Below are 115,343 nucleotides of genomic sequence, written 5' to 3' on the forward strand. Positions count from 1 at the left end.
CAGGGTGCCGTCCTCGAACAGCGCCATCATCTCGCGGAACAGGCGCGTGGTCAGGCCCGGGCATTCCTTCATCAGCTGATCGGAATCGATGCCGAAGTAGCTGAGGTTATTGCGGAACGGGCGCAGCCCCATCGGGGTGTTCTCGTAGAAGTCGCGCTTGCCCAGCTCACAGAAGCGTCCGAACGGCTTGAGCACGCGCAGGTTCTGGGCGATGGCTTCACCGGCCAGTGAATTGAGCACCACATCGACACCACGGGCATCGACAGACGGATCGCGCTGCTGACGTGCGGCGAGATCGGCCAGGATATCCTCGGCGAAGCCATGGCTGCGCGAGTCATAGACGTTGTCGATGCCCATCAGCGCCAGGAAGTCGCGCTTGGCCGGCGAGCCGACGGTGGCGAATACCTCGGCGCCCAGCCACTCGGCGATCTGCAATGCCGCGATGCCCACGCCGCCGGCGGCGCCGTGAATCAGTACCTTCTCGCCTTCTTCCAACCGCGCCAGATGCTTGAGCGCGTAGTAGACGGTGAAGAAGGTGGTCGGGATGGTCGCTGCGGCTTCCAGACTGACACCGTGGGGCACATGGGCCAGCGCCGTATCGGCGATCACCAGACGGTCGGAGAAGCTGGCCGGGCCGAAGCCGACCACGCGCTCGCCGACCTTGAATTCGGCATTGGTGCCGGCCTGAGTGACGATGCCGGAGAACTCGAGCCCCAGGCTCGGGCCGGAGAAGCCGTGTTCGATGGCTTCATCCGACAGCAGGCCGAGGGTGTACATGACATCGCGGAAGTTGAGGCCGGTCGCCTCGACACGTACTTCGACTTCGCCGGCTGCCACGGCGGGCAGAATACGTGGCTGCCATTCCAGATTGCGCAATTGGCCGGGTTGGCTGAAGCCGAGGCTGACGCCGTGGCGCTGAGCGCCTGAGGTTTGCGAGCCTGAGATCTGCGAGAGGGAATTCTCGCAGGCAATGGCCTGCTGAGGCGCCGCCACCTGACGCAGGCGTGTCGCGAAGCGTGCGCCAGTGGCATCCAACACCACTTCCTGCTCATGATCCGGCGCTTCGAGTTCCTGCACCAGCGCGCCCATTAAGGCAAGCATGCTGACGGCAGCGTGCTCCAACGTCGGTGTATCCAGCAGGCGAATGGCCAGCGACTGGCTTTCGTTGGCCAGACTGCGTGCAAAGCCCCAGCTGGCCGCATCCGCCGGTGGAGTCGCTGCGGGGGCGTCGCTTGTCTGCCACAGCGTCGCCACGTCATATGTCAGCACCCACAGGGTCGGGGCGAGACGGCTGTCGTCCTGCTCCTGGGCGCTGTCAAAGGCCTGGGCGACCTGTGTCAGCAGCTGTTGGCGTGCGCACTGGAGGGCGTTGGTGCTGTCCGTATCATTCTGCTCAGCTGTCGCCGCCGCGCTGGGCAGCGCGATCAGGTGATCAACGTCGCCAAGCTGCTCGATCAGTGCGGAGACGTCCGCAGGCAGGCTGGCTGACAGACGCTGATGGCTGACTTGATGTCCGCGTGCGGCGAGCGAGTCGCTCAAGCGCGTCAGCAGTGCCTGATCCGCCGGTGCCTGCGGGCAATCCATCAACGCGATGGAGAGAGTGGCGGCTTGGCTTTCCACTGACTCACTTGCCGCCGTCTGGCCTTCCGCAAGCGGTGCCTGAGCGGCAAGCGTCGCGGACAGCCACCAGGCGCCTGATGTTTCAGTCCCCAGGTGATCGCTGGCCAGGTGATCGCTGGCAGGCGCTGGTGACTCGATGTCGAGGCCCAGCTGGGTCAAGAGACGCTGCCATTGCGCGATGCCCGGATGACTGCGCAGCTGCTCACCATCATCGAGGGCCAGAATCGGCCCGGCCCAGGCCGCCGGCTCACAGCCACACAGCAGCAGCTGCGCGCCGGGGGCCAGACGGGCGATCAGTGCTGTCAGCAGCTCGCGCGCCTGTGACGGTGCCTCGAAGTCCAGATGCACGATGGCGAGCTTAGCCTTGCGGGTCGTGGCGGTGTCCTGGAAGGCCTCGCCCGCGATCACGTCGATCAGCGGCAAGTCATCCTGCAGGCGATTGGCTTCACTGAGGGCGCCGGCACTGGCGGCCACGAAGCGGTAATCCAGCGCTGAGTAGCGACCGTTGCGTGCATCCGCCTCGCGCAGTGTCGCGAGACGCTGGCCCAGCCAGGGGCCGCCGGCACCCAGCTCCAGCACATCGAGGCGCTGCCCGGCAGGCAGGGCGGCAAGTGCGCTGCTGATGCGTTGATCGAGCTGTGCGCTCAACCACTGCCAGCCGGCATTGCCGACCGCCGTCTTGAGCAGCGTCGGGATCAGCGGCTGGCGCAGATGCTCCAGTGCGGCACTGGCGTCCGTCGAGAGCAGCGCCTCGTGTCCTGCCACCGCTTCATCAGCCTGAGTCCTTTCTGACTGAGTCCCGCCCAAGGGCATGCCGCGATTGAGCCATTCATCCAGGTGCAGGTGCAGGCGACCGGCGGCATGCGTCAACGGGAACTGGCCCGGGTAGTCGCGTACCAGCAGCTGCCAGATGTCATTGGCGGCGGGCAGATCCAGCGAATTGATTTGCCAGTCGCCGCTGTCGAGTGCTTCCGTCAGGCCTTGTGACTCGGCCCAGTCGAGCAGGGCACGGCTGAACAGCGGACAACGGCGCTGCCAGCGCGACAGAGCCTCGTGATCGAGATGGGCCAGTTCCGGGTCGCCCGGCGCGGCGTGACGCAGCAGGGTCTCGTGCACGCTGGCGAGCATCAGGCTGTCGAGCAGCGGCTCCAGCTCATCGCGGAAGCATTGGCTGTCGGCCAGCAGCGTCTGTGCGCTGGCGGCCGCGTCGCTCACACCCACATTCTCACCAACATTCGCCTCACCACCCTCACCGCCATCGGCAGCTTCTGACGCCTGCATGGCGTCATTCACCAGGCCTGCGAGATCCAAGGCCGGGGCGGACGGCTGAGTGAGCGGGTGCGGGGCGGCAGTCAGTTCGATATCCAGATAATCCAGATGCGCCGTGCCATCACGTCCCAGGCGTACGGCGCGGAAGCGGGCCTCTTCGGCAACGGCCACGGCGCGGCCTTCGGCGTCGAACAGTTCGAAGTCGGCGCACAGGGAGTGCGGGCCACGCGAGCGCAGCACGACGCGTGCGGTGACGATCTGCGAGGCGCGTACCTGCTCACGCACCTGCAGGCGCCCCACGCGCACCGGCACGAAGGCCATGCCATTGCTGGCCGCCATCTGGCCCTTGAGCACGCCCAGCAGCGGAATGAACAGCTGGAAGGCGCTGTCGAGCACGCCGGGATGCAGGTGGAAGTCGGCGTCCTGGCTGGCCATTTCCTCGGTCAGCGAGAAACGGGCCAGTACCTGCGGACGCGCAGTGCCTGGTGCGTGGTGGTCGGCGCCCGCGTCGACCCAGATCTGCTCGGCGGCGCGGAAATGCGGACCGTAATGCAGGCCGAGTTGCGCGGCAGCCGCCACGTGCTCATCGCGGCCGAAATCGGCGGCGCGAGTGGGCATGATCGGGGCGGCTCGCTCCAGCAGGCGTCCACGTGTGGCGGTGAAGGCGCGCGCCACGGCGTGCAGATTCCACTTGTCGGCATCCTCCGCGCGTGTCTCACGACTCTCCAGACGCATGGCGCCATTGGCGCTGTCCAGCGACAGGCGGGTCAGACGCAGCGTGCTGTCATCGAGCAGCAGCGGGGCGCGAATCTCGAAGTCTTCCAGATCCAGTACGTCGGGCAGGCTGTCCGCATCGGCGCTGGCGGCCTGCCATTCGTGGGCGGCGGCCAGACATTGCTCCAGATAGCCGGCCCCCGGGAAGACGGCACTCTCGCCGACCTGGTGATCGGCCAGCCACGCGACCTTCTGGGTATCGAGCTGGGCTTCCCAGGTCAGGCGTTGCTGGGCGAGACGATAGCCGAGCAGCGGATGTACGTAATGACGATCCAGCAGACGCTGGCTTTCGCTGGTGGTCTGGATCCAGCACGGGATGCGTTGCCACGGGTAGCTTGGCAGCTCGACGAACTGACCGGCGACCGGGAACAGGCCGGTGATGTCGACGGCGCCGGAAAGCAGCACGCGACCGCGCAGATGCTCCAGGGCATCTACCCCGGCATGGCGTCGGTCGAGGCTGGCGAGTACCTGGCCGGCGGGTGCCTCGTCACTGCGTGCCTTGAGGATGTCGTTCAGGTAGCTGCGCAGGATCGGGTGCGCGCCGATCTCGACCAGCAGGCGATGGCGGCCGAGGGCAGCGTTCTCTTCTGCCTCGGAGTGCCAGTTGACCAGTGAGGTGACGGCGGCCTCGAACATGACCGGCTGGCGGATGTTCTCCCACCAGTAGCGTGCATCCAGCTGCTCGCCGGCAATGACGCTGCCGGTCACGGTGGAAATGAACGGGGTATGGGTGGTGCGGGGCGTCAGGCCGTCGAGGGATTCGAGCAGGCCGGGCTTGATCGGGTCCATCGCCGGGCTGTGGAAGGCGTAATCCAGCCCCAGCACTCGCGCGAAGGCGCCCTGGGCGGAGAGCTCCTTGCTCAGCGCTTCCAGCAGCTCACGCTCGCCGGCCAGGGTGGTGCCGCGTGGGCCATTGATGCCAGCCAGTGACAGCGACGCCCATTGCGGCTGCTCCAGCCACTCGCGCATCTCGCACTCGCCGAGACCGACGGCCATCATCGCGCCGGTGCCACGGGTGCGCCCCTGGTGGTAGCTGCGCTGGAAGATGACGCGGGTGGCCTGTTCGAGCGTCAGCGCGCCACTGGCCCAGGCGGCAGCGACTTCGCCGACGCTGTGGCCGGTGACGGCAGCGGGGCGGATACCGCGTTCGATCAGCCATTCGGTGACCGCGACCTGCAGCGCGAACAGCGTCGGTTGGGCGATCTCGGTGGCGTCCAGGCGGTTCTCGCCATTCTCGCTCAGGCTGCCGTCCAGCTCCTTGAGCAGCTCGAAACCATTGAAGTCACGGAAGGCGACATCGAGGCGCTCCAGGCAGGCGCGCACGCTGGCGGATTCTTCCAGCAGGGCACGACCCATGCCGGCCCACTGGCAGCCATTGCCGGAATACACGAACACCGGGCCGCGCTCTTGCTGCACGCTGCTGAGGGCGTTTGCGCCATGGCGTGGCGAGGCACCATTGTCGCTGGCGCTCGGCAATGCCGGCAGACGGTCCGCCAGGGTGATGCGCGGATGGTCACCGAGATCCCCCTCGCTGCCGAGGGTGTCGAGGTCCTCAAGCAGGGTGGTGAAGGTGTCTGCGCTGAGCAGGGCACCATGCACATGGTGCTCGCGGCGGGCGGCCAGCTGCCAGGCGAGATCGTAGAGGCTGGGCGCCATGTCGTGGGCGGCGAGCTCACGCAGGTGCTCTGCCAGCTCCAGTGCGGATTGCTTGAGCGCCTGCGGTGAACGGGCACTCAGGCGCAGCGGCGGCGTCTGTTCACCTTCAGTGTGCGGTTGCGCTACCGACTGTTCGGGAGCACTTTCCAGCAGCACGTGGGCATTGGCGCCACCGAAGCCGAAGGAGTTGACCCCGACGACCAGACGGCCGTCTGCCTTGAGCTTGCGCGGCTGGGTGACGATATCCAGATTCCACTCGTCGGTGCGAATCTTCGGATTCAGACGCTGGATCTTGATCGTCGCGGGCACTTCACGGTGCGCGATCACGCCGAGTGCCTTGGCCAGGCCTGCCACGCCAGAGGCGGTTTCCAGGTGGCCCATGTTGCTCTTGATCGAGCCGATCGGCAGCGGACTGGAGCGCTTCTGGCCGATGGCGGCACCGATGGCACGGGTTTCCAGCGGGTCACCGACCGCGGTGCCGGTACCGTGGGCCTCGAGATAGTCGATATCGTCCGGGCTGATGCCGGCCTGCTCGCAGGCCTGTTCCATCAGCTGGATCTGCGCCGCCGGGTTGGGCACGGTCAGGCCGGACTTGTAGCCGTCGGTATTGACCACGGAAGAGGCCACCACGGCGAGAATGCGGTCGCCATCGGCGGTGGCCTGGTCGAGATCCTTGAGCAGGAAGACACCGCCGCCTTCAGAGCGGGCATAGCCGTCGCCGGCTTCATCGAATACCTGGCAGCGGCCGGTCTTCGACAGCATCGTGGCCTTGGAGAAGATCAGGAAGCCGTAAGGATGCAGGTGGAGACTGATGCCGCCGGTCAGCGCCATGTCGGTCTCACCGCTTCTGATCGACTGGCAGGCCTGGTGGAAGGCGACCATTGAAGAAGAGCAGGCGGTATCCAGCGACAGGCTCGGGCCGTGCAGGTCGAAGGCATACGACAGGCGGTTGGAGGCCACGCTGGAGGTATTGCCGGTCGCGGTATTCGGGCCGATGGCGCTGAGGTCATCCGCCATGCGATAGGAATAATCCAGACTCGCGATGCCCATGAAGACGCCACAGCGTGAGCCGCGCATCTTCTCGGCCGGGATGCCGGCATGCTCGATGGCTTCCCAGCTCATCTCCAGCAGCATGCGTTGCTGGGGGTCCATGCTGGCGGCTTCGCGCGGGCTGATGCCGAAGAAGGCCGGGTCAAAGCCTGTGATGTCGCCCAGCGAACCTGCGGCGAAGCTGTAGCTCATGCCCGGGGCTTTCTTGTCCGGGTGCGAGAGAGACTCCTTGCTCCAGCGGTCGTCGGCGACTTCGGTCACCATGTCCTTGCCGGTCAGGAGGTCGTCCCACAGGGTGGCCTGAGTAGTGCCGGGGAAACGGCTGGCTGCGCCGATGATGGCAACGCGTCGGGTCATGACAAGCTCCTGAACTTCTGAGTCACGGCACTGTGGCGAGCATGTTTCGCGGTCGCCTTCAGCAGCGCACTTCCTAATGTATCGATATTGATGACGCGCGGGTCGCCCTTGCGGCATTGCTCGTCAGTCTTGAAGGGCCCTTCACAATCGAGGGCCCACTCCATCAGCTCCGGGTCCTTGTCGCGCACGGCCGCCATGGTCTGGCGGGCGGTGTCGTCGGACTCCGGCAGGGCGCTGGACCAGATGAAGCTGTCGGTCACGCCATTGGGCTCGCCCAGGGTCGTATAGACCTCGGGCATGATCGGCACATGGTCTCCATAGAAACACAGCAGCCCGCCGCGCGGCAGTCGCGCCAGCGCGGTGGTGAGCTGATCGATCATCGCATCGGCATTCACTAGGTGGCGCAGATAGATGCCCAGTTCCTGACAGTTCTCCGGCAGGTCTCCGTCATACCACTCCGGCAGACGTGCACTGTCGAAGGTTTCCAGATGCAGCGGGCCGTGATTCTCCATGGTGATCACCTGGATGAACAACGGCGTATCGCCGGCTTCCAGCAGGCAGTCTTCGACCTTGGCCGCCACGGCGGCATCGCTGATGTACTGGCCACTCTTGTCGGCATCGCTGAAGTGGGCGATGTCGAGAAATTCATCGAAGCCGAGCTGTTTCAGCACCTGATTGCGCAGATAGAAGGTGCCGGGATAGGGATGGATGCACAGCGTGCGATAGCCCATTGCCTTGTAGCTGGCGGCCAGATTGGGCACGGCGCGACGCGCCAGCTGATGGTAGGGGTTGAACTGGTGCACGCCGAGCTCTTCGGCGGTCAGGCCCGTCAGGAAAGCGGTTTCGGTGCGCACGGTATTGGCGCCCCAGGCCGGCACGGCCAGACGACCACACGGCAGGCCCTGGGCCAGGGCGGTGAAGTGGCAGCGGTCCAGGTTCGGCAGCAGGTCGTCACGTACCCGAGGGTAGACGCGACGGGCATCGAAGAAGGATTCGCTCTGCACGCTGACGACATGGGGCAGTGCCTTGCTGGCATTCTCATCATCGAGTTCGCGCAAGGAGGCGTCGAGCTCGCGCTGTGCTTCCTCCAACGGATTGCGCTGCGGCGTCAGCGGGCGACGCGCCAGCCGCGCATAGGCCAGCAGGTAGGCCACCATGCCCAGCTCGCTCAGGTCGAACTCGGGGACCAGCATTACCTTGCTGGCCAGACGGTTGCCCAGGGCGTAGGTCAAGACGCTCGCGCCGATCAGAACGCTGATCAACGGCACCAGCCATAGAGCAGCGTTGCCTGAGTAGGCGGCGGAGAAGCCCAGCGCGGGCTCGAGCCAGAGTCCCAGACCGATCGCCAGCGCCCCTGCTGTGGTCGCGGCGATGGTCAGCCCGATGCCGAAGAAGGGGATGTACAGGCGCGGGTGCTTGATTGCGTCGGTGAAGTACTCGAAGTCCTGGCTGAGGAAGGGTTCGCGCAGCGACACGTACTTGGTGTGGCTGACCTGCAGCACCACCAGCCACAGCGCATTGACGACGATCAGCGAGAACCAGGGCCGCTGGGTGATCAAGGTGCACAGTGACCAGCTGGCGCACCAGTACCCGACATGTGCCAGCCTGGCGCTGACGGGGCGACGCCAGAATGCGGCTGGCGGTGTCGTCATCTGTTTCAGCAACAGATGCTCAAGCCCCAGCGTCAGCCCGAGGCCGACCAGCAGTGGCCCGGCCATGAAAGACACAAACGCAATGACAAACTCCATGTAATGCCGACCTCGTTAGCCTCTGCCGTCGCAGGGGCTGTGTAGTGTCCGGTCGAGTACTCGACCCTGATCAAGATCCATGGCGACGAGGGGAGTGACAAGTCGGCCCCTCGCCGCAGTATTTTCAGGCGCTCTGGTGTCCAGGTCCTGATCGTTCCAACTGTTCAATTGCCGCTATGGCGTTCCCGCCACTGTCTTCCTTATCGATTCTGCACGATGTACTCCAGTGGCAGGTACTGGGGTATTACGCTAACTCATTGTCATGACAATGGAAAAACGCTGAGTCATCGCCTGCTGCTCATGGCGGGCCGGCTCACGGCTCACGGCTCACGGTTCAGGCTCACGAAGACGCAAGCCCCGATCAATGAGTGTAATTGAACCACCCGAGCAGGCGCTGGGAGATTCCGGCTGGCAGGACACTCAACCACCAGCACCCGAAGTTGAGCGGGAAGGGGAAGCTGATACGCGCCCGGTTACGGGCTGCACCCTTGAGGATGCGGCGTGCGGCCTTCTCGGGTGGCATCTCGAAGGGCTTGGGCCCCGGCATGGCCTCACACATCGGCGAGGTGACATAGCCGGGCATGACGACGGTGACCCCTACGCCATGGGGTTTGAGCCAGCTGCGCAGGCCTTCGCCATACGCCTTGACCGCCGCCTTGCTGCCGCTGTAGCTGGGCGTCAATGCCAGGCCATGCCACGCCGCCAGGGAGCTGAGCAGTACCAGCTGACCACTGCCGCGCTGCTTCATCGCCATGGCCAGATGGTGGGCCATGCCCAGCGTGCCGATCACATTGGTCTGCAGCAGGCGGCGTGAATCCTCCCAGCGTTCTCCGTTGCCCTGGGGGCCGATATCGGTGTTCATGCCGGCATTGGCGATGGCGATGTCCGGCACTCCGCGCGCGCAGACTTCATCCAGCCAGGTGAACAGGGTCTCTTCATCACACAGATTGAGTACCGTGCATTCCACCTCGGCGCCCAGCTTGCGGCAGTCGTTGGCGATCGCATCGAGCTTGCGCTGCTTGCGGCCGGTGAGGATCAGCGTGGTGCCCGTCTCGGCATAGGCGCGTGCCAAGGCGCCGCCGATCTCGCCCGTGGCACCGGTGATCAGGACGCGTCGCAGGCGGCTGGCATCCTGGGCAGCTTTCGCACTGGAGTCGTTCTCTGCAGGTCGGCTATCCGCTCGGTGAGTGCCAGCGTCGCTGGGCTCTGGCTGCTGGGGGGGCATGGCCGTCATCTTTGGTCTCCTTGAATCCCGACACCGAAGGTCGGCAGTTCCCTTGCGTTTCTCGTTATGGTCGGGTGAGAGAGGCTGCCATCATTGGCGTGTCTCACCGTTGTTGCGTGGTCCAGCAGTCTTTTCGCATGTTCAGCAGCGGCTCAACATGTTTTCCAGCGGCGAGCGTTCGGCGCACAGTATCTTGGAGGCGCCCAACACGGCCAGTTGCATGCCCGGCTTGCAGTAGAAGCCGCCATTGAGCTGCACGGTATGAATCACCGTATTGCGGAAATGTCGGAAGAGCGTGGTGTCGGGGCGCTGGCCCTGGGTCCAGAAATCGTGCAGCGAACCCTGGAAGGTCAGGCCCGGCAAGTTGAAGATCGGGTCGCCCATGCAGAAGGTCGGGCAGCGATACTGCAGCGCCACGTTGCCGGTCGTGCTGTTGACCGTAATCATGCCCTTGGCCTGCTGCAGCAGCTTCTCCAGATTGCCGCTCTCCAGGTAGACGATACGCCCGATCAGGTCGTAGCGACGCTCCAGCGAGCGAATCAGCCCCGGGTAATCCACCAGCCCCATGTCGAGAGGGTGGTTCTTGATCACCAGGCGTGCACCGCGTGGCGCATTCAGGGCGAAGCTCTTCATCACCCGCTGGATGACTTCCTGCATGTTGGCGAAGCGCGAATGGTGGCGTATCTGGGCATCGGTATTCAGCTGCAGCGGCAGCATGTAGTAGGGCGCGCCACTGCCCATCAGCTGATCGATACGCTTGGCGTCACGCCGCTTGTACCAGCGCATCAAGGGCAGTCGTGTCGCATAGCCCGCGTATTCCTGCACGGCGTGAATGCTGTGCGGGCGGTAGCGCGGGAACAGCAGCGGATTGGCCGCTCCTGCCAGATGATAGGTGATGTCATGGCGCGCACGCTCACTGAAAGGTGCCTGGAAACGCTGCGGCGTGGGGGCATCTTCGAGGTGGCTGCCTGCCTCACGGAACCAGTCAGGGTCGCGTGGCAGCAGGGAGTGGCCATTGACCCCTTCGCGCTCCAGCGTCACCCAGTAGGGGCGGAAGTAGCCCTCCTCGAACACGTGGGTACGGATGCCGAGATATTCCGCCTTGAGCACGGCATCACGATGTACCGGACGTCGATCGCCGAACAGCACCTGGTCCGTGACGTGATGCTTGCGCCAGAGTTCGGCGATCCAGTCGCCGAGGTCCTCGAGCTTGCCGCGATAGGCATACGCCTTGTCGTGGCGCCAGTAGAAGCTGTCGCCGCTGTTGAAGTTGACCTTGATGACCTCATGGCCATCCTGCTTGAGCTTTTTCGCCAGCTGCAGGAAGAAGGGCGAGCACACCCCCTGCAGCAACATGAAGACGCGCCGGCGTCCCCCCTCACGGGGGCGCAGCTGGATATCGGGCGCCTTCGATGCTGCCCAGCCATCGCTGATGAGAGGGGCTGAAGGCTGATTCAGCGGGGGCGTCAAGACGGCATCATCAGACAGCTTTGCAAGAGCGCCATCGCCCATGATCCGCTCCAGCGCCTGGCCAAGCCTTGCGCTGACAGGCATGTCGGCACCGGTTGGTGGCGTGAGGCTGAGGGGTGGTGTCAGACGTCCATGTTCCATGAGTCAGTGCTTCCCGATGAACAATGCTCGATAGCCGCGATATAGCCGGGTTTTCCAGGGTAATGAAAGTCGCATGGTGCCATTCCTGAGCATGGTTCGTTGGCGTTCAAGTATTGTGACGACTGTTTCGGCATTGCATAAGTCCCCCCGATCGGGATCCACGTAGATCGGATATTCGATCAGCGCACCAGCGACAAGGGAATCCACGCTCAAGGTGCGCGTCCGTCTTGGACAGTCGATCTGGTCATCGGTCAACCCCCAGCCGGCATAGAAGGGCAGGCCATGGGTCGTGACGGGCACTCCTCGTATCAGGGCTTCAAAGCCGGCGAGCGAGCAGAGCGTGTGTACATGATCCACCTGCTCAAATAACCGACTGATATTGCCGGTGGTCAATTCGAGATCGTACGTCCCGCCTTCAGTCGCCACCTCGCCACTACGCCCCCCTGTGACAACGTCGGGGTGCGGTTTATAGATCACGTAGCTTTCAGGGTGCAATTCCCGCGCCGCCTCAAGCAGAGCCTGATTGGTACGTATCCCGGGACACGCATGGCGTATCGAGGCGTCTGACTCCACCTGGCCGACGATCAATATCACGTCACGGCCCTTGGCCATCGCGCGAAGGTCCGGCAATTCATCACTTTCCGAATTGTACTTACTCAGCCCCAGCGTGATCAGGCGCTCGCGTAATTGGCGTGCGCGGTCTAACTCGGCATCGGTGAAATCATGATGCATCAACCACTGCTCCAATGCGCATGAGCGACTGGCGTCAAAATGCATGCCGAGCGGGTCGAGGATCAACGAAAGTGGCCGCGTGAGATCCACCCCCAGGCCGACTGAGCGCAAGAAACCGTCCTCGATTCGCCACAGAGCGCCCCCTTGTGCAATGACGGAGGCTTCCAGCTCTGCTGTGGTTCGGCTCGCCCAGCTCAGCACGCGGGTAGGGTGTGGGGCCTGTTGTTCGCGCTGCGACAATGCTCGCGGATCATGCGCGATCGTGACACCAGCTTTCTTTTGCAGTTTCTGCAGTGCGATGGCATCGCTTTTGACGAAGTCGCAGTGCGCCAAGGGTCCTAGGAAGCCGGGCAGGAAATTACGCTTCCAGCGTGAGTACCCCGGCGCTATCCAGTGACCTGCCAGTCTGGTAGCCATTCGCTTCTGGTCTGCAAGCAGCTGAATGATCTCTTCGAGCGTCGCGGCCTGCTGGGTATAGGGGTTGGCATAGCGGCTGTATTCGAGATAGGCCGCGGCAAACACCTGCTCAAGCGTGCGTGACTCGCCTCGACGCGGACATTGCTGCCGATCATCCGTCAGGCCCCACCCGGCATAGAACGGCATGCCGTGGCAGGTCACCGGCAGGCCTGCCATCAGGGCCTCGAACCCAAGCTGGCTGGTCACGACATGGACGCCATCGACCTGTTCGAACAGGCACCAGGGGTTGATGTCGTCACTCAGCAGCGTGCAGCCAAGCTTGCGCGCCTCTTCCAGCAGATAGCCACGCTTCTTGCCTGCGATCACATCCGGATGCACCTTGACCCACACCTCGGCTCCCTCGATGGCGCAGGCCTCCCTCAGCATGGCAAGGAAAGTCTCCGGGCTGGCCATGCCGCCAATGACAGACGCATCCTCGGCGGTCTGATCGACGATGAGAAGGCGCTGCATGCCAGGCTTTCGGGCAGGGAGCTTGCGCTCTGGTGCATGGTTGTACTTGCTCAAGCGATGCATGCGCAGGCTTTCGAGAGCCGCGCGCGCGCGCGCCAGCAATGCCTCTGCCTGACGCGTCGGCGCCTCATTGATCAGTTGCTCGAGATCGCTCGGTTGGCGCGCATCGTAATAGATGCCCTGGTAGTCCACCACCATCGACATGGCTGGATAGCCCGCGCTGGACAAGGTGAGTGAGCGCAAAAAGCCGTCTTCCAGCGCGATATAAGGTAGTGCCTGTTGTCTGGCGTAGGTGCGAGCCTTGTTGGCGGTTGCCTTATGGCCCCAGCCAACAACGGCACTCGCCCTTTGCTGACATTCTCTATGGTGTTGGCCGGCCATTGAGTCAAAGTCAGGCCATACATTCGCGTGCTTCTCAGTGGTATTTGTTCGACAAAAGTCTAGTGGGGGGGCGGCGGTCATGTCTTTGACAGGGGTTCGCTTTTTGCAAGAGAAAAAGCCAAAAGGTAATGGTCTTCTCACATTATTGTAACTTGTGTCTTCTTCTGTGCCGCCTGTTGATGCCCTAACTGAGTGCAAATGGCCTGCTGTCGCGCGATGTGCCATGGCAAGTCGTGCCCGAAGGCTCGCCCGGGTCAATGGCAGCAGCTCCGGGATGAAGGCATCCAGGTGCGGCTGGAGAAAAATAGCGCGAGAAAAGCACAATACCTTCCGGAAAGTCTCGCCATGCGGGGCCTTGCAAGCATCACGAGAGATGGGTTGGCAGATGTGGTGAGACTGCATGGGAAGCCACCATCCATGTTTTTGGGTTGCGTCGAACAGGCAAAAGCTCCGTTGCACAGTCCGAAAATACTGCTCAACTTGTCACCCGTGTTGGCGGCAATATTCTCGCAACACTTTCTGTATTACCGTTGACGCAGAGTTCGTAAATAGGGAAAGTACGCAAAGTGACGACTGAATTCAATTAAACTCTTCATAGGCAAAGTTGCTAGCAAGCAAACTATTAGCTTGTATATTTTTCATCGGTTAACCTTATTGGCCGTATGCTTTAGTGGCATGAGGTTTGCTGGTAATGTGTCGCGCTTACACAGAGTAAACCTATCCCCAGGTTTGGTAGTCGTAGACCTCACGAGCGAAAGTACAGAGCAGAGCAAAGAGTAGCGGCAGGATGCCAAGGGAACGCTTGTCAATGGAAATCGAACAGCACGTAGGTACTTTTGCCACCTTGATGGCGACGTCAGTAGTGTCGGCAAGACTTGTCGGGAATCATTGGCCGGCGGAATGGCTGTTGATCGCTGCATTGCTGCTGATACTGTCGAGGGCCGTCTCTAAAGCTCTGCACTGTTGCGACAGGTCAAAAAATTCCCCCCTTCTGTTCAGTGGTTCGGGCCTTTGCAGCATCAGGATACTTTCATGATTCAGAAATTTTCTTGTCAGACATCATCTCGCATCGGTCGCTTGATCTGTGCCGCTGGCCTGGCACTGGCCATCACCGGTTGCGCGACCTCCTATCCGGAATCCACCGGTGTCGGCAGTACCAACCTGGCCAACCTGACCGGCGCTGCGTCGCTGCCGGCGGATGTCTCGTCATTTCTCGACAGCGCGGCCCCCGGCAGCGTGGTTGCCGTGCCGACCAGCCCCTGGGGCAGCAACGTCGAAGTGGTCGCCCATGAGCGCTACTTCGCGGCCAGCGGGCGTATCTGTCGTGAGCTGACGGTCTCCAATCAGCGTGATCTGCCCAGCAAGGAACTGGCGTGCCGGACCAGCAATGACGGCAAGGCCGGTGAAGGCACCTGGGTGACCCAGCGGTTGGTGACCGGCCTGCTGGAAGAGGCCCGCTGAGGAGCTTCTCAATAACTTCTCAGCAACTTCTCGGTACCTTATCGCTGAAAGGCCCGCACCTGGCTTGGCGTGAAACGACGATTGCAGGAAGCAGGCTGGCCTGGCCGGCGCTGCCATTCCTGACTGACACTGCATTATCTTTTTGCACGATTTTCTTTGCATTACGAGGGGCCTAGCCCGATGACAATTTCCAGATTCTTGCTCCGGGCCGGGTGCCTGGTGGCGGTAGCGTGCCTGAACGCCAGCCCTGCCATGGCAGCCGGCCTGGACAGTGGTTCCATCCTGTCCAGCAATGACCAGGCCTCCAGCATCCCGCAAAAGACGGATAGTGTAGAAGACAAGGCGCGTGCCGATTGGCGCAGCGGAACCTACGGGCCGCTGACCTCCCAGGAGCAGACCGACCCCGACTCTCTGCCGCCGTTCGGCGAAAACCTCTTCAGTGGTGGTTTCCGCGGCATGATGGCCGATGGTCTCAATAGCAGCTACACCATCAAGCCGGGTGACCAGATCACCCTGCGCGTTTGGGGTGGCGTCGAGATCGAATCCGTGCTGCCTGTCGATGCGCAGGGCAACATCTTCCTTCCCGGTATTGGCCCGGTAAATGTGCAGGGCACCACCAATGGCCAGCTGGATGGCAAGGTGCGCAGCGCCATTCAAGAGGTGTATCCCGAGAATGTCAGTGTCTATACCAACCTGCAGGGCGTGCAGCCGGTGGGCGTCTTCGTGACCGGGTATGTCAAGAATCCGGGCCGCTACGCCGGCACGCCGAATGATTCCATGCTGTATTTCCTCGACCAGGCCGGCGGTATCGACCAGGCACTCGGCAGCTACCGCAAGATCAAGATCAAGCGCAACGGTCGTGTCATCAATACGGTCGATCTGTATGACTTTCTGATCAATGGCGAGATTGCCCGCCCGCAATTCCGCGATGGCGATACCGTCGTCGTCGAGGAGCGCGGCCCGGCGATCAGCGTGGTCGGGGATGTCGAGCGTGACTATCGCTATGAGCTCACCGACTCGCGTCTGAGTGGTGAAAACGTCCTGAACCTGGCGCGCCTCAAGTCGGGTGTCTCTCACGTGCTGCTGCGGGGCTCTCGTCCCGACGGGCCCATCTCGCGCTATCTGCCAGTGACGGAATTCCGCGCTGCTGACGTGCGCGCAGGGGATGAAGTGCTGTTCAGTGCCGACCAGCGTGACGAGACCATCGTCGTGCAGCTGGAAGGCAGCTTCTATGGCCCGTCACGTTATGCACTGCCACGCGATGCCCACCTGGGTGAATTGCTCAATGCCGTCGGGGTGCCGAAAGGACTGACCGATTACCAGAGCGTTTCCATCCGTCGTGAGAGCGTCAAGGAACAGCAGGCGCAGGCACTGCAGGACAGCCTCAAGCGTCTTCAGGCCACCTATCTTGGCGCGTCTTCCTCGACCACCGAAGAATCCGAGCTTCGTGTCCAGGAAGCTGAGATGATCGAGAAGTTTGTCGAGCAGGCGAAGCAGGAAGAGCCGACCGGACGACTGGTCGTGGCACGAGAAGACGGCAACATCGCTGATGTGCGTCTGCAGGATGGCGATGTCATCACCATCCCGGAAATCAGCGATTCCCTGTTGATCAGCGGCGAAGTCGTGGTGCCTCAGGCCATGGTCTACACCCAGGGCATGACGGTGATGGACTATATCAACAGCGCCGGTGGCTTCACGCAGCACGCGGATGAAGACCAGATTCTCGTCGTGCGCCAGAACGGTGCCGTGCGTCGTGCCGAGGAAGTCGAGCTGCGTTCTGGTGATCAGATTCTGGTACTGCCGGAACCGCCGACCAAGAACCTGCAGCTGGCCACCAGCATCACGCAGATTCTCTATCAGGTCGCCGTCGCCACCAAAGTCGCGATAGACCTCTGATCATGGCCAGTGACATGAACGGTGACATGAGTCCTCCATCAGACCACTCTGCAGGTGACAACAAGAGCGGGCCCAGGGCCCGCTCTTGTTGGGCTGTGACGCGCAGTGTCTGGTTCGCCATGTTCATGCGGGAAGCCATCGGCCGCACTATGACTGATCGCATGGGGTGGTTCTGGATGATTGCAGAGCCAGCATTGCTGCTGTTGGTAATGATCTCTATCCGTAGCTTCATTCGTGGTGACAACCTCATTGTCAATGCCCCCTTCATCCCCTGGATGATTGTCGGAATGATGGGGTTCTTTCTGGTCCGTGAAGGCATGACACAGGGACTGGGAGCCATCAATGCCATCAAGGCACTGTTCGCCTATCGGCAAGTACACCCGATTGACGGTGTACTGATGCGAAACGTGCTGGATGGCTTGATTCGTACCGTCATCTTTCTGCTGTTCATGGTTGGTGGGTTGCTGCTGGGCACCGACTACCGTCCTGACAATGGATTTCAAGCAATCGGTGGCTGGTTGTCACTATGGTTGTTTGGCATGGGGCTTGGCCTGGTGACTTCCGTGATCGGCACGCTGGTGCCCGAAGTAGGCAAGATCATCCGCCTGCTCAGTATGCCGCTATTGATCCTGTCCGGTGTCATTATGCCGCTCAATCATCTTCCGCATTATTTGCTTGAGTATTTGATGCTTAACCCCATCGTGCATGGACTGGAATATATACGCCACGGATTCTTTGAAGGGTACCAAGTGGTTCACGGCACTAGCCTGATTTACTTCTGGGGCTGGATACTATCAGCCTTGGCTCTTGGGCTGCTGATGCATGTGCGATTCAAGGAGCGCCTGAAAAGTCAATGATCGAGATCCAGAACCTTTCCAAGCGTTATTACCACTCGCATTATAGCCAGAGTGATGATAGCTGGGTGTTAAAGGATATAAACCTTACCATCCCAACAGGGGTCAGTGTCGGCCTGGTGGGGGCCAATGGGGCGGGTAAATCAACCTTGTTGCGTCTGATCGCTGGTATGGATACCCCTCAGAAGGGGCGGGTGATACGTCACTCCAAGGTCTCTTGGCCGATAGGCCTTTCCGCGGGACTTCAAAGCAGCATGACGGGGCGCCAAAACGTCAAGTTCGTCGCGCGTATGCACGGTACGCAGTACGATATCAACAGCATCATCGCATGGGTGCAGGACTTCGCCGAGATAGGCGCGGCCTTTGATGAGCCCATTCGCACCTACTCCTCAGGCATGCGTTCGCGCCTCAACTTCGGTCTCTCGCTGGCTTTTGACTTTGATGTCTATCTGTCGGACGAGGCTACGGCTGTAGGTGACCGTTCCTTCAAGGCCAAGGCCTCCAAGGCTTTCAAGGACAAGGTAGGGCAGGCCAGCCTGATCATGGTCTCGCACAGTGAAGGCATTTTGAAAGAGTTGTGCCAAGCAGGCATTTATCTGAAGGAAGGACAAGTCTGCTGGTATGACAGCATCCATGACGCCATCAATGCGTATCACGCAGATAGTGGCGTTGCGAAGCCGCATAATATGACGTTACCGGCTCTACAGAAGTTGCTAAAAAAACGCCGCACTGCCGTGGAGAATGCCAAGCTGGCCCGAGAGTCCTTGGAAAACCTGTCACCACAGGAAAAGAAAAAACACGAGAGCGCACTGCGCGCTGCACAGGACGCACTGCGAGAAGTACGAGAGGAAATTCATTCTCGTACTCCCCCTCCTCCTGCTCCCGGAAATGTCGCAGCAAGTGCTTCGGAAAGTGTCTCGGGCAGCGCCTCTGGCGGGTAACCGGCGAGTGGGGGCACTAACCCGGGGGGCTATCCTCCTTCTGGGTACAGATTCTCTCAACGGTCTTCACCGCTTATCTATCTTCGCCGCCGGTGCTATCGGCGCGCACCTTCAACGGAAATACGCATGACCGCATTTATCAAACGCTACCCGCAGTGGGTTGTTGTCCTGCTATCCATCGTGCTGGTGGGTAGCTACTGGCTGGCTTGGGCAGAAGACCGCTATGTCTCCAAGGCAACCGTCGTGCTGGAAAGTCCTCAGGTTAGCAGCTCCAGTGAAGTCAGCTTCGGCTCGCTGCTCACCGGCACCCAGGCCAACAGTGACCTCTTGCTGCTGCGCGAATACCTGATGAGCGTGGACATGCTCAAGAAGGTACAGAAGGCACTCGATTTTCGAGCTCACTACAGTCAGCACGGGGATGTCTTTGCTCGCTTGGGAGGTGCCGATGTCCCCATAGAAGAGCTTCACGACTACTACCTCAAACGTATCACGGTGGAGATGGATGAGTACGCGGGCGTATTGAATATAGAGGTACAGGCCTGGACGCCCGAGTTTGCTCAGAAGTTCGCTCAGTTGTTGTTGGACGAAGGGGAACGCCACATGAATGAGATGGGGCAGCGTCTTGCTGAGGAGCAGGTGCAGTTCCTCAACAAACAGGTCGCGCTGCTGGAAGGTAAATTTGAACAATCCCGCCAAGATCTGCTGGACTATCAGAACCAACATGGCCTGATATCCCCGACCCAGACAGTCGAAAGCCTGAATACCGTCGTCTCGTCACTGGAAGCTCAACTTGCAACTTACAAGGCTCGCAAGAGTGCACTGGCGAGCTATCAGAGCCAGCGATCCAGCGAAATGGTGCGAGTCGAAAGCGAAATCAAGGCGATTGAAAAGCAGATTGGGCTGGAGAAAGAGCGCCTGGCCCGTGAGTCCGGAAGTGCGCTCAACAGTGTGTCCAGCCAGTACGAAACATTGCAACTGCGCGCCGACTTTGCCAAGCGGACTTACTCCAATGCTCTCGCCGCACTGGAAAACACACGCATTGAAGCTGCTCGCAAACTGAAACAGGTGAGTATTCTACAAAGCCCGATTCTGCCGGAATATCCGGAAAAACCGGAGCGTCTCTATAACGTTACTATCTTCGGGCTGGTCATGATCTTCCTTGGCTTCATCTTCAGCATGTTGGTGCTGATCGTTCGGGATCATAGAGACTGACTTGGTGGCAAGGTTTAAAAGGCTCATACTATCATGAAAAATGCAAGCAAAATTATTTCGAAAGTAGACGAATCCTTGCAAGGATTGTTCTTCAAAAAAAAACCAAAAGAGTTTTCTTATGATTACATAACACATAATCCTTATGCTCTTTTTAAAGAACCTAAGGGCTTCAAGAACTTCTATCTAGTAGGCCGTAACTGGGTAACGACTCAGCTGCCTATTGTAGTGGTGGTTGGGTGCAATGATTGGAAGCTTGGCTTCTTGGCAGATTATCTAGATGATTACAGAGTTGCTTTTTTGCCAAGAAAAAGTACTGGTGTAGGGGCAGTGATGTCTATGCTTTCCTTGCAGGCTATGCCGCATGCTATTTTGGTATGGGGGTATACAGAAAGCTATTGGGTACGCCATTATGCAAAGTTGAAGTGCCTCCCTATTTGGCGGGTTGAAGATGGTTTTCTGCGTTCATCCTCCTTGGGGGCGTCTCACTCTACACCGTATTCGTTAGTTTTTGATACAGAGGGGCTTTATTATAACTCTAGAAAGCCTTCTAGTTTGGAAGCGATATTATCTGAGCATGATTTTTCCTCTGATGACGAGTTGATGGTTCATGCTAAAGAGTGCTTGAATGTTTTTAAAAATCTTTCGCTTTCAAAGTACAACCCTCCTTTGGCTAAAAAGTTATACAAAAATAAAACAAGAAAAAGAATAGCGGTGCTAGGTCAGGTAGACGCCGACGCTTCTATCAAGTACGGCAATCCTGACAATTGGACAAGTGAAGAACTTGTCAAACTCGCATACTCGGAAAACCCTGAGTGTGAAATTTTTTATCGCCCTCATCCAGAAGTTTTTAAAGGCTATCAGAAAAGCAGCCTCAAAAAGAAAAAAATTGAGAAGATATGCCAGATAAGTTCGCCTGAGATTGATATTGTTGATTTTCTGGACAGTGTGGATCATGTATATACGATAACTTCATTGACAGGATTTGAGGCCCTTTTATATGGAAGAAAAGTTACAGTTGTAGGCCTTCCATTCTATGCAGGTTGGGGAGTAACTGATGACCGTGTTGAAACGCCTAGGCGTAAGCGGTTATTGAGTACATTGGAAATATTTGCGGGCGCATATTTGCTTTATCCGAAGTATCTGGCTGACAAAAAATGTACGTATAAGGCTTTTTTAGCATCTTGCTATAGAATAAAGGCCGATCAATACATAAGCATGGATCGCATGGTGAGGAAAGGAGTGGAGGATAATGAGCAATTCCGCGAAGCTTCTCAATCATACAAGTGGCCAGCTGCCTTGGTTAGTGAGAGTCATACGACAAGTACTTTAGATGTATTGAGGTTGGTAGACTTTAGCTCTATTTTAGGCGATAAGTTTGATAGGCGATCTGCTACTGTGATTTGTGCTTATGTTATTGGGAGGTTAGAAGATCCCGAGCATAAGGATGCCTTCTTGGGTATGGTGCGAACTCAGCTTTCATCCAGTGCTTTTAATGATATCCTCATTGCGCTTTACACTTCTGAAAGTGATAAGAGTTATCTCGTAAAGCACTGGGCGTGGTTGTTCAATGTTACTGATGATATCTCATGTGAAGAGAATGTTGATATCTTGAGACGGCTGTTGCCTATTGAGTGTGAGGTAAACAGCAATATTGATATTACTGATGATGTCAAGCTGGTTTTGTCTCAGAATATGCTTGATAGGCGCCAGTTTTCAGAATTTTTTGATATATCACTTGGCCTGTTAGTGTCGGGCGTGTCGCCAAATCAAGTGCTTATATCAATTATTGAAGGCTGCGAGCTCTCTTTTGATTTTACATCGAAATATGATCTCGCAAAATTTCTTCAGGGCATCAATTTATTAGAGGCCAATCGTGCCGGAGTGTTTCATGAATTTTCCACATTCAGGTTTGTTACGGTCAGTACTGATTGCTTCCTGCTTACAGCATCAAGGGTATTGGCCTTAAAGCCTGAGCTTACATCTTTGGTGAAAATTTATGCCGAGGCTTTTCTTGACCAGGGTAAAGAGAAGTGGTGGCCCATTCTGGAGGCGCAGCTCGCCTTGGATGCTAGCGTCACCGTTCGCAAGGTCCGTGCCTACATAGAGCTGGAGAGATTTGAGAAAGCGCTCGAACTCTCAAAGGTCTTGGTAGAGCAATCGGCGCCATCAGATGGTGTTTCTTTGGTATACGTGCAGTCGCTCGCATGCTGTGGTTTGTTGGATGATGCGGAAAAGGTTGCCGAAAGACTTGTTTCGCAGGCTTTCAATTTAAAAACGGTATCAGAGCTTCTCAAGGTCTACACTCTGAAAGGTGCGTATTGCAAAGCCAAGTTACTTCTTGAAGAAGCACTTTCTTCAGGGATCAGCATAGGCGATATGCACAAAAGAAAGGTCTATTTCGGGGTTAGAGAACTGGCGAAAGCTTTCCATGCCTTTACAGAAATGCCAGTCGTTGAAAAGCTGAAGACGTATTATCCTGATAAGTATTATGATTTCTCTTCACCACTGAAATGGGACTCATCTCTTTTGCTACTGGCAGTGTTTGGTCCAGGAGATGAAATAAGGTTTGCTTCGGTGTACTCTAGATTTACTTCTCTTTTTGGTGTGCAAGAGATTTTGGTAACCTGTTCTCCGAAACTTACTGCCCTCATGAAAAGATCTTTTCCGGAGCTATCATTTGTTGAGGTGGATAGAATAAGAAGCACTGATGACATAGAGTTATCTGATTATTCTGAGGTGCCTGGCTCTGATGTTATGGGGTTTGTGAACAATGCTGCAGTACAAGAAATTGATAAATGCGAGAGTTTGCTGTTTGTAACTGATTCACTGCATCACCTTTTGCCTGATTATAACTCGTTTAATAGAGAGGCTTATTTGGTCGCTAATGATGAGAAAGTTGGTCAGTATAAAAAACGCTTGCCTGAGGATGTAGTGCTGATTGGTCTTAGCTGGCGGAGTGGACTTTCAACATCCGCTAGAAACTTGCATTATCTGACCATTGAACAGCTTTTGCCGTTGTTTGAGCTAGAAGGTGTTTTGTTTGTTAATTTCCAATATGACGACTGTGAACATGAAATTTCGATAGTTGAAAGTCTCTATCCAGGCAAGCTTGTTGATTTTAGTGATATTGATCATTATAATGACTTCGACAGTGTTGCAGCCCTGATGAAGTGTATGGATTTGATTATTTCTCCTGCTACGACAGTGGCTGAACTGGCCGGTGCGGTAGGGTGTGAGACATTTTTGTTTTCGAACTCAACAGAGCTGGATTGGAGAAAACGTGATGAGGAAGGTCGAGATGTTTGGTATGACAAGACCAGAATAATTGATGTCGCCCAGAAGGGGGATAAAGAGATATTGGTGGAAGAAATTAAAAATCGTGTTATTGAGTTTTTGTCGGTGTCTGAACGCAAGTCCAAACTTAACTTACAAGTGAGCTGATAGAATTTTATGTTTGAAAATTCAACTATTCTAGTTACTGGTGGCACTGGTTCATTTGGGCATATGTTCGTGCCTATGGTGCTCGAAAAGTACAACCCCAAAAAAGTGATCATTTACTCACGCGACGAGATGAAGCAGTGGGAGATGGCCAAGAAGTTCGCTGGCGATCCCCGCGTACGATTCTTCATTGGTGATGTGCGTGATCGGGATCGCATCTATCGGGCGCTGGATGGTGTCGATTATGTGGTGCATGCGGCGGCCACCAAGATCGTACCTACTGCCGAGTACAATCCCTTCGAGTGCGTCAAGACAAATGTCCAGGGCGCCATGAACTTGATTGATGCTTGCATCGACAAGGGTGTCAAGAAGGTAGTGGCGCTGTCCACTGACAAGGCCAGTAGCCCGATCAATCTGTATGGCGCCACCAAGCTGACCTCCGACAAACTCTTCGTCGCCGGCAATTCCTATGCCGGGGGCCATGATACCCGCTTTGCGGTCGTGCGTTATGGCAACGTAATGGGATCGCGCGGTTCGGTGATTCCGTTCTTCATGTCGATCCGCGACAAGGGTGTGCTGCCGATCACCGACAATCGCATGACCCGCTTCATGATTTCCCTTGAACAAGGGGTTGAGTTGGTGTGGCACGCCTTCGAGGATATGGAGGGGGGCGAGATCTACGTCAAGAAAATCCCTTCCATGAAAGTTACCGACCTGGGCCGCGTCGTCGCTCCGGAAGCCCGGCAGGAGGTCGTTGGCATTCGACCCGGCGAGAAGCTCCACGAGCAGATGATTGGCGCCGAGGATGCTTACTACACCTATGAGTACCCCGAGCACTTCAAGATTCTGCCCGCGATCAATAGCTGGGACCAGGATGCCAACCGCATCAAGGACGGCAAGAAGGTGCCGGAGGGGTTCGTCTATTCCAGTGATAACAATGCAGACTGGATGAGTGACGATGAGCTTGATGCATGGATTGATACCAACTGGGACAAGATCGGAGCCATCTGATGATTCCCTACGGACGCCAGGATATTCAGCAGGCCGACATTGATGCCGTGCTTGCTGTGCTGCAGTCGGACTTCCTGACCCAGGGCCCGATGGTACCGCGCTTCGAGAGCGCGGTGGCCAATCAGGTTGGCGCGCGCCACGCCCTGGCGGTCAACAGTGCCACTTCGGCACTGCATATCGCTTGTCTGGCGCTGGGGCTGGGTGAGGGTGATTGGTTGTGGACCTCGCCGATCACCTTTGTGGCCTCCGCCAATTGTGGCCTGTACTGCGGCGCGGGGGTCGACTTCGTGGATATCGATCCCCGCACTTACAATCTGTGCCCTACGGCACTGGAGGCCAAGCTCAAGCAGGCCGAGCATGCGGGAAGGCTTCCCAAGGTGCTGGTGGTGGTACACCTTTGCGGCCAGCCTTGCGACATGCAGGCCATTCATGCCCTGGGTCAGCGCTACGGCTTTCGGATTATCGAGGATGCCTCGCACGCCATCGGCGGCAAGTATCAGGGCGACTACATCGGCAGTGGTCGCTACAGTGATATCACCGTCTTTAGCTTCCACCCGGTGAAGATCATTACTACTGCCGAGGGCGGCATGGCGCTGACCAATGATGATGCCCTGGCCAGTCGTATGGAGTTGTTGCGCAGCCACGGCGTGACCCGCGACCCGTCGCTAATGACCCACGAGGCCGACGGGCCCTGGTATTACCAGCAGGTCGACCTGGGCTTCAACTACCGCATGACCGAGTTGCAGGCGGCCTTGGGGCTCTCCCAGCTTGAGCGCCTGGATAGCTACGTATCACGGCGCAATGAGATCGCTGCTCGTTATGATGACCGGTTAGTCGCGTTGCCCGTGATCACGCCTTGGCAGCACCCGGATGCTTATTCCGGGCGCCACCTCTACGTGATTCGCCTTGAGCTTGGTCAGATCAATGTGACGCATCGCCAGGTGTTCGAGGCGCTGCGCGAGCAGGGTATCGGTGTGAACCTGCATTACATTCCGGTTCACACCCAGCCCTATTACCAGCAACTGGGCTTCCGGCAGGGCGACTTCCCCGCCTCTGAAGCCTACTACGCCGAAGCGATCAGCCTGCCGCTCTATCCCAACATGACCGATGTCCAGCAGGACGAGGTGGTGACGGCCTTGGCACGAGCCTTGGAGGTCCCATGACAGAGCCGACAGAATTGCAGGCCATTGCGGTCATTCCTGCTCGGGGTGGCAGTAAACGCATCCCGCGCAAGAACATTCGCGAGTTTGGCGGCAAGCCCATGATCGCCTGGTCGATTGAGGCGGCCTTGGCAAGCGGCTGCTTCGACAGAGTCCTTGTCTCCACCGATGATGATGAGATAGCCGCCATGGCTATTGCGCTTGGCGCCGAAGCACCCTTTCGGCGTCCGGCTCAACTCGCTGACGACTATACAGGCACCGTGCCGGTCATCGCTCACGCTATCGACTGGCTTCAGTCTCAGGGCGAAGCACCGCAAGCAGTGTGCTGCCTCTACGCTACTGCGCCCTTTGTGCAGGCAGAAGATCTGAAGTCAGGTTTCTCGGCGCTGCAGGGCGGAGACGTGGACTACGCCTTTTCGGTGACGAGCTACGCCTTCCCCATTCAGCGCGCCCTTCGTCTGACGGACGAAGGGCGCGTGGAGATGTTCCAGCCAGAGCACTTCACCACCCGCTCGCAGGACCTTGAGGAAGCGTGGCACGATGCCGGACAGTTCTACTGGGGCAGGGCTGAAGCGTGGTTGGCCGGAATGTCGATCTTCAGCCAGCGTACAGTGCCGGTGAAGCTTCCTCGTCATCGCGTGCAGGATATCGATACGCCGGAAGATTGGCAGCGTGCCGAGTGGCTGTTCCGAACCTGGCAGGCTGAACTCTCCAAGAGGCTAGAGGATCAAGTATGAGCGCTGAAGGGAATCAGGCAGCCGCCCCTCTAGTGGTTTTTCGCGCCGATGCTTCGATCGAGATCGGTACTGGGCATGTGATGCGCTGCCTGACTCTTGCCGTTGCTCTCAGGACGCAGGGCGCCGACTGTCACTTCCTCTGTCGTGAGCATCAGGGCCACCTGATCTCGGTGATCGAGGCGCAGGGTTTTACTGCTCATCGCTTGCCCGGTGTGAGTCAGGTAGGCGCCGTACAGGTGGATGATACCCAACCCGATCATGCCCATTGGCTGGGTACTACCTGGGAGCATGACGCCGAGGTCTGTCTTCCCCTGATAATGCAATTGGCCCCGGACTGGCTGGTAGTGGATCATTACGCTCTTGATGCCCGCTGGGAATCGACCGTACTGGCGGAAGCCAAGGCGAATCCCGTTACCCGGCTGCTGGTCATTGACGATTTGGCCGACCGCCATCATCACGCTGATGTGTTGCTCGATCAGAATCAGGGTCGTGCGGCCGAGGATTATATTGGTCTGGTGCCAGCAGCTTGCCAGGTGCTGGCCGGCCCCCGGTTTGCTCTCTTGCGATCGGAGTTTGCCGAAATGCGGGGGAATAGCCAGGCTCGCCGACGCCAGCAACCGCGGCTCAAACGTTTGCTGATAAGCCTGGGCGGCGTCGACAAGGATAATGCTACTGGTCGGGTGCTCGACACTCTCAAGGCTTGCCATCTTCCCGATGAACTCGAGATCACCGTGGTGATGGGCCCCACGGCCCCTTGGTTGGATGACGTCAAGACCTCGGCTGCTGAATTGCCGTGGCCCACCGAGGTGGTGGTCAGCGTGTCGGATATGGCTCGGCGCATGGCCGAAGCGGATCTCGCCATCGGCGCCGCAGGCAGCACTTCCTGGGAGCGCTGTTGCTTGGGCCTACCCACACTGATGCTCATATTGGCCGAGAACCAGGAGGGCATTGCCCGAGCGTTGGATGCAGCCGGGGCGGCGATCTGTCTGGGCAGGCCGGAACAGCTTGCCGATAGGCTGTGCCACCATCTTTCCGCCCTCCAAGTGCCCCATCCCCTGCAGGCAATGAGCCACGCCGCCGCTCAGCTGACATCAGGTGAGGGGGTGATGACTCTCTGCCATACCATACTGCAGGAGGACGTATCTGTATGACACCGTCGGCTACTATCTTGCGCCCTCTTGAGGAAGCAGATCTCGCTCAGGTGCGCCAATGGCGCAACCATCCCGAGGTACGTCGTTTCATGTATACCCAGCATGAAATCGTCGAGGCCGAGCATCGCGCCTGGTTTCATCGTTCCCAACAAGAGCCACATCGCCATTTGCTGCTGGCCGAAACGGAAGGACGGCCATTCGGCTTTGTCAACATTCAGCTTGAGGATGTTGAGGCTCAGCGTGCGATATGGGGTTTCTATCTCGCTCCCCAGGCGCCGCGAGGCAGCGGCCAAGCGCTAGGACGAGCCGCACTAGCGCATGCCTTCGGCGAGTTAGGGCTGTACAAGCTGTGTGGCGAAGCGCTGGCCGGCAATGTGCGTTCACTCAAATTTCACGAGCGGCTGGGCTTCATCCGTGAAGCTCATCTCCGTGACCATCACTTTGATGGTCACATTTATCACGACGTCATTGGCTTCGGTTTACTCCGTAGCGAATGGCAAGCACTTCAAGGAGCCTGACGTCTCATGATGCTACCCCCTATTGAAATCGCTGGCCGTCGTATCGCGGCCGATCAGCCTCCCTATATCATCGCTGAGCTCTCTGCCAACCATAACGGCAAGTTGGAAACGGCCATGCGTATCATTGAGGAAGCCGCCAAGGCCGGTGCAGATGCCATCAAGCTGCAGACCTACCGCCCTGACACCATCACGCTCGACTGTGACAGTGAGGACTTCAAGATCAAAGGGGGGTTATGGGATGGACGTACCCTCTACGAACTCTATGAAGAAGCGCATATGCCTTGGGAGTGGCACCAGCCGCTCTTCGAACACGCCCGCAAGCTGGGCATCACCATCTTCAGTTCGCCCTTCGACACCACGGCTGTGGATCTTCTTGAAGAACTCGGCGCGCCGGCCTACAAGATTGCCTCCTTCGAGGCCGTAGATCTTCCGTTGATCGAGTATGTGGCCAAGACAGGCAAGCCTATGATCATCTCCACCGGGATGGCCGACGCCGAAGAGATCCAGGAGGCTGTTGACGCCGCCCGCGGTGCCGGATGTGAGCAATTGGCCATCCTGCAGTGCGTCAGCGGCTACCCGGCACCACCTGAAGACTACAATCTGCGTACTATCCCTGACATGATCGAGCGCTTTGGCCTGGTAACTGGACTCTCTGACCATACCATCGACAATACAACCGCCATCACTAGTGTGGCGCTGGGTGCCAGCCTGATCGAGAAGCACTTTACCCTGGACCGCGACGGAGGTGGCCCCGATGACAGCTTCTCGCTTGAACCGGCAGAGCTTGCCGCACTTTGTCGCGATACCAAGACTGCCTGGCAGGCACTCGGAAAAATCGACTATGGCCGTAAGTCAAGCGAGCAAGGGAACGCTCAATTCCGTCGCTCCCTATATTTCGTCAAGGATCTGAAGGCTGGGGAGGTGGTTACCGCGGATGCTGTGAAGAGTGTGAGGCCGGGCTACGGGATGTCCCCAAAATTTCTTGATAGTGTTGTCGGTAAAGAAGTAGCAGTTGACTTGAAAAAGAATTCACCCGTCAAAGAGGATGTTTTAAAAGTCTGAGGTTTGGTGCGGTTGTTGACCTGGCGTTGCGAGGTGGCCTTTCGCTTGGCCGAGGGTATGGGCTCGTTCAAGGCGGTATTGAGGGAGTGTCGGAGCGACGAGCGCCGGCTCATCTGTCTTGGGTGCCATCTGGCACGTGGTGGGCAGGCGCTGCAACCCGAGCTCGGATCTTGCCGACACTGGCATCAAAGGCTCGGTCCAAATGGGGGCACCCTTGGGCGGTTTCTTGAAGTTCTGCCTGGCGGCGGGGGGAAGCCCCAGACGAGAGTAATGCATGAAAACTGCCTAAATCGGACTTTGTAGCGCATTGCCAGCAGGATTGAGCGGCTTTATAACAGTTTTTGCTCATGGATGGTCTGATGCATGCACCGTCCTATTTGCAACATTCGTGATTTTTACGACTTTCGCCAAGCGTTGAAAGTGTAACAGAAGTTGTCAGACATCTTCTTTCTAAACGTTCTGCGGTAATCTTGGCTGCCGAAGACTGGGGTGAAATCGAAAATTTTTGGGGCATATAAAGCTTTGATTTTCTGCGCCAGTACCGCGTTTTTGATTCGGACGTGTCCAGTCATAAGCCGCCAGCACCAGCCCTTGCCACCAAGCGGTTGTAGAAGGATTCTCCCGGCTCCTGTGTCATTCGCAGGCGCAGGAGTGGAGAAGCACTCACGAGATGTAAAGAGGCCTTTTCATGTCGAGCCATCTCAAGACATTGGCTGCCGGCCTTGCGGCACTGACAGGTGCCAAGTCCTTCGTGGCCAATCCTGTGCTGGGGAACCCCGGGCTGAACCGTCGCGGGCTTCATCTGGTGCGCTTGCGCGCCGCGCATTGGATGATGCGCGTACGTCAGGCCTGGTTTGCCTATGGGGTGCCGCGAGAGCAGCGCAAGGCCTTTCAGCATGATGGCTACCTGCTGCTGGAGGATTTTCTGCCTGCGGAGCAGTATCAGCGGCTGGTCAGGGAGGCAGAGGGGGCACGTGGTGAGATTCGCCAGTGCCGCCAGGCAGATACCTTGACCCGTCGTCGTGTGATGGCGCCGGAAAATGTCGCAGCCTTGCCGGAAATGCAGGCCTTGATGCGTGACAAGCGGTTCCGGCGCCTGATGCGTTACTGCAGTGGCCATGCGCGACAGCCCATCATGCATCTGGAGCGTATTCACAATGGCGTGCTGGAAAGCCATGAGCGCGATCCCCAGAAGTCCCTGCATGTGGATACCTTCCAGCCCACCATGAAGTTCTGGCTGTATCTGCAGGATGTGACGCCTGCCCAGGGGCCTTTCATGTTTGTCCCGGGCTCCACGCGCATGTCGTCAGCGCGTCTGTCGTGGGAAAGGCACATGAGCCTGATCGCACGCGACCATCCCAATCGATACACGCAGCGTGGGTCTTTCCGTGTGGATGAAGGGGATCTCGAGCGATTTGGTCTAGGCGAGGTCAAGCACTTTGCCGTCAAGGCCAACACACTGTTGATCGCCAATACCTATGGCATGCATGGGCGTGGTGAAGCAGAGCAGAGCAGTACACGCTTTGCACTGTGGGGGATGAGTCGCACGACTCCCTTTTCCCCCTTGCCGGGGCTTGGCTTCGAGTGGATCAATCGTCTCCAATATCGTGTGCTGGAAGCGGAGCGTCAGCGTGATGATCGCAAGGCCGCCGCGCGAGGTGAGAAGGCTTCCTGGTTCGTGCCTTCCGACAACGGGGATCTTTGACCCGGGCTCATGTGACAGAGCCTTGTGACAGGGCGTTGTGACAGCGCCAGGAGTCAGTGAGCTTTATTGCTGACGTCAGATTTTGCGTGTCATCAAGCCCTGAGGCTCATCCTTTAGCCACCTTGCAAGCCAGGCCTCCCTCATGATGGACGAGAGAGTGAAAAGCCCCGTTCGCTACGCGTTCGGGGCTTTTTTGTGCCTGTCATACTGGAGACGGAGTCATCTGGCTCTCTATATAAGTTGGTTCTCATTATGTGGGTATGTCATTCGGGCGAGGAATTTCAGCTGTGATACTGCACGCTAATCGGCCAAGGGCGGGCGGGGCGGTGGCGTATCATCAGGAGACAACAAGGGACGAGCCCGGGGATGTTGTGTGGTATCCCCATGACTCTGACCCTTGATTCTCTGCACTCTCAATTTTCTTTCTGCGCCGAGTGCGTGGCTGAGGTGAAGCATGAAGTTCCTGATTACCGGCGGTGCCGGGTTCATCGGCTCTGCCGTGGTGCGCGAGCTGATCGATTCGACGTCCCATGAAGTGGTCAACCTGGACAAGCTGACCTATGCGGGCAATCTGGATTCGCTGGAGTCCGTCAGTGATCATCCGCGGTATGTCTTCGAGCATGCGGACATCTGTGATGCCGAGGCGCTGGCACGTATCTTCAGTGTGCATCAGCCGGATATCGTCATGCACCTTGCCGCCGAGAGCCATGTCGATCGCTCCATCGATGGGCCGGAGGCCTTCATCGAAACCAACGTCATGGGCACCTGCCGGTTGCTGGAGGCGTCACGCCGTTACTGGAAGCAATTGGCATTGGTGAATCCTGCCAAGGCCGAGACGTTCCGCTTCCATCACATCTCGACCGATGAGGTGTTTGGTGATCTTGCAGAGGATGACCCCGGCTTCACGGAGCAGACACCCTATGCGCCGAGTTCGCCCTATTCGGCCAGCAAGGCGGGGTCGGACCATCTGGTAAGAGCCTGGCAGCGAACCTTCGGTCTACCGACAGTGATGACCAACTGCTCGAACAATTATGGCCCCTATCACTTCCCCGAGAAGTTGATTCCCCTGACCATCCTCAATGCCCTGGCGGGCAAGCCACTGCCGGTGTATGGCAATGGCCACCAGGTGCGCGATTGGCTGTATGTCGAGGACCACGCGCGTGCCTTGATCAAGGTGGCGTGCGAGGCGCCGCTGGGGGAGAGCTACAACATCGGCGGGCATAACGAGCAGCGCAATATCGACGTGGTTCGCCTGATCTGTGAGACGTTGGAAGCCTTGGTGCCGCAAAAGCCTCAAGGCCTTGCGCACTACCGTGATCTGATCACCTTCGTGACCGACAGGCCCGGGCACGATCTGCGTTATGCCATTGATGCCGACAAGATAGCGCGTGATCTGGGATGGCGGCCGCGGGAGACCTTCGAGTCGGGCCTGCGCAAGACGGTTCAGTGGTATCTGGATAATCCTGAGTGGTGGCAGCGGATTCGTGATGGCCGCTATCAGGGAGAGCGTCTGGGAGCCGAGATCTGATCCGGGCACCATGCAGGAGCTGAAGTGACTCAACAGCCTGAGGAGACTTGGCATGAGTCTCATCATGCTCCTGCCTTGCCCAGCCCTGAGCTATATATACTGTTTTAGTGATATTTTTATAAGCAGTATAAATAGCAATAAAATGCGTAATCTTGCGGCTAAAACCATGCTGCAGGCGTCCTTCTTGCTGTTTACGCTATGAGCTGAATCAGATGCTGCGTCAGGGAGCCCGGTGAGCTTGTCAGTTCACTGGGTCAGGGAGCGTAGGCACTGACTGATCTGCGACGACAGCAGAAATTCAGCAGGGACAGGGAGCGTAACATGGCACGGAAAGGCATCATTCTCGCGGGGGGCTCCGGCACTCGCTTGCACCCGATCACGTTAGGCGTTTCAAAGCAGTTGCTGCCTATCTACGACAAGCCGATGATCTTCTATCCCGCCTCGGTCCTGATGTTGGCCGGCATCCAGGACATCATGATCATCTCGACGCCTGAGGACTTGCCGCAGTATCAGCAGCTGCTCGGCAGTGGTGAGCAATATGGCGTTCGCTTTGAGTATGCCGTGCAGCCTAGCCCGGATGGGCTGGCTCAGGCTTTCCTGATCGCCGAGGACTTCATCGGTGAGGATGATGTCTGCCTGGTGCTGGGGGACAATATCTTCCATGGCCCCAACTTCACGGGTCAGCTCAAGCATGCCGCGTCACGCGCCACGGGGGCGACGGTCTTCGGGTATCTGGTGCAGGACCCGGAGCGCTTTGGCGTGGTGGAGTTCGACGAGCAGGGCAAGGCGCTTTCCATCGAAGAAAAGCCTGCCCATCCTCGTTCGCCCTTCGCGGTGACCGGCCTTTATTTCTACGACAACGATGTCGTGGAGATCGCCAAGCGCGTCAAGCCTTCCTCTCGGGGGGAGCTGGAAATCACCTGCATCAACAATGCCTATCTGGAGCGGGGCGACCTGCATGTCGAGCGCTTGGGGCGTGGCTTCGCCTGGCTGGATACCGGCACGCATGACAGCCTGCTGGAGGCTGGGCAGTACGTGCAGACCATCGAGCATCGTCAGGGGCTCAAGATCGCCTGTCTGGAAGAGATCGCCTGGGGCAATGGCTGGATCGATGACGATGAGATGTTCGCGCTCGGCCAGCGCCTCAGCAAGACTGGCTATGGTCAGTACCTGCTCAAGCGTCTGGAGGATGTGCGCCGTGCCACGGCACTCGGTGAAGACCGCCACGAACTGATACGCGTGGCGTGATAAGAGTCAGCTTCACGCAAGGCACATAACCCGATTCGACATCGGGTTCATCAACCCACAAGGCCCGCAGCTTACCCTGCGGGCCTTGTCGTTTCTGGTCTTGGGGCCGTCCAATCGGGCGCTGCCAGAGGCGATTTGGTGTCCAACGCAGGTAACACATCGTTTACATCCGCTACACACCAGCAAAATTTGAGTGGTGTGATGCCCAGAAATCATTAAGCTCAAAGTAAGCGTCCCAGAGTCAGTGTGTGCTCTCGCTCGCGCTTGTTTGGCGCTCACGCCGAACGTGCCGGGACCATGAATGCCTCGAGTAAAGGAGACTGACATGACCGCCTTCCCGACCACTCCTCGTTGGATCGTCCTCAGTGATGAAGCCCAGGCGCTGGAAGATATCTACTTCTTCCTGCCTGCCATGGCCGCGTTGCGCAAGGAAGGCACACGTGTCGAGCGGTTTGAAACCCGCCGTTGGAAGTTCTCCCCCAAGCTTGCCCAGGCGCGCCTCACCGGCGCCTGCCTGCTGATCGCGCGGAGCCTGGGACGGGAATGGATCGCGATGCTGGAAACACACCGTGAGCAGCACGGTCGTATCTGCTACCTCGTCGATCATCTGTATTCGCCTGAGCTGCTGTCAGCGGAGCAGGGCAATGCCACCCCTGAAGCAGGCTCTGAGTCTGAGGCTGCCCAATTGCAGCAGCGATTGTTCGCGCTGGCGGATGAGGTCGTCGTGGTCAGCGAGCAGCTGGAGGCCGCTCTGGCGAGTCTGCATCCCAGAGTCAGCCTGTTGACGCCGCCACTGACTGGCAAGCTGCCGGATCTGCATCATCTCGAGCAGAGCGACTGGTGCATCGGTTTTCACGGCACTCTGGCGCATCGTGAGGACATCCTCACGCTGGCCCCGGTGCTGCGCGATATCCAGACGCGGCATTCGGACAGTGAGGTAGAGTTGATGATGGGCCGTCATCTGCCGCTGGCGCTCAGCGATATTCCTCGCCTCAAGACGATGGAGGCCGTCAGCTGGGAGGCCTTTCAGGATTATTGCTCGCGGCGTCGGATCGCTATCGGTCTGGCGCCCTTGATGGAAAACTCCGATAATCGCGCCGCCTCCTGGCTGCGATTTCTCGATATCACCCGCATGGGCGGGGTGGGTATCTACAGTCGCCGGGCGCCCTATGTCGATCTGATCGAGGACGGCGTGGATGGCCTGTTGGTCGGGGATGATCCGGCAGAATGGACAGCCGCCCTCGAGCGCCTGCTGGGCGATCGTGATGCGACGCGTGCCATGGCGCACAACGCGCAACACAAGGCCCATGAAGTGGGTGACCCGCTGCGGGTGCTGGATTTCTGGCGCGCGCGCTCGACGGTGGCGCGTGCCCGCTAGCGGAGTCGTCTGTAATGGCCTGACTCAAACAGCCTGACCGAAATCGCCCGACCCAATCACTGTTTGCTCAAGCGCCGTGCCCCTCAGGGGTGCGGCGCTTTGTTATTATCTAGCCATCTTTTCGTTCTGAGTCATTTGCCCTGTTGAAAGGAGTGCTGCATGGCCACCCCCGAGTTACCCGATGACTTGCCAAGCGTTGCGTCGCAGTCGTCACAGAAGGATGCCGAGGTGGCGCACAGTCAGCGTCTCGCCAGCCCAGCGGTCGCTCGCAATCGTGACGTGATTCTTGATGTCCTGCGGGATGTGCTGGCACAGCGACGTCAGGTGCTGGAGCTGGCCAGTGGCAGTGGCGAGCACGCCGTGCATTTCGCCCACGGGCTCCCCCATCTGGAGTGGCAGCCCAGCGATGCCAGCCCGCGTGCGCTGGAATCCATCGCGGACTGGCGGGCCGAGGCCGCACTGCCCAACCTCAAGGCGCCGATCACGCTGGATGTGCAGGCCGAGTGGCCTGAGGTGGCCTGCGATGCGCTGGTGGCGATCAATCTGATCCACATCTCGCCGTGGCGGGTCACGTCCGAGCTGATGTTGCAGGCCGGTCGACTTCTCCCGAAGGACGGCGTGCTGTATCTCTACGGCCCCTACAAGCGGGGAGGTCAGCACACGGCGCCGAGCAACGAAGGCTTTGATGTGCAGCTCAAGAGCCGCAACCCGCTATGGGGCGTGCGTGATCTGGAGGAGGTCATCGAGGAAGCGGAGCGCAACGGCTTGCGGCTTGATAAGGTGGTCGAGATGCCGGCGAACAATCTGAGCGTGGTCTTTCGGCGTTAGCGCTGGCGGTCAGTAGCCCGTTAGAGAGGGTGAGTACACCTGATGTGACCCACTCACTCCGACAATGCCCCGTCCTGTCGCCAGGTCGGGGCATTGTCGTGTCTTGGCGAAGGAAATGCGGCTGCATGGTAGTGCGCAAGCGCTTGAATTCCCGACTCACCTTCAATAAGGGCTGCTATCTATCTACCTATATATGTATTGATGCTTCCAACCTGACTGACATCAAATGGGGAATACCACAGCCCCTCCACCGCGCAACGAACGTTATAAAGAAGCCTGCTTGCGTAGGCTGAGTGCAACGGGGAGACGCAAGCGGAAGCGATCGCGCAGGACTGGGAGGTGGTCCAGCGGGCAGTGTCGAGAAAGGCGGCGTTTAGAAGGGCAGACGTTCCCAGGCGATCGCTTCGCTAGAGGCCGAATGTTGCGAACACCAAAGTACGCGTGCCACACATCAGGCCAGCCCAACGTCGGTAACTTACGCGTCTGGCGTCTCGTCATCGTCGTCTTCCTTGAGCGAGCCTTCTGCCAGAGGGGATGAGAAAGGTTGCGGGTCGTGAGAGGCAGACCTTGCGTCACTTTCCATAGTAAAGGGCAGCAGGGCTGACAACAGGACCGCCGTGAACAGCGAGAACAATGAATCGAAGTGTTTCATGCGCATACCCCTCTAGACCGTGAGTGTGTCTACAGAGCCTATGCCGCCCAAGGCGTGATTGCCTTTCGGTAATCTCGATATGGACTAGTGGCGCAACCGATGTCACCCCCTCAGGCGTAGTGGCCGAGGTATCAGCGGGCGTCGGGTTCTCGCTCGGTATCATTCCAGTCGATCACATGGCTGATGATCTTCCAGCCGGCCTTGCGTGCCGCCTTCTCGGCATGGATGCGCGCTTCCATTCGCGAGATGCTGTCGGTCTGCACCGTGAAGGGCACTTCCAATGCCAGTCGCTTCTGCTTGACGCCAAGCGTCACACGCAGTCCCTTGAGGGGAGTGGTGGTCTCTCTGGCGCGTGGTGCTTCAGGACGCGCGCGAGGAGCGGACTCACGGGAGGTTGAACTGGCGGTTCTGTTGGTACTGCGCACGAACTTGTCGAGTTCGCGTTTCATGCTTTCTTCGAATTGGTCGACTGACATGTCACTCATCTGGGTAACCCCGTTTGATCAAAGGAATTCACATCTGAAGCAGCAGGGAATCAACACACATAGGTGGTGATGACTTGCGAGATTTCGGTAAGGCGCGTCTTGCCGGTAAATTCAAATCTCACCGTACCGAGTGCCGAGAAATAGATCGTGAGCTCTGAATCAAGATCAAATGTGCCGGAAGTTTCGATGGAATAGGTTTCAATCTTCTTGTAAGGGAGGGAGGTGAAGTCCTTCTTGCTGCCAGTCAATCCTTGAACATTGACAGCGATAATACGCTTGTTGGTAAACACGACCCCGTCACGCATTGATTTATAGGCTGAAATGATTTCTTCGCCATCGATCAGCAGGTCATTGACACGTTCGGCATATTCATCGTTCTGTTTGAGTTTAAAAAAGCCTTTATTATTGAAATCTATCATTGTATTACCTTGTGATTCGACAGTGCTGCCATCTGGGGATACTTCGCTAGCGCATGAGCAGGGGCCATCCCTCGGCCTCTGGCGGGACATGCGGTTTTTTCAGTATCACGACTAGAATAATCCATCCCGCGCCAACGGAGTAGCCCCGCGCCCTGACACCAGAGCTCCGAGGCGATCAAGTGTGCTGCATGGCCGTGCCAGAAGGGAGAACGTCGGAATGCACACCGGCCTCTCTGGTCAGCATATAGCTTGCTGTCCGATCTCGGGAGGCCACCTTCCTTCACTCAGACGGCCAGACTTCTTCGAGACTTTGCAGGGCGGCTTCGACACAGGGTTCGTGTTGCTTGTCGTGACGCCACACCACACTCAAGGCGCAGGGCAGGCGGGTATCCGGCACGATATTGAGGCCACGTTCCTGACGCTCGGCCAGCGCCAACACATCGCGGGCCAGTGTCAGCCCGACGCCGGCGCGGACCAGGTCCAGCATGCAGACTTCCTGATCCACCTGCGCGACGCGATGAGGGGTGCACTGACTGTCACGCATGGCATGCGCCAGCAGGCGTGAGTGAACGGAATTTTCCGGCGTCACGATCCACGGCAGGGCGGCCAGGGAGGGCCAGTCAGTCTCCGTCAGGCGCGCTGACCAGCCGCTGGGGGCGAGAATGAAATAGTCGAAGAATGCCAGCTCGCGATAACAGAGGGAGTCATCGCGTGGTCCTTCTCCGGGGGGAGCGAGGTAGAAGCCGATTTCCAGCTCATTCTGGCGCAGTGCCTTGAGGACGCAGCCGCTCATGCCGTGATGGAGTTCCGTTTCCAGATTGGGTGCGCGTTCCAGCAGATGGCGCAGCAAGCTGCCCAGACGAATGAACTCCGGGTCGACGATGGTGCCGATGCGCAGCTTGCCGCGCACTGTGCTGTGCAGTGCCGCGGCGGCCTGCTCGAAGCCACGCGCGCTGGCCAGGGTCTTCTCGGCACTGGGCAGCAAGGCCTGGCCATCGGCCGTCAACAACAGGCCATGGGGGTGACGCTCGAACAGGCTCAATCCCAGGCCTTCCTGCAATTGCTTGAGCTTGAGGCTGATCGCGGGCTGGGTGAGGTGCAACGCCTGCGCCGCTCGCGACACGCTGCCGGTGCGCGCCACGGTGACAAAGGCATTGAGTCGGGACAGATCCTGCATCAGTGACATCCATGTGTTTGGCATTTTCTGGCCGGCGAGACGCGTGCTGCTGGCCCTGCATCACACATTGTGGCCTGAATTCGTTCTCGGTCACCTATTGGCCATTGGTCGCGGTAAGCCGTGTTCACCCGGGACAGGCCTCGTGATCGAAGCGCCTGCCGCTGTCGAAATCCCCTCCTCCTTTTTCGTTATAACTGATTGATTGTAAACGATTAACTTTTGCTCTGGTTCTCGAGGGAAGCGGAGAAATTTCTGAGCGAAATCGGATATCAGCAATCGTTATATCTCACCCAAGAATTACTCAATTGCACCCTGCGCGTGGCGGCGTAATTTCATGAACACCTGCTGATGGCATGTCCTCGTTCGTCATTGACCAGGCGAAGGACCTTCAGCGCCAGACATGTGCATTACACAGGCTTATTCCTATAAAACACCGCCAGCGGAGATCAGCACCATGACGACAGCAGCCAACGCTATCCAGCATTTCATCAACGGCCAGGTGACCCGAGGCGATTCCAGCGCCACTCAGGATGTCTTCAATCCGGCGACCGGCAAGGTGACCGGCCAGGTCGCGCTGGCACGCAACAGTGATGTCGATGCCGCCGTGGCTGCTGCCGACGCCGCCTTCCCGGCCTGGGCCGACACGCCGCCGATTCGCCGTGCCCGAGTGATGTTCAAGTTCCTCGCACTGCTCAACGAGCACAAGGACGAGCTGGCGGAGGCGATCACCCGCGAGCACGGCAAGGTATTCACCGACGCCCAGGGCGAAGTGGCACGCGGCATCGATATCGTCGAATTCGCCTGCGGTATCCCGCAGCTGCTCAAGGGTGACTTCACCGACCAGGTCAGCACCGGCATCGACAACTGGACGATGCGCCAGCCGCTGGGCGTCGTCGCAGGCATCACGCCGTTCAACTTCCCGGTGATGGTGCCGATGTGGATGTTCCCGGTCGCCATCGCGGCAGGCAACAGCTTCGTGCTCAAGCCGAGCCCGCTGGACCCCAGCGCCTCGCTGATGATGGCGGACCTGCTCAAGCAGGCGGGCCTGCCGGATGGCGTCTTCAACGTGGTGCAGGGCGACAAGGATTCCGTCGAGGCGCTGATCGATCATCCCAAGGTGCGTGCTCTGTCCTTCGTGGGCTCGACCCCGATCGCCAACCTGATCTATGAGCGCGGCGCACGTCACGGCAAGCGCATCCAGGCACTGGGTGGCGCCAAGAACCACATGGTGGTGATGCCGGACGCCAACCTCGACAAGGCGGTGGATGCCCTGATCGGCGCGGCCTACGGCTCCGCCGGCGAGCGCTGCATGGCCATCAGCGTGGCGGTGATGGTGGGCGATGTGGCGGACACCCTAGTGCCGCGTCTGGCCGAGCGTGCCCGCGAGCTCAAGATCAAGGACGGCATGAATCTGGACGCCGAGATGGGCCCGATCGTCACCCGTCAGGCGCATGAGCGTATCTGCGGTTACATCGAAAAGGGCGTCGCGGAAGGGGCAGAGATGATCGTCGACGGGCGTGAGTTCACCGGCAACGACATCGGCGGCGACAGCACTGAAGGCTTCTGGATGGGCGGCACGCTGTTCGATCACGTCACGCCGGACATGACCATCTACAAGGAAGAGATCTTCGGCCCGGTCCTGGCCTGTGTCCGCGTGCCGGACGTCGCGACCGCCATCCAGCTGATCAACGACCACGAATTCGGCAACGGCGTGAGCTGCTTCACCGAGAGCGGCAGTGTCGCGCGTGAATTCGGGCGCCGCATTCAGGTCGGCATGGTCGGCATCAACGTGCCGATTCCGGTCCCGATGGCCTGGCACGGTTTCGGTGGCTGGAAGAGCTCCCTGTTCGGGGATACCCACGCCTACGGAGAAGAGGGTGTGCGTTTCTATACCAAGCAGAAGTCCATCATGCAGCGCTGGTCGGATTCCATCGATGCCGGTGCCGAATTCGCCATGCCGACGGCCAAGTAAGTCGCTCGCGACTGCGGTCATCTGCATTCTGGTTATCTACCAGCATACGCCAGCTGTCTGGAGAGGGACGCGCCATGTCAGACAACAAGAACAACCCGCATCGATCCCCGGAGGGCGAGCAGGACGCTCGCCCCGCCAAACCGGGCGACGATCTCTCTGAATTCGATTACATCATCGTGGGCGCCGGTTCCGCCGGCTGCCTGATGGCCAATCGCCTCAGCGCCAACCCTGACCACCGCGTGTTGCTGGTCGAGGCGGGCGGACGTGACAACTACCACTGGATTCACATTCCGGTGGGCTATCTGTACTGCATCAACAATCCGCGCACCGACTGGATGTTCCGCACCGAGCCGGACAAGGGACTCAACGGCCGTTCGCTGATCTATCCGCGCGGCAAGACGCTGGGCGGCTGTTCCAGCATCAACGGCATGATCTACATGCGCGGCCAGGCGCGGGATTACGATCACTGGGCCGAGGTGTCCGGAGACGACGAGTGGCGTTGGGAGCAGTGTCTGGCTGACTTTATGCGTCACGAGGATCACGCGCTACTGGACGACGGCGCTAGCAGTGACCCCGAGCAGCGTGATTTCCATGGTCACGGTGGGGAATGGCGCGTCGAGCGTCAGCGCCTCAACTGGGAAGTGCTGGATGACTTCGCCAGTGCGGCCGAGCAGGCCGGCATTCCGCGCACCAAGGATTTCAACCGTGGCAGCAATGAAGGGGTGGCCTATTTCGAGGTCAACCAGCGGGCGGGCTGGCGCTGGAACACGGCCAAGGCCTTCCTGCGCCCGGCGCTCAAGCGCAGCAACCTGACCCTGTGGCACTCCACCCAGGTCAATCGTCTGCTGTTCTCGGGCGGCGAGCAGGGCATGGGGGCTGACACAGGGGCTGAAACATGGGCTGGCACAGGCGCGGCGGACGCAGCGAAGCAAGCCTCTGATCTGCGCTGCACGGGACTGCAGGTCGTGCGTGATGGCAAGGTCATCAACCTCTCGGCGAAGCGTGAGGTCGTGCTGTGTGCCGGCGCCATCGGCTCGCCACACCTGCTGCAGGTTTCGGGCGTCGGGCCCAGGGCATTGCTGGAGGAACATGGTGTCGAGGTGGTCAAGGACCTGCCCGGCGTCGGCGAGAACCTGCAGGACCACCTGCAGATCCGCTCGGTCTACAAGGTCACCAATGCCAAGACCCTGAACGCCATGGCCAGCACCTTGCTGGGCAAGATGGGCATCGGCATGCAGTATCTGTTCAAGCGTTCCGGGCCGATGAGCATGGCGCCATCGCAGCTGGGGGCCTTCACGCGCAGCAGCGATGACTACGCCCATCCCAACATCCAGTACCATGTCCAGCCGCTGAGCCTCGAGGCCTTCGGGCAACCGTTGCATCCCTTCCCGGCGATCACCGCGAGCGTCTGCAATCTCAACCCCACCAGCCGTGGCACGGTGCGTCTGCAGAGCGCCGACCCGCGTCAGGCCCCGGCCATCGCGCCCAACTACCTGAGCACGGAAGAAGACCGCAAGGTCGCGGCCGATTCCTTGCGGGTCACGCGGCGAATCGCCTCCCAGCCTGCCTTTGCGCGCTACAAGCCCGAAGAGATCAAGCCAGGGGTCGAGTACCAGACTGATGAAGAGCTCGCCAGGCTGGCCGGCGATATCGGCACCACCATCTTCCATCCGGTGGGCACCACGCGCATGGGGCGCGCGGATGACCCGATGGCGGTGGTCGACAGCCGTCTGCGTGTGCGCGGTATCCAGGGATTGCGGGTGGCCGATGCCGGCATCATGCCGACCATCGTCAGCGGCAATACCAACTCGCCGACCCTGATGATCGCGGAAAAAGCCGCGGGATGGATCCTGAACGCACAGTAATATGCCACGACTTTGGGAGTTGACCGATGGCCATCTCGACGCAGACGGAACTCAAGAAGGGGCCACTGGACGGGATCACCGTGCTGGATTTCTCACGGGTACTCGCCGGGCCTTATTGCACCATGGTGCTGGCTGACCTGGGCGCACGTGTCATCAAAGTGGAGAAGATCGGGACCGGAGACGATACCCGCGAATTCGGTCCCTTCGTGGAGGGAGAAAGCGCCTATTTCAGCTGCTTCAACCGCAACAAGGAAAGCATCGTGCTGGACATCAAGTCGCCTCGTGACCGCGAGCTGCTTGAGCGCCTGCTGGATGAGGCGGATGTGCTGGTGGAGAACTTCCGCCCCGGGGTGATGGACCGCCTGGGCTATGGCCCTGAGCGCCTGGCCAGAACGCATCCTCACCTGATCTATTCCTCGATCTCGGGCTTCGGGCACACTGGCCCCTTCAGCGAACTGCCCGGCTATGACATGGTCGTGCAGGCCATGGGCGGCATCATGAGCCTGACCGGCTGGCCTGACGGTGAGCCCGCCCGCGTGGGGACCAGCTTTGGCGACCTGAGCGCGGCGCTGTTTGCCGCGGTGGGCATTCTCGCATCGCTCTATAGCCGCACTCGGGATGCCCAGGGCACGCGGGTGGATATCGGCATGCTCGACTGCCAGGCGGCGCTGATGGAAACGGCGCTGGCGCGCTTCGATATCGAGGGCAAGGTGCCGCACCGCACCGGTGATTGCCATCCTTCGCTGGCGCCGTTTGAAAGCTTCAATGCGCAGGATGGCAAGCTCGTCATCGCGGCCGGCAACGACACCTTGTTCCTGTTGATGGCCGATGCCATCGGTGCGGCGCGGTTGGCCTTCGATCCGCGTTTTCTCAGCAACGACATGCGCTGCAGGAATCGCCCGGAACTGGTGATCGAGATGGAAAAAATCCTGGTGCAGCAGCCGGTTCAGCATTGGGTGGATCTGCTCAATGAGGAGGGCGTGCCGTGCTCGCCGATCAATACCATCGACAAGCTGTTCGATCACCCGCAGCTGAAGGCCCGCAACATGATCGTTCAGGTCCAGGGCAAGGCCGGCAAGCCATTCAGGACGGCGGGTAATCCGATCAAGCTCACGGGACGTCGGGACATCGACAGTCAGGTGCCCTGCAGTGCGCCGGGCCTTGGCCAGCATCGCGAGGCGATTCTGGACGAGTTGATGGCACGCCATGGTGCCTATCATCTGCCCGAATCTGACCGCCAGAAAGACGGCGGACAGACCGCCGAGAATGGTAGCGAACAGAGCGGTGATCAGAGCAGCGAGAATGGCAGCGCAGAGAAGGCCCGTCCGGCTCGCAAGTCATCAGGTACCGCCGCGAAAACGCGCGGCGCAGTGCCAGACGCCGCGTCATCCAGTGACGCGTCATCGCCCAGTACCGCAACGTCCTGCGATGCGCAGTAAGTACGCCGAACTGACGCCGAATTTACGCAGAACTCACGCCAGAGTGACGCCACCCGACATCGGGAGACAAGAATGAACAAGATGGTGAAATCGCAACCCCAGGCCAAACAGTCGGCGTCTGACGCGCCGGAGCCGGAAACTCTCGAGATGATCGTCGTCGAGCGCCGCGAGCGCGTCGGGTTGATCATCCTCAATCGCCCGAAAAGCCTGAATGCGCTCAACCGCCAATTGGCCGAGGAGACGCTTGCGGTCCTCCGCGAGCTGGACGCCGACCCTGGCATCGGCGCCATCGTCATCACCGGCAATCCCCGCGCCTTTGCCGCCGGTGCGGACATCGAGGAAATGGCCGAGAAGTCTTTCACTGATTTCTACATGGATGACTTTCTCTCGCCCTGGGACGAGGTGCGCAGGATTTCCAAGCCGATCATCGCCGCCGTCAGTGGTTTTGCCCTCGGTGGCGGCTGTGAACTGGCCCTGCTGTGCGACTTCATCATCGCCTCGGAAGACGCCCAGTTTGGCCAACCTGAAATCAAGCTGGGCATTCTGCCGGGCATCGGCGGATCACAGCGCCTGGCCCGCTCGGTCGGCAAGGCGATGACGATGGATATGGTATTGACCGGTCGCAACATCGGCGCTCAGGAGGCCAAGGAGATTGGCTTGGTGGCGCGGGTCGTGCCCAAGGATGAGTTGATGCAGAACGCGCTCGAGGCCGCGCATACCATCGCGGGCTACAACACGCCGGCGGTCAAGATGGCCAAGTCAGCCGTCAACACGGCATTCGAGACCCCGCTCAATGAGGGGCTTCGTCAAGAGCGTCTGCTCTTTCAGGCCGCCTTCGCGACCGAGGGCCAGAAGGAGGGCATGAGCGCCTTCGTTGCCAAGCGTGCGCCGGTCTTCCGTCATCGCTAGGCCCCGGGGTCTGGCAAATTCGATGTTCATTCACCGCACCCCTTGCCCGGGTGCCAGCGGAGGCCATGATGCCCTTTGTCACGATCAATGTTCTGAAAGGCAAGTCTGATGCTTATCGCAAGGCGATTGCCGATGAGGTCAATGCCGCCGTCATCGAGACCCTGGATTTCCCGGCAGATGATCGCTACCAGGTGATCCATGAATGTGCCGATCAGGACCTCGAATTCCAGTCACGCGATCAGGACCGCGTGATGATGCATCTGGTGATGCGCAGCGGGAAGCCGGACCAGGCCAAGAAGGCGTTCTACGCCAGAGTGGTCGAGGCGCTGGCCAGAAACCCGGGGATTGCCCCCGGCAACGTCTTGATCACGATCTCGGAGAATCACGATATCGATTGGTCCTTCGAGGATGGCATTGCGCAATTCTGTCCGGATTGAGCGGGACTGACGAGCCTCGGCATCGTTTATGCCGTGTCTGAGAAGTGACGGCAATCGATGTGACGCGTCAAAGATTTCGGCTTTAGACAGCCATACCCTTTAGCCCCTTTCAACAACATGCGTTGAGTGGTCCACCAGCGATACGCCAATCGCGGTGGACCTCGACTAAACACCGAATCGCATAACCACAATAACGGTGATCAACATGAGCAGTTCTGCGCCCAAGACGTCTTCCGGCAGCGGGAGCCCGACACGCGAGCCCCGCGCCTCCCACAAGGCCCGCGACGAGATCGACTGGCGGGTTTTCCTGCCCTCGGTGCTCGTCATCGCTGGCCTCATCATTCCCATCATCCTGTTTCCCGAATCCGGTGAGGCTGCCGTCAATGCGGCCTTCGCCTTCGCGACCGGCAATTTCGGCTGGCTTTACCTGCTGGCGGGCTTCTCCGTCGTCGTGTTCCTGATCGGTCTGGCGTTCAGCCGCTACGGCAACGTCCGTCTGGGCGGCCCGCAGGACACGCCGGAGTTCTCGTATTTCAGTTGGGTCGCGATGATCTTCGCCGGCGGCATCGGTATCGCCATCGTCAACTGGGCGTGGGTCGAACCGATCTACTATTTCACCGGCCCGCCATTTGACGTCAAGGCCGGCAGTGATGCGGCGGCCGAGTGGGCGCTGGCCTATGGCCAGTTCCACTGGGGGCTGACGCCCTGGGCGTTCTATTGCCTGCCGGCGATTCCCATCGCCTATTCCATGTATGTGCGCAATCGCCCGGGCGTGCGTCTGTCCGTGGCCTCCAGCGGTGTGCTCGGTAAGCGTGCCGATGGCTGGTGGGGCGTGTTGCTGGATGCCGTGGTGGTGTTCGGCATCGTCGGCGGTGTCGGCACCTCGCTGGGGCTGGCGGTGCCGCTGGTATCACGACTGCTCGGAGACCTGCTGGGCATCGAGCCGTCCTTTGCGCTCAATCTGGGGGTGCTGCTGATCTGGACGGCGATCTTCTCCGCCAGTGTGTGGTTCGGGCTGGCCAAGGGCATCAAGATTCTCTCCGACATCAACGTGATTCTGGCCATCGCCTTGCTGGCCTTCACCTTCATCGCCGGGCCGTCGCTGTTCATGGTGGAAGGCTGGGTCAACAGTCTCGGCACCATGCTGTCGAGCTTCGTGACCATGAGCCTGTGGACCGACCCGGTGGGCGATTCGACCTTCTGGAAGGACTGGACCGTCTTCTACTGGGCCTGGTGGATCGCTTACGCGCCGATGATGGGGCTGTTCGTCGCCCGTATCTCGCGGGGGCGCACCATTCGTGAGTTGATCATCGCCGAGCTGGTGTTCGGCTCGCTGGGCTGCTGGGTGTTCTTCGCGGTCTGGGGCGGCTATGCGCTGGACCTGCAGGTGAGTGGCACCCTGGATGTCGCGGCTGCACTCAGCGACGGCGGTATCCCCGGCGCCGTGTCCGCGATTCTCGCCACGCTGCCGTTCTCCGAGCTGATCACCGCAAGCTTCATCCTGCTGTGCTTCATCTTCCTCGCCACCACCCTGGATAGCTCGGCCTATGTGCTGGCGTCGGTGACCACCCGTGAGCTCTCCGGCTATCAAGAGCCCAAGCGCAGCGTGCGTCTGATCTGGGCCTTCCTGATCGCCGGTGTCGGGGTGGCATTGATCCAGCTGGGCGGCCTCAAGGCGGTGCAGACCTCCACTATCGTGGTCGCGCTGCCGATGATTCCGGTACTGTTCATCCTGACCTGGTCGCTGGTGCGCTGGTTGCGCCAGGACTTCGCGCGCAAGGTGCTCGAACCGCATCTGGTGCTGGAGACTCCCAGCCCGCGCGATGACGCCAAGCCTCGCTGAGTGCACTTTTTCCTGTCTCTCTCAACACATGACGCTCACCGGGGCTGACGCAACCCGCATGCCCCCCGGACAGAAGGACCGCACCGATGACAACCCACTCCGAAACCCGCCTGCCGCTGACTGACGTCAAGGTCATCGATTTCGGTCAATACATGGCGGGCCCGGCCGTCGCCATGATCCTCGCCGACCTGGGCGCCACCGTGGTTCACGTCGACCCGCCCGGCGGGCCGATGTGGCAGTCGCCGGCCAACGCCACGCTCAATCGCAACAAGCTGATCGTCTCGCTGAACCTCAAGTCCGAGGAGGGCGTCGAGCAGGCGCTGGCGCTGATCGAGGAGGCCGACATCGTAATCGAGAGCTTCCGTCCCGGGGTCATGAAGCGGTTGGGCATCGACTTCCAGGCCCTGCGCGAGGAGCGCAATGAGCTGATCACGCTGTCGATTCCCGGCTTTGCCTCCAATGACACCCTGCGCCGCGACTGGCGCGCCTTCGAGAGCGTGATCGCCGCCAATTCCGGCGTCTTCACCGACATGGGCCTCAACCGGGTGCTGATGGGCATCAATCCGTCCTTCTCGCCGCTGCCGCTGGGCTCGGCCTACGGCACCATGCTGGCGGCTTCCTCGGTGGTACTGGCGCTGCAGGCCCGCGAGCGGACCGGCATGGGCGACGAGATCGAGGTGCCGCTGGTCTGCGCGCTGATGGAAGGGCTCTGCTACAACTCGATCAAGATCGAGGGCCTGCCGGAGCGCTACAAGACCCAGCGCGAGAAGGAGATCGAACGTCGGCGTATCGAAGGGCAGCCGATGAATCTCGACTACGACGAGCTGCAGGAGCTGCTCGATCCCTTCTATCGCAGCTACAAGTGCAAGGATGGCCGCATGTTCTATGTGGTCTGTCCGAGTCACCGCGAGCACGCCAAGCGTTGCCTGAAGGTGCTGGGCCTCTACGATGAGCTGGTCGCCGAAGGCATGAGCGAGGAACCGGATACCTATCGCCCGAGCAGCGAATGGCAATCCGACATGTCGCTGGGCGTCTATCCGTTGCCCAAGTCCTGGGCGGACCATATCGCGGCGCGCATGAAGGAGGTCTTCCTCACGCGCACCTCCAAGGAATGGGAGAAGATCTTCGGCAAGGGCAAGTTCCCCGGTGCGCCGCAGCGCTGGCTGCAGGAGTGGATCCACGATGACCACGCCGAGACGGCGGGCCTGATGGTCGAGGTCGAGGACCCGGAATTCGGGCTGATGATTCAGCCCGGCCCGATGGTGTGGATGGCCGACAGCGGCCAGGAGATGCTGACGCCCAGGCCGCGGCGCTGGGTGAGCGTCACCCATGCGCTGTCGGTGTTGACCCGCATCGAGACCAAGCTGCCACGGGTGCGGGCACGCAATGCCCGCGATGGCTGGCTGGAAGGCGTCAAGATTCTTGACCTGTGCAACGTGATCGCCGGGCCGCACTCGGTGGCGTATCTGGCGCGCTTCGGTGCCGAGGTCATCAAGGTCGATCCGGCCAAGCCGTTCTATGACTGCTGGAATACCGTCATCTTCGGCCTGTCGCACATGCGCTCCAAGCGCTCGCTGCTGACCGACGTCAGACAGCCCCGCGGGCGCGCCATCCTGGATGAGCTGATTCGCCAGAGTGATGTGGTGGTCTGGAATGCCACCGACCGGCAGGTGGCCTCCATGGGCCTGAGCGAGGAGGCCATGCGCGAGCTGAATCCGGACGCCGTCTTCTGTCAGCTGGACTGCTTCAGTGGCGTGCTGCCCGGGCCGCGCACCAACTACCTCGGCTATGACGATCTGGTGCAGGCCACCACCGGCATCATGCTGCGCTTCGGTGGCAGCATGGACACCCCGGAAGAGCACGCCCACGTCGGCACCATCGATGTCATGTGCGGCTTTGGCGCGTCGCTGGGGATTGCCACCGCGCTGTATCGCAAGCTCAAGACCGGCCGCACCTCGCGCATCAAGACCTCGCTGTCGGCGCTGAGCGGTCTGGCCCAGCTGCCGTTCTGCTATGACTATGAGCGCCGTGGCCTGTTCGACGAGCCGTCCGGCCGTGAGGCGACCGGCTACGATGATCTGGCGCGTTTCTATTCGGCCTCCGATGGCATCCTGCTGGTCAGTGCCTATGAGTCGGAGCTGGAGAAATTCCGCAAGGTCGAGGGGCTGGAAGAATTGCCGGAAATCCCGCGTGAGGAGCGTGCCGCCTACCTGGCACCGCGTTTCATCAGCGCGCGAGCCAATGACTGGGTCGAGCGCTTGCAGGCGGCGGATATCGCCGCGGCCGTGTGCGAGAACCTGGAGACATTGCGCTCCTACAACGTCCACCCGGCTGGCGAGCGGACCGGGGTCGATGCCGGCAGCTATTCGTTCTCGGTCTACTCGGATCACCCCAGTGGTCACGAGATCACCCAGCTTGATCCCTATGCCATCCGTCCGCGGCGTGGACGCATCTACCCACTGTCGCCGGCCGAGAAATACGGCGCCTCGACTCGCTCGGTGCTCAAGGGCCTTGATCACAGCGACGAAGAGATCGATCAGTTGATCGAGGAGGGCGTGGTGTCCGAAAGCTGGAGCGAGGAGTACCTGCCAAGCTGATCCCGCCATACAGTACCTGTCCACCGAGGGCCGCCGGCTGAAGGCAGTCGATAGCGCCTGAGACGTTCCAACGCCCCATCTCGTGATTCACGAGGTGGGGCGTTTTTTTTGTGCTGACCGGCTGGCTGATCTCAATGCGCCTTGCGCGTGAGCGCTGCAGGAAAACCTTTCGCGAAGTGGGTCAACTGCACCCATCACGACCTTGCTGTGCGCTCGGCCGCGACAGGTGTCGTCTGGCGCTACGTCATTAGTCGCAGGCAGGCGGAAAAACGGGGGGATTGCATGCTGAATATCCGAGGCTTCCCACCCGCTCGCAATCTGCAAGAACCCAGTCGCCATGCGGGGTGACGGGCCACAAGAGGGTGGCGTCGCAGTGGCATTTTGCAAACATAAGTAAACCTAAGGGGTAACATTAAAAAATAGCGTTTGTCACTGATTGGACGCGGGTCGATATTGCCTGAGCGCCAACGATAACTATGACAATAACGACATGCCAAACGCCGAGGTCGTACAGAAATGTCCAACCTGATCAAGCAGTATCCCAAGGTTTATGTGCTGGATAATGGACGCATGAAGATGGACAAGAACTTCATGGTCAGCATGCATGATCCCGCCAGTGCACAGGATCCACACAAGCCGAACACGCTGGTCGAATTCCCTGTCTATACCGTGTTGATTGATCACTCTGATGGCAAGGTATTGTTCGATACTGCCTGCCATCCGGATGGCATGGGCGAGAATGGCCGTTGGCCATCGGCGATCCAGAATCTGCTCCACTTTACCGCCGAAGTGGACGGTCAGGATTGTCATCTGCACAGCCGACTCGAAGAGATTGGCATGGACCCGCGCGAAATCGACTATGTCGTGGTATCGCACCTGCATCTTGATCACTCAGGATGTCTCGAGCTTTTCACCAATGCACAGATCATCGTTCATCAGGACGAATTCAATGCCGCCCTGGTGCATTATGCACACAACCGTGACGCCGATGGCTTCATCTGGGCTGATATGGATGCCTGGATAAAGAGCAACCTTGCCTGGCGCATCATCAAGCCGGAAGAAGACAACCTTACCTTGCTGGATGGCATCGAGATTCTCAACTTCGGCAGTGGTCATTCCTACGGGATGCTCGGCCTGAAGATCGAGATGGCCGGCAGCAACAACATCATCCTGGCCTCCGACGCGGTCTACTCCGCCGAGAACTACGGGCCTCCCGCACGCCTGCCCGCCACGCTCTATGACTCCATCGGTTACATGAAGACCATCGAGCGCATCAAGAAACTGTCGGCCGCAAGCAAGGCTGACGTCTGGTTCGGTCATGATGGCGAGCAGTTCAGCACCCTTATCAAATCGACTGATGGATATTACGAATGAATAGCTCAGTGGCGTGCGACATCCAACTGGTAGAGTCCTACCGTGTTCGCGTCTTTGTTCTTGAGGAATACCTCGAGAAGGTGTTGGCATCAGTCAAGACGGCGACCAACCTGAAGTACGGCAATTATGATGGGGTTTCCTGGTGTTCGCATTCCGGTACCGAGCGTTGTACGCCGCGTGCCGGCTGCGATACCTATGCGGGAAATATCGATGAACCCTACATGACGGATTCCACACTGGTCGAATTTTCCATCGTGCGTGACAAGAAGATTCTTGATCAGGTGATTCTGAGTATCTTTGCCAGTCATCCCTGGGATGAGCCGGTCATTTCCATCCAGGAAACCCTGGAAACACGCAAGAATGGTGTGATCTGATTTTTTTGGCGATCCACCCCGTCATTACGCGGCTGTTGAAAGCGCGATTGAGAGCATGATTGAAAGGGCTGTTGCGCACTTGTTGAGCGCCTGTTGAGCAACTTTCGCGAGCCAGTCGAGAGCCAGTCGAGAGCCAGTCGAGAGAGAAAATTGAGCGGGCTCCAGAGAGAGCCCCCTTTTTACCAGTCTTGCGTTTGGGTAGCGCGCCATTGGCGGGTACGACGCCTTGTTCAAGTACCCGTATTTTTTATCGCGCAAGCTGGACACATAATTCAGAGGTGGAACATGAAAGGCAAGATTGCAGTGATGAGTGAGCCGGGCAAATTGGGCTATCAGGAATTCGATGTGCCAGCCCCGGGGCCGGGCGCCGTGGTGGTCAAGGTATTGTGCAGCAACGTCTGCGGGTCAGAGCTGCATATCTGGAAGGGCGAGCATCCCAAGAAGAGCGGTGGTCTGGGGCATGAGACCGTCGGGGTGATCGATCAGCTGGGCGAGGGCGTCACGACGGACAATGCCGGTGTGCCGCTGGCCGTGGGCGACCGCATCGCGGCGACCTATTTCATCGCCTGCCAGCGCTGTCCGGCCTGTCAATCCGGCAAGCTGAACCTGTGTGAGAACGCCTATAGCTTCTGGGCCAGATCTCCTCAGGAAGCGCCGCACTTCCACACTACCTTCTCTACCCACTACTTCATCCATCCCGGCCAGTTCTTCTACAAGGTGCCGGACAACGTGCCCGACAAGCTGGCGGCAGGCGCCAACTGCGCCCTGTCACAGGTCTTCTATGGCCTGGATCTGGCGGAGGTCAAGATGCAGGACCACGTCGTGGTCCAGGGTGCGGGTGGCCTCGGCATCTACGCCACGGCCATCGCCCATCGCAAGGGCGCGACTGTCACCGTGATCGACGCCGATGAAGGGCGTCTGGCACTGGCGCGTGAGTTCGGCGCCGACAACGTGATCAACTTCAAGGACTACCCGAGCAAGGAATCGCGTATCGAGCGTCTCAAGGAGCTGACCGGTGGCAATGGCGCCGATGTCTGCCTGGAAGTCGCGGGAGTCCCGGAAGCGTTCGTCGAGGGCATCGAGCTGGTGCGCAGCGGCGGCAAGCTGGTGACGATGGGCAATGTCACGCCAGGCAAGACCATCGCCGTTGACCCGGGCTTCATCACCCGTCAGCAGGTCACCATCATTCCGGTGATGCGCTACCAGCCTCGTTATCTGTGGCACTCGCTGAAATTCCTCAGCGACAACATGACGACATTGCCGTTCGAGAAGCTGCTGGATACCGAGTATTCCCTCGAATGTGTCGAGAATGCGCTGGCCGATTCACTGGCTCGCAAGGTGACACGCGCCTCCATCGTGATGAGCGGCGAGGGATGATTGCCCGCAGAGACAGCCTGGCTGTCTCTGCCACTCGCTTCTTCATTCGCCAGCCGCTCAGCCAATGATCCGTGACAGGGGAGTCCCTTGCGCGGCCCATCAAGCGCTCCCTGTCACCGGGGAGCCGCCAGGACATCGTCATGACCGCTTCCATTACCGACTCACAACTCTTCGCGCCGTTGTTTCACTCCGAGGCCATGCAGGCCGTCTTCAATGATGAGGCGCGGGTAACCGCCATGCTGCAGGCGGAGGCCGCCCTGGCGCGGGCCCAGGCACGGCTCGATATCATTCCTGCCCAGGCAGGCCAGCAGATCGATGACGCCGCGCGCGAGATGAGCGTCGACATGCCGCGCCTGGCACGCGACGCCGGCATCGTGGGCTACCCGGTACTGGGACTGGTGCGTCAACTGTCCGAAGCCGCCGGCCCCTCGGCCAGTGGCTATGTGCACTGGGGGGCGACGACCCAGGACATCATGGATACCGGCACCGTGCTGCAGATACGCGAAGGTCTGGCATTGATCGATCGCGACCTTGAGCGTGTCGAGCAGGCACTGGCGGCGCTGGCACGAGAGCATCGTGAGACGGTGATGGCGGGGCGCACGCATCTGCAACATGCCTTGCCGGTGACCTTCGGCTACAAGGCCGCCATCTGGCTGGACGGCGTGCGGCGAGCGCGTACCCGCCTGAGCGAGATGCAGCCGCGGGTGCTGAACGCCCAGCTGTGGGGCGCTGCCGGCACGCTGGCCTCCATCGAGCACAATGCCGAGGCACTGACCTCAGCCTTCGCCGAGGAGCTGGGGCTGAATGCGCCGCAGGTGCCCTGGCATGCGACCCGCGATGGCTTTGCCGAAGCCGGTTGCCATCTGGCGCTCATGACCGGAGCGCTGGGCAAGATCGCCTTCGACATCATGATTATGTGCATGGATGAGATCGCCGAGCTGTCCGAGCCGTTCGTCAAGGACCGCGGAGCCTCCTCCACCATGCCGCAGAAGCGTAACCCCATCTCCTGCGAGGTGATTCGTGGCTGCAACATGGGCGTCAAGAAGGCGGCCGCGTTGCTGATGGATGCCCAGGAAGCCGATTTCGAACGCGCAACCGGCCCCTGGCATGCCGAGTGGATCGGGCTCCCGCAGGCCTTCGTGCTTGCCCATTGCGCGGTCTCCCAGGCGGTCTTCGTGCTCGAGGGGCTGGAAGTCTTCCCGCAGCAGATGGAGAAGAATCTGGGGCTGAGTCAGGGCCTGATCGTGGCCGAATCGGCGATGATGGCGCTGGCCAAGGGCATGGGGCGTCAGGAAGCCCACGATGTCGTCTATGCGGCCTGCCGTGACGCGCAACGTGACGGTATCTCGCTGCATGCCGCGCTGTGCGCCAATCCGGCCGTCACCGGCCACCTGAGTCCGGAGCAGCTGGCCACCGTGCTGTCGCCTGCCTCCTACCTGGGCATGGCGACCACCATCGTCGATCGCATGACGACGTCGGCCCGGGCTGACTGACCCTCTGCGCCAGCTAAATGACCAGAGTTTGAAAGACAGGTCTTGACTACAGGATTTGAATAAAAGGATTTGAACAAAAGAATCTGAAAAAAAAGGATTTGAGGAATACGTCGCGAGACGACGAGCCATGTTTGCGAAGCGCCATCGCCATGCCTGTCAGGTATCGGCTCGGACTCCTCGGGCGCGCCAACCCGAGGAGCCCACCCCGCATTCAGGCTGAGCGTTCGCCACGCCGATTCAACAGCACCATGCACTTATAACGATAAAAAGGATAACGCCATGTCTTACGCCGCCTCTGATAAGGGCGCGCAGGAGAGATCTGCCTCCGCGCCGTCCAACAGCAATCGCAGAATGCAGATCATCAGCATCCTGATCGTCGCCGCCGTCGCCTTGCCATTGATCCTGTTCCCCGAGCAGGGCAAGCAGTCGATGGACATGATCTTCGGTTGGATGACGCGCAACTTCGACGTCGTCTTCCTGGGCATGCCGCTCGCCTGCATGCTGTTTCTGGTCTATCTCGCCATCTCACGCTTCGGCGACATTCGCCTGAGTGCCCGCCAGACCGACAAGCCCGAGTTCTCCAAGAGCTCGTGGATCATGATGGTCTTCCTGGCCGGCAACGCGACCGGGCTGATGCTGTGGGCGGGCACCGAATGGGGCTTCCACTTCAATTGGCCGCCACTGGGCATGGACGCCAAGGACCCCGCGCTCTACACCATCGGACAGGCCTACGGCATCTTCCACTGGGGGCCTTCCGCCTGGGCCATGTACTGCGTCCCCGCCGTGGCGATGTCCTACATCTTCTATGTGCGCCAGACCCACATCTACAACCTCAGCGAGTCCTGCCGTGGCGCTCTGGGCGGGCTGGTGGACGGACCGCTTGGCACCGCCATCAATTACCTGTTCCTGTTCGGCATGCTGGGCGCCGCCGCCACCTCGCTGGGACTCGGCACTCCGATGATCAGTACTGCGCTGGCGAGTGTCTTCGGCCTGACACCGGGGGTGGAGCTGGATATCGCCATCATTCTGGTCTGCACCGCTGTCTTCACCATCAGTAGCGGTCTCGGACTGGACAAAGGCATCAAGCGACTGAGCATCTTCTCCACCGTCGTCACGCTGGCCATCGTGGCCTACATCCTGCTGGTCGGCCCGACGCACTTCATCATCAGCCTGGGCTTTGATTCCGTCGGCTATACGCTGCAGCACTTCCTCGAGCTGAGCACCGTGACCGACAGCGTGGCCAAGGGTGGCTTCCCGCAGGCATGGACCGTCTTCTACTGGGCCTGGTGGATCGCCTACGCCCCCTTCATGGGCATGTTCGTGACGCGTATCTCCCAGGGGCGCACCATCCGCGAAGTCATCGTCGGCATGCTGGTCTTCGGGACCGCCGGTACCGCGCTGTTCTATGTCGTGGTCGGAGGGTATTCGGTGGATCTGCAGATGACCGGTCAGCTGCAGGTGGCAGAGCTGGTCAATTCCGCGGGAGCACCGGCGGCGGTCATCGAGGTCTTCAACCAGCTGCCCGGCGCTGCCCTGGTGCTGATCGCGCTGGTCATCTCCGGCATCGTGCTGCTGGCGACCACCTTTGACTCGGCGGCCTATGTGCTGGCCTGTGCCACCTCGCGCCAGTTGGGCGAAGGGCAGGAGCCTGAAAAGAGCAATCGCCTGTTCTGGTGCTTCGTCATCACCATCTTCCCGCTGTCACTGCTGTTCGTGGGTGGCCTGAAGAGTCTGCAGACCGCCTCGATCATCGTCGCCTTGCCGTTGGTGTTCGTGATGATCGCGATGATGATCTCCACCTTCCGCTATCTGCACGCCGATGCGGACTTCGAGAGCGTCAAGATCAAGCTCAAGCCGGTGGAAAAAGTCTGAGAGTGGTCGTAATGCCGCGTGGCTGTCAGGCGAGAGCGTTAGGATGCCAGGCACGCGGCCCCGATCAAGGAAGCGACGGGGTATCGAGGCTCGAAATCGGAAGGTTCGAGCATGGTCCAGGCAGGCAGCAGAGAAGCAGCGATGAAACGTCCCCCTCCCCATAACTGGTTGTTCATCTTCAAGGCCGTCGTCGACGCCGGCTCCATCACGCTGGCGGCTGAGCGCCTCAGCGTGACCCAATCCGCGGTGAGCCAGCAGCTCAAGTCGCTGGAAGAGTATCTGGGCAAGCGGTTGATTACCCGCAGCAAGAAGGGCGTGGCGCTGACCGATGTGGGACGCCATTACTACAACGTCATCAAGGTATCACTGGACAGCATCTCGAACGCGACCGATCAGATGTTCGGCCGTGATCGACGCGACACGGTCACGGTGCGGGCGAACTACTCCTTCGTGGAGCACTGGCTCACCCGCCACCTGCATGAATTCCATGCCCTGTGTCCGGGCGTCTCCTTCGAGCTCTACACCGGGTTCTGGTTGTCGGACTTCGATCAGAGCAGCGCCGGTGTCGAGATTCGCTACGGCGAGGGCGGCTGGGCAGGCTATCACTGCCATCGCCTGAGCCGGGACACCACCTACCCCGTGTGCTCGCCCGAATTGGCCGCTCGAATCACCTCGCTGGAAGACGTCTTGACGCATCCACTGGTGGCCATCATGGGCAATCGCACCGGCTGGCTGGAGTGGGCCCACCAGAATGGCATCCCCCTGCAGAGCTGCCAGCCGGCCCTGTCGGTGGAGAACAATCTGCTGGCCTATGAGCTGGCCGCCAATGGGCCTTACGTCACGCTGGCACTGGACTCGCTGGTCGGTGACCACCTGGCCAGCGGTCAGCTGGTCAAGGTTCCGGGCGGCGAAGTCGCCAGCGTCGAGGATTTCTATGTGCTCGAGCCGGCCAATGGCACCCATACGCCAGGTGAGGCGATGTTCATCAACTGGTTGAAAGGCAAGTTCAAGGCCGGTCCAGCGGCGCCGGAATCTGCGCCGCAGCCGGCGGGTATCGCGCGCTGAGTCAGGCACGCCCATGAGTTCACGCAGGCCCTTCAGTTCACGCAAGCACGTGATTTCACACACGTCATAATCCCTTCGCTATGGCCGGCTCAGGCCGTCATCAGCGAGCTAGATGTCACCAAGAGGACGCCATGAACAATTACAAGCTTTTGATCAATGGACACTGGACCGACGGCAGCAGCGACGTTCGCGAGCAGGTCATCGACCCGGCCAACGAGTCGGTGATCGGGGAGTTCCTGCATGCCAGCGCCGAGGATATCGACGCTGCAGTGGCTTCCGCCAAAGAGGGGCTCGAGGAGTGGAAGGCGGTACCGCAGTGGAAGCGCGGTGAGATCCTCAAGCGCTCTGCCGATCTGCTGCGCGCCCGCAAGTCGGACATCGCGGCCATCCTGACCCAGGAGCAGGGCAAGCCGCTGGCGGAGTCAGAGGGTGAGATCGAACGCGCGGCAGACTTCCTGGAGTGGGGCGGTGAAGAAGCGCGTCGTATCGCCGGGCGCTTGATCCAGGGCCGTACGCCGGGCAATCGCATCGAGATTCGCAAGATGCCGGTGGGCGTCGTCGCCGCCTTCTCGCCGTGGAACTTCCCGGTCGTGCTGACGGCCAAGAAGCTGGCGGGGCTGCTGGGGGCGGGTTGCTCCTGTGTGCTCAAGCCGGCGGAAGAGACGCCGGGCTCGTCGATCGCACTCGTGCAGGCCCTGCTGGATGCCGGTGTCCCGGGCAAGGCCATCAATCTGCTGCTGGGCAAGCCGGGGGACATTTCCTCGCGCCTGATCGAGCATCCTGCCGTGCGCAAGATCACCTTCACCGGCTCATCACCGGTGGGCAAGCTGCTGGCGTCCAAGTCCGGTGAGTACATGAAGCCGGTCACCATGGAGCTGGGGGGCCATTCGCCGGTCATCGTCGCGCAGGACAGCGACGTGGAGAGCGTCGCCAGAATGCTGGTGGCCAAGAAGTTCTTCAACGCCGGCCAGGTCTGTGTCTCGCCGACGCGCTATTTCGTGCACGAGAGTGTCTATGAGCGCTTCGTGGCGACCTTCACCGCCGCTGCCGCCGAGTTGAATGTCGGTGATGGCCGCCAGGCGGGTACGCAGATGGGGCCCCTGGCCAACATCCGCCGTCTGGATGCCATGCAGGCCCTGGTGGATGACGCCTGCCATCGTGGTGCCAAGGTGGAAGTCGGCGGCAAGCGTCTGGGCGACAAGGGCTTCTTCTTCGCCCCGACCGTGCTGACGAATGTGCACCCGGATTCAGAATTGATGAAGACCGAGATCTTCGGCCCGGTCGTGCCCATTACGCCTTACCGCACGGATGAGGAGGTCATCGCGCTTTCCAACAGCGTCGATTACGGCCTGGCGGCCTATGTCTTCACGCATGACCCGACGCGTCAGCAGTTCTTCAAGGACAACATCTATGCGGGCACGATCGGCGTGAATGACGTGCCGGCGCACTTTGCCGAGGTGCCGCTCGGGGGCTGGGGCGATAGCGGCTATGGCGTCGAGGGGGGTATCGAAGCGCTGGATGCCTATATCAAGACCCAGTACGTCAGCCAGTGCTGATCGCTCAAGGCCGGCTTGCCTGACCCTGAGCTTGCAGGGGTCAGCTTCCGGCGCATGAGAAGTGCTCAAGCGCTGAGTGTCTTGAGACACGAGGTGAACGTGGATGATGCGGCTCTTGATAGTGGCGCATCGGCTGGCGAGACCCTCGCGAAGCAAGGGGCGGAAAGACTGCCGCGCCAGGTGCTGGCTTCTGCGTGACAGTCGCCGCTCATGAGCGCTTGAGACCCACAGGCCGCCGACATTGACGTGTCGGCGGCCTGTTCGCGTCTGGCGGAAACTTGGGTCGAGGAGGGCGTGAGGATGGTGCGAGGAGGGCGCAGAAGGGGGAGCGCGCAGCGCGAGATTGATGAATGAAATTCATGTTTGTATGAGAAAATACCGTGTCGCGATTCATGCTCCCCGCGGTTGCCGGGAAAGTATAATGCGCGTGGAATAAAAAAATGTATAATACTGCGCTCTTTTCATTACGAAAAATTATTGAATACAGCGAACTGCCCGAGCAAGAGCGACGTCTCGCCCCTCTTGCTCGGGCTTTCTCACTAAGGTGGTAGTCGTGCAAGAAGCAGTTCCCCCCGCCAGTGATGGCGATCATCTGGACCCGCGTGTCTTCATCCCCGCCGTATTGGTCATCCTGGCCTTCATCGGCCCGGTCATCCTGTTCCCGGATGCCAGCACCGCGCTGATCAATGCCGCTTTCTCCTTCGCCACCGGCAAGTTCGGCTGGCTGTATCTGGTGGCCGGCCTGAGCGTCGTCGGATTCCTCATCTGGCTGGCCTTCAGCCGCTACGGCAACGTCCGCCTGGGCGGGGCAGAGGACACGCCCGATTTCTCCTACTTCAGCTGGGTGGCGATGATCTTCACCTGCGGGATGGGGATCGCGATCGTCAACTGGGCGTGGGTCGAACCGATCTACTACTACACCTCGCCGGCCTATCACGTGGCGGCCAAGAGCCGTGAGGCCGCGGAGTGGGCGCTGGCCTTCGGTCAGTTCCACTGGGGGCTGACGCCGTGGGCCTTCTATTGCCTGCCGGGCCTGCCGATCGCCTACTCCATGTACGTCAAGAAGCGTGATGGCGTGCGTCTGTCCGTCGCCTCGCGCGGCGTGCTGGGCCGTCATGCGGATGGCGCCTGGGGCGTGCTGCTGGATTCCATCGTCGTGTTCGGGATCGTCGGCGGCGTCGGCACCTCGCTGGGGCTGGCGGTACCGCTGGTGTCACAGCTGGTCAGCGGTATCCTCGGCATGGAAGCCAATTTCGGGCTGGAAGTCGCGGTGCTGTGCATCTGGACGGCGATGTTCTCCGCCAGTGTCTGGTTCGGCCTAGCCAAGGGCATCAAGATTCTCTCCGACGTCAACGTGATCCTGGCGATCTTCCTGCTGGCCTTCACCTTCATCGTCGGTGACTCGCAGTTCATGGTCGAAGGCTTCGTCAACAGCCTTGGCAAGACCCTGGGCAACTTCATCCCGATGAGCCTGTGGACCGACCCGGCGGGGGATTCCACCTTCTGGAAGGACTGGACCGTCTTCTACTGGGCCTGGTGGATCGCCTACGCGCCGATGGTGGGGCTGTTCGTGGCGCGTATCTCGCGCGGCCGTACCATCCGTGAGCTGATCATCGCGGAGCTGGTGTTCGGCTCGTTGGGAACCTGGGTGTTCTTCGCGGTGTGGGGTGGTTACGCGCTGGACCTGCAGATCAGCGGCGCGCTGGACATCAAGGCGCTGCTGGACAGTGGCGGTATCCCGCTGGCGGTGGAAGGCATTCTGCAGACCCTGCCGTATGCCAAGCTGGTCACGGTGGCCTTCATCCTGCTGTGCTTCATCTTCCTGGCGACCACGCTGGACAGCTCGGCCTACGTGCTGGCCTCGGTGACCTCACGCAAGCTCTCCGGGTATCAGGAGCCCAAGCGCTCGTTCCGCTTGATCTGGGCCTTCCTGATCGCGGCCGTCGGGGTTGCGCTGATCCAGTTGGGTGGCCTGCAGACGGTACAGACCTCGACCATCGTGGTGGCGCTGCCGATGATTCCGGTGATGCTGATTCTGGCGCTCTCGATGCTGCGCTGGCTCAAGAATGACTTCCCCAAGGAAGAGCTGAATCCGGTACTGGTCATCGATGACATGCCGGCCTTCCAGCGCAAGCCGAAGAAGACGAATCGTCAGGCGTAACCGCGCCATGCGCTGAAAGATACGTCGCAAGACCTAACGACAAGGGCCCCTCAACATGAGGGGCCCTTGTCGTTTCTGGCGTATGCCAACGCCTGACAAGGCGCAGGTTTGGCCTGGCTCAGGCATACCATGCCCGGCTCTTCGCTCGGCCATGCCTCTCGTTCATTGCTCTCGGTCCTTTCTCTTTGTCATTTCTGGCAGGGGCGATCAAGTCCTATAGCGCTTGTCGAGAGGCGCTCAACAGTAGGCTCTCAGCAACAGGCGGACGGCAGCGGACGACAAGGCAAAAAGGGGGAGTGGGCTGACGATGGGCCTTGATTCGTGCGTATTCGAGGTGGGCGACGGCCAGCATCGAGTATCTTGAGCCGCCCGGATTGGATGACAGGACGCAACAATCCTGGCCTGAACGTCTGGCCCTAAGGCCTTGGGTTGGCGGTCTCTCGCTGGGCGATTGATGAGGGAGGAGTTTGCATCTGGCCTGAAAACCGCATCAGCGCGACACCTGTATGCATGAACATGCAGCAAGTCGTGGTCGTCGTGGTGGACGCCACCTCGGGTTCCTCGCTGGCGGGATGAATCAACTGGTGCTTATATTGCAACGAGTTAGGTTTTAACTATTGCCTGGTTAGTTATTATTTATTTTTGCTATGGTAACTTCTCGCCAATACTCCTCGCCCCGTTACTCCCTGATTTAACGAGGAATTTGCGAGATGCTGAACGTACGTTTTCCCATGAAGACCCTGACGGCCGTGATGGCGCTGGGCCTTTCTGCCAGCAGTCTGGCGCAGCAGGAAGTGATGACTCGCTCCAATGGTGCGCCGGTCGGCAACAACCAGAACTCCCTGACCGCCGGCCCGAACGGCCCGACACTCCTGCAGGACCACCATCTGCTGGAGAAGCTGGCGCACTTCGAGCGTGAGCGCATTCCGGAGCGTGTCGTTCACGCTCGTGGTACCGGTGCCTACGGTGAGTTCCGTGCCACCGCGGACCTGACCGACCTGACCGTCGCGGCACCTTTCCAGGACAAGGGCCAGGTGACACCGGTCTTCGTGCGCTTCTCCAGCGTGATCAACAGCAAGGGCTCGCCGGAAACCCTGCGCGACCCGCGTGGCTTCGCCGTCAAGTTCTACACCGAGCAGGGCAACTGGGACATCGTGGGCATCAACTTCCCGGTGTTCTTCATCCGCGATGCGATGAAGTTCCCGGACATGATCCATGCGCTGAAGCCGGACCCGCGTACCAACCTGCAGGACCCGAATCGCTACTTCGATTTCTTCAGCCATATCCCCGAAAGCACCAACATGCTGACCTACCTCTACTCGCCGCTGGGGATTCCGACCAGCCTGCGTGAGATGGATGGTTCTGGCGTGCATGCCTTCAAGTTCGTCAATGCCGAAGGCGACTGGAAGTACGTGAAGTTCACCTGGAAGTCGCGTCAGGGCAACCACGGCATGACGCCGCAAGAAGCCGCCAAGGTGCAGTCCACTGACTTCAACCATCTGACCGATGACCTCTACACCCATCTGGATGCCGGCGATGACCCGGTCTGGGATCTCTATATCCAGACTCTGGATCCCAGCAAGCTGAACAGCTTCGATTTCAATCCGCTCGATACCACCAAGTTGTGGCCGGAAGACCTGATTCCTGCCCGCAAGGTCGGTGAGCTGACGCTGAATCGTACGCCGGACAACTTCTTCCAGGAAACCGAGCAGGCGGCCATGTCGCCGGCCAACCTGGTGCCGGGTGTCGAGCCGTCCGAAGACCGCATGCTGCAGGGGCGTCTGTTCGCCTACGCCGATGCCCAGCGTTATCGCCTGGGAGCCAACTTCATGCAGCTGCCGGTGAATGCGCCCAAGAATGAGGTGCACAACAACCATCAGGACGGCGCGGGTTACTCCAAGCCGCGTTCCGGCTCCATCAACTATCAGCCGAGCCGCAACGCCGACTCGCTGGTGGATGACAGCCAGTACGAGTACAAGCGCTACACCCTGAATGGCACCACCCAGCAGCAGCCGATCGGCAAGCAGCAGAACTTCGCTCAGGCCGGTGAGCTGTATCGCTCCTTCTCCGAGCAGGATCAGGACGCTCTGATCCAGGCGCTGGGGACTGACCTGGGCAAGGTCAAGAGCGAGGAGATCCGCGAGATCATGGTCAGCCACTTCTACCAGGCCGACCACGAATACGGTGAGCGTCTGGCCAAGGTGGCAGACGTCGACATGGACGACGTGGAAGAGCTGATCGAGGACTGAGACGTCTGAGTCAGCGGCTGAAAGCAAAGCGTATGAAGAAAAGCGTGATGCGATCGCGATCAACCGCTGCCGGAAGTCCCGGGCCTGTTTCACCCGGCAGGGGAGCTTGCGCTCCTCTGCCGGCCGCAACACGAGCGCAACATGTGCGCCAGACGAGCTCAACACGAGCGAAAGACGAGAGAGGAGCGCAAGATGCATACGATGCGAGCCATAGACCCCATCGGGCAGCAACACGGCCTGGGCAGAAGATGGCTGGCGGTGTTGGCCAGTCTGCTGATGATGGTGATGGCGGGGCAGGCTGTCGCGGCTGGCGACATCGATATCTTTGACGCCGCACGCGATGGCGACAATGCCGAAATCCGTGAATATGTTCAGCAGGGCGGTGATCTCTCGGTCACCAATTCCCGCAGCTATACCCCTTTCATTCTCGCGGCCTACTACGGGCATACCGACACCCTGGCGCTGCTGAAGTCTGCCGGAGCTGACGCCTGTGCACTCGATGAAAAGGGCAGCAATGCCTTCATGGGCGTGGCGTTTCGCGGCTTTGACGAGACAGCCAGATGGCTGATCGCCAATACCGACTGTGATGTGAATCATCGCAATTACAGTGGCCAGACGGCGCTGATGATGGCGTCTCTGTTCGGCAATGAAGACATCATCAAACTGTTGCTGCAGGCAGGTGCGGACCCCTCGATCCAGGATGCGCGTGGCAATACTGCGCAGTCATTGGCGGCGGCCCAGGGCCTGTCACGTATCGTGACGCTGGTGAAGTTCAATATGTGAGGTCAGGCGTGGCCAAGGGTGGCCAGTGAAGCCTGTTCGGGGAGTCTATCGGCTGACATCGCGCTTGGCTCACAGGCCCTTGGCGCCACCAACCTGACGTTCTATCGATTTCACGTTCTATCAATCTTGAGCTTTATCAATCTGACGTTCAGCAAAGCGCAAGTCTTGCAGATCTGACCAACCCAACGCAAAAGACGAGAAGTGACATCATGAAAGCCATGAAAGTACTGTGTGTGACAGCTGCGCTGTGTGCTGTGAGCAATGCGGCATTTGCCGACAATGGCGAAAGCGACATCCGTGTCCGTGAGGCATTGAGCGAGAGCCGTATCATGGGGCAGGCGCAGCCGGCCGAGCGCAGCACGCAAGTCTATGTGGAAAGCGGCATGAGCGTGGCGGCAGGCAGAGCGCAGCATGCCTTGAGTGAAGAAGGCAGCCGCGGACATGCTCGCAAGTGGGCCATTGAAGACAAGAATCACGCGACGGATTTCGTGAATGATGCCGGCAAGAGTGTTCCCGCCACCCGCATCGAGCATGCCTTGAGCGAGAGCGCCTGACAGCCGATATCACCTCCGGGATGGAGTGTGCGTGACATCATGGTCGAGTCTTTCTGAGCGCTAGCTGCCAGCCAGCAATGATCAGCACGACACAATAACGTGAAGCCCGCCATTTGCGGAAAGACGCTTGACCATGACGATGTCATCTTGCTCCCGGAACCGGCAGGAACCCTTCAGCAAGGATTCTTGTTGAACCACGCTTTCACTCGCTGACGCCAGAATGTCTTCAATCGGCGTGATTCACCGGATCAGAGTCCTTGCTCAAGCGCTCCTTGCACCTATATCACTACCGACTGTGCCCCTCCCATTACCCACAGTGTTGTGATCTGATCACTCCTTCACGCATCTCACCGAGAACATGCCATCCTTGCCAAGTGTCGCTCGGCGGATCTCGCCCTTGTGCGGATTCCACCAGGAGTAGGCCAGTGTTCTGGCAAACGCTTTGGTCGGTGTCGCCTCACTGCGGGTCCAGAATTCGGCGTAGGCGCCCTGGGTGATATACCAGCCTTTCCACTTCACGCCCGCCGGTCTGGCTGAAAAGCCGGTGAGATTGATGCGCGCCTGATCGAAGGACGTCAACAGGGAAGCGGGTTGAGCCGCCTTGAGCGTGATGGCGATATCATCATCGCCACGCCAGCCCGTCGAGTCGATCTCCTTTTCTGCAATTCCGATGGCGCGTTCCAGCGCTTTCCAGTCTTCATCCGAGGCGACTCTCCAGCCCACCGGGCAGAGATTGCGAGCATCACTGACATCGTGCCAGTCATACAGACGGCCATATGACAACAGGTTGTCGGGATCATCCTCAGGAATGAATGCCGTCCGGATGGGCGAGCCATCCTGGTAGCGAGTCGTTCTTAGGTTGTCGGCAAGCCAGGTCTGATCGCCAATCTTCACGCTGCGATAGGTATTGCCTTCACTGTCCTGAATCGAGGTCTCCGGCTGGATGATCTCGTCATAAAGGCTGTTGGCAAACGACATGTTCGGAATCATCATCAGGAGACCTGTCACTAGCAGTGATACATTCATGGGATTCACCTCCCTAGAGGTGGCGGGAAGGTCGGTGGTCGGCTCAAGGTCAAATTGACCAGCTCAACTGCGTTGCCTTCTCCGAGACTTGCCATAGCCGGGTCATGACGCTCTTCTCCAGAACGAATGCCCCCAATTCACACTCGCCCACCGGCCCGCCGAAATTCATCAGCCCCGTCGGGCCATGGTAGGCCCGCTGCCTGAGAGTCTCCTCGGTGGCGCACATGACTTCCGGGTAAGCGCCTTTCTCGGCCGTCTGCGCCATTCCCGTCTTCACCATCACTGCCCAGCTGAGTCGAGTCGCCAGATTGGCGTTGTCACGAATCAGTGAGGTATTGGACGCGCCCGGATGGCAGACAAAGACGTTTACCTGGCGGCCTGCCGCCTCAATCCTGTCCTGCAATTCATAGGCGAACATCATCTGTGCCAGCTTGCTGTGGCTATAGACCTTGTTCGGGTGATAGTTGTGCTCCCAGTTCATGTCATCGAACTGGATGGTTTTCAGGCCCATCTTGTGGCCTTCACTGGAGACCACGACGATCCGCCCGTTGGAGGCATCGATGCGCTCGAACAGCAGCCCGCACAGCAGGAAATGCCCGTAGTGATTCACGCCCAGCTGACTTTCGAAACCGTCGACGGTGAGTTGCTGACGGGAAACCTGAGCGATGGCGCCATTGCAGATGAGGGCATCGATCTGCGGGACCTTCTCCAGCACTTCCGCGGCCGCTCTGCGTACGCAGGCCAGTTCCGCCAGATCCATGCGTATATGACTGACATTCGCCGCGGGGCCAAACTCCTCTTGCAGTGCCGCGATGGCCGCCTCTGATCTGGTCGGGTTGCGATTCAGCATCACGACGGCGGCACCCTTGCTCAGCAATATGCGCGTCGCCTGAAAGCCCGCGCCGCTATTGGCGCCGGTGATGAGATAGGTCTTGCCGACGAGCGAGCCGATTCTGTCCGGGGTCCAGCCCTTGGGGCCAAATGGGGTGTTGCGAGTCATGGTCAAGATCCTGATGGCAGGTGTGCGGCGGTTGCGCTTGGGATACGTCAGGGGCGCGCACGAGAGCTGCGTCTGGCTTTGCGTACGGTCGTGTCCTGCGAGCCTTGCGTGTCTGGTGCGTGTTTGCTGTAGAGACACTATAAGTATCGAGAAGGGCGATATATAGGCGCTATAGTCGTTAAAACTTGCCTATTCGTATCGGCAGGAGGGGTGGGCTTGCGGCATTCGCGAACGGGAGTGCTGGTGGCTGCAACAGGCAAAGCGAGTCACACCACAAGCAGCCTGTCTTGTGCGCCAGGCATGAAAAATCCCGCCTCAGGGGCGGGATTCTCGCTGCGGGATTTCACGAGCAGGGGGGCAGTGGGGCGGGAACTGAGGGAGAAGGCGCGACGACGTCTAGTACTGCGCCGCGAGCTTCTAGTACTGCGCAGCGAGCCTCTGGGAAATCTGCGCCACCAGTCTCGGCAGCTCGCGCGCATGGTGCATGCGCAGTGCGCCACGCGGCGTTTCATGGCCGTCGTCGTGATGGGCGAAGTGGATGACCTGCATACCGGCATCCAGCCCTGCCTGTACCCCGACGATGGCATCATCGATCACCACGCAATGTGATGGCGAAAAGCCCATCTGCTCGGCTGCGAGTCGATAGATGCGCGGGTCCGGCTTCCACACGCCCAGGGTATAGGCACTGTAGATATGGCCATCGAAGAAGCGCGCCAGGCGTGTGGTATCGAGTGCCAGACGCACCTTGCGCTCAGGCCCGTTGGACACCACACCACAGGGGTAGCCTTCAAGCTCCATCAAGGCTGCTGACATGCCGGGCATCGCCGTCAGGCGTGCCTTCATCAACTCTTCCAGCAGGGCGCGCATCTCGCCTTCCATGCGCCGTGTGGGCTCTTCTTCCAGAACGCCATGGGCTGCCTCCAGCGTGCGCACGATGCTCATGAAGCGCATGCCGCGAAACTCGTTCATGTAGCGGTCGCTGGTAAACGGCAGACCATAGCGGGGCAGGGTGCTGGACATGGCCTCGGCGAGGAGGATTTCGCTATCAACCAGGGTGCCATCGGAATCAAACAGCAGGCAGAGTTCAGCCATCGATGCCTCTCGTGGGCGTCAGGAATGTGTGGCCTTCGACCTTAGCAGGTTCCCGCTCGCTGTCACCATGTCACGCAGCAAGAGTTGCCGAAAGCGCGCTTGGCAGTGGAGGGAAGCGTGATAGGTATATGAGATTTTCGGTATTAAGATGAGAATGCTTCTCGATCATATTTTTGTTGACAGTATCAACCATCTGCCAATATAGTTGACCTATACCAACCATATGGTGAGTGACACATGAGTCAGGCATCACTCAATGATGTGCTGCATCAGCTGATGCATGTCTATCGCAGGCAGCTTCGTCTGGGCATCCAGCGCTACCAGCTTGATCTGCCTGTCACGCACATTCGGGTGCTGAAGGGCATTGGCCGTACCTCCGAGTGCACGGCGCACAAGATCGTGCAGCATCTGGGGCAGGACAAGGCGCGCGTGACGCGGGTGCTCAATGAATTGATGACGGCGGGATTGATCATCAAGACGGAAAATCCGCAGGACCGTCGCAGCCTGTTTCTCGCCCCCACCGAGGCGGGCCACGACATGCTCAAAGAGATTGAAGCCCTGGAAGATGAGACCGCTCGGCGGATGGCGGGAGACCTCAGCGATGAGGAGGTCGCCATCTTCCTGAAAACGGCATCTGCCATGATCCACAATACAAGCGAGTGTGAAGCACGCGATGCTGAACAACTTGAAGGCGTTTGCCAGAGGAGTGCGCAAGATGGGTAAGCCCGCAATGCGAGAGCTTGAAGTGATTCGTTCCACCCCGGTGACGGAGCATATGCTGCGCGTCACCCTGGGCGGGGAGAATATCGGCTCCATCCCCGAGGGGCAGGAGAGCGCCTATATCAAACTGGTGTTTCCGCGCGGGGAAGGCGAGCGCCCGATGATGCGCACTTATACCATTCGTCATCAGCGTGCGACCGAGATCGATGTCGACTTCGCCCTGCACGACCACGCCGGCCCGGCATCTGCCTGGGCCGTCAGCGCCCAGCCGGGGGGCCGCATCACCATCGGCGGCCCGGGGCCAAAGAAGCTGATCAACATGGAAGCCGACTGGTTCCTGCTGGCGGGTGACATGACGGCCTTGCCGGCGATCAGCGTCAATCTGGCCGAGCTGCCGGCAGACGCGCGCGGCCACGCCGTCATCGAGGTGACCAGCGAAGCCGATATCCAGACGCTTGAGCATCCGGCCGGCATCGAGCTGTACTGGGTCATCAATGCGCAACCGGACCCGAGCGGCCAGCCGCTGCTGGACAAGATCGCCTCCTTGCCGAGTCTGGAGGGCCAGGTGTCTGTCTGGGCGGCCTGTGAATTCGGCAGCATGCGAGCGCTGCGTGCGCACCTCAAGCAGGTGCATGAGATCCCCAAGTCCCACTTCTATGTCTCCAGCTACTGGAAGATCGGCCAGTCAGAAGACGGCCACAAGCTGGCCAAGCAGCAGGACGCCGAGGCGGAAGGGGCGTGATCACGTCACTCCGGTGATCGCCTTGAGGTCTCTGAGCAAGTGAATGAGCTGCTTTTCCCCAATGCCCTGATGCACGCCTGCATCAGGGCATTTCGTTGTCGCAATGAAGCCCTGGCCCTGCAGAAAGCCCTGCGTCATTTGGTGGGATTGCGGTGTCATTTGAAGGGGTGGCTGGCCAGATAATCCTGGGTGTGCTCAATGAAATGGCGGATCCGAAGCGGCAGCACGGCATGATGTTGATAGACCAGATGGATGTCGGCATTGGGCAATTGATACTCCTCGAACAGTATCTTGAGCTCTCCTGCCTCGACATAAGGCGCCACATCCCATTCCGCTCGCAGCACGATTCCGCGGCCATCCAGGGCCCAGCGAAGGGCGCTTTCTCCATCATTGGTGGACAGGCTGCCGCCCACCTTGACGCTACAGGTTTCCTCACTGCCCTGAAATTTCCAGATGCTCCATGAGTCCCGATTCTGATGCAGGGTGATGCATTCGTGGTTGGCCAGTTCATCGGGATGCTGTGGGCACCCGTGGCGGGCAAGGTAATGCGGAGAGGCACAGACGATGCGGCGGTGTGAGGCGATCTTGCGTGCATGCAGATTGGAATCAGGCAGCTCGCCGAATCGAATGGCGACGTCAAAGGCACCATCGACCATGGCGTGCGGGATGTCGGAAAGATGCAATGTCACCTCGACCTGCGGATACGCCTGAACGAAGCCCGAGATGATGGGCGCCATGTACTTGCGCCCGAAGCCCAGCGGGGCGTTCACCTTTAGTCTTCCTCTTACCTGCCCCTCATGGCGGGAAAGCTGCTCTTCCATCTCCAGCACCTGGCTCAAGGTCTGTTCCGCATGGCGCTGATATATCTGGCCTTCGGGCGTGAGGCTCATGGAGCGCGTGCTGCGGTTAAATAATTGAATCTTGAGTCTTTTTTCAATGTTTGCCAGTCGCTTGCTGACGGCTGCCGGACTGATGTCCAGCACGCGGGCGGCGTTGGACATGCTGCCTTCCCGACAGAGCGTCAGGAAGAAATCGAGTTCTGTGAGCGATTGCATTTTCAACTTCCTGGTTGAAGGTGTTGTGAATGCTAGTGCATTGTCGGCTCGGTGGCTCGCTGGCTAGTGTGTGATCACGCCTTGATTCACCCACCCCAATGACAAGAGAGCCTACATCATGAATAGCCACCGTATTGCAGTCATCCCGGGCGATGGTATCGGTCTTGAAGTCATCGAAGCCGGCAAGCGTGTGCTGGAAGTGCTGGCGGAAGACAATACCGATGTCACCTTCGATTTCGTCGACTTCGACTGGAGCTCCGAGCGGTACCTCAAGACTGGCCAGTACATTCCAGATGGCGGCATCGAGGAGCTCAAGACCTTTGATGCCATCTATTTCGGCGCCGTAGGCAGTGAAAAGGTGCCGGATCATATCTCGCTGTGGGACCTGCGTCTCAAGATCTGCCAGGGGTTCGATCAGTACGCCAATGTTCGCCCCGCACGTGTTTTCCCGGGGATCACCAGCCGTCTTCAGCAGGCGGAGGATATCGACTGGGTCATCATTCGCGAGAACAGTGAAGGGGAATACTCCGGGAATGGCGGCCGTGTCCACCAGGGGCTTCCGGAGGAGGTGGGGACTGAAGTCTCGATCTTCACTCGCAAGGGCATCGAGCGCATTCACCGCTTCGCCTTTGAAATGGCGCAGTCCCGTCCGCGCAAGCATCTCACGCTGGTGACCAAGTCCAATGCCCAGCGCCACGGCATGGTGTTGTGGGACGAGATCTTCTTCGAAGTCGCCAAGGACTACCCGGACGTCACGATCACGCGTGAACTGGTCGACGCCATCACGACTCGCATGGTGCTCAAGCCCCACATGCTGGACGTCATCGTCGCGACCAACCTGCATGCCGATATCATTTCCGATCTCGCTGCGGCTCTGAGCGGCAGCCTGGGGATTGCCCCGACCGCCAACCTCAATCCGGAAGGCACCTTCCCCTCCATGTTCGAGCCTATCCACGGCTCTGCCTTCGATATCACCGGCAAGGGCATCGCCAATCCGGTGGGGGCCTTCTGGACGGCCGTCATGATGCTGGAGCACCTGGGTGAGACGGCACTGGCCAAGCGCCTCATGACCGCCATTGAAGAAGTGGTCGCTTCGGGTCTGCATGCGCCAGACCTGGGCGGCAGCGCCACCACGCGCGAGATCACCGATGCCGTCTGTGAGCGGGTTCGCGCGACTCGTCAGAGTGCCGCCATCGCCTGACGCAGTTCTTGCAACATCCAGGGGGCAGGAACGCCATGCCTGCCCCCTGCGCGTGAAGGTTCCAACCACAAGGACAATAAAATGGACGCGCAACTTCTGACGCTGGCCATTCTCATGGTCGCGATCGTACTGTTCGTCTCGGAAAAGATTCCGCTTGCCCTGACTGCCATGCTGGTACTGATCAGTCTCGTGCTGGGCGACATCCTCACGCCAGAGGAAGCCTTTTCCGGGTTCATCAACAAGAACGTGATTCTCTTCTGCGCGATGTTCGTCGTCGGCGGTGCCTTGTTCGAAACCGGCATGGCCAATCGTATCGGTGGCATCGTGACGCATTTCGCCAAGACAGAGCGACAGCTGCTGCTGGCCATCATGCTGGTGACAGCGATTCTGTCCGGCTTTCTGTCCAATACCGGCACGGCTGCCGTATTGATCCCCGCGGTGGTCGGCATCGCCAGTCGCTCCGGGATTCGCCGCTCCAAGCTTCTGATGCCACTCGCCTTCGCTTCCGCAATGGGCGGCAATCTGTCCTTGATCGGGGCACCGGGTAACCTGATCGTCGACAGCACCTTGAGCAAGATGACCGATGGCGCCCAGTCATTCGGCTTCTTCTCCTTTGCGATGATCGGTATTCCGATGATGATCTTCGGGCTGCTGTACTTCCTGACCATCGGCTACAAGCTCCTGCCGGACCGCCCCGGCGGCGATGGGGTCGAGATGTATGACGAGCAGCCGGCCATGGCCCCGCTCTGGAAGCAGTACCTGGCGTTGGGTGTGCTGGTGCTCACCATTCTGGCGATGGTTTTCGATGACGTGATCGGCTTCCCCATGCATGTCATTGGTGTCACAGGGGCGCTGCTGCTGGTCTTGACGGGTGTCATGAAGGAGCGCCGTGCGCTGGATGCCATCGACTCCCGCGTCATCTTCCTCTTCGCGGGCATGCTGCCCATGGCCATCGCCATGCAGAAGACGGGGTTGGGCACGATGATGGCGGAGCACGTGGTCGCCTATCTGGGCGAAGCCCCATCACCGCGCGTGTTGCTCAGTGTTCTGTTCGTGATATCCGCGGGACTCTCGCAGTTCATGTCCAATACGGCCACGACAGCCCTGTTGGCGCCTATCGGCGGTGCGATCTCGGTGGGATTGGGCGCTGACCCCAGTGCGGTATTGATGGCGATCTGCATCGGTGGCTCCTGCGCCTTTGCAACGCCGCTGGGCATGCCGGCCAACACCATGGTGTTGGGGATCGGGGGATATCGCTTCAATGATTACGTCAAGGCGGGCCTGCCCCTGGTAGTCGTGGGCTATCTGGTCAGCGTCGTATTGCTGCCCATCATCTGGCCTTTCTATCCGGCCTGATCTTGGGGTCCATTCTACCCAGGCTGATATGCGCGCCATGAAAAATGCCCCACAGGCCTGGCCTTTGGGGCATTTTTTCGTCAGCTGATCGTGAAGTCAGGGACTGAGTCATAAGCTGTAGCTGGCACCCAGACGGATGTCACGGCCCGGTTCCAGCATGCTGTCACCGCTGCTGAGCAGGTAGCTGCTGTGGTCGCTGTAGCGCTTGTCGAACACGTTGTTGACCGCCAGTGTCAGGGTCAGATCCTGCCAGGAGGCCGGGGTCCACTGGGCGCGGATGTCGTGCGTCACGTAGCCCGGCTTCTTCTTGCACAATATTTGCCTGCAGCGTCTGCTGGCGTCGTATCGGGGAGAAAGATCGCGATTGAGTTGCTCGCGTAAGGCATTGCCACGCGCAAGCCGACAGGGTTGCTGGGTAAGTGTTGCTGGATAAGGGTTGCTGGGTAAGGGTTGCTAGATAAGGGCTGCCGGATATCGGTGCGCTCTTTATCGTGCTCGGTTATCGTGGCAAGCCACGCCCCCTTTTTTGATCACCGTCACGTGAGGCACCAGAGTGGATCAAGCAGAAGCACTGTACGAAGCCGTCAATCAGCTCATTCGTGTCCATCAGTTTCGTGACAGGGAAAGCATCTGCCACCACAACGTCTCCGTCGCTCAATGCTATGCACTGGAGACGCTGGTCAAGCGCGGACCGCTGAGACTGCAGGCGCTGGCGGACGAGATGTACCTCGACAAGAGCACGACAAGCCGGGTCGCCGACTCGCTGATCCGCAAGCATTATGTGCGCAAGATCGAGGACCCCAACGACCGGCGTGCCGTTGAGCTCTCGCTGACCCCGGAGGGCAGGGCGCTGTACCAGCAGATTCACGCCGAGCTGGTCGCGGAAGAGGCCTCCATGATCGAGGGCCTGTCGCCGGAGGTCGTGGAGGGCGCAGTGACACTGCTCAACAAGCTGACCCTTGCCGCGCGGCAGCGCCTGGGTGACTGATTGAGCGCCTGGGAGTAGACATTAGCGTGGAGGGATACTAGTTTTGTTGTCACTGACAACATATTGCTGCGAGAGACTGCCATGAGTCGTGATATCACAAGCCTGCCGGTGGCCATCATCGGCGCCGGGCCGATAGGGCTAAGCGCCGCCGTCCATCTGCTGGAGGCAGGATTGGAGCCGATTCTCTTCGAGTCGGGCGCACACGCAGGCGCCAACCTGGCCAGCTGGGGACATGTGCGCATGTTCTCGCCCTGGTCATGGAATATCGACGCTTTAGCGGCCGAGTTGCTGCAGGAGCAGGGGGGGCGGGCACCCGACGCCGCTGCCTATCCCACCGGGGCCGAGTTTCTCGACCGCTATGTCGCACCGCTCGCCGCGCACCCGTCGATCAGCTCGCGCCTGCATGTCGATAGCCGCGTCACCCATGTCAGTCGACAACAGCATGATGTGCTGCGCAGTGGCGGTCGCGATGAGGCGCCCTTCGTGCTGCGCGTCGAGGGCCTTGACGGCCCGCGCGATGTGCTGGCCCGCGCGGTGATCGATGCCTCCGGCACCTACCAGACCCCCAACTGGATCGGCGCGCACGGCATTCCCGCCATTGGTGAGCAAGCGGCGGCCGAAGTCATCGCCTATGGCGTGCCGGACATTCGCGGCACACAAGCGGCTGAGTATGCCGGCAAGTCGGTACTCGTGATCGGCAGCGGCCATTCGGCGCTGAATGCGCTGCAGGACCTGATCGCGCTGGCAGACCACGAAGCGGGGATGCGAATCCTCTGGGGTGTGCGCTGCGCCAATATCGAGGAGGTCATCCGCCCGGCGCCCAATGATGAGCTGGAGGAGCGCAAGGCGCTCGAACTGCGCATCAAGGCGCTGCTTGAGGAAGGCCGGATCGAGGTAGTGACCGGGCTTGCCGTCGAGGCGATCGATCATCAAGCGGGGCGCTGGGTCGTGCAGAGTGGCGAACACTGGCTGCCAGCGGTGGATCGCATCATCGCGGCCACCGGCTTCCGTCCGTCTCTGGGGCTGCTGTCTGAATTGCGTGTCTCGCTGGACCCCGCGACGCAGAGCCCTATCAAGCTTGCGCCGCTGATCGACCCCAACCAGCACAGCTGTGGGTCGGTGCCGGAACACGGCGCGGCCGAACTGCTGCATGCCGAGCCAGGCTTGTACATCCTCGGCATCAAGAGTTACGGCAGAGCGCCGACCTTCCTGATGCGCACCGGCTATCAGCAGGTCAGATCCGTGGTGGCCGCGCTGGCAGACCCCGCCTCCATTCGCCCGGCGCCTGTGTGCAATGCTGCGGCTACCCGCAACGCCTGCTCTGCACCCGCCTGATCGTCGCGCGCAGGCCTGGGAGTGTGATGTGTTGGCAGTAGTGGTGATCGGCGGCTGATACCGCGATACCTGAAACGCCCCACCCACTGATGCGGTAGTGGGTGGGGCGTTTCGTATTTCAGGACTTGTAAGCGATTATCGTAGGGTTCGTTACAGCCCGAATAGGCGGAAAGCTTTCTGGCGAAGTTGTTCGCGGTGATAATCGTTGATCAATGGAAGGTCGTAGCAGGTCACGCCTTCAATATAGATGCCAGTCACCTTCTTGTTATGGTTGTGCGCAGAGAGCGTAATGCGTTGTGCGCAATCTGGCGCCAGTCGTGGGATAAGACTGGACTCACTTACCATGTCTTCGAATCGCCCCTGAGCAAACTTGTATTGCACTCTCTGGTTACCCACGAACTGGTAGCCATCCGTGTCTGTCCATTCGAGATAACGCGCTGAGTGCCCGAGTGACCCTGCAATCACCATCATCAGAGCAGTATTGTCATCATCGGTATTCCAGGCGACAGCTTCTCTTCTGACATGTGCATTGCCCTCCGTTGATGCACTGGCGAACCCTTCACGAGAATCAGAACTTTCCTGTCCTACCAGCTTGAAGCCCTCGGGTTGATTGACCCGCTCGATGGGGTAACCCGGTGAAAGAAAAGCGTGCTGTGTCTTGTCATAACTGGGAGGTGTGGACTGCAAGGCTGCACAACCAGAGAGCAGGCAGAGGGCGGCGAGGCTGGCAAAGGACTTCATGTGACGTTACCTGTCGTTTCCATTGGCTCCGATCAGCTCAGCACTGCTGGCTCTTGAATGCTGCTATCCGAGCCTGTCAGAGGCATGATGGCCAGCATTGCGAAGCCTAACGGAAGTAGATTCTCGCATTATTGATATATATCAACTGCGAGTATTAGATTTTTGATTACGAATATAAAGTGCCAACATTGTGAGGTATTGGCAAGTAACACTTTTGGCACATCTGGGTGCGGCTGATGAATACGAAAAAGCCCGTTACCTTTCGGTACCGGGCATTTTTCGTTCAGTCATGGGGCGTGTGGCTTTGCTCCTTCCCGGGAGCTGGTAAAAGGCTCAGCCCGTCGAACCTGCCTTCTCGGGAGTTGCCTGCTTCAGCTGCACCGGTTTGCGAATGCCGAGGAAGTAGACGAAGACCACCGTCAGCACGACGAAGAACAGGCTGTCCGGCGTGGTGATGAAGGTCATCGGGTTGCCGTTGGAGAGCGTCAGCGCGCGACGCAGGAATTCTTCCAGATTGGGGCCGAGGATGAAGCCGAGCAGCAGCGTGATCACCGGATAATCATGTTTGCGCATCAGGTAGGCGACGATGCCCAGCACCAGCGTCATCATCATCTGGAATACGGAGTAGGTGGCCACGAAGCTGCCGACCACGGCCAGCAGTGCGATGGCGCCATAGAGCACGTCCTTGCGGATCGTGACGATGCGCAGGAAGTAGGGGCCCATCAGGTAGAGCGTGAGAGGAATCAGGATCAGCGCGCTGAACAGCAGCGAGGCCAGCATCGGCGCGATCAGCCCGGATTGCGAGGCCATCAGCTGCGGCCCCGGCTGGATGCCGTTGATCACCAGTACCCCCAGCACGATGGCCGTCACCGGATCGCCCGGAATCCCGAAGGTCAGCATCGGCACCAGGGCGCCACCGCACACGGCATTGTTGGCGCTTTCGGCGGCGGCGATGCCTTGAGGGTTGCCCTTGCCGAAGCTCTCCGGCTTCTTCGAGGTGCGCACGGTTTCCACGTAGGCGAGAAAACCACCCATCGAGCCCCCTGCGCCGGGCAGGGTGCCGACCATATAGCCGATCAACGTCGATTTCAGATAGCAGCCGAGGCCGATCTCGCGAATGGCGCTCAGCGGCGGAATGAAATCACGCCGCTTGAGTTGCTTGCTGGCCTTGAGTTGCTGGCGGATGGCGGCGTCCTTCTTGCGGTTGCCGACCTGAATCAACAGCTCGCTGATGGCGAAGGTACCGATGATGACCGGCATCAGATCGATTCCGGCGGTCAGCTCACTGATGCCGAAGGTGAAGCGGGCCAGCGGCTGCATGGCGTCCAGCCCGACGGTCGCGAGCATCAGGCCCAGGCAGGCGGTGATGCCAGCCTTGCGGATGTTGCCGCGTTGGGCGACCACGATCACGATCAGCGCGAAGGCGATCAGCGCGCACTTGCCCGTCGTCTTGACCAGCAGTGAGGCCTCGGCGATGAAGGGGGCCAGCACGATCAACAGCAGCGCGCCGAGGCTGCCGCCGATCATCGAGCCGAAGGAGGCATGGCCCAGCGCCAGCGCGCCTTCGCCACGCTGCTGCATGGGATAGCCTTCCAGCGCTGTCATCATCGAGGACGGCGCGCCGGGAATATTGATGGTGGTGGCCGTGATGCTGCCGCCACACATGCCAGCCATGTAGATGCTGGCACACGCCATCAGGGCGGTGGTGACATCGAGGCTATAGGTCAAAGGCAGCAGCAGGGCGAGTGCCAGCGTCGCGGTCAGACCCGGGATGGCCGAGAAGATGGTGCCGATGACGAAGCCGGCGGCCACGTAGAACAGGATCACGGGGTCGAGCAGCAGGGCGAAGCTCGAGAATACCTGGGCGATGAATTCCATGGGTCAGCTCCCGTTGCCCAGGCCGAGCGCAGACAGATCCAGCGCAGGGAGATGGACGTTGAACAGTTGCTCGAAGAGCCCATAGCCCAGCGCGGAAATGGCGCAGGCGATCACTGCCTTGCTGATCCACTTGTCACGCCCCGCGAACAGCAGCATCACCGCGAAGACATACAGCGCTGACGACAGCAGGTAACCCAGATGCGAGAACGCCAGGATATAGAGCGCGGTCACCAGCATCAGGCGCAGCGCCGGCGAGAACACAGGCGAGCTTGCGTCGCTGTCCGTGCTGGGGGCGTCATCGTCGGCGGTCTCGGTGCTGGCGGACTTGCTACTGCGGGAGTCGCAGCTCGCCCGGTGTTGGCTCACCAGCTGCGCCACGCAGAGCACGAGCGCGATGCTGCCGATCAACACGGGGAAGAAGGAGGCCGTCAGGCGGCCATTGTCCAATGGCGGCGCCATCTGGAAGGCACTGATCAGATAGAGGGCGCTGATGGCGGTCATGACCAGCGTCAGCGGTGTCGCCCCGCTGAGCAGCCAGTGACGCCGGACGGGAGGAGAGGCGGAAGGAGACATGACAGAATTCCCTGGCGGCGCCCGTGGCCGAGCGCCGCTTGACGATGGAAGTGAAGGAGGACGGGTAGAGGTGGGATTGCAGCGGCACTCAGAGGTGCCGCCTGCCAGCGCGTCTACAGGCCGAGTTCATCCATGGCAGTGAAGGTCTTCTGTTGATAGTCCTCGATCCAGGCGTTGACCTCATCGGCCCCCAGCCAGCTGGGCGTGACGCCGACTCCCGTAATCCACTTCTGGAATTCTGGTGTCTCGTAGGCGCTGTGGTAGGCGCTTTCCAGGGTGCTGACCACATCTTCCGGGGTGCCCTTGGGCACGGCCAGCACGATGAAGCTGCCGGTCTCGAGATTGCCGCCCAGTTCGCTCATCGGCGGCACTTCCGGGTAGGCCGGATTCTGCTCGGAGGAGAACTCGACGAGGCCGTGGGCGTCGCCGGAATCCAGAATGCCGGAGAAGTCTCCCAGGCTCGAGATGGCGCCGTCGATCTCACCGGAAAGCAGGGCCTCGGCCTCGGCGGTGGAAGAGCCCGGATAGGTGATGACATTGAATTCGACGCCCGCTGCCGCTTCCAGGCGGCGTACCGCCAGATAAGGGCCAGAGCCCTGCGGAGCGACGCCGATCCTCACGGTGCCGGGGTTTGCACGGGCGGCCTCGATCAGTTGCTCATAATTCTCGTACCCGGACTGCCTGGAGACCACGATGGCATCCGCTTCCTTGGTGATGCGGGCGAAGGGGATCATCCGGTCCAGCGAATAGCCTGGCACCAGGTTGCCGCGGGGCAGGGTGATGATGCTGTCGTAGGTCAGTACGCCGACGGTATGGCCATCGGGACGCGCCTTGCTGAGCTGCATCAGGCCGGTGGCGGTGATGGCGCCGCCGATGTTCTCGACGTAGATCGATTTCGGCAGGTCCTGCTCGGCAAGGTTGCTGATCTTGCGGCTGATGGCGTCGGCACCACCGCCGGCCGGCCATGGCACGATCAGGCGAATGTCACGCACGGGATAGTCGGCCTGCACGCCGCTGCTGACGAAGGGCGAGGCCGCCACCATGCCGGAAAGGGCCAGCGGGGCGAGCAAGGCCAGCAGAGGACGACTGCGGCGCTTGCGGTCTGCGCGGGATTGCTGACTGGCATCAGAGCTGGCGTGCACGTTGGCCTGACGGCTATTGAGATGGCTGTTGAGACAGCTGTTCAGACGGGTCATGGCATGACTCCAGTGTTGTTATGGTTGTGGTCACTCGAGGCGCATTGAGGCAGGAGGGATGGCGGACGACAGGTCGGCGTGGCCTGTCGTCCGTGGCCGCCGTGGACAAGACGGCGGCTGGCGAGCCGATTACTGCTTGGCGGCCATGTAGCGTTCGAATTCTGCACGCGCTTCATCGGTCGGCGGATACAGACCGATCACCGGCGTGCCGTTGCGTACCTTCTCCAGCACGTAATCCTCGAAATCTTCCATCTGGCTGGCTTCCTCGGCGATCTCGTCGGCCAGTTCCAGCGGCACGACCATGACACCATCGGCATCGCCGACCAGTACATCGCCCGGGAAGACCGGCACGCCACCGCAACCGATCGGCACCTGCAGTTCTACCGCGTGATGCTTGGTCAGGTTGGTCGGCGCGCTCGGCTTGGCGCAGAAGATCGGCAGGTTCATCTCGGCGGCGGCGCCTGAATCACGAATGCCGGCATCGGAGACGAAGCCCGCGCACTGACGATACTCCAGACGTGTCAGCAGAATGCTGCCGGCGCTGGCGGCCGAGGCGTCCTGGCGGCAGTCAGACACCATCACGTGACCGGCCGGGACGGTTTCCACCGCCAGACGCTGCGGGTGCTTGGGGTCGCGGAAGGCGGCGACGGTATCGATGTCTTCCCGCGCCGGGATGTAACGCAGCGTGAAGGCCTGGCCCACCATCTGGGTGGTCCTGTTGTTCATCTGCACCACGTTCTGGATGAAGGTGTTCCGCAGACCGCGCTTGAACAGCAGGGTGTGCAGGGAGGCGGTGGAGGCACGCATCAAACGCTCGCGGGTCACGGAGGAGAGCTCGGCGTAGCTGGGATGCTCTGTGGAGGTAATGGCAGTCATATGGCGTCCGTCGTCAGTATAGGTAAGGAGTCTCGGCTCTCGGCAACGTGCTTGGCCCAAGTGATCAGTCGACACGTGCGTCTGATGTGCTTTCGAGACTCACTATAGGGGGGGAGGGATGACTGATCAAACAAATATTGACAACTTTTGATGAGCAATAAGTCTAGTGTCGTGACCCGAAAAGCGCGTCTTGGTGGCCGCCAACAGACATGTCACGAAAGGGGTGTGGCATCGATTGCGCAAAGAGGAATGATGGTGAGCTATTGAGTAATGATAGCAATCTACTGATTGTAAGGGGTTTTTTGTAAGGTGTGAGCGCGATGGGTATCTGATCGGCCTGGTATCTCGAGACGCGATCAAGGGTTGAGCCCATCTTCAGAGGGGTGTGCGCCGGGAGAGCCGCTCGCCGGCAGCGACATAGGTCGCATGGCAGCACCTGACACAAGTTGTCATATTTTGTCGGCAGGTGGCATTTGCCCCCTTTGACCGTCAAGGAGATGACATGGAAGCGACATGGCGCTGGTTCGGTCCCGCGGACCCCATCACGCTCGAGGAAATTCGCCAGACCGGCGCGACAGGTATCGTGACGGCGCTGCATGAGATTCCCAATGGCGAGGTCTGGCCGCTGGAGGCCATTCGTGAGCGCAAGGCGCAGATCGAGGCGGCCGGCCTCCGCTGGTCGGTGGTCGAGAGCATTCCGGTGCATGAGAGCATCAAGCAGGCCGCGCCCGGCAGTGATCACCATATCGCCAACTATCAGCAGTCGCTGCGCCACCTGGCGGAATGCGGGATCGGCACCGTGTGCTACAACTTCATGCCGGTGCTGGACTGGACGCGCACCGACCTCGCCTGGCAGCTGCCGGAGGGCGGCACGGCGTTGCGTTTTGATCAGGATGCCTTCGCGGCCTTTGATCTCTATCTACTGGAGCGCCCCGGCGCCGAGCACGAGTACAGCAGCGCAGAGCAACAGGCCGCGCTCAGGCATCTGGCGTCGCTCGATGATGCCGGACGCGAGACGTTGATCCGCACCATCATCGCGGGGCTGCCGGGGGCGGAAGAAGGCTACACGCTGGCCCAGTTCCGAGCGGCGCTGGCGTCCTATGACGGTATCGATGCCGCGCGACTGCGCCAGCATCTGGCCACCTTCCTCAAGGCCATCGTGCCGGTGGCGGAAGAAGTCGGCATTCGACTGGCCATTCACCCTGATGATCCGCCGCGGCCGATGTTTGGCCTGCCACGCGTGGTCTCGAGCATGGTGGATGCCGATTGGCTGCTGGGCGTCGTGCCCAGCCCCGCCAATGGCCTGACGTTCTGCACCGGCTCCTACGGGGCCAACCCGGAGATTGATCTGTGCATCATGGCGCGGCGCTTCGCCCCTCATATCCACTTTGCCCATCTGCGGGCCACCGGGCGTGACAGCGAGGACAAGCGTTCCTTCCATGAGGCTGAGCATCTCGAGGGTGACCTGGACATGGTGGACATCATCAGCGTGCTGGTCGCGGAGGAGCGTCGTCGCCTGGTATCGGGCGGCGCGCCCTTGCCGATGCGCCCGGATCACGGCCACCACATTCTGGATGATGCCAGGCGCGAGACCCGCCCGGGGTATCCGCTGTATGGGCGCATGAAGGGGCTGGCGGAAATCCGTGGCCTCGAGATGGCGGTCCAAAGACTGGCCTGACGGCGGGACGCAATCCAGACATAAACGCAAACACGAACGGCCACCCGCGGTCTTGAGACCGGGGTGGCCGTTCGTGTTTGCTGCAGGTCGGGATGTCTGCTGATTCTGGTCTCAGAGTTCAGAGTTCAGAGCCAAGAGTTCAGACGACCGCAGGTTTCAGTCTTCGACGATGTCGAAATCACCATTGGTGCGCACGTAGAGCAGGGTATCGGCGCCGGTGGTGATGTCATGGGTGATCTCGCCCTGAGAGCCGAAGTAGCTGCCGGTCGCCAGGCTCTGGCTGTCGTCCTTGCCTTCGGTCTCGTGGGTCAGGTCGCCCTTGATGACCACGGCGCGGAATTCGTCGGCGTGGCTTTTGATTTCGCCGGAGAAGTCGGCCGGCAGTTTCACCAGGCGGCCGCTCAGCTGGCCGACGTCCGGGTTGCCCCACAGGAAGGCGGTCTTCGGGCCTTGCTCGGCGTCGTCGCTGCCCGGCAGGTTGATCCAGCGGATGTCATTGGCATCCAGCCATACCATGTTGTTCTCTGCGACATTCAGCGGCTCTTCATCGTTGTGGAAGGCCTCGGATTCCGGCTGTACCAGGTAGGGCCCTTCATTGATCTCGATGTAGGCCATGTTGACCTTGTCTCTGGCCGCGGTGATGTGCGATTCCCCTGCCGGCTGGATCCAGAACGAGCCTGCGGGCAGCCACTGCTCATCGGCGTTCTTGTCATCGTTGTGGACCTCGCCCTGGATGACCACGCCACGGTAGGTGATGTTGTGGATGTGGGGCGGTGAGGAGAAGCCTTCGTTGAACTTCACCAGGAAGCCCGAAGCGCCATCCTTGGTGCGATCGCCCCACAGGTCGCCGGCCGCCGGGCTCTGGTCACCGCGCAGCGGGTTCAGGTAGCCCCAGTCGATGTCGGACTGCTGGACGACTTCACTGGACGGCGTGAGCGTGGAGTGGTCATCGGCGTGGGCGGTCATGCTGGCGAAGGCGACCGAGAGGCCGAGAAGAGCAAGGGAGAAGGGACGTTTCATGGTGGCTGCCTGTCTGGTCATGGGAAGAAGGAGGACAATGCCGATGCGCTGGCAATCGACGCAGTGAATCTTGGAGCGGGCAGGCGGCGGGATATAGCGGCAGATGGCGTAAAGACTTTCAATCAAAGCATGATAATCAGCCGTTCATCTTGGGCGTGTTAACGGCGCCAGACCCCGAGGCGATGCCATGACATGCGGCGTGGCGCTCACCTTGAGGTGAGGAGGATTTCTCGACAGATCACGACGTTGGCGCGCTTTTGGCGCGGGTTCGTGCCGCTGGTTCGGCCCGGCCCGCCGGGGTGAGGCGGGCAAAAATGAGCCGCTAGGGGAAGGCAGGGAGGTGTGCGAGGACGAGAAATTGGCAGTTCCGGACATTCCTCAAACAGTTTTCGGAATGTCCGGATAATACGCCGGGTCAGACGAAGTCAGGGGCGATGAGGCGCGGAATGGTCAGCACGAATTCCGGGAACAGGATCATCAGCAGGATCACGGCCAGCATCACGCCCAGATACAGCATGGTGGTCGCCATGGCCTTGAGCAGTGGAATGCCGCCTATCTTGGCGGAAATCATCAGGCACAGGCCGTAGGGCGGCGTAATCAGGCCCAGCCCCAGCGCCATCACGCCGATGACACCGAACTGCACGGGGTGCACGCCTGCCGACATCGCCAGCGGATAGAAGATGGGCGCCATGATCGCCATCGCGGGCAGGGCATCCATGAAGGTGCCGATCACCAGCAGCACGATGGTCATCACGATCAACAGCACCGTCGGGTCGGTGATGCTGACGCCCGCCATCAGCTTGGGCGGAATCTGATAGAAGCTGATCAGATAGCCGAAGATGGCCGCGCCCACCAGGCTGAACAGCGACAGCGAGCACAGCCTGACGGTGTCGGTGGAAGCATTGAGCAACTTGGTGAGATCCAGCTCGCGATAGACCACGAAGCCCAGCGCCAGCGCATAGACCACCGCGATCACCGCGGCCTCGGTGGGGGTCACGGTGCCCAGGGTGATGCCACCGATGATGACGATCGGAATCCCGGCGGCCAGCAGGCCATCCTTGCCGGAGCTGGCCAGCTCCTTGAGGGTGGCGCGCTTGCGCACCGGCACATCATAGCGGCGGACGTAGCGGGTATTGAGCAGCAGCTGGGCCACGCCGATCATCACGCCGGGCAGGATACCGCCCAGAAACAGGCCGGCGATCGAGGTATTGGTCAGCGCGCCCCACACGATCATGTTGATCGACGGCGGGATGATGGTGCCCATCACGGAGGAGGCCGCGGTGACCGCGACGGCGAAGCTGATTGGATAGCCTTCGCGTTTCATGGCCGGAATCAGCACCGTGCCCACGCCGGCACTGTCGGCGGTGGAGGAGCCGGACACCCCGGCAAACAGCATGCTGACCAGCACATTGACGTGGGCCAGCGCGCCACGGAAGTGGCCGACCAGACGCATGCACAGCGTGATCAGACGGTCGGTGATCCTGGCGGCATTCATCAGGTTGCCGGCCAGCAGGAACAGCGGCACGGCCAGCAGCACGAAGGAATCCATGCCGTTGTACATGCGCTGGAACATGATCCAGTAGGTCAGGCGCGGGTCGAGCAGAATCAGCGTCGTCGCCGTCAGCACCAGCGCCATGGCGATGGGGATGCCGATCACGATCAACACGCCCAGCACGCCGAACAGCAGCCAGGGCATCAGGTAGAGCCAGTCCATTGGCATCATGACAGGGGCCTCCGATCAGTCGCGCCATGCGCATGGCTGGCGATGGCGGGAGACAGAACCGCTGCCGTCTCCTCCGGTGTTGCCAGTTCTTCTGCCTCATTGGGCGTATTGAGCGCCTTCTCCATGGCTTGCATGCCGTGCAGCCAGGCATGCAGCAGCCGTTGCAGGCTGAACAGCACGATGAAGACGCCGCTGACGGTGAATACCGAGTAGACGTAGATCATCGACAGTCCCGAGGCCATGGCACTGCGGCGCAGACCGGAAAGGGCGAAGTCCTTGCCGTGCACGATGAACAGTACCCCCAGCAACAGGCAGGCGAGATCACGGATCCAGCGCGTGACGAGATCGGCACGGCTGCCACGCGCAAAGGCTTCCAGCACGAAGTGATCGGCGTGCAGCACCCCGACCGCGGTGCCCAGCATCACCATCCACTGGAAGGCGAAGCGGCTGAATTCCTCGGTCCAGAACAGGCGCGGCAGGAAGGCCAGATTGCGACTGGCGATCTGATAGATGATGAAGACGATGAAGCTTGCCAGCAGCGCCAGCAAGACGAGATAGAGCAGACGTTCGAGCGTCCGGTTCAGGCGCGAAAGCCCTGAGAGCACAGGATGCATGGCACTGTCCTCAAGAAGAGTGCGAGGGGGAGGAGCTCGACGCAAGGCGGCGAGATCATTCAAGCCAACCTGAAGATGGGGCAGCCAGACGCTGCATGACTGCCCCTCAGGCGTGACTTACTTGACCGCACGCACCTTGTCGTAGATTTCCTTGAGGCCCATCTCGGCGATCACTTCCTTGAGTGGCTCGGCCACGATTTCCTGCATGCGCTCACGGTCGATCTCATGCAGCTTGGCGCCCTGCTTCTCGAGCTCGGCGAGGGCTGCCGCGTCCTGCTCCAGCTGCACCTTGCGGGCATAGGCCGCCGCGTCATGGGCCGACTCCATCAGGGTCTTCTGCTGCTGCTCATCCAGGTTGTCCCAGGACATCTTGGACATGGTCAGCAGGCGCACGGTGATGTCGTGCTCGGACAGCGCGATATTGGGCGCGACTTCGTGGAAGCGCATGCGCAGGGTCCATTCCGGCTCGTTGAGCAGACCGTGGATCGCGCCCAGCTGGATGGCGGTGTAGATCTCCTTCCAGGCCACCACGCTCGGTTCGACCCCGAGTGCCTGCCAGGCGACGATCAGCGGCTTGGTCGGGTTGGTACGCAGCTTGAGGCCCTTGAGGTCATCGAGTGAGGTGACCTCGCGCGAGCTGACGATATGCCGCTTGCCGCCCCCGAAGTAGGCCAGCACCTTCACATCGGTCTCGTCACTGATCTTCTGGGCGATCTCCTGGCCGACATCGCCATCCAGCACTTTCTGCCAGTGATCGACATCGCGATACAGGAAGGGAATCGTGAAGACGTTGGCGGTGGGCGAGAAGTCGGTGATCAGCCCGGGGCTGACGATGGACATGTCCAGCGCGCCGGCCATCTGTTGCTCGAACATCTCGGTCTCATGGCCCAACACCGAGTTGCCCATGATGGTCATGGTGATGTCGCCATCGGTCTTCTCGGCGAGCAGGTCGCGCAGCCGCTCGGCGCCGAGTTGATAGGCGGTATCTTCGGTGCCGGCGTGGCCGAAGCGCAGTTCCATCGCCTGGGCGCTGGCCGAGACACCGAGCGTGGCGCCCAGCAGGGTGCCGGTGGTGGCCGCGATGGCCAGGCTCTTGCCTAGCCCCTTGCCCAGCCGGGAGCCCAGACGTGAGCGCTGGGAGGGATAATTAGAAATAGAGAGAGAGGCATTGGTTGGATTGATCCAATTCAGCATGATGGCGTTTTCCTTGGCGTTGTTTGTTGTTGTGCCTTGCATCTTCTGGTCTTGCAGTCTTGCCGTGTTGCGCTTGCCAGACCGACAGTCTCCAGACGGCCGGTCCATGCTCGGGGGCTGCGCGGCTTGTCGATGCTCTCCAGGCATGACGTGCCGTTCAGCTGAAGCTTGGTATCACTCCTTTGGGGGCGTCGCGACGCTGGCGTCGTCAGGACTCCCGCAGGAGCGGCGTATCTTGAGTTCCGGCGGCATGATGACGCTCTCTCGCTCGCCGCCGGGATTGGCGATCCGGCGCAAGGCCAGGCGCGCCGCCTGCTCCCCGATGGCGTAGGGGTGCGTGGCGATACTGGTCAGGGGCGGGTCGCCCAGTTCGGCTTCCTCGACGTCATCGGTGCCGATCACGGCGCAGTCGCGGCCGGGCTCGAGCCCCATCTGGCGCAGGCCCAGCATGGCGCCGAAGGCCACCAGGTCGTTGTGGCAGACCACCGCCGTCGGGCGCGGGCTTTCCTGCATCAGACTCTTGATCAGTTCATGGCCGACGCGTCGGGTCACGCCATTGCCGCGTACCAGACGGCGATAGGCCAGGCCGTGGCGATCCAGCGCGGCCTGATAGCCCAGCCAGCGGTCATGGCTGACCGAGTGATCCGCGCCGCCGATGAAGGCGATGCGCTGATGGCCCAGGCCGACGAGATGATTGACGGCCATCTCGGCCACGCGCCGGAAATCGGTGCCGGCGTAATCGAAGGGCGGCGCGTCCAGATAGCGCATCACCTGGATGCAGGGCATGCCCCAGTCGGCCAGTTGATGGATCAGGTTGGGGTCTGTGTGTTCGGCGGGGCACAGCAGCAGGCCATCGACGCGATGTTCACGCATGCGCTCGATGAAGCGCTGCTGACGCTCGGGGGAGTCCTCGCTGTTGGCGAGAAATGACACATAGCCTTCCTGATGCAGGGCGGCATCGATCCCCGCGACCATGGAGCCGAAGAAGGGGTTGGCGATGTCATAGACCACCACGCCCAGGGTGGCGGTGCGGCTGCCACGCATGGCGGCGGCGCCACGGTTGTAGACATAGCCCAGCGCCTTGATGGAGACCTGGACCTTCTCGCGGGTGCGCTTCGCCACCAGCGGGCTTTCGCGCAACACCAGCGAGACCGTGCTGCGCGAGACCTTGGCGTGGGCCGCGATATCCTGGAGCGTGATGCTGCTCGAGGCGCCCTGGGTTGAATGGCCCTGAGTCGAATGGCCCTGTGATGACGGGTCGGCATCTTCCCGAGCAGGGGGTGGCGTGATGGGCGCTTTCATGGCGTCGTTCCTGGGCATTTTCTTGTTGTCATCCCAAGCCTGGGCTGGGGTGCTGGCGTTTTGGATTGTTCCAATTCCTTGTCGTCAGCATAGAGCAATCCCTCGGCTATCCCTTCAGCACTTTGGTCTGGCAGCCCGTGCTAGCGGCGCGTCCAGTGGGCTTCATTGACCGCGCTCAAGGGGGATTCGCCTGCCAGCGCCAACAGCAGGTTGTCCAGCGCACGCTGCGCCATGGCGCGCCGGGTCTCATGGGTCGCCGAGCCGATATGCGGCAGCGCCACGACCTGAGGCAGGCGTGTCAGCGGCGAGCTTGCCGGCAGTGGTTCCTGCTCGAAGACATCCAGCCCCGCCCCACGAATGCCGCCGCGCTCGAGACACTCGATCAAGGCGCCTTCATCGATGACGCGCCCGCGGGCGATGTTGATCAGAAAGGCGCTGGCGGGCATCAGGTCCAGTTCGCGCTTGCTGATCAGGCGTTCGGTCTGCTCGCTGAGCGGGACGGTGACGCACACGAAGTCGCTGGTCTTGAGCAGTGAGTCCAGTTCGACACGGGTCGCGCCAAGCTCGCTTTCCAGCTCAGGCTTTGGGGAGGTGTTCGAGTACTGGATGCGCATGTTGAAGCCGAGCGCGCCGCGCCGTGCGATCGCCGCGCCGATGCGCCCCATGCCGATCATGCCCAGTGTCTTGCCGTGCACATCCGTGCCGAAGTGGGACGGTGTGAGGCTCGCTGTCCATTGGCCATCGCGAACCTTGCAGGCCAGCTCCACCGCGCGCCGCGCCGTGGCCATGATCAACAGGAAGCCGGTGTCCGCCGTGGTCTCGGTCAGCACATCCGGGGTATTGCACAATAGGATGCCGCGCGCGTTCATCGCCTCCAGCGGGTAGTTGTCATAGCCCACCGAGACCGAGCAGATCACCCGCAGTACAGGGGCGGCGTCCAGCAGCGCTGGCGTGATCACATGGCCTGAGCTGATCAGGCCGTGGGCGTCATGCAGGGCATCGCGCAGCGCGTCTTCCCGCGCCTGTGCCGACAGGCCCTCAGGCAACACCACGACATCATGATGCTCGCGCAGGGTGCTCATCTGGTCATCGTCGAGTGCCTTGAGCACGACGACCTTGCGGCGGGGCAGGGGGTTGGCCGCATCGCTGGCCATCTGGCTGGCACCCTGGGGCGAGTAGTGCTGTGCGTGCATGGAGGTCTCCTTGAGTTCATGAGCGTTCGACAGGAACGGATCGACAGGCGCGGATCGCGGCTCAGGACACGAGACTGGCGGCCTCTCCGTTCTCGATCGCCGTGAGTGTCTGGCGATCCGGCAGGCCCTCCATGTCACCGCGCACCTGCACCGCACGACTGCCCAGCAGGTTGGCGCGCAGCATGGCAGCTTCAGGTGACAGTCCATCGAGCAAGGCGCTGATGGCACCCACCGCAAAGGCATCGCCGGCACCGACGGTATCGACGACCTGGTCGACGCGCTGGCCGGTGACACTGAAGGCGGCTTCCTGGCCGCCGATCAGCCCACGGTAATAGCTTCCCTCGGGGCCGAGCTTGATGATGACGGCCTTGGCACCTTGTTCGAGGTAGTGGCCCGCGATGGCCTCGGGGGTCTTGTGGCCGGTCAGACGTTCTCCTTCCGCCAGTCCCGGCAGTACCCAGTCAGCGCGGCTTGCCAACTGATTGAGGGTGTCGCGCATCTCACGCTCGCTGGACCACAGGGTGGGGCGCAGATTGGGGTCGAACGAGATGCTGGCCCCTGAGGCGCGGGCCTGCTCGAAGAGGTGGAAGGACAGCTCGCGGCAGCTGGGGGAGATGGCCGGCGGAATGCCGGTGGCATGCAGGTGGCGCAGGGCGCTGAAATCGATGCCATCGGCATCGCGTGCATTCATGCGGCTGGCGGCGCTGCCCTGGCGGAAGTACTCCACGTGGGGGTCTTCGCCCTGGCTGGCGCGTGCCTTGAACATCAGGCCGGTGGGCGCCTCGCTGTCCCGGGTCAGATGGCGGCAGTCCAGGCCATTGTCTTGCAGGGTCTGGCGCAGATAGTGCCCGAGACTGTCGTCGCCCACGCGGCTCAGCCAGCCGACGTGGAACCCCAGGCGGGCGAGGCCGATGGCGACGTTGGTGTCGGCCCCGGCGATACGGCGCTCGTAATGTGATACGTGCGCAAGATCTCCCTCGCTCTCGGCGACCAGCATGGCCATGGCTTCGCCAAAGGCGAGGATTTCCAGTGGCGAGGAAGAAGGGAAAGAGGTGGGCGTCGAAGACGCGCTGGCTTGCTCAGACATCATGGCGTGTCCTTTGTCCTGGAGACATTCCTTGTTTTTGTCAGGCATGACGGCGCGGCTGGCGAAGCCGCGCCGTCATGGTAGTGCTGCACCGATAGTGCTGCGCCGTCTTGCTGGTCGCGCGTGTCACTTGTTGCGTACTGATTGTTGCGTACTGATTGTCGCGTACCCGTTGCCGACAGACTCAGTGCTGGCGCTTGCCGTCCACCAGGCGTGGCAGGTCGGCGCTGTCACGCAGGCTCGGGCTCAGCAGCGCTTCGGGCAGGTCCTGGTAACACACCGGGCGCAGGAACCGTTCGATCGCCGCGCTGCCCACCGAGGTGGTGCGGCTGTCGGAGGTGGCAGGCCAGGGGCCACCGTGGACCATCGCCTGACAGACCTCGACACCGGTCGGCCAGCCATTGGCGAGAATGCGCCCCGCGCGGCGTTCCAGTACCGGCATCAGGCTGCGCGCGGCATCGATATCGGCATCGTCCAGATGCAGGGTGGCGGTCAGCTGGCCTTCCAGGTGCTCGCAGACCGCACGCATCTCGTCCAGATCGCGACAGGCGATGACCAGCGAGCTGGCACCGAAGACTTCTTCCTGCAATGCGGCTTCACTCAGGAAGTCGCTGCCGGTGGTGCGGAACAGAGCGGTCTGACACGGACTTGCGTTGTCACCATCCAGCGCACCGCGCGCCACTTCCTGTACCTGAGGCAGGGCAGAGAGTTTCTCCACGCCACCGCGGTAGGCGTCGTGAATGCCCGGCGTCAGCATCGTCTGGCAGGCACTGGCCGTGACGTTGTCGGCGGCGGTGTTGAGGAAGCGCTCCAGCGCCTCACCTTCCAGCGCCAGCACCAGCCCCGGATTGGTGCAGAACTGGCCGGCTCCCATGTTGAGCGAGGCGATGAAGGCCTGTCCCAGCGCTTCAGCGCGGGCTTCCAGCGCGGCCGGCATCAGCAGTACCGGGTTGATGCTGCTCATCTCGGCGTAGACCGGAATCGGTTGCGGGCGGGCTTGAGCCGTCTTGAGCAGTGCCGTACCGCCACTGCGCGACCCGGTGAAGCCGACGGCCTGAATGCGCGGGTCATTGACCAGTGCCTGGCCCAGGGTGTTGCCGCTGCCGTAGAGCAGCGAGAAGACGCCTTCCGGCAGGTTGCAGCGCTTCACGGCACGCTGGATGGCAGCCCCGACCAGCTCGGACGTGCCCGGGTGAGCGGAATGCGCCTTGACGATGACCGGGCAGCCCGCCGCGAGGGCCGAGGCGGTATCGCCACCGGCCACCGAGAAGGCCAGCGGGAAGTTGCTGGCCCCGAACACCGCCACGGGGCCGAGACCGATGCGCCGCTGGCGCAGGTCGGCACGTGGCATCGGGCTGCGTTCCGGCATGGCCGGGTCGATGCGCACATCCTGCCATTCCCCGGCGCGTACGACACCGGCGAACAGACGCAGCTGACCGCAGGTGCGGCCGCGTTCGCCTTCCAGACGTGCGCGTGGCAGGCCGGTTTCCTGAAGGGCGCGTTCGGTGATCTGCTCGCCGATGGCCTCGATTTCCTCGGCGATGGTCTCGAGGAAGCCGGCGCGGGTCTCGGCGTCCGTCTCCCGGAAGCTGTCGAAGGCGTCATGTGCCAACTGGCAGGCCAGCTCCACCTCGCGGGCACCACCGGCCGGATAGGCGGGGTCCAGTCGTTCGCCATTGGCAGGATTGATGGCATGAACCGGCTTGCCGTCAGCCAGCAGGCTCTGCTGGCCGATGAGCTGATGGCCGCGCAGTGTCGTCTGATCGGAAGGTGACATGAGGCGTCTCTCTTTTCGTTGGGCGTGCTGTGCGTGGGACGTACGGTGCGTGGGGCCTGGGGTGCTTGGTAGGTGCTGTGCTTAGGACGCGCGGAGGGCCAGGGGGGGCAGCCGCCTCGACAGGCCAGGCCGGTCGAGGCGTCACCGCCTTGGGGGGCGCGTCACTTCACGTCATTCCACCGCGCTGAAGGTGACAGGCGACATGCCTTACGGGCACATCTGGCCGCCGTTGATGTCGATCACCTGACCGGTGATGTAGCCACTGGTGGCGTGCGAGGCGAGGAACAGGAAGGTCGGCGCGCATTCTTCGGAGGTGCCGAAACGGCCCATGGCGATGCTGCCGGCGATCTTGGTGCGCAGCTCTTCGCTCTTGTCGGCATGGAAGACGGTATCGATGGTGCCCGGCGACACGATGTTGAAGCGCACGTTGTCCTTGGTGAATTCCTTCACCCAGTTGCGATGCAGGTTGTGCAGCATGGCCTTGGTGCCGCCGTACAGGGAGGCGCCCAGACCGCCGCCTTCGCGACCCGCGATTGAGCCGGTGCTGATGACGCTGGCGGTGGTGCCGGAGTCCTTGGCGGAGGCCTTCAGGTGCGGCATGGCGTACTTGGTGGTCATGATCGCGGAGCGCAGGTTCAGGTCCATCACCAGGTCGAAGGCGGCATCGTCCAGACTCTCGAGTCCTGCACGCACGCCCAGGCCACCGGCGTTGTTGACCAGTACGTCCATGCCGCCGAAGGCCTTGGTGAAGTCTTCCACCAGTGCGGCGCAGCCTTCACTGGTGGACAGATCACGTGCGAAATATTCAAAGCGTGCCCCGGTGGCTTCCAGCTGGGCGATGGCGTCACGCGCGGCGTCATCCTGCTGACGGCTGTTGATGCCGACCACGGCACCCTCACGGGCGAAGGCGACAGCGGCTGCCAGACCAATGCCCTTGGTAGAGCCGGTGATGAGAACTTTCTTCTGCTTGAGATCGGTGAACATGTGGGATTCCTGACGGTGGAAAGCCGTACGCTCTTGGAGGCGGCATGGCGAATGAAAGGTGGAGGGGCCTGCGGCGAGCATCGGCTCCCTCTCGGCACGAGTCACCTTAGCCCAGACAAACAGGATCGACAAACAAATAATGACAACTAGCGAATAGTGCTTTAGTGCAGTCCCGCCTCTCGACTGACATGAGAAGGCTGTCATGAAGCCCGGCTCGCGCGGTGCTGACTGGGGCTGTAGGAAGAGGGGGCTGTGCTTATCAGGCAAGAGACTTATTTGTCGTAAAATCCCTGATAAAGCCAATAAATCAACGGTTTGTGGCAATTCAAGCGATGCTGCTCGGCCGACGATCCGCAAGGCGTTGCGGCCATTGGATAAGGGTCGCAGGGGCCGGGGTCGGCTATCCTAGGGGTTGATCCGGCCAGCCCGTCACGACCTGCAACCCCCGCTCCCTCCCTGCCGTCCATTTTTGGATTGGTCTAAAGTTCAAGTTGTCATAACTTGTAAAATTCGTGCATCCCGCTGACACTGATCTGCGTATTCGGGGCAGTCATCGCCAACCCCCAAAGCGGCTGCCCCACGCTGCAACGCCACAATCGACACAGCCACGCAACGCCTCCATAACAAGACAACGAGAGAGTCTTCGCCATGCGTAAATTGTCACAAGTCCTCTGCGCCTCAGTGCTGACCCTGTCCGCTTCCGCGGTGATGGCAGCCGACTATCCTTACAAGCCCATCACGCTGATCGTGCCCTGGTCTGCCGGTGGCGGTACCGATGCGGTCGGTCGTCAGCTGGCGGCGGGCCTGCAGGAAGAGCTCGGTCAGCCGGTCAATGTGGTCAACAAGACCGGCGGTTCCGGGGTGGTGGGGCACATGGCCATGAAGATGGCGCGTCCCGACGGCTATACCCTGGGGCTTGGCACGGCAGAGATCGCCACCTATCAGCACATCGGCACCGCGCAACTGTCCTATGAGGACTTCACGCCGATCGCGCTGCTCAATCTGGACTACGCCTCCTTCACGGTGAATGCCGATTCCGAATGGAAGACGCTGGATGATGCGCTGTCGGCGCTGAAGGCCAACCCCAGTGACTACACCGTGTCCGGTTCTGCGCCGGGGGCGGCCTACCATCTGTCCTTCGCGGGCTTCTTGGATCAGCAGGGCATCAACCCGAATGACGTGACGCTGGTACCCAGCGAAGGCGCGGCACCGGGCCTGCAGGAACTGGCTGCCGGTGGCGTGGATATCGTGTTCTCCTCGCTGCCGGAAATCGAATCCATGCGCCAGTCGGGTCGCGTCAAGGCGCTGGCGGTACTGGCCAATGAGCGTGTCGATTCCTTCGAGGACATTCCGTCTGCCAAGGAGTTGACCGGTTCCGAGTGGAGCCAGGGTTCCTGGCGTGGTCTGGTCGGCCCTGAAGGCCTGCCGGAAGAGGTCACCGCGCGTCTGTCTGAAGCCACCGAGAAGGTCTGGAAGTCCGAGCAGTTCCAGGACTTCATGGCCAGTCGCGGTTACGGCACCGTGTGGGAAGATGCCGAAGGGTTCCGTGCCTTCATGAAAGATCAGGACGAAAAGAACGCTGCCACCATCGAAAAGCTGGGGCTGGCCAACTGAGCACGTCGCATCGCTTCGTGTTCGAACGTTTCCTCCTGAGTCTTCATGAGTAACCGCACATGCGTACCAACGACAAGGTAACGGGTGTGGTGACGGCAGCCTTCGGGGCTGCCGTCATATATGCCTCCCTCGACCTGAAGAACCTGCCGCGCCAGGAATATGGGGCCGGTACCTTTCCCACCGTCATCGGCGCACTGCTGATACTGTTCGGGGCCATCCTGCTCGTCCGTGGGCTGCGCAATCGTGAAGTCTGGTTTGCCTGGCAGCACCCCGTGCCGCTGATCACCTTCATTCTGACGCTGGTGGCCATCTGTGCCTCCATCATCGCCTACATCTATCTCACCCCGGTGGTCGGCTTCCCCGTGGTGTCCTTCGTATTGCTCACCTTGCTGCTCTACACCTTCCATCATCGTCGCTGGATGCCCGCTGCCGGTATCGCGGTGACGGCGACAGGGGTGATCTGGGGTGTGTTCGGCCAGTTGCTGCACGTGCCGCTCGAGCTGGGACTGCTGGAAAGGGTGATCTACTGATGAGTGACTTACTGCAAGCCGCCACGATGGTCTTCACCTGGGAAGTGATGCTGATCATCCTGGCCGCCTCCCTGTTCGGGCTGTTCATGGGTGCGATACCGGGCCTGACCGCCACCATGGCCACGGCCCTGCTGGTGCCGGTCACCTTCTTCATGGACCCGCTGCCGGCCATCGCCGCCATCGTGTCCGCCACGGCCATGGCGATCGTGGCCGGGGACATTCCCGGGGCGCTGTTGCGAATCCCCGGTACGCCAGCCTCGGCGGTCTATACCGAGGAAGCCTATGCCATGGGCAAGCAGGGCAAGGTGGGCCTGGCACTGGGTCTCAACGTGACCTGCTCGATGATCGGCGGCGTGATCGGGGTGCTGATCCTGGCCTTCTTCGCACCGCGCATCGCCGAGTTCGCCATCCAGTTCACCAGCGATGAGTACTTCTGGCTGGCACTGCTGGGGCTGTCCTGCGCGATCCTCGTCTCGGGGCGTGATCCGCTCAAGGGCGGCATCTCGATGCTGGCGGGCCTGGTCATCGCGATGGTGGGCATGGACAGTGTCTCCGGCCAGATGCGTTTCACCTTCGGCAACTACGACCTGCTGGCCGGTATCTCCATCCTGCCGGTGCTGATCGGCTTGTTCGCGATCTCCGAGCTGATTCGCCGCATGCCCGAGACGCGCAACCCGGCGCCGATCGTGCCGCCGGTCATCAAGCGTCCCTTCGAGGGCGTTGGCTCGACCCTGTGGAAGTACAAGGGCGGCGTGCTGCGCGGCGGGGCACTGGGAACCGTGATCGGCTCTCTGCCCGGCGCCGGTGCCGACATCGCCTCCTGGATCAGCTATGCCGTCAGCCGCAAGTTCTCCCGAACGCCGGAGAAGTTCGGCAAGGGCCATCCGGAAGGCCTGGTGTCGGCCAGTTCCGCCAACAATGCGTCGCTCTCCGGTGCCTACATTCCGGCGCTGGTGTTCGGTATCCCGGGCGATACGGTGACGGCGATCATCATCGGCGTCCTGATGACCAAGGGCATCACCCCGGGGCCGGACGTCTTCACCGACCAGGCACCGCTGGTGAACGCCATCTTCATGGTCTTCGTGCTGGCCAACCTGCTGCTGTTGCCGCTGGGCTTCATGGCGATCCGTGGGGCGCGTCACATCCTGTCGATTCCCACCGGCATCCTGTTCCCGCTGATCCTGATGTTCTGCATCGTCGGTGCCTTCGCGGCCAACAATGCCATGTTCGATATCTGGATCATGCTCGGCATCGGCCTGATGGGCTTCTTCATGGCCGAGAACGACTTCCCGGTCGGGCCGATGATTCTGGCGGTGATTCTCGGGCCGATCGTCGAGAGCAACTTCATGCGCTCGATTCTCAAGTCCAATGGTGACCTGACCGCCTTCGTGGACCGCCCCATCGCCATGGTGCTGGCCATCGCCGCGGTGGCGGTGTGGAGCATGATCATCGTCAATGGCGTGAAGGCAGGCCGCAAGGCACCGCAGGCAGAGGAAGCGACTCAGCCCCAGGATGCCTGAACGGGCGTCAGTCCGCGGCCTTTCCTCAACTGGCAGGGTTTCCGGTAGAATTGCACACCATCCGACATGCCTGAAGGTGGACCAAGAGTGATGAGAAAGGGCGACATGACACGATGAGTGACGCAGCCAAGCATTCACTGGCGCTGGTGGTCTACGAGAAGATTCTGGCGGCCATCATCAGCGGTGATTACCCCGTCAACAAGAAGCTGCCCACCGAGGCGCGCCTGTGCGAGCTGTATGAGGTGTCGCGTCCGGTGCTGCGTGATGCGCTGGCGCGGCTGCGCGAGGACAATCTCGTCGTCTCGCGGCGGGGCTCGGGCAGCTTCGTCATCAATCGACCCGACAGCGCCGTGCTCGAATTCGCGCGCATCTCCAGCATCGCCGACATCCAGCGTTGCTTCGAGTTTCGCACCAATGTCGAGGCCAGTGCGGCGGGCCTTGCCGCACTGCGGCGTACCCCGGAGCAGCTGGAGCACATTCGCCAGCGCTTCGAAGCCATCAACCAGGCCAATCTCAACCATGATCGCGCCTCGGATGAAGACTTCGAGTTCCATCTGGCGATCACCGAAGCGGCCAGCAATCACTACTACGCCACCGTGCTGCGCTCGCTCAACCAGAGCATCAAGGAGGGCATGAACCTGACGCGCGGCCTGTCACTGCGCGCCTCGGAGGAACGCCTGCGCATCGTCCAGGATGAGCATCAGGCGATCATCGATGCGATTGCCGACAAGGACGCCTCGGCGGCCGAAAGCGCGATGCGGGCGCATCTCGAAGGGGCGCGCCGACGCATGTTCGAAGGCGTTCATGCGCCTTAGCCCCACAATAGGCAAGCCCCTCCAGAGGTAAGCCCCTCGACAGGAAAGCATTTCGCCAAGAAGTCATGACCCACGACAATGCCTCTGATCGTCACCGATCAGAGGCATTGTCGTATCAGGAGGCGTGAAAACGCGGCCTGCAGGCGCGCAAGCGGCCTATGAAGATATCAAGAGCACGATGCCCGCAAGGCTAGTGTTCGCCCAGCTAGTGCATCAAACGAATCTGGCGGGCGACAGGCTGCGCGCGTATTCCGGCAGGGGTTCGTGCGCCACCGTGCGTGCCACCAGATCGCCCGTCTCGGCCGAGAGTGTCAGGCCCAGGTGGCCATGCCCGTAGGCGAGCAGCAGGCCGGGGCAGCCGGGCATTTCGCCCACTACCGGCAGGCCATCGGGAGTGGAGTGGCGCACGCCCATCCAGTGGCTGGCGACGTCGAGTGGCTGACCGAAGAGTGTCTCGCCCCATTGCTTGAGGGATTGCCAGCGTTGCGGCGAGGCGGGGCGCGATGGTGCGCAGAACTCGGTGGTGCCCGCCAGGCGAATGCCTGCGGCCATTGGCGAGGCGTAGAAGTGATGCGCCAGCCAGCCCACCGGGCGTGCGAGTGGCAGCGAGGTGGCGAGTTCGATGTGATAGCCGCGCTCGCTGACCACCGGCAGTCGCTTGCCGAGTCCTGCCAGCAGCGTATTGCTGGCGATACCGGCGCAGATCACCACATGCGAGACCTCCTGCGAGGTGGTGGCGGTGTCGATGCGCCAACCACCACTGGAAAGCGGCGTGAGGGCATCGACCTGCTGCGCCGTCCACTCAAGGCCGCCTTCTTCGAGCTGTGCGAAGAGCTGGCGGCTGAGTGACAGCGGGCTGGTGAGATGGCGGGTATCAGGGTAGTAGAGGCCGCCTGTTAGTCCCTTCGAGTTGAGCGACGGTTCCAGATCCCGTAGCTCGCTTGCGCCCAGTGCCTGACATTCGACTCCGTCATGACGTTTCGCCTGGGCCATCTTCTCCAGCGCTGCCGGGGTGATGGCGGTGTCGCGCTGGATCTGCAGGCAGCCTGTCTGGCTGGCCAGCGCAGTGGGCGCTCTGGTCTGCAGATCATCGATCAGAGCATGCTGTCGTTCGACGGCATTGGCCAGCAGGGCGATCAGGTCGGCCTTGTGGCGCTGGAAATTGGAGGGCGTTGCCGCCTTGAGGAAGCGCCAGCCGAAATCCGCGAGGGCAGGCGTGTGGCGCAGGGCGATGGCAAGGGAGGGCTGCCTGCTCAGCAGGTGGCCCGGCAGCTGACGCAGGGTATCGCCGCTGGCCATCGGTGAGGTGGCGTAGTTGGCGATGAGGCCGGCGTTGCCGAAGGAGGTGCCTTCGCCGATGGGGTTCGGGTCATACAGTCGAACGTGATAGCCACGTGCCTGCAAGGCGCGGCAGGTCGCGAGGCCGATGATACCGGCGCCAATGACGGCAATGCTGTCGTGGCTCGCCGCTTCGGCGGCGGAGGATTGCGGGGTCATCGCATGTACTCTCTTTGCCGGTCATGCCGGGCGGATTGCCCGACATGATCGGCGTGATGAAGACGGTGGCAGGGCCATGACAGAGCCTTGGAAGACCCTTGGTCGATCGGCGCAGGCCCTGCCGGTGGCTCAGTTGTCGCGGTAGAACTTCCAGGAGGCGATGGCGATGCCCACGGCGGTGAGGATGCTCAGCAGGCAGATCACATACAGGGTCAGTCCGAACATGGTCAGGTCCTCAGGAGTGGGTGGGCTGGGTCGGGGCGTTATTGCCGTTGTGGTCCGGCGCCGCGTTCAAGAACTGATAGACGAGGGTGAAGACCACGATATTGGCGATGACGCCGGCGATCAGCGGCGTGATGCCGCTCAAGGCCTCAAGTTCCAGGCCGCTCCACTTCCAGACGCTGGTGGCCAGTGCCCCGGCGAGCATCGCGGCGATGCCGGCACGCTTGCAGCGAATCTTGAACAGCACGGCGAAGATGAACGGCAGCAGGATGGTCGGCGCCCACAGCGCGTAGCTCAGCAGCAGCGCATCGATGATCGAGGTGGCATAAAGCGCGAAGACGATGGCGCCCAGGCCGATGGCCAGATTGACGCCGCGCTCGATCCACAGCTGCTGCTTGCCGGACATGGCGGGATTGATGAAGGGCTTGTAGATATCGGTCACGAAGATGACCGCTGCCGAGTTCAGGTAGGAATCCGCCGTCGACATCACCACGGCCAGCAGTGAGGCGAGCACCAGACCGGTCAGACCCAGCGGCAGGGCGTCACGAATCAGTTCCGGCATGGCTTGATCCGGTGAGATCTGCGGATAGAGCACCAGCGCGATCAGGCCGATGGTGGAGCTGACGGCATAGAACAGCAGGCCGAAGCCGCCGGCCAGCGAGTAGCCGATCTTGGCATGACGGGAATCCGGTGCCGACAGGGCGCGCTGGGTGTAGGGCGGGACGAGGGTCTCGCCGAGCAGGAAGGCGATGAAGATGCTGATGAACATCAGCGGCGTGTAATCGCCCATGATGCTGAAGTGCTCGGTGGGCAGCGCGGCGATCAGGGCATCGGGGCCACCGATCTTGTCGAGTCCGACGATCATGGTGATGGGCAGGAAGACCGCGAGCATCACGAACTGCACCACGTCAGTCTGGATCACGGCCCACATGCCACCGGCCGTGGAGTACACCAGCACAACCGCCATGCCGATCAGGATGCCGGTGCTGATCTCGATGCCCAGGATGGCATTGAAGACGGTACCGATGGCCAGCGCCTGAGCGCCGAGGATGCCGACGCAGAAGATCAGCGAGAAGATGCCGGTCAGCAGGCGAGCGCTGCGACCATAGTGATGCGCCATGATGTCACCGACCGTCTGGGCGCCCGCATAGCGCTTGAGGCGCGGTGCGATGTAGAGGCCTGCGATGATGGTGGCGATGGGGAAGGCGGAGGCCGCGAACATGAAGGCGTAGCCCTCATCGAAGGCCTTGCCGGCGCGGCCCATCGAGGCGCCCCCGCCGAGGAAGGAAGCGGCGAGCGTGGCGAACAGCACCGGCCAGATGATCTTGTTGCCGGCGACGGCGAAGTCGGCACTGCTGGAGGTCTTCTTGGCGCTGCGGTAGCCGATGTAGAGCAGTATCGCGAAATACAGCAATAGCCCCATGAGGTCGATCATATGCATTGTCTGTGGCCCTTTGTTGTTGGTTATGAGGGTCTGGTCAGCTTCCTCCCGCAGGGGGTATAAGCACAACTAAAGGCTGTCTATTAAGTCATAAGAACAATTTAGAGTCTGCCCGAGAAAGGCTAGTCTCGAGAATCCGGACATGAGTGCCCCGCCGCGAGAGCTTTGCCACAAGAGCTCTGCCACGAGATGAGAGCCCAGCCGTCATGAAACTCAGACACAACCTGCGTCAATTGCAGATCTTTCAGGAAGTGGTACGTACGGGCAGTCTCTCCCAGGCAGCGCGTCGCCTGGCCATCACCCAGCCCGCGGTGAGCACGGCGATCACCAATCTGGAAAGCGAAGTCGGCTTTCTGCTCTTTCGCCGCAACCACTACGGCACCCAGTTGACGCCGGAAGCCGTCCATCTGGCCGAGGGGGTCGACAAGGTGCTGGCGTCGGTGGGCCACCTTGATGAGCTGACCGATGGGCTGCGTGACGGCCATGCCGGCAAGCTCACCGTGGCCTCGATGCCGGGGCTGTCTCCCACGGTGATGCCCCGAGTGATGGCGCGCTATCTTGTCGACTTCCCCGACAGCCGCCTGTCGTTGCAGACGTTCAGTTCGCGCAAGATCGCCGAGTGGGTCGCCGAGGGCCAGTTCGATCTTGGCGTGATCGAGTCGGACGCCGCCATCGAGGAGCTGGTGCTCGAGGAGTATCGGCTGTGCATGGCGCTTGCGGTTCCCGAAGGCAATCCTCTCGCCGAGAAGGCATCACTGAGCCCGGCGGACCTGGCTGGGGAGACCATCATCACGCTGGACCAGCATCACCAGAGCACTCTGAAACTCGCGCGGGCCTTCCAGCAGGTCGGCATGACCTTGCAGGCGAGCATCGAGACCCATCTGTTTCCCTCGGTCGCGATGCTCGTCAACGAAGGGCTGGGGATCGCCCTGATAGATCCGGTGACGGCGGAGGCGATGCTGGCCCGCCGCGATTGCCATCTTCGCATCGTGCCCTTCACACCGACCATCACTCTGGATGTCGCGCTGGTCACCTCGCGCTTTCATCCCGTCTCGCGTCAGGGGCAGCGCTTCATGCCTTATCTGGCGGCGGAGCTGGCCGCCTGGCAGCAACGCTCGCAGGACAGATACGCGCCAGGCGCCTGAGCGGGCGCCTCAGACCGATGTTCTCGCCACTGTGCGCTGCCAGTCACGGCGGTGGACTTCCTGGTCGTCTTGCCAGGCGATCTGCTCGGCTTCGAGATAGAAGTTCTCGGCGTCGCAGCGCATGCGGTAGTGGCTCTCGACGCGGACGTCGAACTGGCCCGGGGTGGTCTCGCCAAGCGCACTGTCACGCCCGTGCTGATCGCGTCCGGCGTGGTAGTGCCAGACGATCTCGGCACGCGTGCGATCCGCATCTTGCGGATGCGCGGTATAGCGCTCGGTACAGCGATACTCGACCCGCATGCCGGTGTCCTCGAGCGTCATCGCGCCCAGGTCATCCGCGACGATGGTGGTGACTTCGCCGCTGGCTGCATCTTCGACCACGCTGCGACTCGGCCTGGCGGCACGCTGCTCGCTGATGTTGGCCGGTGGGGCGGATTCCGGCGCCGCGAAGGGGGTGTCGACGGCCTCGCCGGTGAAGACCGGCAGCGCGAGTGATTGCAGGCCCGGTTGCAGGGTGAGAGCCGCTCGCCGGGGCGCCGGCCACACCATCGGGAAGTTGGCTGACGCCAGTGCCACGCGCAGTCGGTGGCCGGCCGGAATCCGATAGCCCGCCATGTCCAGTTCCAGCTCGACATTGACGGGCTCGCCGGGAGTGAGAGGCTGCGGAGTGTCATGATCGCGCAGCGCGAGGTTGAGCACGCCGTAGGTGATGCGTGCGACCTGGCCATCCGGCTGCACGTCACTCAGGCGCACCATCAGCTGGCCACAGGCCTGGTCACTGGTCAGTGACAGCGTGACCCTGGGCTTGCCGAGGATATCCAGCGGCGCGTCGAGCGGCTCACTGTCAAAGCACACGGCGAGTGCATCATCCAGCCGCTGATCCCCCGGCAGGTCAGGCCCGAACCAGATGGCGCAATACTCGCCCTGATGACGGCCAGCGGTCAGTGGTGAATCCACCACGACCGGCCTGGCGAGTGCCTGCTGGCCCCGGCGTGCGTCGTCGCTCAGGCCTGACTCACTCAGCGACATCTGGTGCATCTCGACATCGCTGGCGGGCCAGCCGTCCGTCTGCACCCAGCGTCCCGGACGTTCGGCATACATCGTCTTCGGCGGCAGAGCATCCTGCAGATAGAAGGTGGCGGACGGCTCGTCCATCACGCCATTCTCCGCGCCTTTCAGCCAGTGGTCCCACCAGCGCAGTGCTTCCTGCAGGAAGCCGATGGCGGGATCGGGCACCGCAAAGTGTGGATACTTGTGAATCCACGGGCCGATCAGCGCCTTGCGCGGGCAAGTCAGGTTTTCCATCATCCGCCCGACGGTATTCTTGTAGGCGTCGCCCCAGCCACCGATGGTATAGACCGCCGCTTCGATGTCGGCGTAATTGGTATTGATGGAGCCCTGCTTCCAGTAGGCATCGCGGTGCTGATGCGAAAGCCACGTCTCGGCCAGCAGCGGCATCTCGTCCAAACGCTCCTGCCACATGGCGCGCCACTCATCACCCACCAGGCGCGGGTCCGGCGGAGCTGCGGAGAAACTCAGCATGGTGGCGGCCCAGGCCAGGTTCTCGTTGAGCAGGCAGCCACCCTTGTAGTGGATGTCATCCGTGTAGCGATCATCGGTGGAGCAGAGGGTGATGATGGCCTTGAGTGGCTCAGGCCGGTGCGCGGCCAGCTGCAGCGAATTGAAGCCGCCCCAGGAGATGCCCATCATGCCGAGCTTGCCGCTGCACCATGGCTGATTGGCGATCCAGTCGATCACCTCCAGCGCATCGGACTGCTCCAGTGGCAGATATTCATCCTCCATCAGCCCCTCGGATTCGCCGTTGCCGCGCATGTCGACGCGCACTGAGGCGTAGCCGTGGCCCGCGAAGTAGGGGTGGGTGAGGGCATCACGCGCGATGGTGCCGTCACTCTTGCGGTAGGGCAGGTATTCTAGGATGGCCGGCACCGGTGCCTGTTCCGCATCTTCCGGCAGCCAGATTCTGGCGGCCAGCTGAGTGCCATCCGAGAGCGGAATCAGCGTGTGCTCGATCTCGCGGACGCGATGGGGGAAGTCGGTCTTGACGCGCATTCACGTATCCTTGTGTCGTCGGGGCGATGGACGGATGCCTTGTCTCGGGAGAACTGCTTGTCACGGGAGTACTACTTGCCACTGGCCGTGACGCCGGGACTCATAATTCGGAAATCAGAAGTCGGAAGTCGATGCTGGCGCATGCCGTCAAACGCCGCAAGGCGCCGTGGAGGGAAATCCACTGCGCCTTGCGGTGTCATGCGTGAGCCGTCCTGGCTGAGTCATCTGGGCAGAGCCGTCAGGGCAGAGCTTTCAGGGCAGAGCTGAACCGAGGCTCGGTGCCTGCGTCATGAAGCCACGGCGCGGAGGGGGATCAAGCGCGGGCCAAGAGTCTCGCAGTACCAATCCACGAAGCCCTGGACGCTGGCTTCATGCACCGGTGAATAAGGGCCCGGCACATAGCCGCGTGAGTTCACTCCCTGTTGATTGTCCTCCACGACACGGCGATCTTCGCTGTTGGTATTGAGCCAGACCCGGGTCAGATGTTCGAGATCATAATCGACGCCCTCGACGGCATACTTGTGCACCAGCCAGCAAGTGACCAGCTCCGTCTCGGTGGGGCTGATGGGCGTCACGCGAAATGTCATGCAGTGGTCGGGCAGGAAGTAAGCCCAGGTGCTGGGGTAGTGGAACTGGTTCAGCACGCCGGCATCTTCCTTGTGGACCTGACCGAGGCGTTTGCCGTGTACCCCGAAACTCCCGTCCAGGGTGAAGCTTTTCGCGCCTTCCACCAATGGCATGCGTGACAGGCGGAATTGCCCGTTCTGTGCCACGACATAGCGCGACGCCAGCCCTTCGGCCTCACAGGCCGCAAAATGGTCGGCGATGAAATCGGGGACTTCGTGCTCGCCGATGAAGGAAATGCGCGGATCTTCAGGGAAGGTGCGAATCAGGCTGGGGTGATTGGCGCAGCAGTGATAACACTCGCGATTGTTTTCCCAGACCAGCTTCCAGTTGCCGTTCTCGATCACCCGGGATTCGAACGCCACCTTGGCATTGTCGAGGTCATGCGCTGCCAGATAGGGCGTCGCGACCTCGATGTATGACGCGATATCGGGGGCCTCATCGGCAAGGCATACATGAATCAGGCCGGAGATCGTGCGGCAATGAACGGCGATCAAACCGTAGTCCTCGAGCACGAAGTCGGGCCCCATGTCGCGCGCCCACTGCAGGGTGCCGTCGAGGTCATAGGTCCATTGATGATAGGGGCACACCAGTTTCGGGGTCTTGCCCTTGTCGGTCTTGCACAGCACCGACCCTCTATGACGGCAGGTATTGTGAAAGGCGCGGATCTCGTCGTCCGCGCCACGAATCACCACGATGTGGTACTCGCCGATCCGGTACGTCAGATAGCTGCCACGACCGGGCAGCTCACAGGCTGGCGCGACGAACAGCCATTCCTTGTAGTGGACCTGCTCCAGATCCTGCCTGAAGATCTCGAGATCGGTGTAGAACGCTCTTTCCAGGGCGTGGCCGGGTTGGCGGCGTGACAAGAGCTCAGTGGTCAATCGCGACATGAGACGCTCCTTTGTCAGGAATCATTGTTGTTATTGCCCTGCCGCGAGCGCATGTGAGCGCGTCAGCATCACGGGAAATGCTATTCAAGCGCAGAAAGTCATACAATCGATTGCACGCCCTTCATTGATCGATTCTGGTGATTGAAATGGATATCAAGCTTGTCACGACGTTTCTGGATGTCTTCGAGAGCCGCAATTTCAATCGCACGGCTGATCGCCTTGAACTGACGCAATCCAGCATCAGCGGACGAATTCGCGCGCTGGAGGCAGAGGTCGGGGCACAGTTGTTCGAGAGGGGGCGTGCCGGCGCGACGCCAACGCCTGCCGGCATTCGGTTCGAGCCGCATGCCAGGCTTCTGGTCGCCACCTGGGACCAGGCGCGTCGCGACACGGGGGCGAGCGAGGAGCGCGATCGTCTGCTGCGTCTGGCCGGGCAGTTCAGCTTGATGCGGCCCGTGCTCGTGGATTGGGTGATCAACATTCGTGCCCGCGATCAGCGCACCGCGGTCGATCTGCAGGCGGACTACTCGCTGCAGATCATCAAGGATGTGTCGCATGGCGCCATCGATATCGGCGTGCTGTATTCACCGCAGTATCTTCCTGATCTCGAGATTCAGCAGGTCGGGGAAGAGCGGTTCGTGATGGTGTCGACGCATGGCCGCCATCTCGCCCAGATCCCTAAGGACACCTACCTCAATACCGACTACACCTCCTACTTTCGCCAGCGCCACCAGACGCTGTTGCCGGAGCTGGCCAACTCGGCCATTACGGTCAGTTTCGAAGGCATCGCCGTCGAGTTTCTGCGCAGAACGGGAGGGAGCACATACGTTCCTTCCCGTATCGTCGCGGACCTTGCCTCCACGATGGAGGGCCTGTGTGTCGTCGAGGATGCCCCGCAGATACTGCATCCGATCTTCACGGCTGTGCATCGTCGCCGCTGCCACTATCCGGATATCGTTCAGGCACTCACGGTGCTGAAGGAGACACTCGACACGGCAGGGGGAGCGGCCGAGTGACCCCGTCGACGACCGCTGCCTCGGGTGCTGTCCTCTGACAGGCAACACGATCACATCTCGCTACTCCAGACTCGCCCCATAGCCGAAGCTGGCGGCGGGCTCGGCTGCCGTCTCGACCCACACGCTCTTCACTTCGCTGTATTCGCGCAGCGCATCCAGCCCTGAGGAGCGGCCATAGCCACTCTCGCCGTAGCCACCGAAGGGCGAGCTGACGTGAATGGTCTTGTAGCCATTGACCCAGAAGGTGCCGGCACGCACCTGGCGTGCCACGCGGTGGGCGCGGCCGACGTCGCGCGTCCAGACGGCGCCGGCCAGCCCGAAGCGACTGTCGTTGGCGATACGGATGGCGTCGGCTTCCTCCTCGAAGGGAATGGCGACCACGACCGGGCCGAAGATCTCTTCCTGCGCGCAGGCCATGGCGTTGTCGCCCAGCAGTACCGTCGGCGCGACATGATAGCCGCCGGTGTCTGGAATGGGCTCTGCTGAGCCATCGGCGAGACGCGCGCCGTCCTCGATGGCGCCGGCAAGCATCGACTTCACATGCTGGTATTGCTTCGCGTTGTTGATCGGGCCGATCTGGGTGTTAGGGTCCTGCGGGTCACCGAGGGTGAATTGCGTGGCGGCCTCGGCCAGCGCAGTGGTGAACTTGTCGAAGATCGAGGCCTGCACCAGCAGGCGTGAGCCGGACACGCAGCTCTGGCCAGCGCCGGAGAAGATGGCCGCTTGGGCGCCGCGCAGGGCCACCTCGAGATCGGCATCCTCGAACACGATGTTGGCGGACTTGCCGCCCAGCTCCAGCACGCAGGGGATGCAGCGCTGCGCCGCGGCGGTGGCGATGTGGCGGCCGGTGGCGGGCGAGCCGACGAACACCACCTTGCGGATGTCGCCCTCGGCGATCAGCGCCCGGCCGATGCTATGGCCGTAGCCGGCGATGACATTGACCAGCCCGCGCGGCACACCGGCGCGCTCGATCAACACGCCCAGCGCCAGCGAGGACAGCGCCGTCAGCTCCGAGGGCTTGAGAATCACCGCATTGCCGGCGGTGATGGCCGGGGCGATCTGCCAGCCGGCGGTGAAGATGGGGGCATTCCATGGCGTGATCTGCAGCACGGTGCCCAGCGGCTCGTAGGTGACGTAGTTGAGGTGCGAGGTCGGGACCGGAATCACCTCGCCGTGCAGCTTGTCGGCCCAGCCCGCGTAGTACTCGAACATCTCAGCGACCTTGGCTACCTCGACCCGCGCATCGCGAATCGGCTTGTTGGCGCTCAACGCCTCCAGTTCGGCCAGGGTGTCGGCCTGCTCACGGATCAGGCTGCCTATGCGGTAGATGACGCGCCCGCGAGCCTGGGCAGTCAGGGCAGCCCATTGCTGCTGGGCCTCGCGGCTGGCGGCATTGGCAAGCGCGACCTGAGAGATGTCGGCATCCGGGAAGGACAGCATCAGGCTGTCATCCTGGGCGTTGCGCACCTCGATGCTCTCACCGCGACCTTTGATGAACTCGCCACCGATCAGGCTGCTGACGACAAGAGTGTCGTCATGAGATTGACTGCTGTCCTGAAACGCCTGCATTAGTTCAGCGATACGCTGAGTAGTCGAGAATGCCGGGGTCATGTCGTGGGTCAGCATGGCTTATGCTCCGTGGCCGAAGAGGGTCGGGTCAGTGCGTTGCACGATGGCGCAGAAATCCTCGCTGTCATCCAGCGTCGCGCGGCTTTCATTCCAGAGCTGGGCGACGGCGTTGGCGAGGGGCAGCTCCATCCCGAGCTGTTGCGCCAGATCACTGGCCAGCCCGACATCCTTGCGCATCAGGCCCATGGTGAAGCCGGAATCGTAGGCCTTGTTGATCACCCAGTTGGGGAACATCACCTGGCTCGCGCCACTGCGCCCGGAACCCGCATTCACGCCTTCCAGCAACTTCTCAGGAGAGACGCCCGCTCTGGCGGCCATGGCAACGGCTTCCGCCGTGCTGATCAGATGGCAGGCAGCCAGCATGTTGTTGGCGATCTTGGCCACATTGCCCGCCCCGCAGCGACCGACGTGCACTCTGCTGCCGCTCATGGCCTCCAGCACCGGCATGGCGCGTGCCAGCACCTCATCCTCGGCGCCGATCACCATCGACATGCTGCCGCTCGCGGCGCCCTTGGGGCCGCCGGACACCGGGGCGTCGATGAAGTCGATACCGCGCGTCGCCAGCGCCGCCGCCACCTTGCGGCTGGTCTCGGGAGTCGAGGTGGTGGTGTCGATCACGATCAGCCCCGGCCTGGCCAGGGCCAGCAGGCTTTCGGCCTGGTGGTCGTCTGCTCCATCGCTGACTGGCGCATCTTCGCCGCCCAGACACAGGCGTTCGACATGCTCAGCCTTGGGCAGCGAGAGGATCACCACATCAACTTTCTCGAGCAGCTCGGTGAGGGAGTCGACCGGCGTGACGCCTGCCGCAGCCGCCTTGTCACGCGCAGCCTGTGAGAGATCGAACCCGATGACGGGGAAGTCATGGCGGGCGAGAGTCGCGGCCATGCCGCCGCCCATGTTGCCCAGTCCGATGACACCGACGGTTGTTGTCATTGTGTGATTCCTGTCGTGGTGAGAGGGGAGTAGCACCCGGTGACTCGAGTATGGACAGCGCTTCTGTGTTCCAGCAATAATCCCGAATTCACTTTAATGTTGCCTTCAAGGCAATGCTGGGGGCGTGATGAGTCTGGTGCAGGATCGACGTATCAGTCACTTCCATGAGGCGGCAAGACTCGGGAGCGTGCGTGCGGCGGCGGATTTCCTGAATGTGGCGCCTTCCGCGGTCAGTCGACAGATCACCCAGCTGGAGCATGAGCTGGGCATGCCGCTGCTTGAGCGCCATCGCCGCGGGGTCAAGCCGACGGAGGCGGGCGAGCGGGTGCTGGAGTATTACCGGCAGCGTCTGGCGCAGCAGGAGGTTCTGCTCGAGTCGTTGCAGTCATTGAAGGGGCTGCAGAGCGGCTCGCTGGTGCTGGCGATCGGTGAGGGCTTCATCGAGGGGCTGGCGGGGCCATTGAGTCGTTTCTCCGCGCGCTATCCGGGTATCGAACTCAAGGTGAATCTGTGCGGGACCAATGAAGTGATCCGTCAGGTGGTCGAGGACGAGGCGCATCTGGGGCTGGTGTTTCACCCGACTCGTGATCCGAAGATTCGCACGCATGTCTCGCGGCCGCAGCCGGTGTGTGCGGTGGTCAATCCACAGCATGCCTTGGCTCGACAGTTCGGGGCTCAGGAAGGCTCAAGGCGGGCGGCAGGCAAGGCCGAGCCGCTGTCGCTGGCGGCGCTGGCCAATCACTCCCTGGCCCTGCCGGAGGTGTCATTCGGCATCCGCCAGATCGTGGCCCAGGCCGAACATCAGGCCGGAGTGATGCTGAGCCCGACCCTGACCTGCAACGCCCTCGCCATGCTCAAGCAATTCGCGCTGCATGGCGGAGTGACGCTGCTGCCGGAATTCGTGGTCTCCGAGGAGGTCGCCGCCGGCCGCCTGTGTCGAATTCCACTGCAGGAAGCCCAGTTCGTCACGCCGCATGTGCAGTTGATCAGCCGCCTGGGCCGTCAGTTGAGCGATGGCGCCAGTCGCCTGTCGAGCCTGTTGCAACAGGACATGACAGCCTTCAGCCCGTTGGAGGGGGACTCAGTCGGTCAATCGCGCTGATGGTGAGGGATTCAGTACAGAATTGGCACGCAGGCGTTCGGCGGCAAAATCCAGGAAGGTACGTACCTTGGCCACCGCGCCGCGCCCCTCGCTGTGCAACAGGTGGATCGGCAGCGGCGGGGGCTCCAGCTCCTCCAGTACGGCCTGCAGGCGACCCGCGGCGAGATCCTCGCCGACCTGATAGGACAGCACGCGGGTGATGCCCCAACCACTGCGGGCCGCCTCGATGCAGGCGGCAATGCTGCTCATCGTTAGCCGGGGGCTCACTCGTATGGCGTGTTCTCCTGCGTGGCCGAAGCGCCACTCCTTGCTGGCATTTAAGTTACTCGAGGCAACGATGCGCTGTCCGGCCAAGGCCTCCAGCGAGTCCGGCGTGCCCTCGCGGGCGAAATAGCTCGGTGAGCCACACACCACGCGCCGCACGCTGCCGACTCTCAGTGCCGAAAGCCCCGAGGAGGGCAGGGAACCGATACGCACGGCGATATCGAAGCCTTCCTCGATCATGTTGACCACGCGGTCCACCATGACCACCTCGGCGCCCATCTCGGGGTAGCGATCGAGGTATTCCATCAGCAGTGGCATCACATGGAGACGGCCGAATTCGGTGGGACAGGTGATGCGCAATACGCCAGTGGGGCGTGTCGCGGCGCCGCTGACACCATCCTCCGCTGCCTGAAGCTCCGCCAGGATGCGCCTTGCATCCGCCAGATACCGCTCACCGATCTCGGTCAGGCGCACGCGACGTGTGGTGCGCGTGAACAGACGTGCGCCCAGGCGGGCTTCCAGGGCATTGATGCCGCGTGTCACCGAGGGGGCGCTCATGCCCAGCGCCCGGCTGCCTGCCGCGAAGCTTTCGGCGTCCGCCACGGCCACGAAGACCTCCAGTGTCTGCAGTCGGTCCATCTGTGGCTCCCATTGGTGTCGATTATTGTCATTATCTGGAATGATCAATTGTGTCTGCTGAGGATTCTAGCAGCCAGATGAGGAGAGTAGTGTGGGGATGTGTTTGATCACCCCAACCGCTGGAGCCTCTTTCATGTCAGCCAATCTCCCCCGCCATCCCTTGCCACCGTTCACGCCAGACACTGCGGCACGCAAGGTGCGTCTTGCCGAAGATGGCTGGAACAGCCGTGACCCCGAGAAGGTAGCGCTGGCGTATTCGCCGGACACCCGCTGGCGCAATCGCGCCGAATTCGTGACCGGCCGTGATGAGGTGGTGGCCTTCCTGACCCGCAAGTGGGCAAGCGAGCTCGACTATCGCCTGATCAAGGAGCTGTGGGCCAGCGCCGGGAATCGGATCGCCGTACGTTACGCCTATGAATATCGCAATGACAGCGGCCAGTGGTTTCGCGCCTACGGCAATGAGAACTGGCAGTTTGATGAGCAGGGGCTGATGACCCATCGCCACGCCAGCATCAATGAACACCCCATCGCGCAGAGCGAGCGCAAGTTCCATTGGCCATTGGGGCGCCGACCGGATGACCACCCCGGGTTGAGCGATTTCGGCTTCTGAGTCTTCATCGCCAGCCACGTTTCCTGCAGCGCACTGCGCTTTGCCGCTCTCGGCTCTTTCCTCTTTGCTTTTCCTCACATTGTCAGGTGAATCATGAACTCACGCCTTGCTGCCGCGTCAGCGCCCATCCGTCTGTTCCGCAATCCGAAGTCCGGCCACTGTCACCGCGTCGAGCTGATGCTGGCGCTGCTGGACATTCCCTATGAGACGGTGGACCTCGACATGGCCAACGGCGCGCACAAGGCGCCTGACTTCCTCAGGATCAGTCCGTTCGGGCAGGTGCCGGCCATCGAGGACAATGGCGTCTTCCTGAGTGATTCCAACGCCATCCTCGTCTATCTGGCCCAGCGCTATGACGGCGAACGACGCTTCATGCCCGGAGACGCCCTGGCAGCGGCCCAAGTGCAACGCTGGCTCTCGGTCGCGGCCGGCGAGATTGCCGCTGGCCCCTGCACGGCACGTCTGGTGACCGTCTTCGGTGCCCCCTTTGACCACGAGCAGGCCATCGCCCGCGCGCATGCCCTGTTCGCCGTCATGGAGTCCCATCTGGATCAGCGGCAATACCTGGTGGAGGAGCGCCTGACGTTGGCCGACATCGCGGGTTACAGCTACATCGCGCATGCCCCGGAGGGGGGTGTCAGCCTGAGTCCTTATCCCGCCATTCGTGGCTGGCTTGCGCGTATCGAAGCCGAGCCGGGCTTCGTGGGCATGGCGACGAGCACGGTACTGGCCTGAGCTCCACCGTCAGTCTGAGGGTTTGTCCATGAATGAGCATCGGCAGGTGTTTCATGCAGGTGAGCGACGTGTCCAGGCTCGCGCAGGCGTGCCGGAGAATTATCTCGAGCAGGTCGCCCCCTACGTGCGCGACCGGATGCCTGAGCAGCATGTCGCGTTCTTCGCGAGTCTGCCGGTGCTGTTCATGGGCGTGCCTGACAGCGACGGCTGGCCGTGGGCGGTGGTGAGCCTTGCGCCGCCCGGGCAGCTTTGCAATGCCACGCCCGGTGAGCTGCAGGTGCATGCACGACCGGCGCTGGGGAAATTGCTGGGGCTGGATTTCACTCCCGGTACCAGGGTCGGCGTGCTGGGGCTGGATCTGGCCAGTCGGCGGCGCAATCGCCTGAATGGCACCCTGCTTGCCCCTGAAGCGGTGGCGGGCATGCGGCCCGATGGGCTGCGGATCGGGGTCGATCAGAGCTTCGGCAACTGTCCGCAATACATCCAGCAACGTGAGATCGACTGGGCTGCCGAGCAGGCGAAAGCGCTGGTCAGCCGCGAGGTGGCACTCAATGACGAGGCGACATGGAACGATGAAGAGGCGCGCGCCTTGCTGGCCCAGGCGGACACCTTCTTCATCGCGACCGGCGCAGGTGAGCTGGACGATGCTGCGCCCAACGGCGTGGATGTCTCGCATCGTGGCGGCAGGCCAGGCTTTCTGCACCTGAATGCCGATGGCAGCCTGTCGTTTCCCGATTTTGCCGGCAATCGCTTCTTCAACACCCTGGGCAATATCGAGCTGGATTCCCGCGTCAGCCTGTTGATTCCCGACTTCATCACGGGCGAGGCGTTGGTGCTCAAGGGGCATGCCCGGGTCGACTGGAACCCCCAGCGGGCAGCGCTGGTTGCGGGCGCCGAGCGCATCGTGGATGTGGTGCCGGAGCAGGTACTGCATGTCGAGCATGCCTTGCCGGCGCAGGGGCGTCTGATCGAACTCTCGCCCTCGCTTGAGCAGACAGGTGACTGGCCGGCCCCTGACGAGGCGCCCGTACCCTTGCGTCGTTTGCGCGTCATCGACAAGGTGCGCGAAAGTGACTCGATCACCTCCTTTTATCTGGCGCCATGGCCGCTAGCGGGGCTGGAGCGCGAACCGGCAGAAATCGACGCCTATCACCCCGGCCAGTTTCTGACCCTGCGTCTGGCCTCCACGCCACGCAAGCCCTTGTCCTGCGGCGAGATCGCGGTGATGCGTAGCTACAGCATTTCGCAGGCCTGGCGGGCGGGGCAGAGTGCCTATCGCATCTCGGTACGCCGCGCCCCCAAGGGACTTGCCTCACGCCTGTTGCATGATGAATTCGCGGTGGGCGATGTGCTGGAAGCGACACCCCCGGCGGGGGATTTCGTGTTGCAGGACTCGCCCGCACCTCGCGTGCTGCTGTCATCCGGCGTCGGCATCACGCCGATGATCGCCATGCTGGAGGCCTTGGTACAGCAGGCAGACGCGGGGCATCCGCCGCTCGGCGAAGTGGTCTTCCTGCATGCTGCGCGTAATGGGCGTGAGCTGGCATTTCTCGACACGCTGGAGCGCTGGTCGCGCGCCCATGCGTGGCTGCATCTGCATATCGCCTTGTCGCGCCCGAGTGCGGCGGATCTCGTGGCCGGGCGGCATCAATCTGTGGGCAGATTGGAGCTGATGAGTCTGGCGGCCAGCCTGCCGGAGCTTGCTTCCAGCCATGTCTATCTATGTGGTTCCGAGGGCTTCATGCGCGTGCAATATGCCGCCTTGCTGGCGCTGGGGTTACCGCGGGAGCAACTGCATCACGAATTCTTCGGGCGTGGTTCGCTGAAGGATGTGGAGGCTACCTCGGTTGCGCTATCGGCAGACTTCCAGGCGAGCTTGCCGGAGCGTACTCGGGTCACCTTCATGCCTCGCGTGGCACCCGGGCAGCCATCGGCCAGCGACGTGGGAATCACACGACAGTGGACACCCGCACAGGGCAGTCTGCTTGAGCTGGCCGAGCAGTCAGGCGTGAATACCCTGTCCAGTTGCCGTGCCGGGCGCTGTGGCAGCTGCGCATTGCGACTGGTCGAGGGTGAGGTCAAGTATCCCGAGCCGCCACAGGCCGGCGTGGCTCAGGGACAGGTGCTGATGTGCTGTGCCTATCCGACCAATGATCAGCCGCTGGTCATCCAGACGCTTTGAGCTGCGTCATCGGGCGCGAATGGCTTGGTGTGAATGGCTTGGTGTGAATGGCTTGGTGTGAATGGCTTGGTGTGAATGGCTCGGTGCGAATGACTGGACATGAATGACTCGGCGCGGCTGACAAGCTTGAGGAGAATCAGTGAGATAGCGATAGGTCAGTTCATGGTCCTGACAAGTGGCTGGCGGTATAGTACGAAGCGTGTGTCATTTATCCGAGCTTGTCGCAGCTTGTTGCCCGCTCGGCATCACAGACAAGGATTTTCACGATGGCTTCATTTCGTATTCTGACGCATCCCGAGCACGGGACGCGTGCCGTCAAGATCGGCTGGTCGTGGCCGGCGTTCTTCTTCGGCCTGTTCTGGGCGCTCTACAAGCGCATGTGGCTGCTGGCGGCCAGTCTGTTCGGCTTCATCGTGCTCAGCTCGGTCTTCATTCCGGCGACGCAGGGAGGGCAGCTGATCTCCAATATCCTGTTCCTGGGCCTCAACTTGACCATCAGCCTCAAGGGCAACCTGTGGTACGCGAGCCTGCTGGAAACCCAGGGCTATCAAGAGCAGGCCCAGGTCTCGGCGCGCAATCCCGATGATGCGCTCGCCGTGTACGCCAATTCGCAAAAGGCCTCTGCTGCCGATATCCGCGATCATGAACAAGGCGGCGCTCGCTCTCAGGATCAGGACCCTTGGGGCGATCAGCGTGACGAGCGGGAGACCGAGCGTGAGCGCAAGGATGGCAGGGGTGACAGAGTTGAAAGAGATGAAAAAGATGAAAGAGATGATGACGACAACGGCGATGGTGGCTCCAGTGGCAAGGGCGGCCGCAACGCCACGGGCACCTTCATCGGCTAAGGGCCGGACCGGGAAGAGATGAGACGATGAACCTTCAAGGACGATTGACGCGCTGGAACGATGACAAGGGCTTCGGCTTCATCACCCCGGCGTCGGGTGGCAAGGATGTCTTTGCCCATATCAGCGCCTACCAGGGGCGCGGGCGACCCAAGGCCAGCGTGCAGGTGCACTATCAGTTGGGCATGGATGACAACAACCGCCCACGTGCCATCCGCTTTCGCACCCATGGGGCCGGAGCTTCCAGTACGTCCGCTGGTGTCATGTTCGCGTGGCTGATGGCGTTGGTCGTCGCGGTCGTTCTCGGGGTGGGATGGCAGCAAGGGCGTCTGCCGTGGATGGTGCCTGCAGCGTATCTGGGCATGAGTCTGGTGGCGTATCTGGCCTATCGAGTCGACAAGCAAGCGGCCGCACAGGGTGAGTGGCGCGTGGCCGAGAGCACCCTGCACTTCATGGAGCTGCTGTGTGGATGGCCGGGCGCGCTGATCGCCCAGCAAAGCCTGCGTCACAAGACGCGCAAGACAAGTTATCAGTTCGT

Annotated in this window: 89 protein-coding genes (2 of these 89 cut by a window edge); 54 read left to right on the forward strand and 35 right to left on the reverse strand. The window is 61.0% G+C overall.

All coding sequences use genetic code 11. The annotated features are described in order from the left end of the window. From ACJJV2_RS06185 to ACJJV2_RS06205, 5 genes are all read right to left on the reverse strand, one after another. Nucleotides 1-6,726 carry the 5' portion of an SDR family NAD(P)-dependent oxidoreductase gene (locus ACJJV2_RS06185; RefSeq protein ID WP_405279018.1) on the reverse strand. It extends 1,431 nt beyond the left edge of the window, so the window shows 6,726 of its 8,157 coding nt (coding positions 1-6,726); it begins with the start codon at nt 6,724-6,726; the stop codon falls past the left edge of the window. Beyond that, nucleotides 6,723-8,444 (reverse strand): LTA synthase family protein, encoded by a 1,722-nt coding sequence (locus ACJJV2_RS06190; RefSeq protein WP_405279020.1) that lies wholly within the window; start codon nt 8,442-8,444, stop codon nt 6,723-6,725. Before ACJJV2_RS06190 ends, ACJJV2_RS06185 begins: the two co-directional genes overlap by 4 nt. A 391-nt stretch (nt 8,445-8,835) precedes the next feature. Then, nucleotides 8,836-9,708, reverse strand: coding sequence for an SDR family NAD(P)-dependent oxidoreductase (locus ACJJV2_RS06195; RefSeq protein WP_405279022.1), 873 nt, complete (start codon nt 9,706-9,708; stop codon nt 8,836-8,838). A 132-nt stretch (nt 9,709-9,840) separates the two neighbouring features. Next, nucleotides 9,841-11,310 carry a capsule biosynthesis protein gene (locus tag ACJJV2_RS06200; protein WP_405279024.1) on the reverse strand — a complete coding sequence of 490 codons (1,470 nt, stop codon included), beginning with the start codon at nt 11,308-11,310 and terminating at the stop codon, nt 9,841-9,843. 3 nt (nt 11,311-11,313) lie between these two features. After that, on the reverse strand, nt 11,314-13,350 hold the full coding sequence (locus tag ACJJV2_RS06205) for a capsular polysaccharide biosynthesis protein (RefSeq protein WP_405279026.1): 2,037 nt from the start codon (nt 13,348-13,350) through the stop codon (nt 11,314-11,316). A 1,032-nt stretch (nt 13,351-14,382) separates the two neighbouring features. Here ACJJV2_RS06205 and ACJJV2_RS06210 point away from each other — a divergent pair. The 17 genes from ACJJV2_RS06210 to ACJJV2_RS06290 all read left to right on the forward strand — a co-directional run bounded on the left by ACJJV2_RS06210 (nt 14,383) and on the right by ACJJV2_RS06290 (nt 35,478). Continuing rightward, nucleotides 14,383-14,811, forward strand: a complete 429-nt coding sequence (locus ACJJV2_RS06210) for a DVU3141 family protein (protein ID WP_405279029.1) — start codon at nt 14,383-14,385, stop codon at nt 14,809-14,811. Between the two features lie 252 nt (nt 14,812-15,063). Then, the gene (locus ACJJV2_RS06215; RefSeq protein ID WP_405279032.1) at nt 15,064-16,707 is read left to right on the forward strand and encodes a polysaccharide biosynthesis/export family protein; all 1,644 of its coding nucleotides are present in this window, start codon (nt 15,064-15,066) and stop codon (nt 16,705-16,707) included. 26 nt (nt 16,708-16,733) lie between these two features. After that, nucleotides 16,734-17,564 carry an ABC transporter permease gene (locus ACJJV2_RS06220; RefSeq protein WP_405279035.1) on the forward strand — a complete coding sequence of 277 codons (831 nt, stop codon included), beginning with the start codon at nt 16,734-16,736 and terminating at the stop codon, nt 17,562-17,564. After that, nucleotides 17,561-18,502, forward strand: a complete 942-nt coding sequence (locus ACJJV2_RS06225; protein ID WP_405279038.1) for an ABC transporter ATP-binding protein — start codon at nt 17,561-17,563, stop codon at nt 18,500-18,502. Before ACJJV2_RS06220 ends, ACJJV2_RS06225 begins: the two co-directional genes overlap by 4 nt. Before the next feature lie 126 nt (nt 18,503-18,628). Further along, on the forward strand, nt 18,629-19,714 hold the full coding sequence (locus ACJJV2_RS06230; protein WP_405279041.1) for a chain-length determining protein: 1,086 nt from the start codon (nt 18,629-18,631) through the stop codon (nt 19,712-19,714). Nucleotides 19,715-19,747: 33 nt separating this feature from the next. Next, nucleotides 19,748-23,155, forward strand: coding sequence for a hypothetical protein (locus ACJJV2_RS06235; protein WP_405279044.1), 3,408 nt, complete (start codon nt 19,748-19,750; stop codon nt 23,153-23,155). 9 nt (nt 23,156-23,164) lie between these two features. Beyond that, complete coding sequence (pseB, locus tag ACJJV2_RS06240) at nt 23,165-24,163, forward strand: UDP-N-acetylglucosamine 4,6-dehydratase (inverting) (RefSeq protein WP_405279047.1); 999 nt, start codon at nt 23,165-23,167, stop codon at nt 24,161-24,163. Continuing rightward, nucleotides 24,163-25,326: a UDP-4-amino-4,6-dideoxy-N-acetyl-beta-L-altrosamine transaminase gene (gene pseC / locus ACJJV2_RS06245; RefSeq protein WP_405279050.1), complete on the forward strand. Its 1,164-nt coding sequence runs from the start codon at nt 24,163-24,165 to the stop codon at nt 25,324-25,326. The genes pseB and pseC overlap by 1 nt, the downstream gene beginning before the upstream one ends. Next, on the forward strand, nt 25,323-26,060 hold the full coding sequence (pseF, locus tag ACJJV2_RS06250) for a pseudaminic acid cytidylyltransferase (protein ID WP_405279052.1): 738 nt from the start codon (nt 25,323-25,325) through the stop codon (nt 26,058-26,060). Before pseC ends, pseF begins: the two co-directional genes overlap by 4 nt. Further along, nucleotides 26,057-27,211 (forward strand): UDP-2,4-diacetamido-2,4,6-trideoxy-beta-L-altropyranose hydrolase, encoded by a 1,155-nt coding sequence (pseG, locus tag ACJJV2_RS06255; RefSeq protein ID WP_405279055.1) that lies wholly within the window; start codon nt 26,057-26,059, stop codon nt 27,209-27,211. The genes pseF and pseG overlap by 4 nt, the downstream gene beginning before the upstream one ends. Then, a complete protein-coding gene (gene pseH / locus ACJJV2_RS06260) occupies nt 27,208-27,729 on the forward strand; it encodes a UDP-4-amino-4,6-dideoxy-N-acetyl-beta-L-altrosamine N-acetyltransferase (protein ID WP_405279058.1) in 522 nt (173 codons plus the stop codon). The genes pseG and pseH overlap by 4 nt, the downstream gene beginning before the upstream one ends. A 6-nt stretch (nt 27,730-27,735) precedes the next feature. Next, entirely contained in the window at nt 27,736-28,791 is a 1,056-nt protein-coding gene (gene pseI / locus ACJJV2_RS06265) for a pseudaminic acid synthase (RefSeq protein WP_405279061.1), read from the forward strand. A gap of 688 nt (nt 28,792-29,479) precedes the next feature. Next, the gene (locus ACJJV2_RS06270; RefSeq protein WP_405279064.1) at nt 29,480-30,496 is read left to right on the forward strand and encodes a phytanoyl-CoA dioxygenase family protein; all 1,017 of its coding nucleotides are present in this window, start codon (nt 29,480-29,482) and stop codon (nt 30,494-30,496) included. 454 nt (nt 30,497-30,950) lie between these two features. After that, on the forward strand, nt 30,951-32,024 hold the full coding sequence (gene rfbB, locus ACJJV2_RS06275; RefSeq protein ID WP_107334486.1) for a dTDP-glucose 4,6-dehydratase: 1,074 nt from the start codon (nt 30,951-30,953) through the stop codon (nt 32,022-32,024). 321 nt (nt 32,025-32,345) lie between these two features. Further along, a complete protein-coding gene (gene rfbA / locus ACJJV2_RS06280; protein WP_279833032.1) occupies nt 32,346-33,272 on the forward strand; it encodes a glucose-1-phosphate thymidylyltransferase RfbA in 927 nt (308 codons plus the stop codon). Between the two features lie 325 nt (nt 33,273-33,597). Then, a complete protein-coding gene (locus ACJJV2_RS06285) occupies nt 33,598-34,650 on the forward strand; it encodes a glycosyltransferase (RefSeq protein ID WP_405279069.1) in 1,053 nt (350 codons plus the stop codon). 159 nt (nt 34,651-34,809) lie between these two features. After that, complete coding sequence (locus tag ACJJV2_RS06290) at nt 34,810-35,478, forward strand: DUF938 domain-containing protein (protein ID WP_405279072.1); 669 nt, start codon at nt 34,810-34,812, stop codon at nt 35,476-35,478. A gap of 475 nt (nt 35,479-35,953) precedes the next feature. Here ACJJV2_RS06290 and ACJJV2_RS06295 read toward each other — a convergent pair whose 3' ends face one another. The 4 genes from ACJJV2_RS06295 to ACJJV2_RS06310 form a co-directional block, all read right to left on the reverse strand. Next, nucleotides 35,954-36,130, reverse strand: a complete 177-nt coding sequence (locus ACJJV2_RS06295; protein WP_405279075.1) for a hypothetical protein — start codon at nt 36,128-36,130, stop codon at nt 35,954-35,956. A 131-nt stretch (nt 36,131-36,261) separates the two neighbouring features. Beyond that, complete coding sequence (locus tag ACJJV2_RS06300) at nt 36,262-36,606, reverse strand: hypothetical protein (protein ID WP_405279077.1); 345 nt, start codon at nt 36,604-36,606, stop codon at nt 36,262-36,264. A gap of 59 nt (nt 36,607-36,665) precedes the next feature. After that, nucleotides 36,666-37,034 carry a PH domain-containing protein gene (locus tag ACJJV2_RS06305; protein ID WP_054557116.1) on the reverse strand — a complete coding sequence of 123 codons (369 nt, stop codon included), beginning with the start codon at nt 37,032-37,034 and terminating at the stop codon, nt 36,666-36,668. A gap of 280 nt (nt 37,035-37,314) precedes the next feature. Then, nucleotides 37,315-38,211, reverse strand: coding sequence for a LysR family transcriptional regulator (locus ACJJV2_RS06310; protein WP_054557117.1), 897 nt, complete (start codon nt 38,209-38,211; stop codon nt 37,315-37,317). A gap of 454 nt (nt 38,212-38,665) precedes the next feature. Between ACJJV2_RS06310 and ACJJV2_RS06315 the strand changes: the two genes are divergently transcribed. From ACJJV2_RS06315 to ACJJV2_RS06400, 18 genes are all read left to right on the forward strand, one after another. After that, nucleotides 38,666-40,183, forward strand: a complete 1,518-nt coding sequence (locus ACJJV2_RS06315) for a CoA-acylating methylmalonate-semialdehyde dehydrogenase (RefSeq protein WP_107334494.1) — start codon at nt 38,666-38,668, stop codon at nt 40,181-40,183. A gap of 203 nt (nt 40,184-40,386) precedes the next feature. Beyond that, nucleotides 40,387-42,048 carry a GMC family oxidoreductase gene (locus ACJJV2_RS06320; protein ID WP_405280693.1) on the forward strand — a complete coding sequence of 554 codons (1,662 nt, stop codon included), beginning with the start codon at nt 40,387-40,389 and terminating at the stop codon, nt 42,046-42,048. A gap of 26 nt (nt 42,049-42,074) precedes the next feature. After that, a complete protein-coding gene (locus ACJJV2_RS06325; protein WP_405279082.1) occupies nt 42,075-43,487 on the forward strand; it encodes a CaiB/BaiF CoA transferase family protein in 1,413 nt (470 codons plus the stop codon). Nucleotides 43,488-43,559: 72 nt separating this feature from the next. Continuing rightward, entirely contained in the window at nt 43,560-44,396 is an 837-nt protein-coding gene (locus tag ACJJV2_RS06330; RefSeq protein ID WP_215823031.1) for an enoyl-CoA hydratase-related protein, read from the forward strand. 68 nt (nt 44,397-44,464) lie between these two features. After that, entirely contained in the window at nt 44,465-44,833 is a 369-nt protein-coding gene (locus ACJJV2_RS06335; protein ID WP_215823030.1) for a tautomerase family protein, read from the forward strand. 205 nt (nt 44,834-45,038) lie between these two features. Then, the gene (locus tag ACJJV2_RS06340; RefSeq protein ID WP_215823029.1) at nt 45,039-46,676 is read left to right on the forward strand and encodes a BCCT family transporter; all 1,638 of its coding nucleotides are present in this window, start codon (nt 45,039-45,041) and stop codon (nt 46,674-46,676) included. Between the two features lie 86 nt (nt 46,677-46,762). Further along, nucleotides 46,763-49,273 carry a CoA transferase gene (locus ACJJV2_RS06345; protein WP_405279087.1) on the forward strand — a complete coding sequence of 837 codons (2,511 nt, stop codon included), beginning with the start codon at nt 46,763-46,765 and terminating at the stop codon, nt 49,271-49,273. A 516-nt stretch (nt 49,274-49,789) separates the two neighbouring features. After that, nucleotides 49,790-50,647 (forward strand): N-acyl homoserine lactonase family protein, encoded by an 858-nt coding sequence (locus tag ACJJV2_RS06350; RefSeq protein ID WP_405279090.1) that lies wholly within the window; start codon nt 49,790-49,792, stop codon nt 50,645-50,647. Continuing rightward, complete coding sequence (locus ACJJV2_RS06355; protein ID WP_107334499.1) at nt 50,644-51,021, forward strand: hypothetical protein; 378 nt, start codon at nt 50,644-50,646, stop codon at nt 51,019-51,021. The genes ACJJV2_RS06350 and ACJJV2_RS06355 overlap by 4 nt, the downstream gene beginning before the upstream one ends. Before the next feature lie 285 nt (nt 51,022-51,306). Continuing rightward, the gene (locus tag ACJJV2_RS06360) at nt 51,307-52,398 is read left to right on the forward strand and encodes a zinc-binding dehydrogenase (protein ID WP_107334500.1); all 1,092 of its coding nucleotides are present in this window, start codon (nt 51,307-51,309) and stop codon (nt 52,396-52,398) included. 140 nt (nt 52,399-52,538) lie between these two features. Further along, nucleotides 52,539-53,891, forward strand: coding sequence for an adenylosuccinate lyase family protein (locus ACJJV2_RS06365; protein ID WP_279833049.1), 1,353 nt, complete (start codon nt 52,539-52,541; stop codon nt 53,889-53,891). Nucleotides 53,892-54,170: 279 nt separating this feature from the next. Next, entirely contained in the window at nt 54,171-55,763 is a 1,593-nt protein-coding gene (locus ACJJV2_RS06370) for a BCCT family transporter (protein WP_107334502.1), read from the forward strand. 141 nt (nt 55,764-55,904) lie between these two features. Then, nucleotides 55,905-56,828: a LysR substrate-binding domain-containing protein gene (locus ACJJV2_RS06375; protein WP_405279095.1), complete on the forward strand. Its 924-nt coding sequence runs from the start codon at nt 55,905-55,907 to the stop codon at nt 56,826-56,828. A 131-nt stretch (nt 56,829-56,959) separates the two neighbouring features. Beyond that, entirely contained in the window at nt 56,960-58,384 is a 1,425-nt protein-coding gene (locus ACJJV2_RS06380) for an NAD-dependent succinate-semialdehyde dehydrogenase (RefSeq protein WP_405279097.1), read from the forward strand. A gap of 553 nt (nt 58,385-58,937) precedes the next feature. Further along, entirely contained in the window at nt 58,938-60,545 is a 1,608-nt protein-coding gene (locus tag ACJJV2_RS06385) for a BCCT family transporter (RefSeq protein WP_054557121.1), read from the forward strand. A gap of 710 nt (nt 60,546-61,255) precedes the next feature. Further along, entirely contained in the window at nt 61,256-62,794 is a 1,539-nt protein-coding gene (locus ACJJV2_RS06390) for a catalase (RefSeq protein ID WP_405279101.1), read from the forward strand. Between the two features lie 192 nt (nt 62,795-62,986). Further along, nucleotides 62,987-63,577, forward strand: a complete 591-nt coding sequence (locus tag ACJJV2_RS06395; protein WP_405279104.1) for an ankyrin repeat domain-containing protein — start codon at nt 62,987-62,989, stop codon at nt 63,575-63,577. Nucleotides 63,578-63,786: 209 nt separating this feature from the next. Further along, complete coding sequence (locus ACJJV2_RS06400) at nt 63,787-64,131, forward strand: hypothetical protein (RefSeq protein ID WP_405279107.1); 345 nt, start codon at nt 63,787-63,789, stop codon at nt 64,129-64,131. Nucleotides 64,132-64,461: 330 nt separating this feature from the next. Here the strand turns inward: ACJJV2_RS06400 and ACJJV2_RS06405 are convergent, their stop codons facing one another. The 3 genes from ACJJV2_RS06405 to ACJJV2_RS06415 all read right to left on the reverse strand — a co-directional run bounded on the left by ACJJV2_RS06405 (nt 64,462) and on the right by ACJJV2_RS06415 (nt 67,249). Further along, nucleotides 64,462-65,157, reverse strand: a complete 696-nt coding sequence (locus ACJJV2_RS06405; protein WP_405279109.1) for a fibrobacter succinogenes major paralogous domain-containing protein — start codon at nt 65,155-65,157, stop codon at nt 64,462-64,464. Between the two features lie 49 nt (nt 65,158-65,206). After that, nucleotides 65,207-66,157: an SDR family oxidoreductase gene (locus tag ACJJV2_RS06410; RefSeq protein ID WP_405279111.1), complete on the reverse strand. Its 951-nt coding sequence runs from the start codon at nt 66,155-66,157 to the stop codon at nt 65,207-65,209. 417 nt (nt 66,158-66,574) lie between these two features. Further along, nucleotides 66,575-67,249: an HAD family hydrolase gene (locus ACJJV2_RS06415; protein WP_405279113.1), complete on the reverse strand. Its 675-nt coding sequence runs from the start codon at nt 67,247-67,249 to the stop codon at nt 66,575-66,577. 276 nt (nt 67,250-67,525) lie between these two features. Here ACJJV2_RS06415 and ACJJV2_RS06420 point away from each other — a divergent pair, with 276 nt between their 5' ends. Together ACJJV2_RS06420 and ACJJV2_RS06425 are read left to right on the forward strand one after the other, a co-directional pair. Then, on the forward strand, nt 67,526-67,972 hold the full coding sequence (locus ACJJV2_RS06420; RefSeq protein WP_303568317.1) for a MarR family winged helix-turn-helix transcriptional regulator: 447 nt from the start codon (nt 67,526-67,528) through the stop codon (nt 67,970-67,972). Then, nucleotides 67,965-68,711 carry a siderophore-interacting protein gene (locus tag ACJJV2_RS06425; protein ID WP_405279115.1) on the forward strand — a complete coding sequence of 249 codons (747 nt, stop codon included), beginning with the start codon at nt 67,965-67,967 and terminating at the stop codon, nt 68,709-68,711. The genes ACJJV2_RS06420 and ACJJV2_RS06425 overlap by 8 nt, the downstream gene beginning before the upstream one ends. 155 nt (nt 68,712-68,866) lie before the next feature. Here ACJJV2_RS06425 and ACJJV2_RS06430 read toward each other — a convergent pair whose 3' ends face one another. Further along, nucleotides 68,867-69,766: a LysR substrate-binding domain-containing protein gene (locus tag ACJJV2_RS06430; RefSeq protein ID WP_405279117.1), complete on the reverse strand. Its 900-nt coding sequence runs from the start codon at nt 69,764-69,766 to the stop codon at nt 68,867-68,869. A 118-nt stretch (nt 69,767-69,884) separates the two neighbouring features. Here ACJJV2_RS06430 and ACJJV2_RS06435 point away from each other — a divergent pair, with 118 nt between their 5' ends. Together ACJJV2_RS06435 and ACJJV2_RS06440 are read left to right on the forward strand one after the other, a co-directional pair. Then, on the forward strand, nt 69,885-70,967 hold the full coding sequence (locus tag ACJJV2_RS06435; protein ID WP_192839318.1) for a tartrate dehydrogenase: 1,083 nt from the start codon (nt 69,885-69,887) through the stop codon (nt 70,965-70,967). Between the two features lie 81 nt (nt 70,968-71,048). Further along, nucleotides 71,049-72,323 (forward strand): SLC13 family permease, encoded by a 1,275-nt coding sequence (locus ACJJV2_RS06440; protein ID WP_405279120.1) that lies wholly within the window; start codon nt 71,049-71,051, stop codon nt 72,321-72,323. A gap of 108 nt (nt 72,324-72,431) precedes the next feature. On the opposite strand, the gene ACJJV2_RS06445 is transcribed toward ACJJV2_RS06440, so the two are convergent. Next, nucleotides 72,432-72,614, reverse strand: a complete 183-nt coding sequence (locus ACJJV2_RS06445; RefSeq protein ID WP_405279123.1) for a hypothetical protein — start codon at nt 72,612-72,614, stop codon at nt 72,432-72,434. 262 nt (nt 72,615-72,876) lie between these two features. On the opposite strand from ACJJV2_RS06445, the gene ACJJV2_RS06450 reads away from it, so the two are divergent. Both ACJJV2_RS06450 and ACJJV2_RS06455 read left to right on the forward strand, forming a co-directional pair. Continuing rightward, the gene (locus ACJJV2_RS06450) at nt 72,877-73,311 is read left to right on the forward strand and encodes a MarR family winged helix-turn-helix transcriptional regulator (RefSeq protein ID WP_192839313.1); all 435 of its coding nucleotides are present in this window, start codon (nt 72,877-72,879) and stop codon (nt 73,309-73,311) included. 81 nt (nt 73,312-73,392) lie between these two features. After that, nucleotides 73,393-74,646 carry an FAD-dependent oxidoreductase gene (locus ACJJV2_RS06455; RefSeq protein WP_405279126.1) on the forward strand — a complete coding sequence of 418 codons (1,254 nt, stop codon included), beginning with the start codon at nt 73,393-73,395 and terminating at the stop codon, nt 74,644-74,646. Between the two features lie 150 nt (nt 74,647-74,796). Here ACJJV2_RS06455 and ACJJV2_RS06460 read toward each other — a convergent pair whose 3' ends face one another. From ACJJV2_RS06460 to ACJJV2_RS06480, 5 genes are all read right to left on the reverse strand, one after another. Continuing rightward, nucleotides 74,797-75,387 (reverse strand): hypothetical protein, encoded by a 591-nt coding sequence (locus ACJJV2_RS06460; protein WP_405279129.1) that lies wholly within the window; start codon nt 75,385-75,387, stop codon nt 74,797-74,799. 333 nt (nt 75,388-75,720) lie between these two features. Next, the gene (locus ACJJV2_RS06465; protein ID WP_405279132.1) at nt 75,721-77,265 is read right to left on the reverse strand and encodes a tripartite tricarboxylate transporter permease; all 1,545 of its coding nucleotides are present in this window, start codon (nt 77,263-77,265) and stop codon (nt 75,721-75,723) included. A 3-nt stretch (nt 77,266-77,268) separates the two neighbouring features. Beyond that, the gene (locus ACJJV2_RS06470; RefSeq protein ID WP_405279135.1) at nt 77,269-77,838 is read right to left on the reverse strand and encodes a tripartite tricarboxylate transporter TctB family protein; all 570 of its coding nucleotides are present in this window, start codon (nt 77,836-77,838) and stop codon (nt 77,269-77,271) included. Between the two features lie 113 nt (nt 77,839-77,951). Continuing rightward, entirely contained in the window at nt 77,952-79,034 is a 1,083-nt protein-coding gene (locus ACJJV2_RS06475) for a Bug family tripartite tricarboxylate transporter substrate binding protein (RefSeq protein ID WP_405279138.1), read from the reverse strand. A gap of 129 nt (nt 79,035-79,163) precedes the next feature. Beyond that, on the reverse strand, nt 79,164-79,910 hold the full coding sequence (locus ACJJV2_RS06480) for a ribonuclease activity regulator RraA (RefSeq protein ID WP_052384648.1): 747 nt from the start codon (nt 79,908-79,910) through the stop codon (nt 79,164-79,166). Between the two features lie 502 nt (nt 79,911-80,412). Between ACJJV2_RS06480 and uxuA the strand changes: the two genes are divergently transcribed. Next, nucleotides 80,413-81,588 carry a mannonate dehydratase gene (gene uxuA, locus ACJJV2_RS06485; RefSeq protein WP_405279141.1) on the forward strand — a complete coding sequence of 392 codons (1,176 nt, stop codon included), beginning with the start codon at nt 80,413-80,415 and terminating at the stop codon, nt 81,586-81,588. Nucleotides 81,589-81,744: 156 nt separating this feature from the next. Here uxuA and ACJJV2_RS06490 read toward each other — a convergent pair whose 3' ends face one another. The 9 genes from ACJJV2_RS06490 to ACJJV2_RS06530 form a co-directional block, all read right to left on the reverse strand. After that, nucleotides 81,745-82,608: a DUF4437 domain-containing protein gene (locus tag ACJJV2_RS06490; protein WP_405279144.1), complete on the reverse strand. Its 864-nt coding sequence runs from the start codon at nt 82,606-82,608 to the stop codon at nt 81,745-81,747. Between the two features lie 415 nt (nt 82,609-83,023). Beyond that, complete coding sequence (locus ACJJV2_RS06495) at nt 83,024-84,331, reverse strand: TRAP transporter large permease (RefSeq protein ID WP_405279147.1); 1,308 nt, start codon at nt 84,329-84,331, stop codon at nt 83,024-83,026. After that, complete coding sequence (locus ACJJV2_RS06500) at nt 84,328-84,945, reverse strand: TRAP transporter small permease (RefSeq protein WP_405279150.1); 618 nt, start codon at nt 84,943-84,945, stop codon at nt 84,328-84,330. Before ACJJV2_RS06500 ends, ACJJV2_RS06495 begins: the two co-directional genes overlap by 4 nt. Nucleotides 84,946-85,062: 117 nt before the next feature. Then, nucleotides 85,063-86,139: a TRAP transporter substrate-binding protein gene (locus ACJJV2_RS06505; protein ID WP_405279153.1), complete on the reverse strand. Its 1,077-nt coding sequence runs from the start codon at nt 86,137-86,139 to the stop codon at nt 85,063-85,065. A 174-nt stretch (nt 86,140-86,313) separates the two neighbouring features. Continuing rightward, nucleotides 86,314-87,441 carry a LacI family DNA-binding transcriptional regulator gene (locus ACJJV2_RS06510; RefSeq protein WP_405279156.1) on the reverse strand — a complete coding sequence of 376 codons (1,128 nt, stop codon included), beginning with the start codon at nt 87,439-87,441 and terminating at the stop codon, nt 86,314-86,316. 140 nt (nt 87,442-87,581) lie between these two features. Further along, nucleotides 87,582-88,595: a 2-hydroxyacid dehydrogenase gene (locus ACJJV2_RS06515; protein WP_405280696.1), complete on the reverse strand. Its 1,014-nt coding sequence runs from the start codon at nt 88,593-88,595 to the stop codon at nt 87,582-87,584. A gap of 100 nt (nt 88,596-88,695) precedes the next feature. Next, nucleotides 88,696-89,721: a sugar kinase gene (locus ACJJV2_RS06520; RefSeq protein ID WP_405280699.1), complete on the reverse strand. Its 1,026-nt coding sequence runs from the start codon at nt 89,719-89,721 to the stop codon at nt 88,696-88,698. Between the two features lie 184 nt (nt 89,722-89,905). Beyond that, nucleotides 89,906-91,498 (reverse strand): aldehyde dehydrogenase (NADP(+)), encoded by a 1,593-nt coding sequence (locus tag ACJJV2_RS06525; RefSeq protein WP_405279159.1) that lies wholly within the window; start codon nt 91,496-91,498, stop codon nt 89,906-89,908. Between the two features lie 207 nt (nt 91,499-91,705). Continuing rightward, nucleotides 91,706-92,482: an SDR family NAD(P)-dependent oxidoreductase gene (locus tag ACJJV2_RS06530; RefSeq protein ID WP_107334523.1), complete on the reverse strand. Its 777-nt coding sequence runs from the start codon at nt 92,480-92,482 to the stop codon at nt 91,706-91,708. Between the two features lie 648 nt (nt 92,483-93,130). Between ACJJV2_RS06530 and ACJJV2_RS06535 the strand changes: the two genes are divergently transcribed. From ACJJV2_RS06535 to ACJJV2_RS06550, 4 genes are all read left to right on the forward strand, one after another. Further along, on the forward strand, nt 93,131-94,096 hold the full coding sequence (locus tag ACJJV2_RS06535) for a tripartite tricarboxylate transporter substrate binding protein (RefSeq protein WP_043334189.1): 966 nt from the start codon (nt 93,131-93,133) through the stop codon (nt 94,094-94,096). Between the two features lie 59 nt (nt 94,097-94,155). Beyond that, complete coding sequence (locus tag ACJJV2_RS06540) at nt 94,156-94,626, forward strand: tripartite tricarboxylate transporter TctB family protein (protein ID WP_405279163.1); 471 nt, start codon at nt 94,156-94,158, stop codon at nt 94,624-94,626. After that, the gene (locus tag ACJJV2_RS06545) at nt 94,626-96,146 is read left to right on the forward strand and encodes a tripartite tricarboxylate transporter permease (protein WP_043334188.1); all 1,521 of its coding nucleotides are present in this window, start codon (nt 94,626-94,628) and stop codon (nt 96,144-96,146) included. Before ACJJV2_RS06540 ends, ACJJV2_RS06545 begins: the two co-directional genes overlap by 1 nt. Nucleotides 96,147-96,259: 113 nt before the next feature. Next, nucleotides 96,260-96,961 (forward strand): FadR/GntR family transcriptional regulator, encoded by a 702-nt coding sequence (locus ACJJV2_RS06550; protein WP_215823005.1) that lies wholly within the window; start codon nt 96,260-96,262, stop codon nt 96,959-96,961. A gap of 213 nt (nt 96,962-97,174) precedes the next feature. Here the strand turns inward: ACJJV2_RS06550 and ACJJV2_RS06555 are convergent, their stop codons facing one another. Together ACJJV2_RS06555 and ACJJV2_RS06560 are read right to left on the reverse strand one after the other, a co-directional pair. Continuing rightward, nucleotides 97,175-98,458, reverse strand: a complete 1,284-nt coding sequence (locus tag ACJJV2_RS06555; RefSeq protein WP_405279168.1) for an FAD-dependent oxidoreductase — start codon at nt 98,456-98,458, stop codon at nt 97,175-97,177. A gap of 235 nt (nt 98,459-98,693) precedes the next feature. After that, nucleotides 98,694-100,121: a sodium:solute symporter gene (locus ACJJV2_RS06560; RefSeq protein WP_216060839.1), complete on the reverse strand. Its 1,428-nt coding sequence runs from the start codon at nt 100,119-100,121 to the stop codon at nt 98,694-98,696. A 206-nt stretch (nt 100,122-100,327) separates the two neighbouring features. Between ACJJV2_RS06560 and ACJJV2_RS06565 the strand changes: the two genes are divergently transcribed. Then, entirely contained in the window at nt 100,328-101,266 is a 939-nt protein-coding gene (locus ACJJV2_RS06565; RefSeq protein ID WP_054557146.1) for a LysR family transcriptional regulator, read from the forward strand. A gap of 9 nt (nt 101,267-101,275) precedes the next feature. On the opposite strand, the gene ACJJV2_RS06570 is transcribed toward ACJJV2_RS06565, so the two are convergent. Both ACJJV2_RS06570 and ACJJV2_RS06575 read right to left on the reverse strand, forming a co-directional pair. Then, nucleotides 101,276-103,336: a CocE/NonD family hydrolase gene (locus ACJJV2_RS06570; protein WP_405279172.1), complete on the reverse strand. Its 2,061-nt coding sequence runs from the start codon at nt 103,334-103,336 to the stop codon at nt 101,276-101,278. A gap of 287 nt (nt 103,337-103,623) precedes the next feature. Then, complete coding sequence (locus ACJJV2_RS06575; protein ID WP_405279175.1) at nt 103,624-104,853, reverse strand: SRPBCC family protein; 1,230 nt, start codon at nt 104,851-104,853, stop codon at nt 103,624-103,626. 146 nt (nt 104,854-104,999) lie between these two features. Between ACJJV2_RS06575 and ACJJV2_RS06580 the strand changes: the two genes are divergently transcribed. After that, complete coding sequence (locus ACJJV2_RS06580) at nt 105,000-105,869, forward strand: LysR family transcriptional regulator (protein ID WP_192839284.1); 870 nt, start codon at nt 105,000-105,002, stop codon at nt 105,867-105,869. Between the two features lie 60 nt (nt 105,870-105,929). Here ACJJV2_RS06580 and ACJJV2_RS06585 read toward each other — a convergent pair whose 3' ends face one another. Beyond that, nucleotides 105,930-107,495, reverse strand: a complete 1,566-nt coding sequence (locus ACJJV2_RS06585; RefSeq protein WP_405279179.1) for an aldehyde dehydrogenase family protein — start codon at nt 107,493-107,495, stop codon at nt 105,930-105,932. 3 nt (nt 107,496-107,498) lie between these two features. Next, nucleotides 107,499-108,431 carry an NAD(P)-dependent oxidoreductase gene (locus tag ACJJV2_RS06590; RefSeq protein ID WP_405279182.1) on the reverse strand — a complete coding sequence of 311 codons (933 nt, stop codon included), beginning with the start codon at nt 108,429-108,431 and terminating at the stop codon, nt 107,499-107,501. Nucleotides 108,432-108,558: 127 nt separating this feature from the next. On the opposite strand from ACJJV2_RS06590, the gene ACJJV2_RS06595 reads away from it, so the two are divergent. Further along, nucleotides 108,559-109,533 (forward strand): LysR family transcriptional regulator, encoded by a 975-nt coding sequence (locus ACJJV2_RS06595; RefSeq protein WP_405279185.1) that lies wholly within the window; start codon nt 108,559-108,561, stop codon nt 109,531-109,533. Here ACJJV2_RS06595 and ACJJV2_RS06600 read toward each other — a convergent pair. Next, nucleotides 109,513-110,436: a LysR substrate-binding domain-containing protein gene (locus ACJJV2_RS06600; RefSeq protein WP_405279188.1), complete on the reverse strand. Its 924-nt coding sequence runs from the start codon at nt 110,434-110,436 to the stop codon at nt 109,513-109,515. The genes ACJJV2_RS06595 and ACJJV2_RS06600 overlap by 21 nt on opposite strands. A gap of 133 nt (nt 110,437-110,569) precedes the next feature. Here ACJJV2_RS06600 and ACJJV2_RS06605 point away from each other — a divergent pair, with 133 nt between their 5' ends. From ACJJV2_RS06605 to ACJJV2_RS06625, 5 genes are all read left to right on the forward strand, one after another. Further along, nucleotides 110,570-111,046, forward strand: coding sequence for a DUF1348 family protein (locus tag ACJJV2_RS06605; protein WP_405279191.1), 477 nt, complete (start codon nt 110,570-110,572; stop codon nt 111,044-111,046). Nucleotides 111,047-111,139: 93 nt separating this feature from the next. Then, a complete protein-coding gene (locus ACJJV2_RS06610) occupies nt 111,140-111,781 on the forward strand; it encodes a glutathione S-transferase family protein (RefSeq protein ID WP_405279194.1) in 642 nt (213 codons plus the stop codon). 28 nt (nt 111,782-111,809) lie between these two features. Next, on the forward strand, nt 111,810-113,963 hold the full coding sequence (locus tag ACJJV2_RS06615) for a pyridoxamine 5'-phosphate oxidase family protein (RefSeq protein ID WP_405279197.1): 2,154 nt from the start codon (nt 111,810-111,812) through the stop codon (nt 113,961-113,963). A 266-nt stretch (nt 113,964-114,229) separates the two neighbouring features. Then, nucleotides 114,230-114,808: a DUF2628 domain-containing protein gene (locus ACJJV2_RS06620; RefSeq protein ID WP_405279200.1), complete on the forward strand. Its 579-nt coding sequence runs from the start codon at nt 114,230-114,232 to the stop codon at nt 114,806-114,808. A 26-nt stretch (nt 114,809-114,834) separates the two neighbouring features. Further along, a protein-coding gene (locus ACJJV2_RS06625; RefSeq protein ID WP_405279203.1) for a DUF1294 domain-containing protein crosses the window boundary here: on the forward strand, nt 114,835-115,343 show its 5' portion. 130 nt of this gene lie beyond the right edge of the window; only the first 509 of its 639 coding nucleotides appear in the window; its start codon is at nt 114,835-114,837; its stop codon lies beyond the right edge, outside the window.

The sequence above is a fragment of the Cobetia sp. Ld8 genome, from assembly GCF_045066615.1.
In the GTDB taxonomy this organism is placed as follows: domain Bacteria; phylum Pseudomonadota; class Gammaproteobacteria; order Pseudomonadales; family Halomonadaceae; genus Cobetia; species Cobetia amphilecti.

What these genes read in the sequence shown, in the direction of transcription:
- rfbA (WP_279833032.1), top strand. Translation starts at nt 32,346, where the DNA reads ATGGCACGGAAAGGCATCATTCTCGCGGGGGGCTCCGGCACTCGCTTG.
- ACJJV2_RS06555 (WP_405279168.1), bottom strand. Translation starts at nt 98,458, where the DNA reads ATGACCCCGCAATCCTCCGCCGCCGAAGCGGCGAGCCACGACAGCATT.
- ACJJV2_RS06520 (WP_405280699.1), bottom strand. Translation starts at nt 89,721, where the DNA reads ATGTCTGAGCAAGCCAGCGCGTCTTCGACGCCCACCTCTTTCCCTTCT.
- ACJJV2_RS06535 (WP_043334189.1), top strand. Translation starts at nt 93,131, where the DNA reads ATGCGTAAATTGTCACAAGTCCTCTGCGCCTCAGTGCTGACCCTGTCC.
- ACJJV2_RS06610 (WP_405279194.1), top strand. Translation starts at nt 111,140, where the DNA reads ATGAACTCACGCCTTGCTGCCGCGTCAGCGCCCATCCGTCTGTTCCGC.
- ACJJV2_RS06330 (WP_215823031.1), top strand. Translation starts at nt 43,560, where the DNA reads ATGAACAAGATGGTGAAATCGCAACCCCAGGCCAAACAGTCGGCGTCT.
- ACJJV2_RS06350 (WP_405279090.1), top strand. Translation starts at nt 49,790, where the DNA reads ATGTCCAACCTGATCAAGCAGTATCCCAAGGTTTATGTGCTGGATAAT.
- ACJJV2_RS06530 (WP_107334523.1), bottom strand. Translation starts at nt 92,482, where the DNA reads ATGTTCACCGATCTCAAGCAGAAGAAAGTTCTCATCACCGGCTCTACC.
- ACJJV2_RS06215 (WP_405279032.1), top strand. Translation starts at nt 15,064, where the DNA reads ATGGCAGCCGGCCTGGACAGTGGTTCCATCCTGTCCAGCAATGACCAG.
- ACJJV2_RS06320 (WP_405280693.1), top strand. Translation starts at nt 40,387, where the DNA reads ATGGCCAATCGCCTCAGCGCCAACCCTGACCACCGCGTGTTGCTGGTC.
- ACJJV2_RS06285 (WP_405279069.1), top strand. Translation starts at nt 33,598, where the DNA reads ATGACCGCCTTCCCGACCACTCCTCGTTGGATCGTCCTCAGTGATGAA.
- ACJJV2_RS06305 (WP_054557116.1), bottom strand. Translation starts at nt 37,034, where the DNA reads ATGATAGATTTCAATAATAAAGGCTTTTTTAAACTCAAACAGAACGAT.
- ACJJV2_RS06455 (WP_405279126.1), top strand. Translation starts at nt 73,393, where the DNA reads ATGAGTCGTGATATCACAAGCCTGCCGGTGGCCATCATCGGCGCCGGG.
- ACJJV2_RS06500 (WP_405279150.1), bottom strand. Translation starts at nt 84,945, where the DNA reads ATGCATCCTGTGCTCTCAGGGCTTTCGCGCCTGAACCGGACGCTCGAA.
- ACJJV2_RS06415 (WP_405279113.1), bottom strand. Translation starts at nt 67,249, where the DNA reads ATGGCTGAACTCTGCCTGCTGTTTGATTCCGATGGCACCCTGGTTGAT.
- ACJJV2_RS06380 (WP_405279097.1), top strand. Translation starts at nt 56,960, where the DNA reads ATGAACAATTACAAGCTTTTGATCAATGGACACTGGACCGACGGCAGC.
- ACJJV2_RS06270 (WP_405279064.1), top strand. Translation starts at nt 29,480, where the DNA reads ATGTCGAGCCATCTCAAGACATTGGCTGCCGGCCTTGCGGCACTGACA.
- ACJJV2_RS06585 (WP_405279179.1), bottom strand. Translation starts at nt 107,495, where the DNA reads ATGCTGACCCACGACATGACCCCGGCATTCTCGACTACTCAGCGTATC.
- pseI (WP_405279061.1), top strand. Translation starts at nt 27,736, where the DNA reads ATGATGCTACCCCCTATTGAAATCGCTGGCCGTCGTATCGCGGCCGAT.
- ACJJV2_RS06300 (WP_405279077.1), bottom strand. Translation starts at nt 36,606, where the DNA reads ATGTCAGTCGACCAATTCGAAGAAAGCATGAAACGCGAACTCGACAAG.
- ACJJV2_RS06570 (WP_405279172.1), bottom strand. Translation starts at nt 103,336, where the DNA reads ATGCGCGTCAAGACCGACTTCCCCCATCGCGTCCGCGAGATCGAGCAC.
- pseF (WP_405279052.1), top strand. Translation starts at nt 25,323, where the DNA reads ATGACAGAGCCGACAGAATTGCAGGCCATTGCGGTCATTCCTGCTCGG.
- rfbB (WP_107334486.1), top strand. Translation starts at nt 30,951, where the DNA reads ATGAAGTTCCTGATTACCGGCGGTGCCGGGTTCATCGGCTCTGCCGTG.
- ACJJV2_RS06395 (WP_405279104.1), top strand. Translation starts at nt 62,987, where the DNA reads ATGCATACGATGCGAGCCATAGACCCCATCGGGCAGCAACACGGCCTG.
- ACJJV2_RS06365 (WP_279833049.1), top strand. Translation starts at nt 52,539, where the DNA reads ATGACCGCTTCCATTACCGACTCACAACTCTTCGCGCCGTTGTTTCAC.
- ACJJV2_RS06420 (WP_303568317.1), top strand. Translation starts at nt 67,526, where the DNA reads ATGCATGTCTATCGCAGGCAGCTTCGTCTGGGCATCCAGCGCTACCAG.
- ACJJV2_RS06410 (WP_405279111.1), bottom strand. Translation starts at nt 66,157, where the DNA reads ATGACTCGCAACACCCCATTTGGCCCCAAGGGCTGGACCCCGGACAGA.
- ACJJV2_RS06370 (WP_107334502.1), top strand. Translation starts at nt 54,171, where the DNA reads ATGTCTTACGCCGCCTCTGATAAGGGCGCGCAGGAGAGATCTGCCTCC.
- ACJJV2_RS06405 (WP_405279109.1), bottom strand. Translation starts at nt 65,157, where the DNA reads ATGAATGTATCACTGCTAGTGACAGGTCTCCTGATGATGATTCCGAAC.
- ACJJV2_RS06605 (WP_405279191.1), top strand. Translation starts at nt 110,570, where the DNA reads ATGTCAGCCAATCTCCCCCGCCATCCCTTGCCACCGTTCACGCCAGAC.
- ACJJV2_RS06325 (WP_405279082.1), top strand. Translation starts at nt 42,075, where the DNA reads ATGGCCATCTCGACGCAGACGGAACTCAAGAAGGGGCCACTGGACGGG.
- ACJJV2_RS06210 (WP_405279029.1), top strand. Translation starts at nt 14,383, where the DNA reads ATGATTCAGAAATTTTCTTGTCAGACATCATCTCGCATCGGTCGCTTG.
- pseH (WP_405279058.1), top strand. Translation starts at nt 27,208, where the DNA reads ATGACACCGTCGGCTACTATCTTGCGCCCTCTTGAGGAAGCAGATCTC.
- ACJJV2_RS06600 (WP_405279188.1), bottom strand. Translation starts at nt 110,436, where the DNA reads ATGGACCGACTGCAGACACTGGAGGTCTTCGTGGCCGTGGCGGACGCC.
- ACJJV2_RS06335 (WP_215823030.1), top strand. Translation starts at nt 44,465, where the DNA reads ATGCCCTTTGTCACGATCAATGTTCTGAAAGGCAAGTCTGATGCTTAT.
- ACJJV2_RS06230 (WP_405279041.1), top strand. Translation starts at nt 18,629, where the DNA reads ATGACCGCATTTATCAAACGCTACCCGCAGTGGGTTGTTGTCCTGCTA.
- ACJJV2_RS06505 (WP_405279153.1), bottom strand. Translation starts at nt 86,139, where the DNA reads ATGCTGAATTGGATCAATCCAACCAATGCCTCTCTCTCTATTTCTAAT.
- ACJJV2_RS06460 (WP_405279129.1), bottom strand. Translation starts at nt 75,387, where the DNA reads ATGAAGTCCTTTGCCAGCCTCGCCGCCCTCTGCCTGCTCTCTGGTTGT.
- ACJJV2_RS06200 (WP_405279024.1), bottom strand. Translation starts at nt 11,310, where the DNA reads ATGGAACATGGACGTCTGACACCACCCCTCAGCCTCACGCCACCAACC.
- ACJJV2_RS06225 (WP_405279038.1), top strand. Translation starts at nt 17,561, where the DNA reads ATGATCGAGATCCAGAACCTTTCCAAGCGTTATTACCACTCGCATTAT.
- ACJJV2_RS06545 (WP_043334188.1), top strand. Translation starts at nt 94,626, where the DNA reads ATGAGTGACTTACTGCAAGCCGCCACGATGGTCTTCACCTGGGAAGTG.
- ACJJV2_RS06195 (WP_405279022.1), bottom strand. Translation starts at nt 9,708, where the DNA reads ATGACGGCCATGCCCCCCCAGCAGCCAGAGCCCAGCGACGCTGGCACT.
- ACJJV2_RS06310 (WP_054557117.1), bottom strand. Translation starts at nt 38,211, where the DNA reads ATGCAGGATCTGTCCCGACTCAATGCCTTTGTCACCGTGGCGCGCACC.
- ACJJV2_RS06595 (WP_405279185.1), top strand. Translation starts at nt 108,559, where the DNA reads ATGAGTCTGGTGCAGGATCGACGTATCAGTCACTTCCATGAGGCGGCA.
- ACJJV2_RS06440 (WP_405279120.1), top strand. Translation starts at nt 71,049, where the DNA reads ATGGACGCGCAACTTCTGACGCTGGCCATTCTCATGGTCGCGATCGTA.
- ACJJV2_RS06315 (WP_107334494.1), top strand. Translation starts at nt 38,666, where the DNA reads ATGACGACAGCAGCCAACGCTATCCAGCATTTCATCAACGGCCAGGTG.
- ACJJV2_RS06620 (WP_405279200.1), top strand. Translation starts at nt 114,230, where the DNA reads ATGGCTTCATTTCGTATTCTGACGCATCCCGAGCACGGGACGCGTGCC.
- ACJJV2_RS06360 (WP_107334500.1), top strand. Translation starts at nt 51,307, where the DNA reads ATGAAAGGCAAGATTGCAGTGATGAGTGAGCCGGGCAAATTGGGCTAT.
- ACJJV2_RS06295 (WP_405279075.1), bottom strand. Translation starts at nt 36,130, where the DNA reads ATGAAACACTTCGATTCATTGTTCTCGCTGTTCACGGCGGTCCTGTTG.
- ACJJV2_RS06205 (WP_405279026.1), bottom strand. Translation starts at nt 13,350, where the DNA reads ATGGCCGGCCAACACCATAGAGAATGTCAGCAAAGGGCGAGTGCCGTT.
- ACJJV2_RS06465 (WP_405279132.1), bottom strand. Translation starts at nt 77,265, where the DNA reads ATGGAATTCATCGCCCAGGTATTCTCGAGCTTCGCCCTGCTGCTCGAC.
- ACJJV2_RS06470 (WP_405279135.1), bottom strand. Translation starts at nt 77,838, where the DNA reads ATGTCTCCTTCCGCCTCTCCTCCCGTCCGGCGTCACTGGCTGCTCAGC.
- ACJJV2_RS06495 (WP_405279147.1), bottom strand. Translation starts at nt 84,331, where the DNA reads ATGATGCCAATGGACTGGCTCTACCTGATGCCCTGGCTGCTGTTCGGC.
- ACJJV2_RS06390 (WP_405279101.1), top strand. Translation starts at nt 61,256, where the DNA reads ATGCTGAACGTACGTTTTCCCATGAAGACCCTGACGGCCGTGATGGCG.
- ACJJV2_RS06490 (WP_405279144.1), bottom strand. Translation starts at nt 82,608, where the DNA reads ATGAAACGTCCCTTCTCCCTTGCTCTTCTCGGCCTCTCGGTCGCCTTC.
- ACJJV2_RS06480 (WP_052384648.1), bottom strand. Translation starts at nt 79,910, where the DNA reads ATGACTGCCATTACCTCCACAGAGCATCCCAGCTACGCCGAGCTCTCC.
- ACJJV2_RS06340 (WP_215823029.1), top strand. Translation starts at nt 45,039, where the DNA reads ATGAGCAGTTCTGCGCCCAAGACGTCTTCCGGCAGCGGGAGCCCGACA.
- ACJJV2_RS06235 (WP_405279044.1), top strand. Translation starts at nt 19,748, where the DNA reads ATGAAAAATGCAAGCAAAATTATTTCGAAAGTAGACGAATCCTTGCAA.
- ACJJV2_RS06355 (WP_107334499.1), top strand. Translation starts at nt 50,644, where the DNA reads ATGAATAGCTCAGTGGCGTGCGACATCCAACTGGTAGAGTCCTACCGT.
- pseC (WP_405279050.1), top strand. Translation starts at nt 24,163, where the DNA reads ATGATTCCCTACGGACGCCAGGATATTCAGCAGGCCGACATTGATGCC.
- ACJJV2_RS06430 (WP_405279117.1), bottom strand. Translation starts at nt 69,766, where the DNA reads ATGCAATCGCTCACAGAACTCGATTTCTTCCTGACGCTCTGTCGGGAA.
- ACJJV2_RS06290 (WP_405279072.1), top strand. Translation starts at nt 34,810, where the DNA reads ATGGCCACCCCCGAGTTACCCGATGACTTGCCAAGCGTTGCGTCGCAG.
- ACJJV2_RS06540 (WP_405279163.1), top strand. Translation starts at nt 94,156, where the DNA reads ATGCGTACCAACGACAAGGTAACGGGTGTGGTGACGGCAGCCTTCGGG.
- ACJJV2_RS06550 (WP_215823005.1), top strand. Translation starts at nt 96,260, where the DNA reads ATGAGTGACGCAGCCAAGCATTCACTGGCGCTGGTGGTCTACGAGAAG.
- ACJJV2_RS06590 (WP_405279182.1), bottom strand. Translation starts at nt 108,431, where the DNA reads ATGACAACAACCGTCGGTGTCATCGGACTGGGCAACATGGGCGGCGGC.
- ACJJV2_RS06220 (WP_405279035.1), top strand. Translation starts at nt 16,734, where the DNA reads ATGAGTCCTCCATCAGACCACTCTGCAGGTGACAACAAGAGCGGGCCC.
- ACJJV2_RS06345 (WP_405279087.1), top strand. Translation starts at nt 46,763, where the DNA reads ATGACAACCCACTCCGAAACCCGCCTGCCGCTGACTGACGTCAAGGTC.
- pseB (WP_405279047.1), top strand. Translation starts at nt 23,165, where the DNA reads ATGTTTGAAAATTCAACTATTCTAGTTACTGGTGGCACTGGTTCATTT.
- ACJJV2_RS06375 (WP_405279095.1), top strand. Translation starts at nt 55,905, where the DNA reads ATGAAACGTCCCCCTCCCCATAACTGGTTGTTCATCTTCAAGGCCGTC.
- ACJJV2_RS06425 (WP_405279115.1), top strand. Translation starts at nt 67,965, where the DNA reads ATGGGTAAGCCCGCAATGCGAGAGCTTGAAGTGATTCGTTCCACCCCG.
- uxuA (WP_405279141.1), top strand. Translation starts at nt 80,413, where the DNA reads ATGGAAGCGACATGGCGCTGGTTCGGTCCCGCGGACCCCATCACGCTC.
- ACJJV2_RS06400 (WP_405279107.1), top strand. Translation starts at nt 63,787, where the DNA reads ATGAAAGCCATGAAAGTACTGTGTGTGACAGCTGCGCTGTGTGCTGTG.
- ACJJV2_RS06190 (WP_405279020.1), bottom strand. Translation starts at nt 8,444, where the DNA reads ATGGCCGGGCCACTGCTGGTCGGCCTCGGGCTGACGCTGGGGCTTGAG.
- ACJJV2_RS06560 (WP_216060839.1), bottom strand. Translation starts at nt 100,121, where the DNA reads ATGCATATGATCGACCTCATGGGGCTATTGCTGTATTTCGCGATACTG.
- ACJJV2_RS06525 (WP_405279159.1), bottom strand. Translation starts at nt 91,498, where the DNA reads ATGTCACCTTCCGATCAGACGACACTGCGCGGCCATCAGCTCATCGGC.
- ACJJV2_RS06580 (WP_192839284.1), top strand. Translation starts at nt 105,000, where the DNA reads ATGGATATCAAGCTTGTCACGACGTTTCTGGATGTCTTCGAGAGCCGC.
- ACJJV2_RS06515 (WP_405280696.1), bottom strand. Translation starts at nt 88,595, where the DNA reads ATGGCCAGCGATGCGGCCAACCCCCTGCCCCGCCGCAAGGTCGTCGTG.
- pseG (WP_405279055.1), top strand. Translation starts at nt 26,057, where the DNA reads ATGAGCGCTGAAGGGAATCAGGCAGCCGCCCCTCTAGTGGTTTTTCGC.
- ACJJV2_RS06435 (WP_192839318.1), top strand. Translation starts at nt 69,885, where the DNA reads ATGAATAGCCACCGTATTGCAGTCATCCCGGGCGATGGTATCGGTCTT.
- ACJJV2_RS06475 (WP_405279138.1), bottom strand. Translation starts at nt 79,034, where the DNA reads ATGACCCGTCTGAACAGCTGTCTCAACAGCCATCTCAATAGCCGTCAG.
- ACJJV2_RS06510 (WP_405279156.1), bottom strand. Translation starts at nt 87,441, where the DNA reads ATGAAAGCGCCCATCACGCCACCCCCTGCTCGGGAAGATGCCGACCCG.
- ACJJV2_RS06575 (WP_405279175.1), bottom strand. Translation starts at nt 104,853, where the DNA reads ATGTCGCGATTGACCACTGAGCTCTTGTCACGCCGCCAACCCGGCCAC.
- ACJJV2_RS06565 (WP_054557146.1), top strand. Translation starts at nt 100,328, where the DNA reads ATGAAACTCAGACACAACCTGCGTCAATTGCAGATCTTTCAGGAAGTG.
- ACJJV2_RS06615 (WP_405279197.1), top strand. Translation starts at nt 111,810, where the DNA reads ATGAATGAGCATCGGCAGGTGTTTCATGCAGGTGAGCGACGTGTCCAG.